The organism is Phyllobacterium sp. 21LDTY02-6, from assembly GCF_023554255.2.
Lineage (GTDB): Bacteria > Pseudomonadota > Alphaproteobacteria > Rhizobiales > Rhizobiaceae > Phyllobacterium.
The window spans coordinates 115,344-227,556 of record NZ_JAMJWD020000001.1; the positions used below are offsets into that span (position 1 = coordinate 115,344).

Sequence of the window (112,213 nt, forward strand, 5' to 3'; positions counted from 1 at the left end):
AACGGTGAAGATCGCCGAAGTCGGCAAGGATACGTCCGATTTCGTCGAACAATATGATCCCAGCCATCCGGCAGCGGATGCCAGGGGATATGTCAAATACCCGAATGTCAGCATGGTCGTCGAAATGGCGGACATGCGCGAGGCCAACCGCTCCTATGAGGCCAACCTGCAAGTGGTCAAGCAGGCGCGGGAGCTCATCGCTATGACCGTTGATCTCTTGAGGAACTCGTGATGATAGACCAGCTACTGAGCGTCTCCACCCGCAATGCCCTGTCGCGCCTGTCCGAGACGGTGAACCAGAGCGCGACCGCCGCGCCGGTCGCTTCGGGGCAGCCGTCCTTCGACAATGTGCTCAGCGAACTCGCCGGCTCGGTTACGAGCAAGCTGGAGACCGCCGAAGCCGTTTCGGTAAAGAGCATGACCGGCGACGTGCCGACCCGCGATGTCGTCAATGCGGTCATGGACGCCGAGCAGTCGCTGCAGACCGCGATCGCCATCCGGGACAAGATCGTGCAAGCCTATCTTGAAATCAGCCGCATGCCCATCTGAGGAACCAGAATGAAAGCGCTCACCATTGCGGCAACGGGCATGAATGCCCAGCAGCTCAACCTTGAAGTCATCGCGAACAATATCGCCAATATCAATACGACCGGCTACAAGCGGGCAAAGGCGGAATTTTCCGACCTGCTTTACCAGGCCGAGCGCACGGCTGGCGTGCCGAATTCGGCGAACCAGAGCCTGATACCGGAAGGCGCGATGGTAGGGCTTGGCGTGCAGACCGCAGCCGTTCGCAATCTTCATCTGCAAGGTTCGCTGACCCAGACCGGAAACCCCTATGACGTGGCAATCACCGGCAGGGGCTGGTTCCAGATCCAGAACCCGGCGGGCGAGACGCTGTACAGCCGCGCTGGCGCCTTCAACATCAACGAGACTGGGCAGCTCGTGACGCTCGACGGCAATCTCGTCGAGCCGAACATCGTCGTTCCCGTCGACGCCATCCAGACCACGATAACGGAGAGCGGCCAGGTCTTCGTGAAGATGGCCGACCAGACACAGCTCCTCAATCTCGGCCAGCTTCAGATTGCAAACTTTGCCAATGAGGCCGGCCTGGAGCCACTGGGCGACAATCTGTTCCGGCAGACCGAGGCGTCGGGCGATGCTGTGGTCGGCGTGCCCGGCGATCCGGGCTTCGGTACGCTGAAACAGGCCTATCTCGAAAGCTCGAATGTCGATCCGGTCAAGGAGATCACGGATCTCATCACGGCGCAGCGGGCCTATGAAATGAATTCCAAGGTCATCCAGGCCGCTGATGAAATGGCCTCGGTCGTTTCGAAGAACCTGCGTTGAGGTGATCATGAGCCTGGCGACCATGAGGAAATCGATGTGGGCAGCTGCCGTTGCTGCCAGCATGGTCGTTGCGCCGCAAGCCCATGCGGAACGCATTTCCTTCATCGTGCCCGCTCAGATCATTTATCCGGGCCAACCCATCGCCGACGCCAGCCTGCGCGAGAAAATCTTCTCCATCAAGTCCAGCGCCGCCTCCAACTACGTCCTGTCGCGCGACCAGATCACCGGCAAGATCGCCCGCAAGACGCTGCTTCCCGGCCAGCCAATCCTTGCCGCCGCCGTCAACGAGCCGGATCTGATCCGCCGCGGGGTCGCGGTGCCGATCGTCTACGATACGGGTTCGCTGGTCATCACCGCCAAGGGCGTTTCGATGGAGCCGGGACGGGCGGGCGATTATGTGAAGGTCCGCAATGTCGACAGCGGGCTCATCGTGTCCGGAACGGTCATGGCCGATGGCAGCATCCAGGTCGGTCTGCAATGAGACGAAGCCTCGCCATCGCTCTGAGCCTTGCCATTCACTTGGCGCCGCTACAGCTTCATGCCGCCGAATCCTCGGCCAATTCCAAGGAATACAGCACGGCGGCGCAGGCCCGCGCCGCGTTCCAGAAGGAGCTCAACGAGGGGCGCTGGGGCGGGGCGGCATCGCCTCTCGGCGAGGGCGGTGCCATCGCGCGGTTGAAGGACATCGCCAATATTCAGGGCGTGCGTGACAACCAGCTGGTCGGCTATGGCCTCGTCATCGGGCTGAACGGCACCGGCGACAGCCTGCGCAGCGCACCATTCACCGAACAGTCGATGCGCGCAATGCTGGACAATCTGGGCATCAGCCCGCCCGTCGGAGCTTCGCGGTCGAAGAATATCGCGGCCGTCATCGTCACGGCGAACCTGCCGCCTTTCGCGGGGCGGGGATCGCGGATCGACGTCACCGTCTCCTCGCTTGGCGATGCTACCTCGCTGGCGGGCGGGACCCTGGTCATGACGCCACTCGCAGCTGCGGATGGCCAGACCTATGCCGTGGCGCAGGGTAACATGATCGTTTCGGGTTTCAGCGCCTCGGGGCAGGCAGAGTCGGTAACCGAGGGCGTTCCGACCAGCGGACGCATTCCGAATGGAGCGCTGGTCGAGAAGGAAGTCATGGGAAATTTCGGCAAGGACGAGCTCGTCGTCGAGCTTCGCGAGCCGGATTTCACCACGGCAGTGCGGATTACCGACACGATCAACGCCTTCGCCAAGCGCCGCTACAAACAGGCGGTTGCCAAGGAACGGGACTCCAAATCCATCCGTTTGCGCAAGCCGGCCAATATTTCCGCCACGCGTTTCCTGGCCGAGATCGAAGGGTTGCCGGTGGTGACCGACGAGATTGCCCGGGTCGTCGTCGACGAGCGTACGGGTACGGTGGTTATCGGCGAGAAGGTCCGCATTTCCCGCGTCGCGATCAGCCATGGCAGCCTCTCGGTACGCGTGACCGAAACGCCGACCGTGGTTCAGCCGGAACCGTTTTCCGAGCGCGGTGTCACTGCGGTAGAGCCGAACACCGAAATCGATGCGACGCAGGCCTCGAAGATCGGCCTCCTCGGCGGGACCGATCTGGAAAGCCTGGTCAAGGGCCTCAACCAGATCGGCGTCAAGCCGCAGGGCATCATCGCGATCCTGCAGGGCATCAAGACGGCAGGCGCCCTCCATGCGGAGCTCGTTGTCCAATGAGGGTTCGCCCTGCTCGTCTCGTCAAGCTGGCTGTCGCTGCACAGGCCTTCTGCCTCGTCATGGTCCTGCCCGCCACCTATGCGTTGTCGCAGGACCTGTCCGCAACCGAGGAAGGCCGGCAGGAGATCGAACGCTATTGCGGCAATATCAGCGACAAGGCCGCCGATGCGCGCTACGCCATGCAGACACGCGAACTGGAGCAATTGCGCCAGGATGTCGACCGGCGCATCGAACTTCTCGACGAGAAGCGCAAGGAATACGAGGTCTGGCTGAAGCGGCGCGATGAATTCATCGACAAGGCTGAAGATTCCCTTGTCGGGATCATCTCGAAGATGCGGCCGGATGCTGCTGCGGCGCAGATGGCCCTCATCGGTGACGAGGCCGCCGCGGCGCTGCTCCTGAAGCTCAATCCGCGCGTATCGAGCGTCATCCTCAACGAAATGCCCGCAGAAAAATCCGCCCTGCTGGCCCGCGTCATCGTGGGCTCGCAGGTGATCAATGAAAAAGAAAGTTCCGCGCAATGAACAGAGCGGCTGTCGCATCCCTGTGCCTCGCACTCTTGAGCACCTATGGCTGTGCGACCAACCCGCGCGATTTCAACCGGCCGCCCGAAATGTCGCCGGTTGGCGCGGGAATTGGCCATAAATACAGCGCCGGCGGTCCTTCCGAGTATCCGGCACCACCCCGGCCGCAGAAATATTCGCTTTGGCAGGAGCGGCAGGTGAGCTTCTACCGCGATCCGCGTGCCGAGAACCCCGGCGACGTGCTGACCGTGAACATTTCCATCAACGACCGCGCCACGCTGGACAACAAGTCCAACCGGTCCCGCGTTTCATCGTCGATCTACGGCGGTACGGCCGATATTTCCGGAAGCGGAATCACGGCATCGGACATTGGCGGCAATCTCGACCTCAGTTCGGATAGCCGATCCAAGGGCGAAGGCAAGATCGAGCGTTCTGAAAAGATCGATCTTTCGGTGGCGGCCATCGTCACCGACATCCTTCCCAACGGAAATCTCATCATTCGAGGGTCGCAGGAAATCCGCGTCAATAATGAGCTGCGCGTATTGAACGTCGCCGGCGTCGTGCGGCCGAGGGACATTTCAAGGGACAACACCATCTCCTATGACAAGATCGCGGAAGCGCGCATTTCCTATGGCGGCCGAGGTCGCCAGAGCGAGGTGCAGCAGCCCGCATGGGGACAACAACTGCTCGACGCAGTTTCGCCGATCTGAAGATGAGCGCAGTTTCCGAACCTCCAGTGTCAAAGGCTCCGTCGGCGGCGGTGCTTGCCGCGGTGGTGGCCGTGCTGACGCTCGTTGCGGCGGCAGGCGGCTGGTTCCTTGGCGCCCAGCTTGGCCTTGCACCTCCGGCGAGCAAGGAGCGGCCGGTTGCGGGTGAACTGGCAGCGGAAGCGGCGCCGGCCGGCAATGTCGTCGTCCTCAAGCCTATCCTGACCAATGTGAAGGTTCCCCAGGACGTCTGGATCAGGCTCGAGGCCGGCCTGGTGATTGCGCCGGGCGCACAGGTCTCGGACGAACTCAGCACGGCAGTCGCAGCCGATTTCATGGCGTTTCTTCGCACCGTCAACCTGATGCAGCTGCGCGGGCCGGCGGGGCTTGAATATCTGCGCATGGATCTGAAGGAACGGGCCAGGATGCGCACCGACGGCGTGGTCACGAATGTTTATATCTGGGCGCTGGTGATGGAATGATGAAACGTCTTGTCGTGGCAGTTGCTCTGGTTCTCCTTGCTTTCGTGCCGAATCAGGCCGCAGCGCAATCCGCGATCCTCGAAGGGTTGATCCCGGGCGGAAGTGCCTCGACGAGCGGCCAGATCGTGCAGATGCTGGCGGCGCTCACCGTTCTGTCGATCGCGCCGGGCATTCTCATCATGGTGACGAGCTTCACCCGCTTCGCCATCGCATTCTCGATGTTGCGCGCCGGTCTCGGCCTGCAGACGACGCCTGCAAACCTGGTGATGGTCAGCCTGGCGCTGTTCATGACCTTCTATGTGATGGCGCCGGTATTCGATCGCGCCTGGCAGAACGGCGTGCAGCCGCTGGTCAACAACCAGATCAGCCAGGATGTTGCGGTGAGGGAGATCACGACGCCGTTCCGCGAGTTCATGTTGCGGCAGGTGCGAGACAAGGATCTTCGGCTGTTCGAGGATCTGGCGGACGAATCCTTCCGCACGCAGCCGGATGGCGTCGTCGATCTGCGCATTCTCGTTCCTGCCTTCATGATTTCGGAGTTGCGACGCGGTTTCGAGATCGGGTTCCTGATCGTCCTGCCGTTTCTCGTCATCGATCTCATCGTGGCGACCCTGACCATGTCGATGGGCATGATGATGCTGCCGCCGACCGTCCTGTCGCTTCCATTCAAGATTCTCTTCTTCGTTCTGATCGACGGCTGGAACATCCTGATCGGCAGCCTGATCCGGTCCTATTCATAGCCGGTAACCAAGCGCGGAAAATATTCGCAGACGTTATTGAAACTGTAATATTTATGGATTAATCCTTCCACACATGACGGGTGCCCGTTTGAGGGCATAGGCATCATGCCGCTCCGTCATACCGGCCGATCCGGTATGTCCCTACAGTTCTCATACAGGGGCTTTTTTCATGTCCAGCATTCTTACCAACGCGTCGGCAATGACCGCGCTTCAGACCCTTTCGGCAACCAACCAGAGCCTTGCAACGACTCAAAACCGTATTGCAACCGGCATGAAGGTTTCGGAGGCTTCGGACAATGCCGCTTACTGGTCCATCGCGACCACGATGCGCTCCGACAACAAGGCCAATTCGGTCATCAAGGAAGCTCTCGGTCTCGGCGGCGGCAAGGTCGATACGGCCTATACCGCAATCAAGAGCGCTGTTTCCGTGGTCGACCAGATCAAGGAAAAGGTTCTTTCTTCCAAGAACGCCAGCGCCGACGACCGCGCCAAGATCCAGACCGAAATCGAGAAGCTGCAGGCGCAGCTCACCGACAATATCGGCGGCGCATCCTATGCCGGTTCCAACCTGCTCCAGACGGACTCGGCTCCGGCTGCAGGCGGTGCAACGAAGCTCAGCATCATCTCGTCGTATAATCGTGACGCCGCCGGCGCAATCACGACCGGCGCGATCGAAGTGGATTTCGCCAGCATTCGTCTCATCGACACGAACGCCGCCAATGCCGGCCTGCTCGACAAGGAATTCGCTGTCGGCGCCGGCAACGTTTCCGTGCTGACGCTCGACGTCACGACGGCCGGCCTGACCGACGTCGATTTCAACGCCATGCTCGGCGGTGTCGAAGCTGCCGCCAAGGGCCTCGCCAATGGTGCGGCTGAACTCGGCGCCACCAAGACCCGCATCGACCTGCAGACCTCGTTCATCGGCGCGCTTTCGGATGCCGTCGATCGCGGTATCGGCGCGCTGGTCGATGCCGACATGAACAAGGAATCGGCTCGTCTGTCCGCTCTCCAGGTTCAGCAGCAGCTCGGTGTCCAGGCACTGTCGATTGCCAATTCCGGCAACCAGAGCATCCTGTCGCTCTTCCGCGGCTAATAACGATAATCCTTCGAACAAATTGGCCACGCTTCGCGCGTGGCCTTTTTTATGCGCGGTGCCCGAGACTAACTTCGCGCAAGCTTCGCCGCTTATGGTGCCGTCAGGTCGATGCGGTGGGATTTGATGGACAAGAATATCAGGCAGACGGTCGAGCAATTGGTTTCGGCCCTGGGGAAGCTCGGTGCAAGGCGATTGATCGCGCTCGGGCTTATCGGCGTGACATTGTTTGGCGCGATACTCCTGTCGAGCTTTTATCTCAACCGCCCGCAATATGAGACGCTTTATGTTGGCCTCAGCCGCGACGACGTCAATCGGATGGGCATGGCGCTCGGCGAGGCCGGCATTCCCTTCGACGTGAAGTCGGACGGTACCTCGGTGCTGGTTCCCTACGGCAAGGCGGATCAGGCGCGGATGCATCTGGCCGAGAAGGGCCTGCCGACCAGCAACAATGCGGGCTACGAACTCTTCGACAATATGGGCTCGCTCGGCCTGACCTCGTTCATGCAGGAAATCACCCGTGTTCGCGCGCTGGAAGGCGAGATTGCGCGGACGATCCAGGCGATAAGGGGCATAAAGGCGGCGCGCGTACACATCGTTCTGCCGGAAAAGGGCAGCTTCCGGCGCGGGGATCAGGCGCCTTCGGCATCGGTCGTCGTGCGCACCGAAGGCGATTTCGCGACCGAATCGGCGCAATCCATCCGCCAGCTCGTCGCTGCTGCCGTTCCCCAGCTCACCGCGTCGGAAGTCACGATCCTCGACACCAATGGCAGGCTGCTGGCCTCCAAGGAAGATGGCGTCAATGCCGGCGCGGTCATGTCGGCATCGCTCGAGCACAGCGTTTCCTCGTCGGTGGACGAGAATATCCGCAAGGCGCTGGCGCCCTATCTCGGCGTCGGGCACTTCCAGACCAGCGTGCAAGTGGCGCTCGACACCGACCGGCGGCAGATCAACGAGACCGTTTTCGATCCGGAATCGCGGGTGGAACGCTCGGTGCGCGTGGTCAAGGAGAGCGGGGATTCGCAAAATACGTCCAGCGACAACGCAACCGGCGTCGAGCAGAACATTCCGCAGGAGGAAATCGTCAGCCGCAATGGCGACAAGGCTTCCGAAAAGACGGAAAAGCGCGAAGAACTGACCAATTACGAGCTGAGTTCGAAGACGATCGCGACCACAAGCGACAGCTATCAGATCAAGCGGCTTTCCGTTGCCGTGGTGGTCGATCAGGCGCGCCTCCTGGCCACCGCCGGCGTAACGCCCGCGCCGGCCGATTTCGTCGATCAGCAGATTGCACGCATCAGGCAGCTCGTCTCGACGGCGGCAGGGCTCGATGAGAAGCGCGGCGACGTCATCAATGTGACGGCCGTCAACTTCCTCGAAGCGGAAAACCAGGAGCTGCAGCCAACGTCGACGCCAGTTTCGGAATTGATCTTCCGGCAGAGCGGCGCGGTCATCAATGCCGTGGCGCTGATTGCGGCCGTCGGCTTGATCATCTGGTTTGGCGTCCGCCCGTTGATGCGGGAAATGCGGACCCCCGAGGCTGATCTCCGCCTTGCCGTGGAAGCCGGCAGCGGGTCGTTGAGCCTCGCGCCCTCCGGCAATCTGCCGGTCGCGGCGAACAGCGACGAGCAGAGCGCTCCCTATGACGATCTGACGGAACTGCGCAAACGCATGCGTGCGCCGGCGCAACACCGGCTCGAACAGATGATCGACATGGACGAGGAACGTGTCGCGGCTATCCTGAAGCAATGGGTGCATGAGGCCGCATGATGAGCTCATCCGCCCGCTCCCTTGCCAACATCCTCACGGATTTCACGCCGAAACGCGTTCCGGACGAGCGCATTGCCGTGTTCACGCTGCCGAGGGAAACCGCCGGCTTCGCCGCGACCGATGACCATCGTCCCGACGATATCGTCGAGCAGATCGATCATGAGGCGAACGTCAAGGAAGCGTTCGAAGCCGGGCGTGAAGCAGGACGCGCCGAGGCGGCGGCGCTTTTCGAGGCGGAGAAAGTCCGGCTGGGCCGCGAATTCGAGACGCAGCTTGCCAGTGCGGAAACGCTATTCCTCGAGCAGACGGCCAACAGGCTCGCGGAACAGATGGAACAGGGGCTTTCGCGTGTCGCGGAGGATATGGCCGCTCGCGCCGCCCAGGTGCTTGCGCCGCTTGTCGAGGATCATCTGCGCGGCCAGATCGTCGAGGTTTTTTCCGACGAAGTCATGCGGTTGGTGCGCGGCAGGGAGGGGTTGGCGCTTGAGGTGCGGGGGCCGGCACATCTTCTGGTGGCTCTGCGCAAGCGTGACGACATGATGGCGCTGAACTGCAAGTTTGTCGAAGAAGACCAGGCTGAGCTCTCGCTCAATCTTGACGAGGTTGCGATAGAAACGCGCCTCGGCCGGTTGCTCGAAACCATTCGGCGGGCAGGGACATGAATATCGATCCGGAAACGCACCGCGAGATCGTCATCGTGCGGCGAGCACGCGGCGATGGTGAGGACGGCCATCATGGCGGCGTGTGGAAGATCGCCTATGCCGACTTCATGACCGCGATGATGGCATTTTTCCTGGTCATGTGGCTGATCAATGCGGCCAATGAGGAAACCAAAGCCGCCGTCGCCAGCTATTTCAATCCCGTGAAGCTGATGGACAGGAGTTCCAGGCCGAAAGGCATCGAGGACACCGAGAGCGAACAAGGAAAGGTGCGGTTCGAACGGCTGGACGCTGACGATCCGGACACCAAGAGTTCGCGCAATGACAGGAATACGGAAACCCAGCCGGAGCGTGAAGAGCGTCAAATATTCAAGGATCCCTATGCGGTCCTGTCGGAAATCGCTGCCGAAAGCGGTGTGCTGCAAAATCGTTCCGTCGCTGGTGCGGGCGGCAAGAACCTTGCGGGTCCCTTGACGGGAGCCGAGGGCGGCGAAGCCTATCGCGACCCCTTCAATCCGAATTACTGGTCGGAACGGCGGCAGGACGACATCTTCCCGCTGACGGAAAGCCCGCCTGTTCCGCCGCCATCGGCCAACAAGCAGACGGAAACCGCGCTCGCCAAAGCCAGCGAACCGCGCCCGGAGGAACTCGCAAAGCGGCTGGAGGCCGGGGAAACACCGCCGGCCAAAGCGGACAAGGCACAGAACCTGTCGCAGGCCGAGATTGCGCGCCGGCTTGCGGCCGAGATAGCGAGCAAGACCGACACTGCGGGCGAGGGCAGGGCGCCGGATATAAGCGTCGTGCCGGCCAGGGATGGCGTGCTGATCCAGCTGACCGACAAGATCGACTACGGGATGTTCGCGATCGGATCGGCGAAGCCGGACAAGCGTGTCGTCCAGGTGCTCGACGAGATCGGCAAGATCATCCAGAGCCGCGAGGGCGATGTCATCATCAGCGGCCACACGGATGCACGGCCGTTCAAGAGCGACACCTATGATAATTGGCGCCTTTCGTCGGCCCGGGCGCATATGGCGTATTACATGCTGACGAGGGGCGGCCTCGATGCAAAACGCATCCTGCGCGTCGAAGGCTATGCCGACCGTGATCCCAAGGTGCCGGCCGACCCGTTTGCGGCGCAGAACAGGCGCATCGACATATTCCTGAAGGCCGCCGGCACATGAGGGCGCGCTATGTGACGCTCCTCTTCCTTGGGCTTCTCGGTGTCGGCATTGCGCCCGCCCGCTCCGAACTGGCCGCGCCGGAGCCTTATTTGCTCGTCCGGTCGATGCGGATGCTGCAGGACCAGGTTGCATCCGGTAAGCCCGAAGCACTGCTAATGCTCAATCGCGTGCTTGGGCACATCGCCGACGATCTGCAACGCGCAAGGCCGGATGTCTGGCAAAAGCCTGAAAACGTCTATGCGCTTCTGGTCTATCTCCTTAATGGCGGCAATCCGGCGATCGTCCGCAACGTCATCGGAAGGCTGCAGCCCGGGCAGGTCGATCAGAAGCTGATCGCAGGCTCGCTAGCTTATGCGGACGGCGATTCCGTGCGCGCATTGGACAATTTCGAGCAATTGCCGGAGGGGATTCCAAGCGAACTCGTCGCATCCATATATCTCGTCACGGCGGACCACATGGCTGCGATCGATGCGGGGACCGCGCTGCGCCGCCTGGACTATATCCGCCTCAATGCGCCCGGCACATTGCTGGAAGAGGCGGCGCTGCGCCGGGAGCTGGTGATAGCGGCGCGCCTCGGGGAGAGCGACAAGGTGCGGGGCCTCGCCCGCAACTATTTGCAGCGGTTCGAACGTTCGCCCTATTCGGAAGACTTCTTTCGTCAGTTCGTGGAGGCCATCCTCAAGCTGAAAGGCAAGATGACGGACCATGAGATCGACGATATCGCTTCGCTGGCCTGGCGTGGAGCCCAGCTGCCGCTCTATCTGCGCATTGCGCGCGGCTCCATCGTCAATGGTGATCTTGCGCGTGCCCGGTTCGCTGCGGAAAAGGCCCGCGACCTGGCGGTTGCGCTCAAGGCGGACGATACGCAGGCGCAGCTCTATCTCTCGGTCGCCAATGTCGGTTCCGACAAAACTGCGGAAGCCGGCAGGATATTGAACGGTCTTTCGAGGAAGAACCTCCACGAGCGTGATCTGGAATTGCTCGACGCCGCCAGGGCGATGGCTGCGAAGATAACGGCCCAGCCCGTCGCCGTCGCGCCGCCGGCAGAACCGGCTCAGCCCAGGGTTCGGGAGAGCTCCGCGATTGCGGCCGAGGCGCGGCCTGCCGAGTATGAGGCGCCGGCGGAAGACAACCGGATCATCGAGGCGAGAAAAAAGCTTGATGCGATCGATGCCATTCTTGGGAATACCCGCAGATGAATATCGGCCCCAAAATGGTACGCCCGACCGAATCCCTGCTTCGCGAGCCCGGCAAGGACGCCCTGTTGAAAGACGACGCACTCGTCAATGAGAACATGCCGGACAACGACTTCCAGCAATTGGTCGAAGCCAGAAGCATGAGGCTTCACTCGAAGATGCGCGCCCCGTCCCCGACGGATGAGCGGGCAAAGGAACGCGATACGGAAACACCGCTGGAACGCGAATTCGCCAAGGCTCCCGACACCCAGACGACAGTCTTTCAACCGCCGATGCGGGCGCTTGAGCAACTTCTGCAGGAACTGCCTCGGCTTGTCGAAGATTCCGGCCCTGCAGAAAGCCCCACGATCCGTGCGAGCCTCGTTTCGTCGCTTGCTGGCAAGGCAATCGTCGAGGCTGACGAAATGCCGGTGCAGCCAGAGATAGGCGTCGTCGCTGTCGGCGGTAGCGACGCGAAGGTGAGGCAGTTCGCGTCTGAAAGATCAGTAGCGCGCGACGTTCCGCCGTCCGACGGTCAGGCGGTAGAGACACAAGTTCCGGCGCCTGCAGAACCTGCTGTGCGGGAGGACCAGCCATTGCCGCTTGCTGGACCGCAAGAACAGCCGGACGAGAAGCAGGCATTGCAGGAACGGCCGGCACAGGCGGATCTGAAGCCTGCAGCTCCGCAAGGGATGACCGCGCCTGCACAATTGGCGGGCCAGGAGCCGGTGAAGGGCGGAGTGCCGCCATCGCCTCCACCTCCGGCCGGCATCGGGCAGGACATCCGGATATTGAAGTTGGACGTCCTCTCGGAGCGCATAACGGGTCCGTCGAAAACCTTGGTGCTCCAGCTCCAGCCTGTTGAACTCGGCACGGTGGTCGCCCGCATGCGGCTGGGGCCGGAGGGCCTGCACATCCATATCACCGCAGAAAGCGCGGATGCTGCTGCCCATCTGGCGCGAGATCATGAGGGTTTGGTCAAGGCCCTGCACGATAGCGCGCTATCGGACGAATCCGTGGCGGTGACGATCTCCATCAGCGACAGGTCAGGCACCGCCAGCACGTTCCAGGGCGGGCATTCCCCTATGGCCGGCGACGGGCAGGCTGACGGGCGCGCAGGCGGACAAGCACAGGCGGGTTTCGGGGGCAGCGAGAAGAATGAGGCGTCGGCGAAGCGCCAATGGGAGGAGGCAGCACCCAATGCAAAAGCGCGGCAGGTGGTCGGTGATGCTCAGGCGCCTGGCAGTTCTCGCGGCATCGTGGTCTAGCCTGCTCCTCGCACCGCAATATGCGAGCGCAGCCAATCTGTGTGAGGCCCACATGCACCGTGCGGCCGCGCGGTACGGGGTGCCGATCGGCATCCTCTATGCAGTCGGCCTGACGGAGACGGGCCGGAAGAGCTCGCTTCAGCCCTTCGCATTGAACGTGGAGGGAACGTCGTTCTTTCCGAATTCGGCCGCTGCGGCCAGGGAACAATTCTTCGAAGCGCAGCGCCGCGGCGCCAGGCTGATCGATCTCGGCTGCATGCAGATCAACCATCATTTTCATGCCGGCGCCTTCGCCTCGATCGACGCCATGATCGACCCTGCGACCAATGTCGATTACGCCGCCCGCTTCCTCAAGCAGCTTCGGCAGAGGGAGGGAAACTGGACAATGGCCGTGGCCCGATATCATGCGGGACCGGACAATGACCCCGCGCAGAAAAAATACGTGTGCAGGGTCGTGGAGAACATGGTGGCAACCGGCTTCGGAAACTGGACTCCGAACGCGCGAATCTTCTGCGATAAGTGATTCAAGTAATATCCAGTAATAAAACGTGAATTCATCGTTTGCTGCAGAAATTGCTAGACTCCTGCCACGCGCCCGGAGCGATTCCCTGCGCCGGTTTTCTCCCAAAACTCATCCTGATTTCGCTTCCTGACCTCCCAATTTCTTGGGTGCCACAAGTTGGGTATTGTCGGCGACTCCCACTGGCCGGTACTTGTGTGTTGCTTGGGGTTAACTAATTGATTCGATAGGTGGGGTTGTGATCGTAGTCGTCGACGAACGAAGTCTGGTGACGAGTGGGTATTCTGCGTGGTTCGCCCGTGAGGGCATAACAACGACCGGGTTCGCTCCGGATGAATTTGGTGAGTGGGTCACCAGCGTTCAGGAGAGCGATATCATGGCGGTCGAGGCCTTTCTCATTGGCGAATGTTCGGACCGCAGCAAGTTTCCACACAAGATTCGTGAACGCTGCGCGGCACCGGTCATAGCGGTCAACGATACGCAATCCCTCGAACATACGTTGGAGCTGTTCCAGGCCGGCGTGGACGATGTCGTCCGCAAGCCGATGCACGTGCGGGAGATCCTGGCGCGCATCAATGCGATCCGCCGCCGCCACGGCAATGGCGGTTCCGGCATGCAGGTCGGGCCGATCCGCGTGTTCTCGGATGGACGCGATCCGCAAATAAACGGCGTGGATTTTTCATTGCCGCGACGTGAGCGGCGGATACTGGAATATCTCATCGCCAATCGCGGACGGCGTCTCAACAAAGCGCAGATATTCAACGCCATCTACGGCATCTTCGACAATGAAGTCGAGGAAAGCGTGGTGGAGAGCCATATCAGCAAGCTGCGCAAGAAGCTTCGCAGCGAGCTCGGCTATGATCCGATCGATTCCAAGCGGTTTCTTGGCTACTGCATCAATCTCGATTGATGCACGGACGGCCTTCGGATCGGCAGAACGCCGGAAGGCAAGACCTGCGTTCCGTCTGAAACGTCAGCTTCGCACAAGTAACGACGCCTAACATTTTCGGACGGAATCACGCTCGAGGAGACGGGAAATGAGCCTCTATGGAATGATGCGGACAGGCGTATCGGGGATGAACGGGCAGGCCAACAGGCTCTCGACCGTTTCCGACAATATCGCCAATTCCAGCACCGCCGGCTACAAGCGGGCCTCTACCGAGTTTTCCTCGCTCGTTCTGCCAAGTTCCGGCGGCGCCTACAATTCAGGCGGCGTCGAAACGACGGTGCGCAATCACATATCCGACGAGGGCAGCCTGCGTTTCACCACTTCGTCGACAGACCTTGCGGTAAAGGGCAACGGCTTCTTCCTGGTCAGCAATGGCAGCGGGACGCCGTTTCTGACCCGCGCCGGCTCATTCGTCGAAGACCCTAACGGCTTTCTCTACAATACCGGCGGGTTCTATCTGATGGGCTACCCGATCACGAACGGCAACGTGAATCCGGTCGTCAATGGCTACCAGGGCCTCGAGCGCATCAGCCTTGCACAGAACGATCTCATCGCCGAGCCAAGCCGCGAAGGCATCTTCACCGCCAATCTGCCCGCAGGCGCTTCGATCGTTGCGGCAGCCGACAGGCCACCGACGAACACTACGGCATCCGCGCAATTCACGGCGAAATCGTCGGTTCAGACTTATGACAATCTCGGCAATGTCGTTGTCCTCGACGTCTATTTCACCAAGACTGCCGACAATAATTGGGAAGTCGCCGTCTATGACAAGGCAAACGCTGCTGCCTCGGGCGGGTTCCCCTATACGCCGCCGGCGCCGCTGACGACGGAGAATTATGCCTTCGACCCTGTGACGGGCAAGCTGGCTTCAGCCGACAAGTCCATTTCGGTCACGGTGCCGAACGGCCAGCCACTAGAGATCGACTTCTCCAATACCAAGCAGCTGGCGGGTGACTACACGCCGATCGCAGTCAAGATCGACGGCAATTCGCCAAGCCCCATCGAAGACGTCACCATCGGCGCGGATGGCGTGGTCGTCGCCAATTACAAGAATGGCACCACGCGCGCCATCTATCGTATCGCGCTCGCCGATGTTCCGAGCCCGGACAATCTCCAGGTGCTGAACGGCAATGTCTTCGCCACGAGCGCCGAGTCCGGCGACGTGCAGATCGGTTTCCCGGATTCGGGCAGCTTCGGCACGCTGAAATCGGGAGCTCTCGAGGAATCCAACGCCGACATCGCGCAGGAGCTGACCGATATGATCGAAGCGCAAAGAAACTACACGGCCAATTCCAAGGTATTCCAGACGGGTGCTGATCTCATGGATGTACTCGTCAATCTCAAAAGATAGTTGAACTTCAAAAGCTGATTGGACAAAGGGCATGTCGCTTACCTCGGCACTTCTCACAGCTCAGAGCTCGCTCAATACTGTGTCGAAGCAGACCGCGCTGGTGTCTCGCAACATTGCAGGGGCGAATGATCCCAATTTCTCGAGGCGGATAGGTTCGGTCGCCAGCGGGGCGGGCGGGCTCACCTATCTGTCGATCACGCGCTCGGCGGACGAAGCCCTCCTGTCCAAATATATCGAAACCAACGGGCAGCTTGGAACATCCGAAACATTGAAGGCCGGACTTGACCGCCTCTCCGGCATCTACTCGGCCAATAACAACGCGGGCTCGCCCCGCGCGCTTCTCGGCGATCTTCGGGACTCGCTGCAGATCTACGCCTCGCAGCCCAGCAATACGTCGCTGGGGGAATCCGCAGTATCAAAGGCGGTGTCGCTCGCCGATGCCCTGAACAGGGGGACGCAGGAGACGCAGAAGCTTCGGCTCGACGCCGATGCCGACATCGCCAATTCCGTGAACGATATCAACTCGCTCCTCGCCAAGTTCGAGGAGGTGAACAATCGTGTCATCAATGGCACACGCGCCGGCAAGGACGTCTCCGACGATCTCGATGAACGCGATGGCTTGCTGAAGCAGCTTTCGGGCGAGATCGGGATCACCACCCTGAAACGTGGCGACAATGACGTCGTGATCTTCGCGGAAAACGGCGTCACCCTGTTCGAAAAGTCGCCCCGGACGGTGAGTTTCGTCGCGACCAGTGCATTCGCGCCCGGTACTTCCGGCAATCAGGTCTATGTGGATGGCGTGCCGCTGACCCATGGCACGTTCGACCAGCCATTCGGCACGGGCAGGCTGAGCGGGTTGCTGCAACTGCGGGACCAGACGGCGCCGCAATATCAGAGCCAGCTCGACGAGATCGCGCGGGGCCTCGTGAGCATGTTTGCGGAATCGGGTCCGGGCGTGCCGACGATACCCGGCCTCTTTACCTATGGCGGCGCGCCAGCGATGCCGGTGGACGGCGTGCTGTCGCCAGGCATTGCCGGCAGCATAAAGGTTGCCTCCGCCTATATCGTTTCCGAAGGCGGCAATCCGGCACTGCTGCGCGATGGCGGTACGGACCCTGCCAACCCGGCCTATGTGAAAAATCCGGATGGTTCGGCCGGCTATTCCGACAGGTTGCAGAACCTGATTACCGCAATCGGCACTCCGAGGGCCTTCGACGAAACGGCCGGTGCGGGCGACAATCGCAGTATTCTGGATTTCGCCGCTGCGTCGCTGAGTTCGATCGAGGCGAAGCGGCAGACGGCTACCCAGACGCATGAATATGACAAGGTGCTGGCGACACGCGCCACCGACGCCATCTCCAATATGGGCGGCGTGAACATAGACAGCGAACTGCAGTCATTGCTCGATCTCGAGCACTCCTACCAGGCGTCGGCAAGGATATTGTCGACAGTCGATGCGATGTTCAAAGAACTCTTCCAGGCGGCGTCCTAAGATGAAGACACAATCGATCTCCTCCTACGTTCTCGCCAACTCGACCCGCAGCATCATCGCCCGGGCGCAGGCCGATCTGGTCAAGGCGCAAACCGAGGCGACCACCGGCCTTGTCGCCGATACGGGTCTTGCCCTTGGCAGCCGTACGGGGCAATCCATTTCGCTGCGCAAGGAGCATGATCGGCTCTCGGTCCTGACGGATTCGAACCAGCTTCTCATGCAGCGCATGACCACATCGCAGGGAGCATTGACCAATGCGGTCAAGGGCGCGCAGGATTTTCTCGGCTCGATCGTCGCCATGCGCGGCTCCAGCCAGGGTCATGACATCCTCGTCTCGACGGCGAAAGGCATGCAGCAGGCCGCGACATCGCTGATCAATACGAATTTCAACGGCGAATATGTTTTCGCCGGGGTCAATACCGATGTGAAGCCCATGGCGGACTACGACGCCGCAGGCAGCGCCGCCAGGGTCGCGGTGCTCCAGTCCTTCGAGGATCATTTCGGTTTTCCCGTCACCGATCCGCAGGTCGCCAATATCGACGGCGCCGAGATGAAGGCCTATCTCGATACCGCATTTGCGGCGGAGTTCGACGATGCTTCCTGGTCGGACAATTGGTCATCCGCTTCCGACACGATGGTCAGGAGCAGGATTGCACCTACAGAACTCGCTGTCACATCGGTGGGAGCGAACGACCAGGGCTTCCGCAAGCTGATGATGAGCTACACGATGGTGGCCGAATTCGGCAATATCGGCCTTGCGCAGGGCGCGTTCGACGCGGTGATCGACACGGCTATCGAAACGACGACAGTCGCCAACACGACCCTGTCGAGCGCCCAGTCCTCGCTGGGAACGGCACAGGCGCGGACGAAGAGCGCCACGGACCGGCTCACGGTGCAGATCAACGTCCTGAACAGTTCGGTGCTCGACCTGGAAGCCGTCGATCCATATGAGGCCGCCAACAGGGTGGAGGCGCTCCGCACGCAGATCGATGCGTCCTACGCGTTGACCGTGAAGATCCAGAGCCTGAGCCTGCTCAACTATCTGAAATAGAGGAAGGCGATGCGCACGCCGCTTCGAAAGTCTTATGTACCAAGCCCGATATGACGATGTCATCAATGATAGCGTAGCGACCGCAAGGGAGCGCGAGCGCTTTCTTTTCGACCAGTCCATTGCGATGCTCGAAGCGGCGCGGGACGAGGGGGGCTATTCCTACAAGGGCATTGAGGCGGTGCACTTCACGGTGAAGCTGTGGATGCTGGTCATCGAGGATCTCGGCGACGCCGCCAATCAATTGCCGCCTGAATTGCGCGCTTCGCTGATTTCGATAGGCATCTTCATCCTGAAGGAACTCGAAGCGATCCGGCAGGAGCGTTCTACGGATTACGACAGTATCATCGACATCACCCGCACCATACGCGACGGGATCTAGACCCATGAAAATTTCGTTGCGAGCCGGCGAGAAGCTTTACGTCAATGGCGCCGTCCTGCGGGCCGACCGCAAGGTCGCGCTGGAGTTCATGAACGATGTGAGTTTCCTCCTGGAAAATCATGTCCTGCAGCCCGAACAGACGACGACACCGCTGCGGCAGCTCTATTTCGCCGCACAGATCATGCTGCTCAATCCCGCCGGCAAGGACGAGGCGCATGCCACGTTCAAGCACATGCTGGCGTCGCTATTGGCGACGTTTTCGAACAAGACCATGCTGAAAGAGCTGAAATTCATCGATGAGCTCGTCTTTGGGGACCGGATATTCGAGGCACTCAAGTCGATCCGTTCCCTCTACCCCCTGGAAGCGCAAATCATGTCGGGCGAACCCGAACTCGCCGTAAAGAGCGGTACGGATCACGATGTCCGACCGGAGGCAGGCCTATGACCACGACACCGCCGGTTGGCACGCAGCAGACGCCGCAACCTGATACGACGACGACCAGCAAATCCGAGGGCCCTGGCGTCGATTACCAGACCTTCCTGAAGCTGCTCGTGGCCCAGATGAAGAACCAGGACCCGACGAAGCCGATGGATGCCACCGAGCAGGTGGCGCAGCTGGCGCAGTTTTCGAGCGTCGAGCAGGCGGTGCGGATGAACACGAAGCTCGACCAGTTGCTGGCGAGTTCCTCGCTTGCGCAAGCCGACGGCATCATAGGGCGGACCGTGACGAGCTTCGACGGGAAGATCACCGGCGTCGTGGAGTCCGTCCGCATCTATGCCGATGGCATGATCGCCAAGCTCAAGGACGGTGCCGAGGTGCCGATAACGCCCGGTATAGTCATCAGTTAGGTCACGGACATGAACGAGGCCGATGCGCTCGATATCGTCACGCAGGCCATCTGGACCGTGATCGTGGCCTCCGGACCTGCCGTGGGCGCCGCCATGGTCGCTGGCATCGCCATTGCCCTGTTCCAGGCGCTCACGCAGGTGCAGGAAATCACGCTCACCTTCGTGCCTAAAATCCTGGTCATCCTTGCCGTGCTTGCGCTGACAGCGCCTTTCGTCGGTTCGCAGATCAACACATTGACACTTCTGACCTATTCACGCATCGAAAAAGGCTTCTAGTCCCGGCGTGATTTGGCTTCGCGCAAGCTTCGCTTCCTATGGTGCCTCCTGAACAAGGGCAGGAGCATTCCGTGCAGCAAGCAGCCGCCAAACCAATCGGGGCAAGAGCCTACCTGACCGGCAGCGATGTCGGGCTGGCATTGGGCATCGTCATCATCCTGACGGTGCTGTTTCTGCCTGTCTCGCCAATGGTGCTCGATATCGGCCTGGCGTTCTCCATCGCGCTCTCCGTGCTCATCCTGATGGTGGCGCTTTGGATCCAGCGCCCGCTCGACTTCTCTGCCTTTCCGACGGTGCTCCTGATCGCGACGATGTTGCGCCTTTCGCTCAATATCGCGACGACGCGCGTCATCCTTACCCATGGTGACGAAGGCTATGCCGCCGCCGGGCAGGTCATTCATGGTTTCTCGCAATTCGTCATGGGCGGCGATTTCGTCATCGGCCTGGTCGTGTTCGCGATCCTGATCATCGTGAACTTCCTCGTCATCACCAAGGGCGCCACGCGTATCGCAGAGGTCGGCGCCCGCTTCACCCTCGACGCCATTCCCGGCAAGCAGATGGCCATCGACGCCGACCTTTCGTCCGGATTGATCGACGAGAAGGAAGCGCAGCATCGCCGGCGTGAACTCGAGGAGGAAAGTTCCTTCTTCGGCTCGATGGACGGTGCGTCGAAATTCGTTCGCGGCGATGCCATCGCCGGACTCATCATCACGGCCGTCAACATCTTCGGCGGCATCATCATCGGTGTCACCCGCCACGGCATGGAAGTCGCCGAGGCAGCGGACGTTTTCACCAAGCTATCGGTGGGCGATGGACTGGTGACGCAGATACCGGCACTGATCGTCTCGCTCGCCGCCGGCCTCCTCGTCTCCAAGGGCGGCACGCGCGGCTCTACCGACAAGGCCGTCTTCGGCCAGCTCGGCGCTTATCCGAAGGCGCTATTCGTTGCGGCACTCCTGCTCTTCGTCCTCGGAATCCTGCCCGGCCTGCCGGCGTTTCCGTTCTTCCTGCTCGCGTTCGGCCTGGCTGCACTCGGCGTATCGATACCGCGCCGCCTGGCGCGCGCCGAAGCCGCGCAGCAAGCCGAACTTGCGGCCAAGCGCAAGAGCGCCGAGGAGGAAGACCGCAACTCCGTACGCGCATCGCTCGATACGGCGCAGATCGAGGTTTGCCTCGGCAAGCAGCTCTCGACCCGCCTCATGGCCTCGCAGCTCGAATTGGCGCACCGGGTGAACAAGATGCGCAAGAAGTTCGCGGTCGAATACGGCTTCGTGGTCCCGGAAATCAAGGTAACGGACGATTTCCTGCTGCCGCCCAAGACCTATCGCATCAAGATTCATGGCACCGTGGTCGCTTCGCACGAACTGCGCGTTGGCGAGGTCCTCGTCATACCGGGCGACCGGCCGCCGCCGCATGTCCCCGGCGAGGAAGTGCGGGAACCTGCATTTGGAATGAAGGCATATTCGGTGCCGGAGACATTCATCACCGAGCTCAAGCGCGACAATTACATGACGGTGGACAATCTTTCGGTGCTGCTGACCCATCTCAGCGAGATCGTGCGCAACAATCTGGCGCAGTTGCTGTCCTACAAGGATATGCGCGCGCTGCTGGACCGCCTCGGTCCGGAATACCGCAAGCTGCTGGACGACATCTGCCCGGCGCACCTCTCCTATTCCGGCCTGCAGGCCGTGCTCAAGCTGCTGCTGGCGGAGCGGGTATCGATCCGCAATCTGAACCTGATCCTCGAGGCGATCGCCGAAGTTGCACCACATGTGCGCCGGTCGGAGATGATCGTGGAACATGTGCGCATGCGCATGTCACAGCAGATTTGCGGCGATCTGTCCGACAATGGTGTTCTCTCCGTGCTCCGGCTCGGCAACAGGTGGGACCTCGTATTCCACCAGAGCCTGAAGCGCGACGCCAAGGGTGAGGTGATGGAGTTCGACATCGACCCGCGCCTGCTCGAGCAATTCGGTACGGAAGCGACCACGGCGATCCGGAAATATCTCGATGCGGGCGAGCGCTTCGTGCTGGTGGCCTCGCCGGAGGCCCGGCCCTATATCCGCATGATCGTCGAGCGTCTTTTCACCACGCTCTCCGTATTGTCGCATGTAGAGATCGCGCGAGGCGTCGAAGTGCGCTCGCTGGGCACCATCTCCTGAAATGCCCCCTCTCGCCGAAATGGTCGTTGCGGCCCTTCTGATCTTCGCGCGCGTCGGGGCCTGCCTTCTGATCATGCCGGGGATTTCCAGTCCGCGCATTCCCATGCAGATCCGCTTGTTCCTGGCTCTCGCCTGCTCGCTGATGATCGTGCCGCTTGTCATGACAAATGTCGCGCCCGCGGCCTCCATGCCGCCCCTGGTGCTGATGCGGACGATCATCATCGAGATCATCGTCGGCGGCATGATCGGCGTTCTGGCCCGCATCTATTTCTGGGCCCTGCAGTTCATGGCCAGCGTCATCGCCATGGCGGCCGGCTATTCCGGTGCGCCTAGCGGCGCTGTCGAGGCCGAAGAGCCACAGGCGGCGATCGCTACTTTCGTCACACTTTCGGCGCTATGCCTGTTCTTCATCTCGGACCTGCACATGGAGGTGTTCCGGGCTCTGCTTTCCTCTTACTCCGCGGTTCCCGTCGATGGGATATTCCAGCCCGACACCGCGCTCACCAGTATCACCGACACGCTGTCGCGCGCCTTCCTCGGCACCATACGCATTGCCGCTCCGTTTATCGTCTTCGCGATCGTGGTGAATATCGCCGTCGGGCTCATCAACAAGCTGACGCCGACAATTCCGGTCTATTTCATCTCGATGCCCTTCGTGCTGGCTGGCGCGCTGATGCTGCTCTATTTCGCAATGCCCGACATGTTGCGCCTGTTCACCTCGGAGATCGGCTCCTACCTCAGGAATTTCTAATGAGAGCTGCGCAATCCAGGGAACAGCTCGTCCGGCTGCAACGCGTCGCGAAAGCCCGCTGCGAGATGGAAGTCGCGGAGCTGGTGGCGCGTCAGACCGCGGTGGACGATGAAAACGCCTACCTTCGGGAAATGCAGGCGCGCCGCTTCGAAACCGGCGGGAACCTCGTGCCCGAATCCATCATTGTCGAACGTCTTGACCGCAATGGCCGCCTGTCGGCGCAGCTGACGGCGGACCTTGCCGACCGGAAGCGGGCGCTGCTGCAATCGTCGCGAACATTGGAAATCCTGGAGAAAAAGGTAAGCGTCGAGACGCGCGCTAGCGAGCGAATGCGGGATGCGGCTGCGATGGACGAATATGTGGCAAGCCTGGCAGGCAGGGCGAAAACGTCATGACGAACGTCAAGCCTCCCGCAAGTTTGGACGATTAGTATCGGCACCGTGAACAAGGAAAAGGTTAGCTTCGATGGCAATCAACCCGCCGTCCGACATCATTCTCGATGTGGCCCGCGCCGCCGATCCGGTCGCCTATCAGGCTTCGCTGGAGAAGTTGCGCGCGCTGGCGGGCGCTCGCATCGAGGGCACGGACCAGACCCAATTCACCGTTGCGTCTGCCGCGGTCGAAGCACCGCGTCCGGCCGCCAATCCGGCCTTCCGCAAGTTCGAGGCATTCATGCTTCAGACTTTCGTGCAGTCAATGTTCACCAGCGAGGGTGAAAGCGTCTTCGGCAAGGGGATTGCCGGAGAATATTGGAAGTCGATGATGTCCGAGGCCATCGCCAAGGAAATGGCGGAAGGCGGCGGCGTGGGCATCGCCACGATGCTTCAGGCGCGCAGCGATCAAATGGCAAGCCTCGATATGATGGGAGGCGCAGCAGGCACCGCAGCGTTTTCTGGTCCGGGTTCAACCCTGACAGACGACGAAACGCCGGCCGGTTGATGATTTGAAGGAATGATTATGACAATAAACGATACTAAAACGAACGAAATTCAGCGTCTGGACCAGGCACTCGAGCCGGTATATTCGGCAATTCAACGTCTTGAAAGCGTGATCGATCACGAAACCGACCTGCTGCTTGACGGTTCAACCGTCGATCTCAAGGAAATCAGCGCCAGCAAGAGCCGGGGCCTTCGCGATTTCAACAAGGCTCTCGGCAAGGCAACCAAAATCGTCGACCAGGGAGCATTGAAGACCCTGCAGCCTTTGCTGGAAAGCCTGCGGCGCAAGCTGGACCGCAATTGCGATGCGCTCAAGCTGCACCTGCGCGCTGTCAGCGAACTGACTGGCATCATCCGCGATGCGCTCGAAACGCATGAGGCGGACGGCACCTATACGGTGGAGCAACTCCGCAGCGGAAGCGGTGCATGATCCGCATCATCGTCATCGGCCTGTGGGTCTGCGGCGTTGCGCTGGGCTCGCTCTATTTCGCCGTCCGCTACAATTCGGCGTCTGCTTCCAACCCCGCCGCGGTCGAAACCGTGCTGGACAATGGCAAGACCGACATATTCAGCGTGCCGATCATCGTCGACGGCGCCGTGCAGGGCTATATCGTCTCGCAGCTGATCTACACCCTGGACGGCAATGCCAATCAATCGGCGGGGGCTCCCGTAAGTTTCTTCATCAATGACGAGATTTTTCGCCAGTTCTATGGCCGCTATTCGGAAGTCAAGGACGTGCAGAAGGTGGAGTTCGACGACGTCAGGAAGTCGATCATCGAGCGGGTCAATACGCGCTTCCCCAGGCCGGTGCTGCGCGACCTGCTGGTCGAGCAGTTCAACTACATCTCATCCAACGATATCCGCAATCAGAACATGAAGGGCCTGCCGCGCGGCTAGGGCTTGCCGAGCGAATAGTATTTGCCCGACAGCGCCTCGAGGACCGCTTCGCCGAGGGGCGGCACATCGGCTGGCGTAATGAAACGGATGCCGATCTCCATGCCCTCGCTCCACACCGACTGGCCGAGCAGCACGCCGCAATACTGGTCGTCGAACAGCCAGAACTGTTCGGGGACGATGGCCTTGCGCGCGAGCCTTATGCGTGCGCCATTTTCGGTAAGGTCATAGAACTGGCACTCCACGATGAACCGTCCATCGACCGAAATGATCTTTCCCGACCGCAGCCGCGTTCGCTTCCGCTCCTCCAGCCGCTGATCGGGTCCATTCTTTCGGGTTTTCGTGAACATCTGCCTTGCCTGATCACCTGTTCTCACCCTGAGATTAGCCGTAAAAGACTTTCAAATCCGTTAGAAGTTCCTGACACCTGTAGGCGGTGAGGCGGTTTGTCCACAACTTCAGATTGCTAGATATCCAATGCCTATCGGAAGTTGAACGGAAGAGGAGTAGACACTCTGAAGTTTAACCTCGGGGGTCTCATGTTCAATAACCGCTTTATTCTCGCACTTTTATTTGCAGCACCTGTTTCCTTGGCGCAGGCGCAGACCTGCGAGAGCAATTTCAAGGTCACCGGCGTTCCAATGGTCACAGCGATGAGCTTCAAGACGTCGATGGATTTCCCCGGTATCAAGCCGGATCAGGCTTTGAAGACATTGGCCCAGGCGGTGGCCGCCGAAGGCTTCTCGGGCATCCGGACCGACAAGTCGCTCGGCGCGGTCGATGCCTATCAGGAAACGTCCGGCTCTGGCAGGGAGCAGACATTGCGCGTCGTAGCCCGCAAGAAGGGCAAGGGCACACGGGTCGATGCCATGTTCAACATCCAGCAGGGGCAGGTGACGAGCCAGAGCATCGTGCGCAAGGGGCTTTGCACCATCGTCATGTCGCTCGCCGACTGACCGTTTTCAATAGATGTTGCGCCGTGCAGGCGTGAATGATGTCATCGCGGCAAACGAATCAGCGGTGAGGTCAGGAACGGCCCGCGTGGAACAAAATATGAGCTTTCCTGATTTCGTTGGAATAAAACGGGGAATCTCATGACCACGCAGCAGTTTCTGGCCTTTGCCGTCATCGTTCTCATGATGGCGGCATTCATCTGGGGGCGTTTTCGCTACGACGTGGTGGCAATGTGCGCGCTCCTCGTGGCCTGCCTGCTCGGTCTCGTCCCCTATGACCGCGCCTTCAGCGGTTTCAGCGACGAGATCGTCATCATCGTCGGCAGCGCCCTTGTGGTGAGTGCCGGCGTGGCGCGTTCCGGGCTGATGGAGGCGGCCGTGCAGCGGTTTGCGCCGCGGCTGGTTGCGGTTCGTGGGCAATTGGCGCTGCTCGTCATCGTCGTGACGGTCCTCTCCGCCTTCGTCAAGAATATCGGCGCCCTTGCGATCATGATACCGATCGCGTTCCAGTTTGCCCGCCGGTCCAATGTTTCGCCGTCGCTCTTCCTGATGCCGATGGCCTTTGGAGCGCTGATGGGCGGCCTGATGACCCAGATCGGCACCTCGCCCAATATCGTCGTTTCCCGGGTGCGCGAGGAAATGGTGGGCGAGCGCTTCACCATGTTCGACTTCACGCCGGTCGGCGCGACGGTGGCTGCGGTCGGCATCGTCTATCTGGTCCTGTTCTACTGGCTGGTTCCCATGCGTTCGAGGGAAGGCCTGTCGGCGGACGAGGCCATCGAGATCAGCAATTACGTTGCGGAAGCCTCCGTTCCGCAGGGCGCTTCGGCCATCGGCAAGACGGTGGTCGATATCAGCAAGCCCGGAGAGGGCAGGGCAAGCATCACCTCGATCATTCGCGGCGAGAGCCGAACCAGTCCGTTGCCGGATACGATCATTGCGCAGGGTGACGTGCTGGTGCTTGAAGGCGATCCCGCCGCACTCGATGCCATCGTCAATTCCGGCAAGCTCAAGCTTTCGCGCGACCGGATACCGGAGCAGGAGCAGGGTTCCGAACTCGAATCCATCGAGGCGGTCATCGGTGACAATTCTCCGCTCATCGGCCTCTCGGCGCGCGACCTGTCGCTGTTCGACAGGTACGAGGTCAATCTGCTTGCGCTGAGCCGGCAGGGCGAAAGGATCACCGACAGGCTCGGCGAGATAAAGCTGCGCCTGGGTGACGTGGTGGTGTTCCAGGGCAAGGACAGCGTCCTGCCGGCGTTGCTGCGCGAATTCGGCTGCCTGCCGCTGGCCAAGCGTACCATCATGCTCGGCAATGTGCGGCGCGGGCTCATTCCGCTGTCGATCCTGCTGGTCGCGATCATCGTCACGGCGTTCGGCCTGGCGCCGGTCTCATTCGTCTTCTTCGCCGCGGCGGTGGCCATGGTCGCATTCAAGGCCATCCCTGTGCGCGAACTCTACACTGCCATCGATGGTCCAATCCTGGTCATGCTTGCCGCGCTCATTCCCGTCAGCGATGCGCTGCGAACGTCGGGCGGCACGGACCTCATTTCGCAATATCTGACCGCCTACGCGCATTCCCTGCCTCCATTCGCGGCGCTGGGCGTCATTATGGTCGTCGCCATGGCGGTGACGCCGTTTCTCAACAATGCGGCAACCGTGCTGGTCATGGCGCCGATCGCCTCCAGTTTCGCGACCGGGCTCGGGTACAGGCCCGAGGCGTTCCTCATGGCCGTCGCCATCGGCGCAGGATGCGATTTCCTGACGCCGATCGGTCATCAGTGCAATACTTTGGTCATGGGTCCGGGTGGCTACACTTTCGGGGATTACCCGCGGTTGGGCCTACCGCTATCGATCATCGTGGTGCTCGTTGCGGTGCCAACATTGATGTTCTTCTGGCCGCTCCGATGAGAGGGTTCATGGCTCGTCGATTTCGGCGGAGGACGAGGCAGCAGCGCGAATAGTGCCCGCCACCATGCCGCGCTTGCCCTCGGCGGGATAGCGCAGGGACGTATCTTCGATGACGTTGTAGAGTTCGTTGTCGAGGAAGTCCTGGCGCGAACCTCCCTTATGATGGCTGGACGCCAGCTCCGCCGCTAACGCCCTGGCATCGTCGGGCGATTCCGCCCGCACGATGACTTCGCCCTGTGTGCCAGCGGAGTTCCAGTTGGGGTCGCTCTCGGTCGTAACCGGCAGGAGACGATAAATTCGAAGCGAAGCCTCGGCCATCCTGTTCTCCTTTCTCTCCATTGCCGGTGAAACGGCCGCAAAAGAGGATGGTTCCCGCTTCATGCGGAGCTGTTCGGGGAACCACCAGGCATAATCGGCGGTTTCCGCATGGAACCGTGCGACAGAGAAGCGGAGAACTTCCGATGAACATGCGAAATCTACTGATCATTCCGATGTTTGCGGCCTGCATCGCCTGCAGCGACCAGTCCCGGCAACAGCAGGACTCGACGCCCACGACCGAGACCAGTCCACAAATGGACACCAGGAAGTCGCCGCAGACCTCGACCGGCGGCGAGACGGAATCGACGACGCCCAGCGGCAATGAAAACCGCCCGACCCCGGCACCTGCGAATTAGGATGCCGGCGCCTCCGCTGCGTCTTCGTCAGGCGCTGCCGCCGCCGAGGACAGGGCTTCGGCGAGCTTCTTCGACAACTGGCTGAGCATGAACGGCTTCGAAAGCAGCGGAACCTTGCTGAAATCCTTCGGCAATTCGGAATAGCCGGTGACGAGGATGACCGGCAGCGAGGGCGACCTCTCCTTGATATGGCCGAGAAGCTGGGTGCCGGTCATGCGCGGCATCGCCTGATCGGTGACGACGAGGTCGATATCCGGGTTCTGCTCCAGCAGCCCGAGCGCATCCTGGCCGGAAGATGCCTCGATCACCTCATGGCCGAGTTCCTCGAGCATGGCCACGGTGTTCATCAGTACGAGCGCGTCATCATCGACCGCAAGAACTTTCAGCGCCCGCTTCTCAGGAGTGGCCTGGACCTCCATGGCGCGAACCGGCGCCGTGATTTCCTGCTCCTGCGCCACCGGCAGCCAGAGTTCTGCCGTCGTGCCTTTCTGCGGCTCGCTGCGCAAGACCAGCTGGCCGCCCGATTGTTTCATTATGCCATGCACCATCGGCAATCCGAGACCCGTGCCCTTGCCGACGCCTTTCGTCGTATAAAAAGGCTCGATGGCGCGATCCAGCGTCTCCTTGTCCATGCCTTCGCCCTCGTCACTGATGGAAAGGCAAGCGTAGCGCCCGGCAGCCATGTCCGGATCGCCGCCTGCCACCGTCGCCTCACGCGCCGAAATGACGATCTTACCGCCGTTCGGCATGGCGTCGCGGGCGTTGACCGCAAGATTGAGAAGCGCAAGCTCCAACTGGTTCGGGTCGGCCGTGACGTTGGGAAGTCGCGCCGGAAACCGCATGTCGATCGTGATGGCCGGCCCGATCGACCGTTCGAGGAGATCGGCAACGTTGTCGACGAGGCCAGGCAGGTCGACAGTCTGCAGGTCGAGATCCTGCCGCCGCGCGAAGGCCAGCATGCGCTGGGTCAGCGACGAGCCGCGCTGGGCGGCCTCCACCGCATTGTCCAGCAGGTCCAACGCGCGGGGATCGGCCGAGATGCGCTTGCGCAAGAGTTCGAGGCTCCCGAGAACCGCCATGAGAAGATTGTTGAAATCATGCGCTACGCCCCCGGTCAGCTGGCCGATGGCTTCCATCTTCTGCGACTGGAACAGCGCTTCCCGCGCCTTGGCAAGTTCCTTTTGCGCGTTCATCCGTTCCGTCACGTCGCGCGTCACCTTGGCAAAGCCGATGAGTTCGCCATCATCGTTCCTGACGGCATCGATAATCACATTGGCCCAGAACCGTGTTCCGTCCTTGCGAACCCGCCAACCTTCCTTCTCGTATCGCCCCGTCCGGAACGCCGTGGCCAGCGCGATATCGGGCAGACCTTCATTCAGGTCCTCTTCAGTGTAGAATCGCGAGAAATGCTGACCGATAATCTCGTGCTGCTTGTAGCCCTTGATGCGTTCCGCACCAATGTTCCAGCTCGATACATGCCCGGACGTATCCAGCATGTAGATGGCATAGTCGGTAACGCCTTGCACCAATATCCGGAATTGTTCTTCGCTGCGTCTCAAGGCTTCGCTCGAGCCTTGTCGCGGGTCAGGAACGCCTGATCCCACATCGTTCCGATACTCCATCGAACCCCTCGAACTGGCGACAATCCGCCTCTCTTTTGACCGCTCCTGAAACGAAGCTGGCGCAATAATGTTCCCTTTGCAGCGCGGAGGACCAGCAAAGAGTTCAGCGCCTGTCGGCGGCGCCGGAGGCCACGGCGGAACAAACATCGCGCATCGCCCGTTAAGGAGAAGCTTCGCAGGAGATGGACATATGGCCCCCCAGCAATTGATCATCGTGACGGTTTTCGACAAGGACGACGCCGGTACGCTCTATCCGGCCGGCGAACCGCGACGTTTCGATACCGAGGCGGGCGCGGTCCAGGCGGCCAAGGAACTGGCCTCACGCCATGATGGCGTCATTGCCTGGGTGCGAAGCGCCGTATCCGGAGCCGAGGAGTATGGCCCGGCCAAGGTGCTCTACAGCGCTGGTGAAGCCGTAGACATGGAATGAGCGAGATACGTCGTGACAGCCAGCTTCGGAGGCTTGATGTGAGGTTTTTCCGCAATCATGGGCTCACCATCGTTCTGATGACGGCATTCGCCGCCAGTGTGGTGGGGATGGTCATTGCCGGATGGAACCATGAGAACCAGCAATTGGCCAATCACGGCCAGGCGCAGATTAGCGTTGCGCAATATCTGTCCGATGCCAGTTTCTGGTCCGCCCTTTTCGAGAATTGGGAAAGCGAGTGGCTGCAGATGGCCGCCTATGTTGCCCTGACGGCATTCCTGTTCCAGAAGGGGTCGGCGGAATCGCTCGATCCGGACAATCCCGAGCGCGAGGAGAGCAAGAAGAAGCCCTATTACCCCCGGAGCGTGCGTGGCTCGGCGATTCTGCGCCGGCTCTACGAATATTCGCTGGGCATCGCACTTGCGTCGTTTTTCATCCTTTCCCTCGCCGCTCACCTCGTTGCAAGCCGTGCGGCCGCCAATTCCGAGGCGTTGATGCATGGCAGGCAACCCGTTTCCATGCTCGACTATGTCGGCGATGCGCAATTCTGGTTCGAGTCGTTCCAGAACTGGCAATCGGAATTCTTTTCCACGGCGATGCTGGTGGTGCTCTCGATCTTCCTGCGCTTCAAGGGATCGCCCGAATCCAAGAGCATTTCCGCGCGCCATGAGGATACGGGCGGATAGGAACCAATTCGCGCACTTGCAAATCTGGCACGGAGGCTTACAAGCACAGCACATTCGCGCCGAAAGACAGATAATGGATCCTCAAAACCGCAGTGCAGCTATCGCCGCCTTGTGCATTCTCTTCGGCTTTGGCCTGGTTGCCTTCTTCATGCCGAACCTGATGCTCGCGATCGCCGATTGGTCGCCTGCCGCGGCAGGCGTCTTTGCCGGCCTGTTCGTCCTTGCCTTCTTCTTCGTTTTCTGGCTGAGGGCGCGCCGGCAAAAGCGGCGGGAACGCTAGTGACCCGAATCTGGATTGCAGCAGCGTCAGATGAACTTCAGATTCGAAAGGATCACTAGCAACCATATGCTAGACCGAAGCTCAGTACTGAAGTGCTGCCGCGAGAAGAACCAGTCCGAAAACGGTGATAAACAGCGCCCCGGCGATCTCGATGATGCTCTGCATCCGGGACGACAACGACGAACTGCCTGACAGTCGCAGTGCCACGTTCTTCGCCATCACCGATAGCGTTGCGAGGATGGCCACGGTGATGAACGTCCCGATGGCCATGGCGAAGACCGACAATATTCCGCCGATGACGAGGCCGTTCAGCAGCGAGAAGGTCAGTACGATCAAGGCGCCGGAGCACGGGCGCAATCCAACTGCGATGATGGCCGCCCAGGCAGTCTTCCAGTTGAACTCGCCGGCGATCATGGCCGGATCCGGCGCGTGAGAATGGCCGCAGCTCGCGCAGACCTCGCCGGGCCCGTGATGGTGATGATGATGGTGGTGGGCGTGATCGTGGTGATGCCCTGCATGGTGGTGATCGGCATGGCCGTGTTCATGCGCGGCGACCGGAACCGGGCGCGTTGCCCATAGCAGCGGCACCTTGCGCCATAGCAGTGCCAGCCCGAAAGCCGCGATCAGCCCAAAGCTTGCGATCTCCATGAGCCGCGTCGCGTCATCCATCGAGATAGTCGTGCCGCGCAGGACGAGAAAGGTAACGCCGATAATGGCAATGGCGCTGATCGCCTGCAGCATCGACGAGGCGAAGGAGAGAAAGATGCCGCGGCGCAGGGTCGTCTCATTGGCAAGCATGTAGGACGAGATCACCGCCTTGCCGTGTCCCGGTCCGACCGCATGCAATATGCCGTAGAGAAAGGACAGGCCGACCAGGACGGACACGTGCCAGGGGTTTTCGCGCATGGCTTTCAGCGATTGGGTCATGGCCAGATAGAAACTGCGTTGCTGCGCATTGATCCAATAGATGAAGTTGGCGAAAGGCCCGGTCGGCTGCATGGCGGATTCGTTCATCCCGATGCCAAGGGATGACGTCTGCGCCAGGGCGTGGCCGGCGATCAGGGTCAGCAGGATCGCGGCGATCAGGATAACGAGACCCGGCCTTGCACCTTTGGGCAGCGCCACGCATTTCTGTAGGGTCATGGTGTGATGCTTTCCTTCACCCCTGCGGGCAGTCGATTTCAAGACGGGTGGCGAAAATCTTCGACATGTCCGTTCCCGTGGGATCGTTGAAGAAGGCGTCGGTCAGCGTGGCCTGGTTCTGCGCGATGGCCTCGTCCGGGTTCGGCCGCACCACCTTCTGCTGACATGTAGCGGGTATGCCTTTCACGTGGACGTCGCTGTCGTTCACATAGTCGATCGCGGTGTAAAAGGTAGGGTCGTAGACGCCGAAACTGGTCTTCTGGCCGAGCTTCAACGCTTGTTTCGGCGTGCTTTCGAATATGATCAGCAATTGGTTGTTCTGGAAGTCGGCGATGATATTGGGCGGTGCCGCCATTACGATCTTCTTGCCATTGAGTTCCACGGACTGGAAATAGTCGAACTCGGAAATCGAGGCGTTGATCGTCTGGGCCAGATCGGCCAGTTCCTTCTGGTCGAGTTTCAGATCGCCATTCTTGTCGAATTCGACAAGAACCGTACTCGAGAAAAGATCGTCGAAGCGCCAGACGTGGCCGAGCTTTTCCACTGTCCCATCGGGCTTGATGCTGACATCCAGCCGGGCCTCGGCAAAGACATGCGGATGTACATAGGCGGGCGTGGAGAAGCCCACGGCCAAGGCGAGAGTAGCTAGGAAGATGGGCAGTCTCTTATGCATCGGCGAACCTTGGAATCAGCCACAGGGGACAACCTGAACTTGGCGAAATTGGGACGATATAACATTAATCGGCGCCGGTTTCAGCCCCGACGGTAATCCTTGAACCATTGCGACAGATAATCGACGAGAACGCGCACCTTCGCCGGCAGGTAGCGCCGGTGTGGGTAGACGGCGTAAATGCCTGCGTCGCGCGGCACGAATTCTTCGAGCACGCTGACCAGGCGGCCGCTCTCGACCTCGCTGCGGGCGATGAAATCAGGCACCATGGCGAAGCCCAGTCCGGCGAGCGCGGCCCGGCGCGTTGCCAGCGGGCTGTTGATCTCGATTATGCCGGTGACCTGGATCGATGTGGCGCTGCCGTCGGCGCTGCGAAAATGCCAGCTGTTGCGCGAGCGGCTATTGGTATCGATGATGCAGGGCAGGGCAACCAGATCCTCCGGCCGCTGCGGCATGCCCACCCGCTCGATCAGTTCCGGCGAGGCGCAGAGAACGACGCCGAACGGCGCAATCCGCTTTGCGATCAGGGACGAATCCTGCATGCGGCTGATGCGTATCGCGAGATCGAACCCTTCCTCCACCAGATCGACAAAGCGATCGTCGAGGCGCACATCGAGTACGATATCGGGGTGGGCGGCGCAAAAATCGATGAGACATTGGCCGATATCGGCATCTGCGAAGCTGCGCGGAGCCGAGATCTTGATCCGCCCCTTGATGTCGCTGCTCGAGTCGCGCACGGATTCTTTCAGGCTTTCGACATCGCGCAGGATTTCATTGGCGCGCTGGTAGTAGGTATGACCGGCCTCGGTCAGCGAGAATTGCCGGGTCGTCCGGTTGAGCAGCAAGGCGCCGAGTTCGTCTTCCAATTCGCGCACATATTTGGAAAGCAGCGCCTTGGACCGGCCAATCTTGCGCGCCGCAGCCGAAAATCCCTCCGCTTCGACCACATCGACGAAAGCGCGCATGCGCGTCAGCGTGTCCATCAGCCGGGCTCCTTTCCGGCGAGCAAGGACCGTGCGAGGCGGATCAACGCGGCGTCGCTGTCCCTTGGGCCGATGATCGAAATGCCGAACGGCGCGCCGTGCACCTCTCCGAGCGGCACGCTGATCTGCGGGAAGCCGGAGAGCACGGCCAGGCAGAGCAGCCGCAATGCGCGCTCGCGATAGGCTTGAAGCTCCTCAAACGGCGTTGCGCTCAAGGGGGCAGCGCCGGGAACGGTAGGCAGGATCAGCACGCCATCGTCGGACAAAAGATCTGCGAACTCCGCGGTGAAGAGCGATCGGCGCTGCAATTGCGCGTTGTAGGTGCCGGCATCGATCTCGGCACCATAGGCGAAGCGCTCCTTGACGCCGGGCCCGAGCCCGCGGTCTTTGGCCGAGATCCATGGTCCATGGGCGGCCCAGGCTTCGTAACCCTGTATCTGACGGAAGCAGAGATAAAGATCGTCGATCGAGGCTGTCGACTGTCGCGCCGAGCGGGCATGGCCGAGATGTTCGGCGACGATCTTGTACATGCCGCGATAGGCGGCATCCTCCGCCTCGCCGACAAGCAGATGTTCGAGGAGCGGGATGAAGAGCGGGCGGGCGAGCCTGAAGCGGGTTTCCTCACCCGGAAAGAACAGCTGCCCGACCTTTTCATAGAGCGTGATGTCGCGCGCGAACCAGCCGAATGTATCGAGCGAGGGTGCAAGCGGCATGGTGCCGTCGAGCGATATGCGGCCATGGGTGGTGCGCAGCCCGACGAGGCCGCAAAAGCTTGCTGGAGCCCGTATGGAACCACCCGTATCCGAACCAGTTGCAATTGCAACTATCCCGCCTGCCACCGCTGCCGCCGAGCCGGAGGAGGATCCGCCCGTGACCCGTTGCGGCGCTCTGCTGTTGACCGGATGCGGAAAATGCGCGTTCTGGCCCATCAGCGAAAAGGCAAGTTCGTCGGTTTGCGTCTTGCCGACGATCCGCGCGCCGGCATCGACCAATGTCCCGATGGCCGGGGCCGTGCGGCCAGCCGGGCGCGATTCGCGCGCAATATCAGGATTGCCGCAGCCGGTGGGCAGCCCTTCGACGTCGAAAATGTCCTTGACGGCCAGGGTTTCGCCGCGCAGTGGCCCATCCACCTCCGCCGAAGCCGGTATGTCGAGGTCGAGCAATGCGTTCAAAGGCGGAAGTGTCTTCATCGTTCACGGATTCTAGGTGATTTTGCCGTCACCGTTCAATGAATAAAAATTTTGGTCCAGCCCCATATTTGTCATTGATTGGACACAAGTTTCCACTTATATCGCGCTTGCCCAAAGTCGCACGTGCCTGTGGGTGTCCGCCGATCCTCATGATGGTGAGGAAACGGTATGGTACCTGGAACTAACCCCTCCAGTCAGTTTGACGGCCTACCGCCAAGCTGAGGACATCTTGAAGCAACGACGGTGCGGGCCTTTCTGGTGTCTTTCGGCTGTCCAAAAGCCGGAATTACTGAAGAGGCACACCTTCATTGCCGGTAGTGCGGATGGGTTCATCCAAGCCAAGGCAGACAAAGCGGATTTACGCTGCTTGCAGCGTGGTCCATCGCCGCATGATCCTTCGCGTGTTTCCAGTATCTCCAAAGGCTGGCTCCACGAGGGACGGATTCTTGCACTTTGTCCTTCGGCAGCTCGGGCGTTCCCGTGATTGCCGTACATGCTTGAGACGGCCGTGAAACGCCGTCACGATTGGAGAACCACTATGGCGACGCAGCGCATCCTCGATTTCATCAATACCCGACGTCCGAACGGCCCATGTATGGTGCTCGATCTGGAGGTCGTGCGCGAGAATTTCCATAATTTCGAGATGGCACTGCCGAATTCGAAGATCTTCTACGCGGTGAAGGCCAATCCCGCGCCTGAGATCCTGCGCCTGCTTGCCTCTCTCGGCTCGAGCTTCGATACGGCATCCGTCGCCGAAATCGAAATGGCTCTGGACGCCGGTGCCACGGCAGACCGCATCTCCTTCGGCAACACGATCAAGAAGGAGCGCGATATCGCGCGTGCCTTCGAGCTCGGCATTCGTCTCTTTGCCGTCGATTGCGTCGAAGAAGTCGAGAAAGTGGCGCGTGCCGCTCCGGGAGCACGTGTATTCTGCCGCGTCCTTACCGATGGTGCTGGTGCCGAATGGCCGCTGTCGCGCAAGTTCGGCTGCGTTCCGGCCATGGCGGTCGACGTCCTGCGTGCGGCCAAGTCGCTTGATCTCGAGGCCTATGGCGTGTCGTTCCATGTCGGCTCGCAGCAGACCGACCTTGCCGCTTGGGATCGTGCCCTTGGCGACGCCAAGCACGTATTCGACGCGCTTGCCGCCGAAGGCATCGTTCTGAAGATGGTCAATATGGGTGGCGGTTTCCCGACCCGTTATCTCAAGGACGTGCCGACTGCCCAGGCCTATGGACAGGCGATCTTCCAGGCGCTGAGCAAGCATTTCGGCAATCGCCTGCCCGAGACGATCATCGAGCCCGGCCGCGGAATGGTCGGCAATGCCGGTGTGATCAAGGCCGAAGTCGTGCTGGTCTCGAAGAAGGCCGACAATGACAATGTTCGCTGGGTCTATCTCGACATCGGCAAGTTCGGCGGTCTCGCCGAGACGATGGACGAGGCAATCCGCTATCAGATCACCACGCAGCGCGATGGCGACCACAGCGAGCCGTGCGTTCTCGCCGGCCCGACATGCGACTCCGCCGATGTCATGTATGAAAAAAACCCGTATCCGCTGCCCATCTCGCTGACGATCGGCGATGAAGTGCTGATCGAGGGAACGGGCGCCTATACGACGACCTATTCCGCGGTGGCCTTTAACGGTTTCGAGCCCCTCCGATCCTACGTCATCTGATCCGGCAATGCCGGATCTGGTGTCCCCGTCCGCCAAAGGCGGATCGGGATGGGTCGGATATCTCTTGCTTGAATGGTTCGAAAGATGAACGCTGCAGAAAAAATAGGACGGGTCCAGCCTGGCGCGAAGGCCTTCACCATCGTCAATGAATTGCCGCAGGATCAGGCCGCACGCGAAGAACTGCTCGACCGGGCCATGGGTCCCGGAAGGCGGCGCAAGTCCTCCGAGAAGCTTCGTCGTGGACGGTTGCCCTCCGAAGGCATGGCTTTTGTTGCGCGCGATGCCGACGGCAGGCTGCTCGGAACGGTGCGGCTCTGGGATATTCAGGCCGGCCATGACGCGCTGGGCCTGCCTATCCGCGCGCTTCTGCTCGGTCCCCTGGCAGTCGATCCGTCGATCAAGGGCAGCGGCATCGGCGCCGGGCTCATGCGGCATGCGATCGCCGAGGCCGCGCGCCTCGGACATGGTGCCATTCTTCTTGTCGGCGACCCGGAATATTACGAGCGTTTCGGCTTTTCCGGCGCGAACACCACAAGCCTTGCAATGCCCGGTCCGGTGGAGCGGCATCGCTTTCTCGCGCTCGAGTTGCGCACTGGCCACCTCGCGGGCGCGCATGGCGTACTCATGCCACGCGGCCGCAAGGCGAAAATGAGCGTCACTGCTCCGGTTTCGCTGCGCTTCTCGGCGCGGTGAATGGCAGGGGGATGGCTATGAGCCGTCCCCGATGAAACGGCCGACAGCGGCGATCTCGCCTTGCGGGATTTCGTGGCCGCCCGAGTGCCAGAAGAGCTCGACATCGGCCTTCTGCCCGACGAGATAATCCGCCAGCAACTGGGTGGTGGATGGCGGGCAGATGGGATCATTCCTCCCGGCAGTTATCAACATGCGCCGGCCGGCCAGTCCGGCATTGGGTTCCGGCTGCCACGGGATGAGCGGATGCATTAGAACCGCATCGTCGAACAGCTCGGGCCGGGACAATATCACCGAAGCCAGGATGTTGGCGCCATTCGAATAGCCCAATCCGATGATCCTGGACGGTCGGGCCTGCTCTATCCTGTCTTCGACGAAACGAGCCATGGCGGCCGTGCGCGCCCGCAGGTCATCCATATCGTAGACGCCTTCGCCAGTTCGGCGGAAGAAACGAAGCGCGCCATGTTCGGAGACATCGCCGCGCGGCGCGACAATGCCCGCATCGGGCAGCAACTGCCGGCCATAGCCGAAGAACTGGTTCTCGTCGCCGCCGGTGCCGTGGAAGACGATGAGCAAGGGTTGCCCGGGCTCCGCCTCATGGGCGCGGTAGTGATAGCTGGACTGGGTCATGACGAGCCTTCCGTTTTGCGTGTCAGCCCCTCATATGATGAGCCGCTGGCCGGTGCACAGCGGCTCACCCCTTTTACGCATTGTCGCCGTTTGTCGAACGATCCTAGCCGGCGCTCGACCAGGGCCCATGGAAGTCGCCCTCCTGGTCGAGCCGCTTGAAGCCATGGGCGCCGAAGAAATCGCGCTGTGCCTGAATGAGATTGGCGGTACCGCGAGCCTGGCGGAAACCATCGAAATAATTCAGCGCGGCGGATAGCGCCGGTACCGGCAGGCCGGCAAGCGATGCTTCCGCAACGATCTTGCGCAGGGACTTCGAACCTTCCTTCATCCGCTCGACAAATGCCGGCACGAGAAGCAGGTTGGTGTCGGCATTGCCTTCGAACGCCGCTGCAATCTCGTCGAGGAACTGCGATCGGATGATGCAGCCGGCGCGCCAGATTCTTGCTGTTGTCGCCAGCGGAATGTCCCAGCCACGCTCTTTCGAAGCGCCAGCCATGACTTCGAAACCTTGCGCATAGGCCGCAATCTTGCCCGCCAGCAAGCCGCGCTCGAGCGCATCTATGAAGCCCTGGCTCTTGTCGGCGAGCCTGGCCGTTCCGAGGTCGCCATAGGCCTTGGCGGCCACCGACCTTTGTTCAACCAGGGAAGAGATCGACCGCGCCGCGACCGCGGCCTCGATTCCGGTCGCGGGAATGCCAAGCATCTGCGCCTCGATCGCGGCCCAGCGTCCGGTCCCCTTCTGTCCGGCGCTGTCGAGGATGACATCGACAGCGGGTTTGCCCGTTTGCTTGTCGGTTGCCAGCAGCACCTTCGCGGTGATCTCGATCAGGTAGGAATTCAGCGGCCCCTTGTTCCACGTTTCGAAGATCTTTCCAATCGCGTCGGGGGCAAGCTGCAGACCGTCGCGCAGCACGCCATATACTTCGGCGATCATCTGCATGTCGGCATATTCGATGCCATTGTGGATGGTCTTGACGAAATGGCCGGCACCGTCCGGTCCCATCAGGGCGGAACAGGGCTCGCCCTCGAATTTAGCCGAGATCGCCGTCAATACGGGCTCGATGCGGGCATAGGATTCCGGCGTACCGCCGACCATGATGGAAGGTCCGTGTCGCGCGCCTTCTTCGCCGCCGGAAACACCCATGCCGACGAATGTCGGATCGCCGGAACCAAGTTCCGCCAGACGGCGAACCGTATCATGGAAGTTCGCATTGCCGGCGTCGATGATGATGTCGTTCTTCTCGAGATAGGGCTTGAGCGCTGCAATCTGTTCATCGACAGCCTCGCCGGCCTTGACCATGAGGATGATCGGCCGTGGCGCGCGAATGTTCTGGGCAAGCTCTTCGAGCGATTGGCAGGTGACGATATTGTCCTGCAGGGAACCTGCTCCAGCGTAAAATTCCTGCGTCTTGGCAGGTGTCCGATTATAGACCGCGATGCGATAACCGTTTTCGGCGATGTTCAGGGCCAGATTGGCGCCCATGACACCGAGGCCGATCAATCCGATGTCAGCTTGCTGCATATTCTTCGTCCTATTCCTGAAATATTGCATCTGGAGCCATGCTTCGCGCGGCACCTGTCCGGGACAGCATTAGTATATCAATGCGGCGTGGCGGCAACGGAAAACATCTGTTTTTCCCATGCCGGCGCAGTTGGTACCCGCAGGGGTAGAAGACTAGCGGTCGCGCAATTGTTCCAGGTCGCGGATCCTGTCGGCGCCCGTCTGTTCGAGACGCCGCGTCACATCCGCGATCAGCGTTTCGGCCACCAGGAACAGGGCGGCGGACGAATCCCAGGGCGAGGGCACGGCAGTCCGGCCGGCGATCACATGGCGGGCAAAACGGGCAATGGGTGATAGCCACTGATCGGTGATGAGCACGATCTCGACGCCGCGCTGCTGCGCCTTTTCGGCGAAGCGCAGCAGGCTGTCCTGATAGCGTCTTATGTCGAAGATCACCAGCACGTCCTTCTTGCCCATATCGATGAGCTGGTCGCGCCAATGGCTCTCCTGGCCAAAGAGATGCGTGACGCCCGGCCGTACGATCTTCAGATGCGAGGCCATGTAATTGGCGATGGGATCGGTGAAGCGTCCGCCCAGCAGGTAAAGCCTTGCCTTGCTCCGCGCCAGCGCCGAAGCGGCTTCGCCAAGCTGCCGCTGCGAGATGTGCTGGAACGTCTCGCGGATGTTCTCGATGGCGGATTCCATCAGGGGGAACGGCATTGCGCTGCCGCCGGCGCCGATGGTTGCAGCCCGGTTCCATGGCGACTGTACCTGCGCCGCCAATTCCTCCTGCAGCGCGCCCTGAAATTCGGGATAGCTCTGAAAGCCGAGCCGGGAGACGAAGCGAAGGATGGTGGGCGAACTCACGCCAGCCTGGGCGGAAAATTCCGCCACCGTGCGCAGGCCGATAAGGGGATAATTGCCGACAAGGGTTTGCGCGGCCTTGCGTTCCGAAGCCGGCATGGCGTCGATCTTCTCTGCGATCAGCTCGGATATGCTGGTATTCATCACGAAGTTCCCCCAGGCCCGCTTCTATCCGGCAGATGCTGCCAATTCGGATTTGACTTTGTTCGTCGTTATGTATCAAATCATACGAGAGTGGAAATAAATATACCAGATGTAACACGCAATACATCGTCGAAGAGAGCAAAATGGGTAAGGCGGTCTCGAAAGAGGCATGGACGGCCGACAAATTGCCAGAAAGCCCGGTGCGGGTGTCAAACGCCGCAGGGCGCGGGCGCGCGATCATTTTGTGCGACCACGCTTCCAATCATATCCCTGCGAAATTCGGTACGCTCGGCCTGTCGCCCATCGACCTGACCCGCCATATCGCATGGGACCCGGGAGCCCTTGGCGTGAGCAACATGCTGGCGATGCTGTTGGATGCACCTCTCGTCGAATCCCGCATCTCCCGGTTGATCGTCGACTGCAACCGCCCGCCGGACGCCCCGGATCTCATACCTTCGATCAGCGAACTGACGGTAGTTCCCGCCAATCAGCAACTAGACGAGGCGGCGATCAAGGAGCGCATCGCGCTGTCGCATCGACCGTATCATGCCGCGATAGAAGATTTGATCGGCGAGCGGGAACGCGAAGACTTCCCCGCGCCGGTGCTCGTGGCCATCCATTCCTATACGCCGGTCTATCGCGGCGTCTCCCGACCCTGGCATATCGGGATCATCCATGATGCCGATACGAGCATCGCTGCGCCGCTCATCGAGGGGCTTGAGCGGATCGAAGGGCTGATCGTGGGCGACAACGAGCCCTATTCGCCCGCCGACAGGGTCTATTACACGCTGGAGCGGCACGCTTCGGCCAGAAGATTGCCGGCAGTCATGATCGAGATACGCAATGATCTGATCACCACGCCGCATGAGGAGCAGGTCTGGGCCGAACGGCTGGCGCTGCTGCTCAAACCGATAATCAAGAAACCGCTCCGGGGAGTACGGGAGACGCCAGACAGGGAATCGTAGAACCACGGATCGCGCCGGCATGCTGCTATCGACGTTGAAACTCAATAATTACAGGGGAACGTGATGACACACCAGGACTATACCGACACCGACAAGCTGGAGGATGTGAAGGTCCTCCATGGCATGGGCTATGCCCAGGAACTCGAGCGGCGAATGAGCCGCTTCTCCAATTTCGCCATCTCCTTTTCGATCATCTGCATTCTTTCCGGCGGTATCAACTCGCTGGCGCAGGCAACCGCGGGCGCGGGCGGGGCGGCCATCGGCATCGGCTGGCCGCTCGGCTGTCTGATTTCCGCGGTCTTCGCCATCGCAATGGCACAGATCAGCTCGGCCTACCCAACCGCAGGCGGCCTCTATCATTGGGGCTCGATCCTCGGCAATCGCGGTACGGGCTGGCTGACGGCCTGGTTCAATCTTCTGGGGCTCATCACCGTTCTCGGCGCGATCAACGTCGGAACCTATTATTTCTTCATCGGCGCATTCGGCGAATATCTCGGCATAGCCGACTCGACGACCGTGCGCGTCGTCTTCCTGGTCATCCTGACCGGTGCCCAGGCGCTCATCAATCACATGGGCATCGGGCTGACGGCAAAGCTGACGGATTTTTCCGGCTATCTGATCTTCGTAACGTCGATTCTCCTCGCCGTCGTCTGCCTTGCGGTAGCGGACAGCTACGATATCGGCCGCCTCTTCACCTTCTCGAACTATTCCGGCGAGGCGGGCGGCAATGTATGGCCCGCGACCTCGGGGACCTGGGTCTTCCTGCTTGGCCTGCTGCTGCCGATCTATACGATCACCGGCTATGATGCGTCGGCCCACACGTCCGAAGAGACGGTCAAGGCGGCATATTCCGTGCCGCGCGGGATGATTTCGTCGGTCCTCTGGTCGGCCGTGTTCGGCTACATCATGCTTTGCTCCTTCGTGCTGATGATCCCGGACATGGATGCTGCCGCCGCGCAAGGATGGAACGTCTTCTTCTGGGCGATGAACGAGCAGGTCAATCCGCTGATCAAGGACATTCTCTATTTCCTGATCTTCATCTGCCAGTTCCTGTGCGGCCTGGCCACGGTCACCTCCGTCTCGCGCATGATCTTCGCCTTCGCGCGCGACAAGGGCCTGCCGGCATCGAAGGCGTTGTCGAAAGTCAGCCCGAAATATCGCACCCCCGTAGCCGCCATCTGGACCGGCGCGACACTGGCCGTGCTCTTCGTATGGGGCTCGTCGCTGGTTTCGATCGGCGAGACGCCTGTCTACACGATCGTCGTGTCCTGCACGGTCATCTTCCTGTTCTTCTCCTTCGCCATTCCGATCGCCCTCGGCTTGCTGGCATGGGGTACACCGAAGTGGAACCGCATGGGACCCTGGGACATGGGCGAAGCGAAGTTCAAGCTCTTCGCGGTGCTCTCCATACTGGCGATGGTGCTGATCTTCATCCTCGGCATCCAGCCGCCCAATGATTGGGCGCTCTACATAACGGTCGGCTTCCTCATCGTGACGGCAGCCGTCTGGTTCTTCTTCGAGAAGCGCCGCTTCAAGGGTCCGCCCATCGGCGACGACGTTGCAAGACGTGCGGCCGAGATTGCCGCCGCCGAGAAAGCCGTAGGCGAACGCATCTGAGTGACCGGGGCGGCGGCATTGCCCGCTGCCCCTCCATTCCCCAACTCTAAGCATTGACGTTTTAAGGAAAGATCATGCCCGGACATTGGAGTTTCGACGAGTTAAAGCGTCATGTGACGAATGGTGAGATCGATACGGTTCTTGCCTGTTTCGTCGATATGCAGGGCCGCCTGATCGGCAAACGCTTCCATGCCAGTTTCTTCGTCGAATCCGCCCATGACGAAACCCATGGCTGCAATTATCTTCTTGCCAATGACATCGATATGGAGCCGGTACCCGGCTATAAGGCGGCGAGCTGGCAGCAGGGCTATGGCGATTTCGTCATCAAGCCGGACCTTTCGACGATCCGCCACATTCCATGGCTCGAGAAATGCGCGCTGGTGCTCTGCGATATTCTCGATCATCACCACCATGAGGATCTGGCGCATTCGCCGCGCGCGATCCTCAAACGGCAGCTCGCAAGGCTGAAAGAGCGCGGATACCTCGCTTATTTCGCCTCGGAGCTGGAATTCTATCTCTTCGACGAGACCTATGAGAGCGCGCGGGCGAAGAACTGGAAGGGCATGGCCACCGCCTCGCCCTATATCCAGGATTACGTGATCCAGATGACGACCAAGGAAGACGCCGTCATGCGCGCCATCCGCAATGGATTGTTCGATGCCGGTATCCCGGTGGAGAATTCCAAGGGCGAATGGGGTCCCGGGCAGGAGGAAATCAACGTCCGCTATGCCGAAGCGCTGGAAATGGCTGACCGCCACGTCATCATGAAGAATGGCTGCAAGGAGATCGCCACGCAGATGGGCAAGGCCATCACCTTCATGGCGAAGTACGATTATTCGCTCGCCGGCAGCTCCAGCCATGTCCACAACTCGCTGTGGAGCGCGGATGGCAAGACGCCGCTGTTCTACGACAAGAGCGCCGAATATACGATGTCGCCGCTCATGCGGCAGTGGGTGGCCGGGCAATTGAAATATGCCAATGACTTCACCTATTTCCTCGCGCCCTACATCAACTCCTACAAGCGGTTCCAGGCAGGCACGTTTGCGCCGACGAAGAATGTCTGGAGCCTCGACAACCGCACGGCGGGCTTCCGCTTGTGCGGCGAGGGGTCGAAGGCCATCCGCATCGAATGCCGCATCGGCGGCGCCGATCTCAATCCCTATCTCGCTTTTGCAGGGCTGATCGCATCGGGGCTGGCGGGCATCGATGAAAAGCTCGAACTCGCCAAGCCGTTCCAGGGCGATGCCTATGGCGGTGCGCGCCTCAAAGAAATACCGAAGACATTGCGCGACGCCACGGAAGCGCTCGGCCGGTCGAAAATGCTTCGGGAAGCGCTGGGAGAAGAGGTGATCGAGCATTACCTCCATACGGCCCGCTGGGAGCAGTTCGAATATGACCGCCGCGTCACCGATTGGGAGTTGCATCGCGGCTTCGAACGGTATTGAAGAACCTGAACCCAGCAGAAGATCAGAGGGTATTTCCATGACCGAAACGGTCAAAATCATCTCGCCCGTCGATGGCACCATCTATGCGGAACGTCCCATTGCTACGGACAAGGCAGTCGAGGCCATTGTCGAAACGGCCCGCCAGGCCCAGGAAGCCTGGAGCCAGACCAGCATCGCCGAACGCGGACGCCTTTGCCTCGCCGCGCTTGATGCGCTTCTCGCGATGAATGACGAAATCGTGCCCGAAATCGCCTGGCAGATGGGCAGGCCGGTTCGTTATGGCGGCGAGAAGGGCGGTGTCGAGGAACGTACGCGCTATATGGTCGGCATCGCCGAACAGGCGCTGTCGCCGGTACTGGAAAATGACAGGCGGGGCTTCCGGCGCTATATCAGGCACGTGCCGCTCGGCGTCGTGATGGTGATCGCGCCGTGGAACTATCCTTATCTCACCGCGGTGAACACGATCATCCCGGCGCTCATGGCGGGCAACAGCGTCATCCTGAAACATGCGGCGCAGACACTTCTCGTCGGCGAGCGCTTCGCGCAGGCATTTGAAAGGGCCGGACTGCCGAAGGGCGTGTTCCAGAATGTTGTCCTCAGCCATCAGCAGACCGAGAAACTGCTCGGCTCGGGCCGGATCGACCATGTCAACTTCACCGGCTCGGTGGCCGGCGGCCGCGCCATCGAGAAGGCTGCGGCCGGAACCTTCATGACATTGGGACTGGAACTCGGCGGCAAGGATCCCGCCTATGTCCTGCCCGACGTCAATCTCGACCATGCCGTTGCCAATCTCGTCGATGGAGCCTTCTTCAACTCCGGGCAATGCTGCTGCGGTATCGAGCGCATCTATGTGCATGAAAGCGTCTATGACCGCTTCGTGGATGGCTTCGTCGACCTGACGAAGCAATATGTCGTCGGCAATCCGCTCGATCCCACCACGACCATGGGGCCGATGGCGCAGACCCGTTTTGCCGATCTCGTGCGCGAGCAGAAGGCCGAGGCGCTGCGCAAGGGTGCGAAGGCGCATGTGTCCATGAAGGTCGCCAATGATGGTGCCGGCTCGCCCTATCTCGCGCCTGAAGTCCTCACCGGGGTCGATCACCAGATGAGCGTCATGCGCGAGGAGAGCTTCGGGCCGATCGTCGGCATCATGAAGGTCCGCAATGATGAGGAGGCGCTGGCACTGATGAATGACAGCCAATATGGGCTGACCGCTTCGCTGTGGACGACGGATACGGATCGGGCGGCTGCGCTGGGCGACCGGATCGAGACGGGCACCGTATTCATGAACCGCTGCGATTATATCGATCCGGCGCTGGTATGGACCGGTGTCAAGGAGACGGGCAAGGGCGCCTCCATGTCCGCCATCGGCTATGGCAATCTCACCCGGCCCAAATCCTTCCACCTGCGCGAAGCCATCTGATCAAGAGAGACATGCAATGACCGAACTCGTTTCCAAATGGAATTACCCGACCACCGTGCGTTTCGGCGCCGGGCGGATCAAGGAATTGCCGGAGGTCCTCGAAGCGACGGGCATCGCAAACCCGCTGTTCGTCACCGATCCCGGCCTCGCCCGCCTGCCCGTGGTGGCATCCACATTGAAGATACTGAACGACGCCAATATCCCGCATGGCGTATTCTCCGACGTAAAGCCCAATCCGGTGGAAGCCAATCTGACTGCCGGCATCGCGGTATTCAAGCAGGGCGGCCATGACGGCGTCATCGCATTTGGCGGCGGTTCGGCGCTGGATCTCGGCAAGCTCATTGCGTTTCAGGCGGGGCAGACAAGGCCGGTCTGGGATTTCGAGGATATCGGCGACTGGTGGACGCGCGCGGATGCCGCTTCCATCGCTCCGATCATCGCCGTGCCGACGACTGCCGGTACGGGCTCGGAAGTGGGGCGCGCGGGCGTCATCACCAATGAAGCCACCCACACGAAGAAGGTGATCTTCCATCCCAAGCTCTTGCCGGCGATCGTGATTGCCGATCCGGAGCTTTCCGTCGGCATGCCGCCCTTCATCACAGCGGGCACGGGCATGGATGCTCTCGCCCATTGCCTTGAGGCCTATTGCGCGCCGGGCTACCACCCGATGGCCGATGGTATCGCCGTGGAGGGAATAAGGCTTGTGTTCGAGAATCTGCCCAAGGCTTTCGCCGATGGCAGCGACCTTACGGCGCGCGCCCACATGATGAGCGCCGCGGCCATGGGGGCTACGGCGTTCCAGAAGGGATTGGGCGCGATCCACTCCCTGTCTCATCCGATTGGCGCCATCTACGACACCCATCATGGCATGACCAATGCTGTCTTCATGCCCTATGTGCTGGCGTTCAATCGCCCTGCCATCGAGCCCCGCATAGAACGCCTCGCCAGTTATATCGGCATTGCGGGCGGATTCGACGGGTTTGCCGATGCGATCCTGAACCTGCGCAGGCAACTCGACGTGCCGCACGCTCTCGGCGGTCTGATCAAGGATCTCGACATGAGCGAAGACCAGAAGGAACGGATCGCGGCCATGGCGATTGTCGATCCGACTGCTGGCGGCAATCCGGTCGAACTTACCAAAGAAGCGGCGCTCAAGCTGCTGAATGAGGCCATCGCCGGATAATCGCCAAGCATCGGGGCCGGATCGGCCCCGTTCGCCGGTCAGTGGCCCAGCACAAGGAGATCCTTGGCCGCAAGACTTACCTTGACGTCTTCGCCCGGAGCGGGCGGCGGGGCGCTCGGATTGTTGAACGTATCGAACGACACCGTGTTCTGTCCGAGCGATGCGCGGATTCGGATCACCGAGCCGAGGAAATGCACGCTGTTGATCCTGCCGTCCAGCGTCACCTCGCGGGCCGCACTGGCAGCTCCAAGGCTCACAGCCTCCGGGCGCACGGCAAGCGAGATCTGGTCGCCTGCCTTGTGGCCGTTCAGTCGTGGCCCAAGCACAACGTCGCAGCCGTCAATGGTGATGATGCCGGCGGCGGCATCGCGGACGGTCGCATCGAGCATGTTGAGCGTTCCGACGAAGGAAGCGACGAAACGCGACGCCGGCTGATTGTAGATTTCGAACGGAGCGCCGACCTGCTCGGCTCGCCCTTCGTACATGACCACGATACGATCGGAGATCGACAGCGCTTCTTCCTGATCATGCGTGACGAAGATCGTGGTAATACCCAATTTGCGCTGGATCGAGCGGATTTCCTCGCGCAGGGACACGCGGATCTTCGCATCTAGTGCCGATAGCGGCTCGTCCAGCAGCAGGACCTGCGGCTTGGTGGCAAGCGCCCGTGCCAGCGCGACACGCTGCTGCTGTCCGCCGGAAAGCTGATAGGGGTAGCGGTCGGCCAGATGGTCGAGCTTGATGAGGGTCAGCATTTCGCGAACGGTCGCATCGATCTCGGCCTTGGGCTTTTTGGCGACTTTCAGGCCAAAGGCGACATTCTGCGCCACCGTCATGTTCGGGAACAGGGCGTAGGCCTGGAAGACCATGCCGATATTTCTCTGGTTCGGCTTGAGATTGACCACATCATTGCCGCCAATGCTGATCATGCCGGCGCTCGGGGTTTCGAAGCCCGCCACCATCCGCAGGACCGTGGTCTTGCCGCAACCGCTCGGTCCAAGCAGCGAGATGAACTCCCCCTTGTCGATGCTGAGATTGAAATCGTGCACGACAGTCGTCGAATTGAAGCTTTTTCTCAAATGGCTGATGGTTAGAAATGACATGAATCGATCCGATATTTATCGCCGCGTTGCCGCGAGCGATTTGTTGAGACGGGTGACGATCTGAATAAGCCCCATGCAGATCCAGGTGATGGCGAAAGCGATCACCGCAAGTGCCGCCGGTTCATAGGCGCGATTGGCGCCGATAAGCTGCAGGAACGGTCCGAAGGCCGGGCGGTTCAACAGCGCAGCCATGGTGAATTCCCCGATCACGATGGCGAAGGTGAGAAACGCGCCTGAAAGAACCGCCACCAGTACATTCGGCAGGATGATGCGCGACATGATGGTAATGCGGCTTGCGCCGAGACTTTCCGCCGCCTCCGTCAGGGTGCGGATATCGATGGCGCCGAGGCCGGTATCGACCGCGCGGTACATATAGGGCATGGCGAGCATGGTGTAGCCGAAGACCAGCAATATGTTCGTGCCCATCGCCGAACCGGTGAGCGGCAGGAGCGACGATGTGTTGTAGAGGCGGATATAGCCAAAGACGACGACGATCGCCGGGATCACGAGCGGCAGCAGCGTGATGAATTCGAGGAATGGCCGCCAGCGCGGCAGGCGCAGGCGGACCCAATACGCGGTCGGAACCACGAGCAGCACGCCGACCAGTATCGTCACCAGAGCCATGACGACGGAATAGCCGAACGTCGCCTGGAAGCGCGGATCGCTCAGGATGACCCAATAGGCATCGAGGGAATAGGCGCCGCGCCGCATCCGCAGGGAGAATTCAAGCGTGCCGATGAGCGGAACGACGAAATAGACGATGCCGAATGCCAGCGCCAGCCAGGACCAGAAGCGATTGACCTTCATTTCAGCCACCGTTCGCTGCGGGCGCGCATCCAGATGTAGACCGCATTGGAAAGGCCCGTCACCACGATCATGCCGAAGGCGAGAGCGTAGCCGAGATGGGGGTCTTGAAGGACATCGCCGCGGATCTGCGCGAAAAGGACGATAGGCACGATGCTCAGGGAAGACCCGGTGAGGGCGTAAGCCGTTGCTATCGCGCCGAAGGAATTGGCGAAGAGCAGCAGCATGGTGCCGAGCAGGGCGGGCCACAGGATCGGGAAGGCGACCATGCGCCAATATTGCGGGCCGGTGGCGCCGAGGATGAGCGCCGCTTCCTTCCACTCCTTCTTCAGCCCGTCCAGCGCGGGCGTGATGATGAGGATCATCAGCGGGATCTGAAAATAGAGATAGGTCAGCGTCAGGCCCCAGAAGCTCAGGAGGTTGAAGCCATGGGCATAGAGATTGAAGCCGAAAACATTATAAAGCAGCGAGGTCACGAGCCCCGTCCGTCCCAACGTAGCCAGAAAGGCGAAGGCAAGCGGCACGCCGGCGAAATTGGAAGCGACGCCGGAGAAAGTCATCAATGGCGCGCGAATCCAGCCGGGAAGCCCGCCGAGAGTGACGGCTGCCGCGACGCAGAAGCCGATGACCGCACCGAGAATTGCCGAGGCCAGTGAAATGCGGATCGAGATCCAGTAGGCGTCAAGGATCGAGGGCTGAAACAGATTGATGATATTGGCGAGGGTGAAACCGCCCTCATTGTCCTGAAAAGCACCGGCGACGAGATAGATTGTCGGCCAGATGAGGAAAAGAACGGCAAAAATGATGAAGGGCATGACGCCAAGCCAATCAAGCGACATGCGCTTGCGCCTTGGTACCGGCGGCGGGGCTGGAGCATCCAGTTCAGTAGCTGCACTCATGGTTCCGGTGCTGACTTTCGATTGCCAAATGGCGGAAACGGCCAGTCACGCCTGACGTGCCGGGCCATGTCCGCCTTGGGTTCAGAAACGGAGAACCCCGCTTTCACGGGGTTCTCGCTCCATCATTACTTGACGTTGGCGCCGACGACCTTGTCCCATTCCTTGGTGATGACTTCCTTTGCGGCAGCCTGTTCATCAAGCGTCGGGAAAATGGCCTTCTCGTAGGCTGCAGCCGGCGGCAGCTTGTCGAGCAGTTCCTTCGGGACCTTGTTGTTCTTGACGAGGTCGTTGAAGCGGATCGGGTGGCAATAGCCCTTCAGCCAGGTCAGCTGGCCCTCGTCGGAGTAAAGATACTCCATCCAGAGCTTGGCGGCGTTGGGGTGCGGCGCGTAGGCGCTGATCGCCTGGACATAGACGCCGGCAACGACGCCCGAAGCCGGAACGACGACTTCAACCGGGGGATTGCCTTTCAGCGTATCGCGGCCGGAAAGCGCATTGTAATCCCAATTGATCACGATCGGAGTCGCGCCCTGCGCCAGCGTTCCGGACTTGCCGATGACCGGAACGAAATTGCCCGCCTTGTTCATTTCGGCAAAATATTTGAGGCCTGCTTCGCCGGCCGCCTTGCCGGCAGCGGCGCCAGTGGACAGACCCGCAGCCGATACGGCGAGGATCGCCTGGTTGGACGCCCGCGGGTCGCCTGCCAGAGCAACGGCATTGGCATATTCGGGCTTCAACAGGTCCGACCAATCCTTGGGAACGGTCTTGACGATGTCGGTGTTCACCTGGAACGACAGAACGCCGTAATAGTCACCATACCAGTGGCCGTCGGCATCCTTCACGTTTTCCGGGATGGAGTCCCAGGTGCTGACCTTGTAGGGCATGGTCAGGCCGTCGGTCTTGGCGGAGGGGCCGAAGGCGAAACCGACGTCGATCACATCGGGAGCCTGCGGGCCCTTATTGTCCTTGTTTGCCTTGATGGCCTCGATTTCGTCGCCCGAACCCGCGTCCGGATTGAGCTCATTGACTTCGATCCCGTATTTGGCCTTGAAGCCCGCGATCATGTCGCCATAGGCGCACCAGTCATGCGGAAGGGCGATCGTCGTCAGCGTGCCTTCCTTCTTCGCGGCTTCGACAAGCTCGGCCGGCGCGTCGGCAAATGCGATCGATGTGCTTGCGAAGAGTACGGCAGTGGTCAGCGCGGTGAAGCGCCTTGAGTTGGCAATCATTTTTTTACACCCCTTTAAGCTTACGTCATTGGCTCTGGTTCGACGCCAGCACCCGATATAGGTCTCTCGTATCAATTAGATGACACACCTATAACGAGTGGGAACGCGAACTCTCCCTGAGCAGTAAGAGGAGTGAACCACTTTTTCGGCGGCTTAGCAATTCGGCTCTATGCTAAAAGCTATGTGTCTGGGAAGGCGAACGTTTTTCCGATAAGGCGTCCGCGCGTGGCGGTGATTTTTGTCCGCATGCCGGAGGATTTGGCCGCGCGATCATGCGGGCTGCTTTCGCCCTCGAAAGCGCCCGCACGAAAACGGCTCTAATGGCCTCCGCCGCCACCGGCGGCCGGGGCGCCGGGCTTGCGCATCATCACCGCAAATACGGCGAGCGACGCGAAAAGCAAGGTGAGGATATAGAACACGTCCATGAATGACAGAATGGATGCCTGTTGATGCACCATGCCGGAGATCCTGCTCAAGGCGGTAAGGTCGCCATCAAGGCCATGGGAGGCGAAGTTTCGCGACATGGTCTCCATCATCCCCTCGGCCTCGGGATTGCCCCAGCGGACATTCTCCGACAATTGGGCGTAGTGGATCGCATTCCTGTCCGTCAGGATCTGGTTTATGACGGCAAGCCCTACGGCCCCGCCGAGATTGCGCGTGAGGTTGAACAGGCCGGAGGCGTTCTTGAGCCGGGCAGGGGGCAGCGTCCCGAGCGCAAGATTGTTGATCGGCACCATGCACAGCATCAGCGACACGCCGCGGAACAGCTGCGGTACCAGCAATTCATAGAAATCCCAGTCTGCGGTCAGATGGGTCATGGTCCATGTGCCGACGCCGAAGCCGATGAAACCGATCATGATCATGATGCGCGGATCCATGCGCCCGGAAAGGAAGCCGGCGATGGGAGCCGTCATGAACATGGCAAGTCCGCTGACGAACAGGGCTTCGCCGATCATCAGGGCGTCGTAGCCCCTGATCTGGCCGAGATAGACGGGGTAAAGGTAGGTCAGCCCGTAGAGCCCGATGCCGAGCACGAAGGAGAAGGCCGAGCCAAAGGCGAAATTCAGGTTCTTGAAGGCGAAAAGATCGACGATTGGCTGCTCCGCGGTGAAGGCGCGGTAGAAAAAGACGATGCCGCCGATGACCATGACAATGCTGCAATAATAGACGGCATGGTCCTGGAGCCAGTCATTGCGCGGGCCTTCTTCGAGCACATATTCAAGCGAACCGAGAAAGGCTGCCATGCCGGCCAGGCCCCACCAGTCGAACTTGTTCAAAAGCGAGCGGTCGCCCTTGTCGAAATCGATCAGGTTCCAGGTGGCGATGGCGACGGCGATGCCGGGGATCACATTGACGAGGAAGAGCCAGTGCCAGGAAAAGGCGTGGCTGAGATAGCCGCCGACCGTCGGGCCGATCGTCGGCGCCAGCGTTGCCACGAGGCCGATCATCGGCGATACGATGGAGCGTTTGGAAGGCGGGAATATCGTGAATGCCGCGGCAAACACGCTCGGGATCATGCCGCCGCCGATGAAGCCCTGTATGGCGCGGTAGACGATCATCTGATCGATATTGGTGGCGGTCGCGCAGAGAACGCTTGCGGCGGTGAAGCCGGCGGCGGATACCGAGAACAGGATGCGCGTGGAAACCAGCCGTCCGAGGAAGCCGGACAGGGGGATCATGATCACTTCGGCGATCAGGTAGGACGTCTGCACCCAGGATATCTCGTCCGAGCTGGCGCTCAGCCCCGCCTGGATTTCGGCAAGCGAGGCGGAAACGATCTGGATATCGAGAATGGCCATGAACATGCCGAAGACCATGGCGAGAAAGGCGATAGCCTTTTTCGGATCTATGCGGTCTTCGGGAATGGCCGGGGAGGCCGGGCCTCCACCTGCCGTCGTTGCGTCTGCCATGATCCTGGCTCCAATGCCGCGCTTTTCTTGTGTGCCGGTGCCTTATTTCGCCGGTGTCGTGCGGGTATCCACATCGACGATGACGCTGAGGCCGGCCTGCAGCTTGCCGCTCGCCAGGGCGTCTTCCGGCAAGGCAATGCGGACGGGAACGCGCTGCACGACCTTGGTGAAGTTGCCGGTGGCGTTTTCTGGCGGCAAGAGCGAGAACACCGCGCCTGAAGCGGGGGCGACCGAGGCGACAGTGCCTTCGAACTCATCGCCGTCCAGAGCATCGACCCGGACGTGAACCTTCTGCCCGACTTCGATATCCCGAAGCTGGGTTTCCTTGTAGTTCGCATCGATATAGAGCGCATTGACGGGCACGAGGGCCGCAAGTCTCTGGCCGGAGCTGACGAGATCGCCCTTCTTGGCGGAGAGATTGCCGATCACGCCGTCAACGGGGGCGCGCAGGACCGTGAAGCTCAGGTCGCGCGCGGCCTTGTCCTTCGAAAGCTCGAGCGATGCTATTGCGCTCTGCGCTTCCTGGTACTGGGCCTCCAGAACGGCAATATTGGCCGTGGCGCTGGCGATCTGCGCGTCAGCGGATGCGAGGTTGGCCTTGGCCTGGTCGAGCGCTGCCGTTGCCTCGTCCAGCTGTGACTGCGAAGCGAATTTGGTGGTGTGGAGCTGGCTGGCGCGCACGGAAGCGGCCTGCGCATTGGTCAGGACGGCCTGCGCGCTCAACTTGCCCGCCTCTGCCTGCTTGAGCGAGGCACGCGCGGCATCGGTCTGCGCCTTGATGCGATCAAGCGAGAGCTTCTGCGTGACGATCTGGGCCTCTGCCTGCTTTTCCGCTATCGTATAATCGCCACTGTCGAGCGTGATCAGCGGGTCGCCTGCCTTTACGCGTTGATTGGCAACGACGTTGATCGTATCGATATAACCGGTGACTTTCGGCGCAATTGTCGTGATATCGCCCTGGATGTAGGCATCGTCCGTCGATACCATGAAGCGGCCGGTGGTCCAGTAGTCATATCCGAACCAGGCGCCTCCGGCGAGGGCGGCGACGAGGATCGTCGTCAGGATGAGGCGCTTCCGCGACCGCTTCGGCGGCGCCGGCGGGGCGGAAGTCGTTACATCGTGCTGCGGAGCCTCGGCATGCGCGGGGGTCTCTGTCTTGGCTGCGGGTGCGGGAAACGGACGGATTTCCGCCTCGTTCTTAGCTTTGGTTGCAGGCATTTTCGGCGTCTTTCTTGGGAGTGCACTCATAGTTGAATGACTGAACCGTTCGGTTCGATCGTTGACATAGCGCAAATGAAAGAGCATATCAAGTGGATCGAACCGGATGGTTCGAAATAAATAAGAGGAAACGAAAAGGAATGTCTTCAACGAAGACCCAGGCAAAGCCCCATCTTCTCGCATGTGCGCTTGAAGAAGCGATGGCCAACGAAAAGCAGGGCCGCCCGGGTGCGGGGCAGGACCCCGCCAAGCGCCAGCAGATTCTTGAAGGGGCCGACAGGGTATTTTCGCAGATGGGGTTCGATGCAGCCAGCATGAACGACATCACGCGCGAAGCGGGCGTGTCCAAGGGCACGATCTATGTCTATTTCGACAGCAAGGAAGAGCTCTTCATGGAGCTTTGCATCCAGTATCGCGACAAGTTCTTCAGCGGCGTCCACTCCGCGCTGGAGGGCGAGCGCGACATACGGGAGGCCCTGATCGCCTTCGGGATGGCGCTATCGATGAAGGTCACGTCGGACGTCGTCATTCGCGCGCAGCGGGTCGTCATCGGCGTGGCCGAACGCATGCCCTCGCTCAGCCGCAGCTTCTATGAGCAGGGCCCGAAGCGCGGGCAGGCCCTCGTGCGGGGATGGCTGGAAAAGCGTGTCGCGGCAGGCGACCTCGAAATCGACGATCTCGACCTTGCGACCTATCAATTGTCCGATCTGATGGTCAGTGGCATTTTCAAGCGCCGGCTTTTCGGCTGCATGGACGACCCGCCATCGGATGAAGTTGTGCGGAAAACCGTTACGTCCGGCGTCGATATGTTCCTCAAGGCCTATCGCAAGCGCTAGGTCAGGCGGCGGCGCAATTTGCGCAAGTGCCGCGAATCTCGATCGTGGTCTTCGATGGCTTGAAGCCGCTGGCCCTTGTCCATTCCCGCACCCGTGCGGTGATTTCATCGTCGGAAAATTCTGTCACCTGACCGCAATTCTCGCAGATGGCGAACGCAGTCATGCCATGGCTGTGGCCATGGGCATGCGAACAGGCGACGAAGGCGTTGATGCTCTCCAGCCGGTGGACCATGCCGTAGTCCAGCAGCTTGTCGAGCGCACGATAGACCTGCAGCGGCGCCCGGAAACCTTCCGGCCGAAGCTGGTCCAGTATCGTATAGGCGCTGAGGGGGCCATCGGCGCGCGTGAGCGCATTCAGCACCAGCGACTGGTTCTTGGTCAGCTCATGCGTCGTTGTCATAACAGTTCTCTCCGATATGCAATCAATGAGATAGGAAATATTTTTCCGTGCCGCCAGCGGGTTATTGCGCGGATCGGCGTTAATGGCAATTTTGTTTCACTCTCCACATGGTTGAGTGCCTTCAAGGTTGACTAATGTAATAACATCACATAGGAACGGTCAAGGATGCTCCCCCGGAGCCATGGCCTGTGGCCTCAACATGTGCTGGCGAGCCGAATTTTAAATGAACGAGACAAGCCTGATATTCCGCGATCTGACGCTGGGCTATAACAGCCATCCTGCGGTGCATCACCTCAGTGGCACCGTGCGGCGAGGTTCCCTGACGGCCGTCGTCGGCTCGAACGGCTCGGGGAAATCGACGCTGATGAAGGGTATCGTCGGCGTTCTTAAACCGATGGCAGGCAGCTGCACCGTGGCAAGCGGACAGAAGATCGCCTATCTGCCGCAGCAGTCGGAACTCGACCGCTCCTTCCCGGCACGGGTGGTGGATCTGGTATCGCTGGGTCTTTGGCCGAAGCGCGGTCTTCTTGGACGGCATACGGGCGAGGACCAGGCGAATGTCTCGCGTGCGTTGCTGGCCGTGGGGCTGGGCGGTTTCGAGAAACGGCCCATCGACACGCTTTCGGGCGGGCAATTGCAAAGGGCGCTGTTCGCGCGCGTCTTGCTGCAGGATGCCGATATCATCCTGCTTGACGAACCATTCAACGCGATCGATGCGAAGACGGTGTCCGACCTGATCGGGCTCATCAAGCACTGGCATGGCGAAAACCGCACGGTGATGGTGGTCGTCCATGATCTGGATCTGGTGCGGCAGCATTTCCCGGAAACGCTTCTGCTGGCGCGCAAGCCAGTCGCATGGGGCGCGTCGCGCGAGACGCTGATGCCGGCAAATCTGCTGCAGGCGCGGCAGTTTCACGAGGCATGGGAGGAGAATGCCGATTGGTGCCATGACGATCCGCTGCATGAACACCCGGGGCATGAACACCCGGGGCATGACCGCTCGGGCCACGTCCATGATGGCGGACATGATGACGGGTCGAAGGCAGCATGATCATGTATGAAACCTTGATCGAGCCTTTCGTCAGATACAGCTTCATGCAGCGTGCCCTGCTTGGATCGCTGGCGCTCGCGCTGGGTTCCTGTCCGGTCGGCGTCTTCCTGATGCTCAGGCGGATGAGCCTGACAGGCGATGCCATGGCCCACGCCATCCTTCCGGGCGCAGCAGTCGGCTTCTTGCTTTACGGCCTGCAGATCGTGCCGATGACGCTCGGCGGTCTCGCAGCGGGCATCGTCGTCGCACTCGGCGCAGGCGCGGTCTCGCGTTTCACCATCCAGAAGGAGGATGCCTCACTCGCGGCGTTCTATCTGATTTCACTGGCGCTTGGCGTGATGATCGTCTCGCTGCGAGGGTCGAACGTCGATCTGATGCACGTTCTGTTCGGTTCGGTGCTTGCGCTGAACAATGACGCCTTGACGCTGATCGGCACGGTGTCGCTGTTGAGCGTGGTGACATTAATGTTCTTCTGGCGCGGACTCGTCGCCGAGTGTCTCGATCCCCTGTTTCTGCGTTCGGTCAGCCGTATCGGCACGCCGGTGCACTTCATCTTCCTGGCTCTGGTCGTCCTCAATCTCGTTGCCGGGTTCCAGGCACTGGGCACATTGCTGGCGGTCGGCCTGATGATGCTGCCGGCTGCCGCGGCGCGGTTCTGGACGACGCGCGTCGGCCCGATGTGCCTTCTCGCCATCGCACTCGGCATTTGTTCCTGCATCGCCGGGTTGCTCATCTCCTATCATTTTGCCGCTCCTTCAGGACCGGCGATCATCCTCTCCGCCGGCGGGGCATATGTCGTCTCGTTCCTCGCCGGCTCCGGCGGGGTCCTTCGAAGCCGCATCCGCCCCCATCGTCACAAGACTGCCTAACGACCTGCATAAGGAAGCTCGATATGAAAAAATCCATCAAACTTGCCGCGTTATTGAACGTTATAGCATTACTTGGCGGCTATTCTGCCGCCCATGCGGACAATCTGAAGGTAGTCGCAAGTTTCTCGATCATCGCGGATTTCGCCAGGAATGTCGGTGGCGACAGGATCGAACTGACCACCCTCGTGGGGCCGAACGGCGACGCCCATGTCTATGAGCCCCGGCCTGCGGATGCGGCAGCTTTAAGCTCTGCCGATGTGATCCTGGTGAATGGCCTGCATTTCGAAGGGTTTCTGCCGCGTCTGGTCGAGGCCAGCGCGACAAAGGCGCCCATCATCGAACTCACCAAGGGGATCGAGCCGCTGAAGTCCGAAGCGGAAGAGCATGAGCATGGCCATGCGGAAGGCGAGCATGCCGAGCACAAGGACGAGCATGCGGGCCACGATCACGGGGCCTATGATCCGCACGCGTTCCAATCGATCGCCAATGCGAGAATCTATGTCAGGAACATCGTCGATGCCTTCTGCGCCGCGGATGCGGAAGGCTGCGAAACCTACAAAGCCAATGGAACGGTCTATGACAAACAGCTGGAAGCGACCGAGGCGGATGTAAAGGCGGCCATCAATGCCATCCCGCAGGAAAAGCGGCTGGTCATCACCTCGCATGATGCCTTCGGCTATTTCGAGCGTGCCTATGGGCTGAAATTTCTGGCGCCTGAAGGCATTTCCACGGATTCGGAAGCTTCGGCAGCAGATATCGCAAAGCTCATCGAACAGGTCCGGGAAGACAAGGCATCGGCCATTTTCGTGGAGAATATCACCAATCCGCGCCTGATCGAGCAGATTGCGTCGGAAACCGGGCTCGCCATGGGCGACGAGCTGTTTTCGGACGCATTGTCCAAGCCGGGCGAGGGTGCCGGCACCTATATCGAGATGATGGAACACAATGCCGAGGCCTTCAAACGGGCTATCGTCGACAAGAGCTGACAAGGCAGGACGAGCGGAGTTCCGACAGGACTCCGCTCTCTTTTTGCCTAAGAATGTAATGTTATTACATATGAGAAAGAGGGCTGGGATGATGGAGTACAAGCGAAAATTGCCCGTGACGGTGCTGTCAGGCTTCCTTGGCGCAGGAAAGACGACACTGCTCAATCATATCCTGCACAATCGCGAAGGCAGGCGTGTCGCCGTGATCGTCAATGATATGAGCGAGGTGAATATAGACGCGGCGCTGCTGCGCGATGGCGGCGCCAACCTTTCTCGAACCGAGGAGCAATTGGTCGAGCTCACCAATGGCTGCATCTGCTGCACCTTGCGCGATGATCTGCTGGCGGAAGTAAGGCAGCTCGCGAGCCAGGACCGGTTTGACAATCTGATCATCGAATCGACCGGCATATCGGAGCCGCTGCCCGTTGCATCGACGTTCGAGTTCAGGGATGAGGATGGCAACAGCCTTTCCGACATTGCCAGGCTCGACGCCATGGTGACAGTGGTCGACGCTGCCAACCTCCTGAAGGATTATGCTTCGAGCGACTTTCTGCGCGACCGCGGAGAGTCGCTCGGCGATGACGATAACAGGACGTTGATCGACCTCCTGGTCGATCAGATCGAGTTCGCCGACGTGGTGGTCTTGAACAAACTGTCTTCGGCCAGCCCCGAGGATCGCGCATCCGCCCGCAAGATCATCCGGGCGCTCAATCCCGATGCTCGGCTGATCGAGACGGACTTTGCGAGAGCACCCCTGCAAGCAGTGCTTGATACGAACCTGTTCGACTTCGACAAGGCGCATCAGCACCCATTATGGTTCAAGGAACTGCACGGTTTTGCCGAGCATGTCCCCGAGACCGAGGAATATGGCGTCCGTTCCTTCGTCTACCGGGAACGGCGTCCATTCGACCCGGCGAAATTTCACGGTTTCATGAACCGTCAATGGCCGGGTGTCATCCGCTCGAAAGGTTTTTTCTGGCTCGCGACACGGCCAGACCATGTCGGTGAACTGAGCCAGGCGGGTGCGCTGGTTCGCACCGAACGCAGGGGAGTGTGGTGGTCGTCGATCGCCCGCAACCGTTGGCCTGACGCGCCGGAATGGCATGCGGCCATGCGGCCATATCTCGATCCCGTATGGGGCGACAGGCGGCAGGAGCTTGTCTTCATTGGGGTCGATACGATGGATGAGGCGCAACTGCGGGCAGAACTCGATGAATGCCTGGTGGATGCCACGGATTTCACACCGCACCTCTGGCAAGACCTGGTGGACCCATTCCCGAGCTGGCTGCGAAAGGCCGGATGACATGCAGGGCCAGCTCGCAAACCTCATCAGGAAGGCATCATCATTGATACGAGTTTCATCGTCCGGGAGTGCGCCGTCGCAGGCAGGCGCCAACGGCTTCGCCTGCGACAGCCCGGTCGGCGAAGGGACCCGGGCCAAGAACGAAAACAGTCAGGAACAATGTTCCTGTCTGTTGCCGCATCCGTCAGATAAACATGGCTGATGCGTTCGTCGAGGTGATGCGGACCTTGCCTATGTTGCGTCCTTCCATCTCGACGATCTCATACTCGTAATCATCGACCGTCAGCTTCTCACCTTGCACCGGTATGTGGCCGAGATTCCACAAGATATAACCGGCAAGCGTCGTGTATCGGTCGCCTTCATCCACGAGGTCCCTGTCGATAAGCCCGCCGAGGCGGCGAATATCGATATAGGCATCGACGATCATGCTTCCGTCCTCGGAGCGTTCCAGGATAGGGCTTTCCTCGCCCTCTTCCGGGAAATCGCCGGCAATGGCTTCAAGAATGTCCGTCGGCGTCACCACGCCTTCGAAGGAGCCATGCTCGTCGAGAACAATACCCATTTGCACCGATGAACCGCGCAGTTGCTCCATCACACGCAGGACATTGGCGTTCTCATGCAGGATGAGAGGCTGGCGGGTGACCTTCTCCCAGTCGATCTTGCCGCCATCGAGAATGGCGAAGAGCAGGTCCTTGGTCAGGGCGACGCCGACGAAATCCTCGACACGTCCACGCGCAAGCACCACGCGGCTATGCGCAAGCGTGCGGATTTCCGCCAGAAGCTCCTCATTGGACTCGTCGAGGTCGAGCCATTCAACTTCGTTGCGCGGCGACATGATCGACCGCACGGGCCGTTCCACCAGATCGAGCACGCCGCGGATCATCTCCTTCTCTTCCGGATGGAAGACATCGCCCGCCGCGCTATGTTCGGCGATGACGTCGAGCGTATCGGCGTGGGGCGTCTCGCCGTTCCTGCCGCCGCCGAGGAGGCGCAGCACCGCGCCGGCGGTACGGTCTCGCAGATCCATCGTCGTGATGCGCTTCTCGCGATTATGGCGGCCGACCTGATTGGCGGCCTCGATCAGCACCGAGAAGCCGATCGCCGCGTAGAGATAGCCCTTCGGTATATGGAAGCCGAAGCCTTCGATGATGAGGCTGAAGCCGATCATCATCAGGAAGCCGAGACACAGGATGACGACCGTGGGGTGCCGGTTGACGAAGGTCATCAGGGGCTTGGACGCCAGCATCATGACGCCGACCGCGATGACGACTGCGATCATCATCACTTCGAGATGTTTCACCATGCCGACTGCCGTGATCACGCTGTCGAGCGAGAAGATCGCATCGAGCACGACGATCTGGGCGATGACCTGCCAGAAGACGGCATGGACGACATTGGTCTCCTTGGCCGAAAGATCGCCCTCGAGGCGCTCGTGCAGCTCCATCGTGCCCTTGAACAGCAGGAATATGCCGCCGAGGATGAGGATGATGTCGCGGCCGGAGAAGCCAAAACCGGCAATCGTGAACAGCGGCTGCGTCAGCGTTACCACCCATGAAATCGACGCAAGCAGCAGAAGCCGCATCAGCAATGCCAGCGACAGGCCGACGATGCGGGCGCGGTTGCGTTGATCCGGGGGAAGCTTGTCGGCGAGAATGGCGATGAATACGAGGTTGTCGATGCCAAGGACGATCTCAAGCACGACAAGCGTCGCGAGACCAATCCAGGCATTGGGGTCGGCAAGCCACTCTAAAGTCAGATCCATTGGAAAAACGGGTCCTTGTGGGAAATTTGAAAAGGGGGCGCTGGCATATGGGCGAGCGGGACCATGCCGCTGGCATCAACCGGCAGGGAATGTGACTTAGACGTGGATCGGTGGACATGCTGACGCCGCGGTTGCGGGGTCAGCTTGCTTCGCAAGTCCGGACTCGGCGGTTCTTCAGATTGTTCGTCCGGCATCGATGCGCGGTCAGTCGTCCCTGTTTGGCTGGCAATGTGTATATATGAGGCTACAGCGCCAGATCGACATATAATGGCAGTCTCGTGCCCATGGTTCAAGAGGCTGCGGCCAGAAAGGCCAACGGGCGATCAGCCGGCGAAGCCGCCCTCGTCGAGAAAAGCCTGTTCTGCCGGCGTCGTCTGGCGCCCCAATATTGCGTTGCGGTGAGGAAACCGCCCGAAGCGCTGGATGATATCATAGTGATCATGCGCATATTCGAGGTTCGAAGGCGAACCGCCGCGGCACAGTTCGACGCAGCGCCGCTGGTCATCCACGTCTTCGGAGTGCATGAAGGGCAGATAGAGAAATCCGCGCACGTCCTGTTCCAGGGTCAGGTCATGGCCACGCTCCAGTGCGATCCGGGCGTAGTGGCGTGCCAGATGATCGGTGGCGTACATATGTCCAGTGCCGCGGAAGGCGTTGCGCGGATATTGGTCGAGCAGCACCATCAGCGCCAGCGCGCCTTCCGGCGTTTCCACCCAGTTCTCGTATTCCCGGCGTGCGGCGGCAAAATGCCGGTCGAAGAACCGGGAGCGGAAATCATCGTCGAACGCATCGTCCTTCTCGAACCACTTCGCAGGGCCGGCTTCGCGCCAGAACCCAGTGATTTCCGTGATGGCGGAATCGTTCATGTCCGTCATGCCCGCTCCTATCGATCCGTATCCAGTGCGAGCGGCAAGACGCTGGCCGTCTCTTCGCTCAGCGCCCGCCCCGTTTGTTTCGGCTTGATCAGCGGGCCGGGGACGGGGGCGTTGCCCTTCATCAGATCCCCGCCCGCATAGATGCCGCCCGCCAGCTGCAGGTCCAGGCGTTCATCGTCGCGCCTGCGAATATCGGCAATGACCTCGGCGGCTTCGTCAGGATCGACGCCAAGACCGACCAGCGTTCTTTCGCCAAAGGTCAATGCCGATTCGAAGGTCTCGCGAACCTGGTATTCGACGCCGGCATTGATGAGTTCGAGCGTATTGCCGCGGTCGTAGGACCGCGCATAGATCTGCAGCAAGGGGAATTCCGACTTGATCAGCCGCACGACGGTCAGGATCGTTTCCGGCTTGTCCACGCAGACAAGCACCGCCTGCGCGCGCCCTGCGCCAGCGGCGTGCAGTATGTCGAGGCGTGTGCCGTCACCATAATAGACCTTGAAGCCGAATTGCGCCGCCGCCTGTATCATCTCGACGTCATTGTCGATGATCGAGACATCGACTCCGCGCAGAAGCAGCGGTTGGCTGGCAATCTGCCCGAACCGGCCGAAACCGATGACGAGGACGCGCCCCGAGAGGTTCTCGGCCACATCGACGCCGTCGAGCGACTGTTTCTGCGTGCCCAGGAACGCACGCATGGCGATGATTGCCAATGGGGTAAGGACCATGGAAATGATGATGATGGCGGTCAGGATCGCATTTTCCTGCCCATCCAATATGCCGACATTGGTCGCGGTGGCGTAAAGCACGAAGGCGAATTCGCCGCCTTGCGCCATGATCACGGCTCTTTCGACGGATTCGCGATGCGGTGTCTTGAGCAGGCGGGCAACCACGTAGATGGCGGCCGCCTTGAACAGCATGAACGCGATGACATAGAAGATCACCATCTGCCAATTGGCCGCGACCACCGCCAGATCGAGCGACATGCCGACCGCGAGAAAGAAAAGACCGAGCAGAATTCCGCGAAACGGCTCGATATCCGCTTCCAACTGATGGCGGAACGTCGATTCTGAGAGAAGAACGCCTGCGAGAAACGCTCCCATGGCCATGGAAAGACCGCTGACCTGCATGAGCAACGCTGCGCCCAATACGACGAGAAGCGCAGCGGCCGTCATGACTTCACGGGCGCGCGAAACGGCAAGAATGCTGAAAAGCGGGTTGAGGAGGTAGCGGCCGGCAATGATCAGCCCTGCGACCGCGCCGAGCCCTATGCCAATATCCATCCAGCGCAGTCCGCCGGCTTCCTCCGTGCTGATGGGCGCGAGAAAGGCGACCAGCGCAAGAAGCGGTACGATCGCAAGGTCTTCGAACAGGAGGATCGAAACCATCTTCTGGCCGGCGGGGCTCGCCATGTCGCCGCGCTCTTCGAGAATCTGCATGACGATGGCGGTGGAGGTCAGGACGAAGCCGGCGCCGGAGACGAAGGACGTCGCGACCGGAAAGCCCGTGGCAACGCCGATCGCCGTGAGGACGAGGGCGCACCCCGCAACCTGCAATGCGCCGAGGCCGAAAATCTCCTTGCGCATCCCCCAGAGACGCGATGGCTGCATTTCCAGTCCTATGATGAACAGGAACATGACGACGCCGAGCTCGGCGACATGGAGGATCGTCATGGGGTCGGAAAAGAGCCGCAGCCCGAACGGGCCGATGACCAATCCCGCTGCCAGGTAGCCGAGCACCGATCCAAGCCCGAGGCGCTTGAAAATGGGGACTGCCACGACGCCGGCGCCCAGAAGCACCACTACGCTGATCAGGTCTGGTCCGCTCGCTTCCGCCGCCATCGATGCTCCTTTGTTTTTTACTAGGTAAAGCGGTCGCCGGGATGAGGCAAGCCCAATCGCCGCTATCAGAGCTTCCAGATGCGCCGGGCGTTTTCGGAAAACAGCCGTGCTTTCTCGCTGTCGCTGCATCCGGAAAGCAGCGCATGGGTCGCGGCGACCCAGGTGGCAAGCCCGCCGCCGAGGGTGCAGACGGGCCAATCGCTACCCCAGACCAGCCGATCGAAGCCGAAACTCGAAATGACGTGATGCACATAGGGCTCGAGCGTCGCCACGCTCCAGCTATCGGCATCGGCATAGGCAACGACGCCGGAGATCTTGGCCACCACGTTCGGCCTGCGGGCGATCTCGGCGAGATTTTTACTCCATCCGTCGAAATCCTCGCCCTTGATATCCGGCACGCCGCAATGGTCAAGGATGAACTGCACCTCGGGCGCGAGATCGACCAGCGCGATCGCCCTTTCCATTTGCCGCGGCAATACACAAAGGTCGAATGTCAGCCCGGTGCCGGTCAACCGCCGAAGATTGTCGCGGAACAGGCCGCTCTCGGAAAGTTCGTCAGGCATGACATGCAGGACGCGGCGAAACCCCTTGATGAAATGGTTGCCCGACTGCCGCTCGAGGAAGGCGGCAAAATCCTGGCTTTCAGGGCGGCAGGAGGAAATGGCGCCCCGGATGAGGCTGCCGTCCTGCCGCGAAAGACCTTTGATGAAGGCTGTTTCGGCCTCGATATCGGAAGGTGCGACATCCACCTCCATATGCAGGGCAGCGCCGATGCCGGCCCGATGCGCCTGCCGGGCATATTCGTTATAGAGAAAGCTGCGGTTGAGCGAGCCGGCCTCCGCCAGCCAGGGATAGTTCAGGGCCCCCTGATCGATCAGATGGAGGTGGGTGTCGATGATTGGTGCAGCGGGCATGGCTCCTCCTCGTTCAGTTCTGGCGGATGTCCGCGCCGGACAGTTCCGAAAGCTTTCCTGCGGTCGCAACGACCATTCGTCCCACAGCCTCGACATCCGGCGCATCCGGCACGTTGAGGACCGAGATATAGGGGCATGTCAGCGCCGCTATGGCGCGGCCGTCAGGGCCGAGGACGGGCGCCGAGACGTTGAACACACCGGCAGTCTGCGCGCTGGGCATGATCTCGTAGCCGTGCTCGCGGATGCGTTCCAGCCTGTCCTGATGATCGTCAAGCACCAGCCTGTCATCGAGATGATGCTCATATTCGGCGATCATCAGCTCGCGTTCCTTGTCGGAACGGAACGCCAGAAGCACATGGCCGGAGCCGGTATTGAACAGGCTCATATGTGAACCGACCCTTATCGAGATGCCCCAATATTCCGGCGCTTCCTGCTGCGCGACGACGACCACTGCGCCCCGATCGAAGACGCAAAGATGATTGGCCTGCTTCGACGTCACGGCAAGCTCCCGCATGAAGGGCGCCGCATAGGCCGCCAGCCGCCGCACGGGCGCATGCAGCTGCGCCAGGCCGAAGAGTTTGAGCGTCAGCGAATAGCGATCGCCTTCCAGCCTCGTCACATAGCCGCGGCGGACCAGCCGGTCGAGCATCCTGTAGAATTCGTTGGGGCTGCGGCCGAGCCGCTTGGCAATTTCCGCCTGGGTGACGCCGCCATCGATCCCTGCCAATAGTTCCAATATATCCAACCCCTTATCGAGCGCTGGTGCCCTGTAGCGGTCGCTGTCGTCTTCATCTGTCATCGGCTGATCCCGGATTCGCTGACTCTAGCCATATACGAAGTGCATCACTGTGCGAAAGGCCCGGCGGCAACTTGACCGCCGCCATCATAAATGTTTGTATATGAATGATCTTCCCATATATGGGTACAAGATCACTGAATTAGCAAGGCCGAAACGCCGCCGGGAGGTCACTGTGGCAAAAATTGAACGGGTTGAACTTCGCATGGTGGATCTGCCGCCGAAAGTTCGCCGAACGGATGCCATACAGAGCTTTGTCAGCCAGGAAACGCCCATTGTCACGATTACCGACAGTGATGGCGCTACCGGCACCGGCTACAGCTATACGATCGGCACCGGCGGTTCGTCCGTGATGCGGCTTCTGTCGGATCATCTGGTCCCGAGGCTGCTGGGCAAGGATGCCGACCAGATCGAGGGCATCTGGCGTGAACTCGAATTCGCCACCCATGCGACGACGATCGGCGCGATCACGGCGATAGCGCTGGCGGCCGTCGACGTCGCTCTGTGGGACCTGCGGGCAAAGAAGGTCGGCCTGCCATTGTGGAAGCTTGCCGGCGGCGCCAAGGACCGCTGTCCGCTCTACACGACCGAAGGCGGTTGGCTCCATATCGAGAAGCAGGCTCTGGTGGATGACGCGTTGGCCGCCAAGGCCAAGGGCTTCAAGGGCGCCAAGGTGAAGATCGGGCGGCCGCACGGTTCGGAGGATCTCGATCGGCTTTCGGCCGTTCGCGACGCTGTCGGCGGCGGATTCGAGATAATGACCGATGCCAACCAGGGATTTTCGCTCGACGAGGCCATCCGGCGGTCGCGCGTCCTCGGCGATATCGATCTCGCCTGGCTGGAGGAGCCGCTCGCGGCCGACGATATCGACGGCCACGTCCGGCTTTCGGCAGCGACGCAGACGCCGGTCGCCATTGGCGAATCGCTCTATTCGATCAGGCATTTCCGCGAATACATGCAGCGCGGCGCCTGTTCCATCGTGCAGGTGGATGTCGGGCGCATCGGTGGCATCACGCCATGGCTGAAGGTCGCGCATGCCGCCGAGGCATTCAATATTCCCGTCTGCCCGCATTTTCTGATGGAATTGCATGTCAGCCTGACCTGCGCCGTGCAGAATGGCAAATATGTCGAGTATATTCCGCAGCTCGACGACCTTACCCACACGCAGATGCGCATCGAGGATGGATATGCGCTGGCGCCCGCCGAACCCGGCATCGGCATCGACTGGGACTGGGATGCCGTGAAGCAGCGAAGCGTGGAAGAGTTCACAACTGAGATAAGCTGATAATATCGTAGCGAGCGATTTGATCACCAGGCCTGCGCCGCGGGCCCAATGGAGAATGGATATGATTTCGAAACTTGAAGGCAAGCGCGTGCTGATAACAGCGGCAGGGCAGGGTATCGGGCGGGCTTCGGTGCTGGCTTTCGCCGCAGCCGGGGCAATCGTGCACGCGACCGATATCAACCAGGGCCTGCTCGATGCTCTGCCGAAGCAGGACAATATCAAGCCGCGCAAGCTCGATGTGCTCAATGGCGACGAGGTCACGCGGGTCGTCGGCGAGATCGGACAGGTCGATGTCCTGTTCAATTGCGCCGGCTTCGTCCATGGCGGCACCATTCTCGAAATGCCGGATGCCGATCTGGAATTCGCGCTGGACCTCAATGTGCGGGCGATGATCCGCACCATCAAGGCCGTGTTGCCGGGCATGATCGAGCGCAAGGACGGGGCCATCATCAACATGTCTTCCGTCGCCAGCAGCGTGAAGGGCGTTGGCAACCGCTTCGCCTATGGGGTCACCAAGGCGGCGGTTCTCGGCCTCACCAAGTCGGTAGCGGCGGATTTCATCACGCAAGGCATACGCTGCAACGCCATCTGCCCCGGCACGGTCGAAAGCCCGTCGCTGGAGCAGCGCATGCGCGCGGGTGGCGACTATGAGGCGACACGCGCGGCGTTCATCGCCCGCCAGCCGATGGGGCGGCTCGGCATGCCCGAAGAGATTGCCGACCTCGCCGTCTACCTGGCCGGCGCAACCTATACGACCGGCCAGGCCTACAATATCGACGGCGGCTGGACCGTCTGAGGAAAGAACATGACCCGCATTACCGACCTTCGCGTATTCGATATCCGTTTTCCAACCTCCCAAAGCCTGGACGGATCGGATGCGATGAACCCCGATCCGGACTATTCCGCAGCCTATGTGGTGCTTGATACGGATACTGACGGCCTCTCGGGACACGGCCTGACCTTCACCATCGGGCGCGGCAATGAAATCTGCTGCCTTGCCATCGAAGCGATAAAACATCTTGTCATCGGCCTCGATCTTGCCTGGGTGAAGGAGAACCCGGGGCGGTTCTGGCGTTTCATCACCGGCGACAGTCAATTGCGCTGGATCGGGCCGGACAAGGGGGCGATGCATCTTGCCACCGGGGCCGTCGTCAATGCCGTCTGGGATCTGCTGGCCAAGCAGGCCGGCAAGCCGGTCTGGCAGCTCGTCGGCGAGATGACCGCCGAGGAGATCGTCGATATCGTCGATTTCCGCTACCTGACCGACGTGCTGACGCGGGACGAGGCTTTGGAAATTCTGCGCAAGGCAGAGCAGGGCAAGGCGGAACGCATCGAAACGCTGAAGCGCGAAGGCTATCCCTGCTATACGACATCCGCCGGCTGGCTCGGCTATTCCGACGAGAAGCTGCGCCGCCTGTGCCAGGAAGCGGTGGATGCGGGCTTCAATCATGTGAAGATGAAGGTCGGACGCGATCTGGAGGACGACATCCGCCGTCTTACGATCGCGCGCGAAGTCATCGGACCGGACCGCATCCTGATGATCGACGCCAACCAGGTGTGGGAAGTGGGCGAAGCCATCGACTGGGTGAAGAAGCTTTCCTTCGTGAAGCCGTTCTTCATCGAAGAGCCGACGAGCCCGGACGATGTTGCCGGCCACAGGAAGATCCGCGAGGCGATCCATCCGGTCAAGGTGGCGACCGGCGAGATGTGCCAGAACCGCATCATGTTCAAGCAGTTCATCGCCGAAGGCGCGATCGACGTGGTGCAGATCGATTCATGCCGCATGGGCGGCCTCAACGAGGTGCTCGCCGTCCTGCTGATCGCGGCCAAGTATCAACTTCCGGTCTGGCCCCATGCGGGCGGCGTCGGCCTTTGCGAATATGTCCAGCATCTGTCGATGCTCGATTATGTCGCCGTCTCCGGCACCAAGGAGGGCAGGGTGATCGAGTATGTCGACCATCTGCACGAGCATTTCGTCGATCCATGCGTCATACGCGATGCGGCCTATATGCCGCCCTCGCTTCCCGGCTTCTCCATCGAGATGAAGCCCCAGTCCATCGAGCAATATCGATATCGCGGCTAGCACCTGCGAAAACCGAGTATCTGCGGCACGGCCGGCCATGAGGCGGGCCGTGTCGTCTTGCGTAAATGCCATGTCGTTTCCGCACCTATCCTTTTACCTTGCCTAGTGCTCATATGGAGCTGCTTGAGGTGCCGCTTCTAGGGGAGCGGAGAATTGGGAAGCCGGTCTGAACCCGGCGCTGCCCCCGCAACGGTGGTGGAGTAAAACGCGGCAAAAGAGCCACTGGGGAATTCCCGGGAAGGCGTCGCGGCGTCCTGCGAGGGAGCTCCAGAGCCCGGAAACCAGCCCCAGGCCATAAACCGACTGATCGCGGTGGGCGATCAAGGAGTATGATAATGCCCGGTATGCCCGTGCAGGCATCTTCTCCATCACCACCAGTCAGTTCTTTCGCAATATTGGCAGGCGAGGACACGACATGGATATTCAAGCGGAACTCCTGAGAAGCCTCAGGCAGCGCAAACAGGGCTACGGGCTGGAGCAGCCCTTCTATTCCGATCCGGATTATTTCCGGCTGGACATGGAGACGATCTTCTACCGCGACTGGCTGTTCGTGGGCCATGATTGCGAGGTGGCGCGCCCCGGCAACTACTTCACCGTGCAGGTCGGCGACTATCCCATCGTCATCGTGCGCGACCGGGAGAAGAACATTCGGGCATTCCACAATTCCTGCCGCCATCGCGGTTCGCGCATTTGCGCGGGCGAGCGCGGAAGCTCGGCCAAGCTCGTATGCCCCTACCATCAATGGACCTATGAACTCGACGGCCGGCTGCTGTTCGCGCGGCAGATGGGCGATGATTTCGATGCGAGCCAGTTCAGCCTGAAGCCGGTGCATTGCGAGAGCGTCGGCGGATATGTCTTCATCTGCCTTGCCCAGGTGGCGCCGGATTTTGCGCCTGCACGCGCGCTGCTAGAGCCGTATCTGGCCCCGCACCGCCTGACGGAAACGAAGATCGCCTATCAGAGCACGATTGTCGAGAAGGGCAATTGGAAGCTGGTATGGGAGAACAACCGCGAGTGCTATCACTGCGCAGGCAACCATCCTGAATTGTGCAAGACGTTCCCCGAAGCGCCGAGCGCAACCGGCATTCAGGGATCGAAGAGCGATCCGGAGATCGTCGCCCACTGGGACAAGTGCGAATCCGAGGGCCTGCCGAGCATATTCCGCATTTCCGACAATGGCCAATACCGCGCAACGCGGGTGCCGCTGCTGGGCGAGGCGGAAAGCTATACGCTGTCGGGCAGGCGCGCCGTCGGCCGCCAGTTGAGCGACGATGTCAATGCGCGCCGGATCGGCTCGCTGCTGCTCTATCATTATCCCGGTACCTGGAACCACATTCTCGCCGATCATGCCATCTCGTTCCGGGTATTGCCGCTCGGTCCGAACGAGACGCAGGTGACGACGAAGTGGCTGGTGCACAAGGATGCGGTCGAAGGCGTCGATTATACGATCGACGAGCTCACCCATGTCTGGCTCGAGACCAACGACCAGGATCGCAGGATCGTCGAGGAGAATGCATTCGGCATTCGCTCGCCTGCCTACGAGCCGGGACCCTATTCGCCCGAGCATGAGGGTGGCGTCCTGCAATTCCTCGAATGGTACGGCAACATGATGGAAAGCCGTCTCGGCGGCGACGCGAAGCTCAGCAGGGTGGCATGATGAACATGGGCGTTCCCCAGGGCCACGGTTACAAACATCTCGACCAGATGCAGCCGTGGAGCGACAGGCTGCACCTCCTGGAGTGCCTGTCGGTCGTCGAGGAAGCGCCCAACGTCAAGACCTTCACCTTTCGCTCCGACAATCAGAACTGGTTCCGGTATGAGCCGGGCCAGTTCATGACCTTCGAACTCGGGACGCAGCCCGAATCCATCCTGCGGACCTTCACGCTTTCGTCCAGCCCCTCGCGTCCGTTCACGTTCGCCGTGACGGTGAAGGCGCAGGAGGGAAGCATCGGCGCCCGGTGGATGCTGGACAACCTCCTGCCGGGAATGCGGCTGAAGGCTTTCGGGCCGCTGGGGGATTTTTCGATCGCCAGGTATCCGGGCGACAAATATCTCTTCATCTCCGCGGGCTCGGGTGTCACCCCCATGATGTCCATGACGCGGTGGCTGCAGGATTGCGCGCCGCAGAGCGATGTCAGCTTCGTTGCCTGCGCGCGCCGCCCGAGCGATATAATCTTCCGGCGAGAACTGGAATATCTGACGAGCTCAATGCCCAATCTGAAAGTATCGTTCCTGATCAAGGAACATGAGATGGGGCAATTATGGACGGGGATCAGAGGCCGCCTCGAGGCTCCGAAACTCCCGCTGCTGGCCCCTGATTTCAAGGATCGCGTCATCTTCTGCTGCGGGCCCGAGGGCTTCATGCGCGATGTGCGGGAAATGCTCGAAGCCTCCGGCTTCGACATGGCGCACTACCACCAGGAGAGCTTCGGGCCCGCCGCGGAGCCGGTGTTGCCGCTCATGGACGATCTGGAACCCGGGGAGCAGCCGGCTGCGACATCCATGGTGACGTTTTCCATGTCCGGCAAGGAAGTGCCTTGCGCCGCCGGCGAAACGATCCTCAAGGCCGCGCGCGGGGCCGGTATCCGTATTGCCGCGGCCTGTGAATCCGGCCTCTGCGGCACCTGCAGGATCCTGAAGCTCTCCGGCGAGGTCGCGATGGATCACAATGGCGGTATCCTCGATGAGGAAATCGAGGAAGGCTACATTCTCGCCTGTTGTTCCAAGCCGCTCGGCAACGTCGAAGTCGAAGCCTGAGACGGCTGCCCTGCCTGCAGGCGAACGGCGCTGATGGCTCCTGTCCGCACCACCATGCGTGGCGCGGCAATAATGTAGTCTCCGGCATCTCCAGTTGAACAGGTCCGCGGTCACTCCGCCCGCCACAGGCGCGAGCCGAAGACGAAATCCGGCTTGACGCTCTCATCATAAAATGGAATAAATATTTCAGTAGCTGGTCGATATGGTCTGGATATTCCGTATTGAGCAGCTTCGAGGAAGGCCGCTCCGACGGTCTTCCATTCGACCTCGGGGCTTGGGCAGGAGAATGGGCCGCGGGGTGGATGAGAGCTGCAACCGGATAAAAGGTGTGGCCGGGCACCATGTGGAGGAACAACAATGAAAAAGCTTCTTTTGGGGATCGCGGTTTCGGCCCTTATGTCAGGGTCGGCGATGGCGGCCAATATCGGCGTCAGCATGGCGCAGTTCGATGACAATTTCCTCACGGTCCTGCGCAATGGCATGCAGGAATATGCCAAGACGCTGGACGGCGTGACGCTGCAGGTCGAGGACGCGCAGAACGACGTCGCCAAGCAGCAGAGCCAGATACAGAATTTCATCGCTTCGAAGGTCGACGCGATCATCGTCAACGCGGTCGATACCGATGCAACGGCGGCCATGTCGAAGATCGCCGCCGAGGCGGGCATTCCGCTGGTTTACGTCAATCGCGAGCCTGCCAATGTCAATGAACTGCCGGAGAAACAGGCTTTCGTCGCTTCCAACGAGGTCGAGTCCGGCACGCTTCAGACCAAGGAAGTCTGCCGCCTGCTCAAGGGGCAGGGCAAGCTTGTCGTCATGATGGGCGAATTGTCGAACCAGGCGGCCCGCCAGCGCACACAGGATGTGCACGATGTCATCGCCACGGACGAGTGCAAGGGCCTGACCATCGTCGAAGAGCAGACCGCGAACTGGCAGCGCACGCAGGGCGTCGATCTCATGACCAACTGGCTGTCCGCCGGCATCGAGTTCGATGCGGTCGTGTCCAACAATGACGAGATGGCCATCGGGGCGATCCAGGCGCTCAAGGCCGCGGGCCGTTCGATGGACAGCGTCGTCGTCGCGGGTGTCGACGCGACGCAGGACGCACTGGCGGCCATGGGTGCCGGCGATCTCGACGTCACGGTGTTCCAGAATGCGGCCGGGCAGGGCCAGGGAGCGGTCGACGCCGCGCTGAAGCTTTCGAAGGGCGAAAAGGTCGAAAGCAAGGTCTATGTTCCGTTCGAACTCGTGACGCCGGACAATCTGTCGAACTACCAGTCGAAGAACTGAGGACCGAATGGTCCGCACTGCCGGAATGAACTGAGCTTCCCGGGGAGGAGATGATCATGGCAATCAGCCCTTCTACCATGGCTGCGGTGCGCGCCAGCGGCGCTGTTCCGCAGGCGGAATATCTCCTGAACGCCGAGAATATCCGCAAGGAGTTTCCCGGCGTGCTGGCGCTCGACGATGTGAGGTTCCGGCTGAAGCGCGGCACCGTTCATGCCCTGATGGGCGAGAACGGTGCCGGAAAATCGACGCTTATGAAGATACTCGCCGGAATATACGTTCCGGATCAAGGCGAGGTCTATCTCAAGGGGCTGCCGATCCGGCTCAAATCGCCGCTCGATGCGCTCGAAAACGGCATCGCCATGATCCATCAGGAATTGAACCTGATGCCGTTCATGACCGTGGCGGAGAATATCTGGATCCGGCGCGAGCCGACCAATTCGTTCGGGCTGGTCGACCACGGCAGGATGTATGACATGACGGCGGAGCTGTTCGAGCGGCTCAACATAAGGCTCGATCCCGACGCCGAGGTGCGCGATCTCAGCGTTGCCAACCGGCAGATGGTGGAAATCGCGAAGGCGGTCTCCTACGAATCCGACGTGCTTATCATGGATGAGCCGACATCGGCGCTGACCGAGCGCGAGGTGGAACATCTGTTCGCCATTATCCGCGATCTGCGCGCGCAGGGCATAGGCATCGTCTACATCACCCACAAGATGAACGAGCTTTTCGAGATCGCCGACGAGTTTTCGGTATTTCGCGACGGGCGATATATCGCCACCCACGCATCGAGCGACGTCACGCGCGACGACATCATCAAGATGATGGTCGGGCGCGAAATCACGCAGATGTTTCCAAAGGAAGAAGTGCCGATCGGCGACGTGGTGCTGTCGGTGAAGGACCTTTCGCTCAGGAACGTGTTCAGGGACGTCTCGTTCGAGGTGCGGGCGGGCGAGATCCTGGGCATTGCCGGCCTGGTCGGATCGGGACGCTCCAATGTGGCGGAGACCATATTCGGCGTCACGCCTGCCACCACCGGGACGATCGCCATCAATGGCAGGACGGTTGCCATCGCTTCGCCGAATGAGGCCATCGGGCATGGCATGGCCTTCCTGACGGAGGATCGCAAGGATACGGGATGTCTTCTCATTCTCGATGTCCTCGAAAACATGCAGATCGCGGTCTTGCAGGAGCGCTTCGTGAAATTCGGCTTCGTCGCCGAGAAGCAGCTCACGGCAGCGTGCCAGGAAATGAGCGACAAGCTCCGGGTCAAGACTCCCGGGCTTGAAGAGAAGATCGAAAACCTGTCCGGCGGCAACCAGCAGAAGGTCCTGATCGGGCGCTGGCTGCTGACAAATCCGAAGATACTGATCCTCGACGAACCCACCCGCGGCATCGACGTCGGCGCGAAGGCGGAAATCCACCGCCTCGTCACGCAGCTGGCGCGGCAGGGCGTGGCGGTCGTCATGATCTCGTCGGAGATGCCCGAAGTGCTGGGGATGAGCGACAGGATCATGGTGATGCATGAGGGGCGCGTGACCGGCTTTCTCGATCGGAAGGACGCGACGCAGGTCAAGGTCATGGAACTGGCGTCGAAATGAAGATGAATCGATGCGGCGGCCGAAATATAGCCGAGGCGATTCACGGGAGGAATTGATATGACAAGCGAACAGGCCACCATACCTGCCGCGGCCCGGCGGAGCCGCCGGATGCCGCCGGAGGTGAACATCCTGCTGGTCCTGATAGGGATCGCGCTCGTCTTCGAAATCCTTGGCTGGATACTGGCCGGCCAGAGCTTCCTGGCGAATACGCAGCGGCTGCGCATCATCATCCTCCAGGTGTCGGTGATCGGCATCATCGCCGTGGGGGTCACACAGGTGATCATCACCGGCGGCGTCGATCTCTCTTCAGGCTCCGTGGTCGGCATGACGGCAATGGTGGCGGCAAGTTTCGCGCAGACGTCCGCATGGGCCAGGCCGATCTATCCGGGCCTCACCGATCTGCCGTTCATCATCCCCATCCTTGTCGGACTGGGCATCGGGCTTCTGGCCGGTTTCATCAATGGCTGGCTGATCGCCCGCACCAGGATTCCGCCTTTCATCGCGACGCTCGGCATGATGGTCTCGGCCCGAGGCGTCGCCAAATGGTATACGAAAGGCTCGCCTATTTCGGGCCTTTCCGATCAATTCACCTTCATCGGTTCCAGCATCTGGCCGGTGGTCATCTTCCTTGTCGTGGCGCTGATCTTCCACATTGCGCTGCGCTATACGCGCTACGGCAAATTCACCTATGCGATCGGCGCCAATGCCCAGGCGGCGCGTGTCTCCGGCATCGATATCGAACGCCACCTGATCAAGGTCTACGCCATTGCCGGCCTGCTGGCGGGGCTTGCCGGCATCGTTACCGCGGCGCGTGCGCAGACGGCCCAGGCCGGCATGGGCGTCACCTATGAACTCGACGCCATCGCGGCAGCCGTCATCGGTGGTACGTCGCTTGCGGGCGGCGTCGGCCGCATCACCGGCACGGTCATCGGTGCGATCATTCTCGGCGTGATGATCTCCGGCTTTACGTTCCTGCGTGTCGATGCCTACTATCAGGAGATCATCAAGGGAGCGATCATCGTCGCCGCCGTGGTCGTCGACGTCTACCGCCAGAAAAAGCGCAAGGTATAGAGTTGGCAGCGCCGGGATTGCGCCCCGGCTTCGTTCAAGAGGAAATGAAATGACAGTACGTTTTGGCCTGCTGGGCGCTGGCCGCATCGGCAAGGTTCATGCCAAGGCTATCGCCGGCAATGCACAGGCGAGGCTGGTGGCCGTTGCCGATGCCTTCGAACAGGCGGCGAGCAGTCTGGCGGCAGACTATGGCTGCGAGATACGCAGCATCGACGAGATCGAGAAGGCGTCCGACATCGACGCGGTGGTCATCTGCACGCCGACCGATACGCATGCGGACCTGATCGAGCGCTTCGCACGGGCCGGAAAGGCGATCTTCTGCGAAAAGCCGATCGATCTCGACCTGTCGCGGGTGAAGGCCTGCCTGAACGTCGTCAGCGAGACGAATGCCGTGCTCATGGTGGGTTTCAACCGCCGGTTCGACCCGCATTTCGCCGCGGTGCGCAAGGCTGTCGATGACGGCGCGGTCGGCGATGTCGAGATGGTGACGATCATCTCGCGCGATCCGGGCGCGCCGCCGGCGGAATATATCACCCGCTCGGGCGGCATATTCCGCGACATGACGATCCATGATTTCGACATGGCGCGGTTCCTCCTCGGAGAAGAGCCGGTCGCGGTGACCGCGCACGCCTCCGTGCTGGTCGACAGGAAAATCGGCGAACTCGGTGACTATGACAGCGTCAGCGTCATCCTTTCGACAGCATCCGGCAGGCAATGCCTTATCTCGAATTCGCGCCGCGCAACCTATGGCTATGACCAGAGGATCGAGGTGCATGGTTCGAAGGGGCTGGTCGCGGCGGAGAACCAGCGCGCCGTTTCCATAGAGATCGCCAACGGCCAGGGCTATACGCGCCCGCCGCTGCATGATTTCTTCATGACGCGCTATACCGAGGCCTATGCCAACGAGATCGCTGCCTTCATCGAGACCATTGCCAAGGGCACCAGGGCATCGCCGAGCGGTGAAGATGGTCTCGCGGCGCTCGCCCTTGCCGATGCCGCGCTGCGGTCCGTGAAAGAGGGCAGGACGATCACGCTCTGATCGACAGGCCGGAACGTTGCCGGGGCGTTTGCCCCGGTTCCGCTATTTCACCAGCCATTCATGTTCAGCGGCATTGTGGAACTTCCATGTGCGCTTCGGTCCGGCCATAACGTTGAGGTAATAGAGGTCATAGCCATGGCAGGCGGCGCAGGGATGATAGCCCTTGGGCACGAGAACGACGTCGCCATCCTCGATCGCCATCGCCTCGTCCAGCGACCGGTCATCGGTATAGACCCGCTGGAAACCGAAGCCCTGCGGCGGGTTCAGGCGATGGTAATAGGTCTCTTCGAGATAGGATTCGGCCGGTAGATTGTCCTGGTCGTGCTTGTGCGGCGGATAGCTCGACGTATGGCCGCCCGGCGTGATCACCTCGACCACAAGCAGCGAATCCGCAGGCTCGTTCTCGGGCAGTATGTTGGTGACATAGCGCGTGTTGGTTCCCGCGCCGCGCACTTCCTGTCCAAGATCATCCGGCGCAATGACGCGTACCGGCAGGCCGCCGCCGAGACCCGGCGCCGAGCACACGGCCAGTTCCACATCCGTCTCCGCCGTCAACGACCATTCGGAACCCTGCGGCAGGTAGACCGACCAGGGTTTGCCGTCGAAAGGCGACATCCGCTGTCCGAGTAGGCCGAGTTCCGCGCCATTGGCCCTCACTTTGCCCTTGCCGGTGACGAATACGAGGCACAATTCCCGCTCGCCAGCCGTGCCGCAGACGGATTGGCCGGCTTCCAGGCGGTGAAGGCCAAAGCCGACATAGGACCAGCCGGCGCTTTCGGGCGTAACATCGACCACGTGGCCATTGCCGGAAATCGCCTTCAGCAAGAGCTTCGACATGAAGTTACTCCTTATCGGTGGTATCGGTGGTATCGGCCGTCGCCGGCGCTGCAGGCTCTGACGGATCGTAGATGACGAAGAATTGCCAGATGCCATAGCCGCCGAAGCCGAGCGCGATGACACCCCAGAACGGCTCGCCGGTGACGAACTCGACGATAGCCCAGATCAGGCAGGCGGCGACCACGGCGATACGGCGCCAGAGCGGCCGAAAAAACGGGTGGTTCGAGTCCCTCGCCAATGGCATTCTCCTTATTTCAGGCCTGCTTCCTCGATGAAACGGCTCAGATTTGCGTGTCCCAGGCTGGAATAGACCGCCGGATCGGCCTTTTCAGGGTCCTGTTCTGCCTCGACGACGATCCAGCCGCTATAGCCGCGCAGTTCCTTCAAGACGCGAACATAGTCGATCAACCCGTCGCCAGGAACCGTGTAGACGCCGGCGAGCACGGAGTCGAGGAAAGACCAGTCTTCCCGGTTGGATCGCCACATCACATCTTCGCGGATGTCCTTGCAGTGGACATGGCCGATGCGCGGCTTGTAATGGCGGGCGATGCGGGCGGGATCTCCGCCGCCCCAGGTCGCATGGCCGGTATCGAGCAGCAATTGCACCGCTTCGCCGGTGACATCCATGAAACGGTCGATTTCGGCCTCGGATTGCACGACCGTGCCCATATGATGGTGGTAGACCAGTCGAAGACCGTATTGCGCCATGACAAGCTCCGCGAACTTCGTATAGCGCTCACCGAACACGGTCCATGCCGCCTTCTGCAGGACAGGGCGCGCCGAAAGCGGTGTTTCCTTCTGCGAATGGATGGCGTTTGAGGTCTCGGCGGCGATCAGCACCGAGCAGCCCATTTCCTTCAGGAGCGTCGCATGGCCGGCCACGGCCGCAAGTTCCGCTTCCGCATCGCGCAGCAGAAGTTCGGTCGAGTACCAGCCCGACACCAGCTCATGCCCGTATTGCTGCAATATGGGACGCAGCTGCGCCGCCTGGCGGGGAAACTTGTTGCCAAGCTCCATGCCGGTGAATCCCGCCGCCCTTGCCTGTTCCAGGCAGGTTTCCAGCGAAATATCGCCGCCGATCTCCAGCATGTCGTCATTGGACCAGCCGATTGGGTTTGCCCCTATACGGATCATTTCTATTTCCTCAGCTCGCGATTTGCTTGGTTTCAGGCTCGGGCGGCGGTGTCAGTCTCCGACGCGCTGGCGCTTGATCTGTTGCTCGTAATTCTTTCGTGCCGCCTCCACCTGGGGGCGGGAACTCACCTGCGGAACCGCGACATCCCACCAATGGCCGCCCTCTTCGGTGGAAGCCAGCGGGTCGGTGTCGATGACGACGACGGTCGTCCTGTCATTCGTCCTGGCGCGCTCCAGCGCGGTCTCCAGCTCGGCAATGGAAGACACTTTCTCGGCCAGTGCGCCGAGGCTGCGGGCATGGGCGGCAAAGTCGATATCGGGGAGAACCTCGTGGCGCGCATCCTTCAGGAGATTGTTGAAGCTGGCGCCACCCGTGCTCATCTGCAGCCGGTTGATACAGCCATAGCCCCTGTTGTCGAGCAGCACGATCGTGAGGCGCTTGCCCAGCATGACCGATGTGGCGATCTCCGAATTGAGCATGAGATACGATCCGTCGCCGACCATCACCACGATCTCGTCGTCAGGGCGAGCCATCTTGGCGCCAAGGCCGCCGGCTATCTCATATCCCATGCAGGAGAAGCCATATTCGGCGTGATAGGAGCCCGGCTTGCCCGCCTGCCACAATTTGTGCATTTCGCCCGGCAGGCCGCCGGCCGCGTGGAGCACCGTAGCATCGCTGCCCAGGCTGCGCTGGACGGCGCCGATGACCTGCGCGTCCGAGGGCAGGGGGGCATTGGTTGCGGCCGTCACCTTCGCGGCGGCCCGTTGCCATTCGCCCTTGCCGGATCTGGCGTTCTCGGTCCAGCCTTGCGGCGCTCTATATTGCGGCAAGGCGGCCGCAAGCTCGGCAAGTCCTTCCCGCGCATCGGCGACGAGCGGCAGCGCCTTGTGTTTCGCCGCGTCGAAAGGCTGAACGTTCAACCCGACAAAAGTCTTGCCTTCGCCCTGGAACAATGCCCAGGAACCGGTGGTGAAATCCTGCAGGCGCGTTCCGACGGCGATGATGACATCGGCTTCGCTGGCAAGTCGGTTCGCAGCCGAGGTGCCGGTCACGCCGATGGCCGCCATGTTGAGCGGATGATCGTCGGGCAGGGAGGACTTGCCGCCCTGCGTCTCGCTGACCGGTATTCCGTGCGTCTCTGCGAATCTGGCGAGTTCCTCCGAGGCCTGCGAATAGATGACGCCGCCGCCCGCGATGATGAGCGGCTTTCTGGCACCCTTGATCGCCTCGACGGCGGCCGACAGTTCCTGCCGGTCGGGCCGGGGACGGCGCTGCGTCCAGATGCGTTCCTCGAAGAACGTCTCGGGGTAATCATATGCTTCGGCCTGAACATCCTGGCAGAGCGCCAGTGTGACGGGACCGCATTCCGCCGGATCGGTCAAAACCGCCATCGCCCGCGCAAGCGCCGGTATGATCTGTTCGGGACGCGTGATGCGGTCGAAATAGCGCGAAACGGGGCGGAAGCAGTCATTGGCCGAGATGGTGCCATCGGCGAATGATTCCACCTGCTGCAGGACCGGGTCCGGCACGCGATTGGCGAACACGTCGCCGGGCAGCAGCAGCAGCGGCAGGCGGTTGACATGGGCAAGCGCCGCGGCCGTCACCATGTTCGTCGCGCCGGGGCCGACCGAACTCGTCACCGCCATCATGCGCTGGCGAAAGCTCGCCTTGGCAAAAGCGATGGCGGCGTGGGCCATGGCCTGCTCATTATGGGCGCGATAGGTCGGAAGCTCATCGCGCACCTGATAGAGCGCCTCGCCCAGCGCGGCCACGTTGCCATGGCCGAATATCGCCCATACGCCGGCGAAGATCGGTGTCTTGCGGCCCTCGAACATGGTCATCTGGGCGGCAAGAAAGCGTGTCAGCGCCTGCGCCATAGTCAGGCGGATGGTCTTGGTCATATCGGTCTCCTCCCGGCGTCCCACCCGGCGGCGCTTGGCGAACAGGCACAAGCTGCCGGAATTGTCGGCGCCATCTATTCTATGCTGCGCGGCGGTTGCGGCTGGCAAGCCACGCGGCGGTCAATTTTTCGAAACGTTCCGCCATCTGGTCGATGGCCGCTTCGTCACCGATCCTGCCAGCAAGCCAGTTCTCCGCCGCATCCATGAAAATCGTCCGCCCGACGGCAAAACCCTTCACCACAGGCGTCGCGGCGGAAGCGGTGAAGGCCGCCTCCAGCTCGTCGTGCGGGGCCTCCAGACCGAGGAGCACCACGCCGCGGCACCAGGGGTCGTTGCGGTCGATCACGGCTTCGATCTTCTGCCACGCCGTTGCCGAAGCCTGCGGCTCCAGCTTCCACCAATCGGGCTTTATGCCCAGCGCGTACAGTTCCTCCAAGGCACGGGCAATGGTGTCGTCGCCGAGTTCGCCATGCTTGCCGGCGATGATCTCGAGCAGGAGTTCGCGCCCCACCTTGCGCGCGGCTTCGAACAGCGTGCGCAATTTCTCCTGCTGCTCGCGCTTCAGTTCCGCCGGATCGTCCGGATGGTAGAAGCACAGGCATTTGATGCAGTGGTCCACCGGCCATTCGACCAGTTGCGAGCCGATATCCTGCGAGAATTCGAACCGCAGCGGGCGCGATCCGGGCAGTTCCACCGGCCGTCCGAGCCAATCGAACGGATGGCGCGCCAATTCGAACATCGCTTCGCGGCCGAACCTCTCGTCCAGCAGCATGCCATAGCCCGGGCGGCCGTCCGCGACCTTCGCGGCTGCCCTGACGGCCAGTATCTTGAAGGCGGCAACCCGTTCCAGATCCGCGCCGAGGCGTTTCGCAAGCTCCTCCAGCTGCACGCGATGATCGATCGCAAACGTCATCATCGACGGGATGTCGCGCCGCCTCGTGGTCGCCCAATGCACATGGTTGATCGCCTCGTCCTTGCGCAGGGCGCGATGCGGGCTGCCATGTTCGAGGAAATGCTGAAGCTCCGCGAAGGTCGGGATCTCCGGCGCGCATAGCAGGCGCGACACGGCGAAGGCGCCGCAGGCATTGGCCCAGGTCGCCGCCGTGCCCAGCGTTTCTCCGCTCAGCCAGCCGCGCAGCAGGCCCGACATGAAGGCATCACCGGCACCAAGCACGTTGAAGACCTCGATCGGGAAGCCCTTGCCGACGATGCCGTCCTCCAGATCGTCCGGTATGTCGCCGTCATAGACGATGCAGCCCATGGGGCCGCGCTTCAGCACGATTGTTCCACTGGACAGGGACCGAATGGTCCTGAGTGCCGAAAGGAGCTCACTCTTCCCCGATGCTATCAGCACTTCCTCTTCGGTGCCGACAATGAGATCGCAGTCGGGAAGCACCGTCTTCAGCTGATTGGATACCGCTTCCGAAGCGATATAGCGGCTGTCGCCGGCGGCATGGCCGGCGAGACCCCAGAGATTGGGGCGGTAGTCGATGTCGAACACGACCTTGCCGCCGGCCTCCTTCATGAGGCGGATGGCCTTGCGCTGGGCCGCATCCGTATTGGGGCGCGAAAAATGCGTGCCCGTCACCACCACGGCGCGGGCGGAGCGGATGAACTCCGGATCGATATCATCTTCCTCCAGCGCCATATCGGCACAGTTTTCCCGGTAGAAGATGAGCGGAAAGCTCCTGTCGTTCTCGACGGAGAGGATGACCAGCGCCGAAAGGCGGTCGGGGTCGGTGATGAGCCCGCGCGTGGACACGCCCTCGCGAACCATCTGCTCGCGGATGAACCGGCCCAGCTGCTCGTCGCCGACACGCGACAGCAGCGCCGATTTCAGCCCGAGACGGGCCGTTCCGATGGCAATATTCGCGGGGCAGCCGCCGACCGACTTGGCAAATGAGGCAATATCTTCCAGGCGGGAGCCGATCTGCTGGCCATAGAGATCGACGGAAGACCGGCCAATCGTAATCACGTCAAGCGCCGCGCCGGTAGCAGTCTCGTTCATGTCTTCCTCTCCCTGAGCCTGCGTCTGCGACCGAGGCTGTTCTGCCAATGACGGGGCAGGCATGGGTCATATGAAATAATAATTCTACAGTATCGTCAATATGGAATGTATATTCTTTTTTGACGCAGGAGGCACGAAATCGATGGGTTTTCGCGTCAGCTCCGGCGCCTTTCGGCGACGCTCACGGTCAGCGCCATGGCGAGCGCCATGGTGCCGGAAAGAGAGCGAAAGCCGGAGAAATCTCCCTCCGCAGCCTCGAACCAGACCTTGGCGGACTGCGCCAGCGGCGAAAAGGCGCTGTCGGTGATGGCAATGACAGGCACCTCGCGCGCCGCGAGCAGGGCCGCATGTTCGATGGTCGCCGAGGCATAGGGCGAGAAGCTGATGGCGATTGCCGCATCGCGCGGGCCGGCGAAGGACAGGATTTCAGGGTCGATGCCGGATGTCGATTCCACCAGCTGGTTGCGCACCTTGAGCTTGCCGAAAGCATAGGCCATGTAGGCGGTGATCGGATAGGACCGGCGGCGCGCCACGAGGTAGATCGTTTCCGCCTTCGCCAATATATCGACCGCCCGTTCCAGGACGTCTTCCTCCACCTGCCGCGAGATCGTGTCGATGGAATGGCTCGCCGCGGTGAGGAAGCCATCGAGAATCGCCCGGTTCTTCGAGAGGCCGAGCGTGCCGCCCCGCAATGCCGACAGGCGCTCCTCATAGGAAATCTGGCGTTCGCGCAGGCGCTCGCGGAAAACGGCCTGAAGGCTGGTGAAGCCGTCGAAGCCCAGATGCTGCGCGAAGCGGATCAGCGTCGAGGGCTGCACATCGGCGGTCTGGGCGATGCTGGCCGCGGTGCCGAAGGCGATCTCGTCGGGATTGCTCAGCGCATAGGCGGCAACCTGCGCCAGCCGCTTCGGAAACTGCTCGCGCCGTTCCAGTATCAGCGCCCGCAATGCTTCGAAATCCCGCGGCAAATTTGCGTCATTATCCATCATGTTTTCCCGAATCGTCGCCTGCGCCATAGCATAGAATAAAATATTTATATCAAAACGGATTACTTATTCCATTTTTTGTTTTCATCGACTACTTCTTCGATCAACGGTCCATCGGGAGGAACAACATGATCGGAGTAGGATTGATCGGCACCGGCTTCATGGGCAAGTGCCACGCGCTGGCATGGAACTCGGTCCGGGCCGTGTTCGGCGATGTGCCTGCCATCCGCCTCGTTCATCTTGGCGAAGCAAATATCGATCTGGCCGAGCGCCGTGCTGCCGAATTCGGCTTCGAGAAGGCCTCGGGCGATTGGCGGGCGGTGATCGACGACCCGGACGTGCAAATCGTGTCGATCACCACGCCCAACCAGTTCCATCCCGAGATGGCGATCGCCGCGCTCGAGGCCGGCAAGCATGTCTGGTGCGAAAAGCCGATGGCGCCTGCCTTTGCCGATGCCGAGGCGATGGCGGCGGCCGCGGGCAAGGTCGGGCGTGTCGCGGCATTGGGCTATAATTACATCCAGGGCCCGGCAATTCGCCATATTGGCCGGCTTCTGGCGGAAAATGCCATTGGCGACATCAACCATCTGCGCATCGAGATGGATGAGGATTTCATGGCCGACCCTGCTGCGCCGTTCAACTGGAAACACGCCGCCACCTCGGGCTATGGCGCGCTGGACGATTTTGCGGTGCATCCGCTATCGTTGCTGTTCATACTTTTCGGCCGCGTGGCGCGCGTCATGTGCGACATGTCCAAGCCATACGCCACGCGCCGGACGGAAACGGGGTCGGACCGTGTCGTCGAGACCCATGACAGCGCCAGCGTGCTGATGCACATGGAGAATGGCGTCGCGGGAACGCTGCAGGTCAATCGTTCCGCCTGGGGCCGCAAGGGGCGGATCGCATTGCAGATATTCGGCTCCGCCGGTTCGATCCTTTTCGACCAGGAGCGCGCCAATGAATTCCAGCTCTATTCGACATCGGATCGCCCGACCGAACAGGGTTACCGCACCATCCTCACGGCGCCGCATCATGAGCCGTACGACCGGTTCATTCCGGCGCCCGGTCATGGTCTGGGCTTCAATGATCTGAAGATCATCGAATGCCACGAGCTGATCAAGCGCATCGGGGGCGAGCCGGCCCGGCTCATCGAGTTCGCGGACGGAATCGAGATAGAGCGCACCGTTCATGCCATGGCCCGCTCGTTCTCCGAACAGCGATGGGTCGAAGTGCGCTAGCACTAGTGACCCGAATCTGAAGTTCACTACATTATTGCAGCAGCGTCAGATGAACTTCAGATTCGATAAGGTCACTAGCAACTATATGTTTCTAGTGTGGTTTTCGGCATTGAAATACGCTCCGGCCCCTGCCGCCATAGTCAGGCGTATTTCAATTCCACCACACTAGCTCTCGCGCCTACCAGCGTAGCAGATAGCGCCCGGCGAGCGCGCCGATCAGTGCCGGACCCATGACGCCGAGCGTGTACCAGATCGCTATGAAGGGCATGCCGCCCTCGGTGCAATGAAAGGAATAGACGAGGGAGCCGAGGCCACCCGCCGCCAGCCCCGCAGCGGCGCCGGCCAGCGTCAGTCGCGTCGGCGCGAGGCCGCGGAGAATCCAGAACGCCCCGACGAGGAAAGGCATGGCCAGGGTGGTGATGTAAAGCGTGCAGACGGCGACGGACTTTCCCATCAGCAGCGGCATGTGGCTCTCCGGCGGCATCATCGACAATTGGCCGATCGCCAGCGCAACGAGCGCGGTGACCGCCATTGCGATCGCCACCAGATGCGGGCGGATGCGCCCGAGGGGATAGGCGATGCGCTTGACCGCCCATATTCCGGCAAGGGAGAGCGCGAACGTGTAGCCGAGCTTGACCCAGAACGGCCATGTCCAGACCGCCGACATCATGTCTGGCCGCAGACCGAGCCAGAAATACATCAGCAGTGACGATACGGCCAGGCTCGCGCCGAAGCCGATGGCGACGCGCCGCCCCACCTGATCGGGCTGGACAGGCTTCAGGTCGCCGGCGAGGCGAGCGATCAAATCATCTGTCGCCATGACCATCTCCCTTCAGCCGGGCGGCAATCGCCTTTAACCCTCTATGGACCGTAACCTTCACCGACGACTCCGAAAGACCAGTGCTTTGTGCCACTTCTGCTATGGATTGACCCTCGATCCGCGTGCGGTAGATGAGATCGCGTGACTTCTCCGGCGCAATCTGCAGCAGTCTTTCGACGTCCATCCGGTCCGCGATCCCTTCGCCATCATCGGAGGCGATCAGATCATGCGCATCGTCCAGCGGGACGGTGGCCCGGATCCTGTGCCGCCGGAAATGGTCGATCAGCTTGTACCTTGCTATGGCATGCAGCCAGGATGTGAAGGGACGATCCACCTCGTAGGTCGCGCGCCGCGTATGCAAGGCCATCAGCGTATCCTGCACCAGATCGTCGGCATCGCCCCTGTGACCGTCCGCGAGGCGGCGCAGGAAATACGACCGCAGATGGCGGGCTACCTCGTCCAGCAGCACGGCATAGCTGCGTGCATCGCCCGCAAGGCTCGCCAGCATCAATTCCTTCAAGCGCGGTTCGACTGAATTCACTCCGGTTCTCGATCTTATTCGAAGCAGCGGCGGAAAAGGTTACACATGGGGTTACACATGGCCCCGAATGCGGTGCAAGGTCAATGCGGCAGCCGCTCCTCATCATCCCAGCCTTTTCTCAGCCTTTCGCATCACCAATGCGTGATGATTGTAACCAACGCCGCCTGCAACGCGTATTGCCAGAGTGACCTGAGCACAGGCGAAGGTTTTAACTGGAAGCCATCGGCTCCAACATAGGAGAACAGATATGAATATCCTGGCCAAGAAGATCATCCTGTCGGCATTTGTGGCCGCGGCGGGCCTTTCGGCTGTCAATCTGGCTGCTGCCGAGGACGCCATGAAGGCGGATCCGATGAAGAAGCATGAGGCGATGAAGACCGATGCCATGAAGACTGATGCGATGAAGCCAGCGAAACCGGATGCGATGAAAAAGGACGCCATGAAATCCGATGCCATGAAATCCGACGCCATGAAGGCAGACCCGATGAAGGCGGATGCCATGAAGAAGAAGCCGGATGCAATGGCGCCCGCCAAGCAATAGGATATCCGGCGTGATCGGGCGCTGCGCCTGATCACGCCATGCGGGGCGGGGCCATGGAGATGCCGATGACGCAGGTTGCTACAAGTTCCGACAAGCCGGCACGGGTGAAGGTCTATCGCCATTCGCTCGCCGTGCGCATCACCCATTGGCTCAATGTGCTTTGCCTGACCTTCCTGTTGATGAGCGGGCTGCAGATATTCAACGCCCATCCCTACCTCTATTGGGGCGAATATGGTTCCGACGCGCTGCCGGACGCATCCTTTGTCGCCATCGAAGCCTATGCGGATGGCGACAGCATGAAGGGCGTGACCCGTGTCGGGCCGATAGCGATGACGACGACCGGCGTGCTCGGCGCATCCTACAGCGGCGGCGAACTGACGCCGCGCGCCTTTCCGGCCTGGCTCACCATCCCGTCTTACCAGGATCTCGGAACCGGGCGGCGCTGGCACTTCTTCTTTGCCTGGTTCTTCGTCATCAATGGCCTCGTCTACCTGGTTTATGGCCTGGTTTCGCGTCACTTTCGCCGCGACCTGCTGCCGGCGGCGGAGGAACTGACGCCGCGCCACCTCGGCCACGAAATAGCGCAGCATGCGCGGCTGAGATTTCCGAGGGGCGAGGCGGCCCGGCGCTATAATTCGCTGCAGAAGCTGGCCTATCTCGGCGTGGGCTTCGTGCTGCTGCCGCTGATGGTGCTGACGGGATTGACCATGTCGCCGGGCTTCAACGCCATCTTTCCCTGGCTGCTCGACCTGTTCGGCGGCCGCCAGTCGGCGCGGACGCTGCATTTCATCGTTGCTGCGCTCACCGTCGGCTTCGTTGTCATTCATCTGGCGATGGTGCTGCTGTCGGGCGTCTGGAACAATCTGCGCTCGATGATAACCGGTTATTACACGCTGCATCTTGACGGCGGCAGGAGGACTGGCGATGAGCATTGATCTGACACGGCGCCGCTTTCTCATCGGCGGCACTCTGGCTTCCACCAGTCTCCTGGCGGGCTGCGATGCGCTGGTCGAGAACAAGTCGATCGACAATGTGTTGCAGGCCGGCGAGTGGCTGTCGTTGAAGGCCCAGCGCCTGCTATTGTCCGGCCAGCAACTGGCGCGGGAATATACGGAGGCGGACCTTTCGCCCGTCTTCAAAGCCAATGGCACGCAATTGCCGGAGACGGACGAGTATAAGCGGCTGATGGACGGGCAATTCGCCGATTGGCGGCTGATCGTCGACGGCCGGGTGCGCACCCCCCTCAGCCTGTCGCTGGCCGACCTCAAAGCCATGCCTGCCCGCACGCAGATTACCCGCCATGATTGCGTCGAGGGATGGAGCGCAATCGGCAAATGGACGGGCGTGCAGCTTGGCGCCGTACTTGAGAAGGCCGGTCTTGCTCCCGGCGCGCGCTATGCCGTATTCCATTGCGCCGACGATTACGAACAATCGCTCGACGGCAGCGGGCGCTACTATGAAAGCATCGATCTCGTGGATGCCTGGCATCCGCAGACCATCCTCTCCTACAGCATGAACGGCAGGGATCTCGAAATTGCCCATGGCGCGCCCCTGCGCCTGCGGGTCGAGCGCCAGCTCGGCTACAAGCACGCGAAATATCTCATGCGGATCGAACTGGTGGATTCTTTCGCCCATATCGGTTCTGGCCGCGGCGGATTCTGGGAAGATCGCGGCTATCAATGGTATGCGGGCATATAGGGGTATGCGGGCATACGGGCCCGGTACGCACAAGGTGTCACGATAGGTCTTTGTCCGGCTGCTATCCTCTGCCATAAGAAGGCAGAACTGGCAGGAGAGATAAATTGGCTTCGATACAAGGCAAGACCTATGCGGGCTTTCTGTTCGACATGGACGGAACATTGATGAACTCGACGGCGGCCGCCGAACGGGTGTGGGGGCGGTGGGCCGAGGCGCATGGGCTCGACGCCAGGACCTTCCTGCCGACGATGCATGGCGTGCGCGCCGTCGATACGATCCGCAGGCTCGGCCTCGATGTCGATCCGCAGGCGGAGGCAGACAAGATCACGAGGGCGGAGATAGACGATGTCGAAGGTATCGTGGCCTTGCCCGGCGCCCTCGAATTTCTTGCCGGCCTGCCCCGGGACAAATGGGCGATCGTGACGTCCTCGCCGCTCGAACTTGCGAAGCGCCGCCTTGCCGCCGCGGGCATTCCCGTGCCGGACGTGCTGGTGACGGCCGAAGACGTCGAGGTCGGCAAGCCCAATCCCGATTGCTATCTCATCGGCGCCGCCCGGCTTGGCGTGCCCGCAAGCCGCTGCCTCGTCTTCGAGGATGCCGTGCCGGGAATCCTCGCCGGCGATGCCGCGGGCGCCGACGTGCTGGTCATCACCGCAACCCATCAACATCCGATCGAGACGGCGCACCCGACCATTCGGGATTATGAGGGGGTGCGGGCCGAGACCGGCGAAGATGGTGCGCTTTCCGTGCTCGAATTCGCCTGAGCGAGGTTTCCGGCAGGAAATAAATCGAGATATTTCTTTTAATCCGCCAGCGCTTTTCCCATATGCAAGGGGAATTCTACGCACAGGAGCATTGCATGCCGTTCATTTTTTCCGCCTTGAGCCGAATTTCCGCCGTTGTCCTCATCGGATTGGCGGTGACGTTCAGCGCAGTCTACGAGGCCGACGCCCGTCGCGGCGGTGGTGGCTTTGGCAGCCGAGGCACCCGGACCTTCCAGGCGCCGGCACCGACGCGCACCGCGCCGAACAATGCTGCTCCTATCGAGCGCAGCATGTCGCCGCGTCCGCAGAACCAGCAGACGACGGCACAGCCACAGGCCGCGCAGCAGCGTCCGGGCCTGTTCGGCGGCATGGGCCGCTCGCTGCTCGGCGGTCTTCTCGTCGGCGGCCTGATCGGCGCCATGCTCGGCCATGGATTTGGCGGTATCGCCGGCCTGTTCGGCATGCTGATCCAGATCGCGCTGATTGCCGGCCTCGCAATGCTCGCCTTGCGCTTCTTCCGCTCGCGCCAGCCGGCAACGGCAACAGCCGGCGGTCAGGGCTTTGGCCGTGACGGCTTCGCCCGGCGCGATATGGCTGGCGACACCAACAACCAGGCTTCGCCGCTGCGCGTACCGACAATCGGTTCCGGCCAGCCCCAGAGTGGGCAGAAGCCCGGCTTCGCCGGCGGTCAGTCAGCAGCACCGTCCCAGGGCGGCGATGAAATCGGCCTGACGCAGGCCGATCTCGACCGTTTCGAGCAGTTGCTCACCGAAGTGCAGACGGCCTATGGCAAGGAGGATTATGCGACATTGCGGCGGCTGACGACGCCGGAAGCCATGTCCTATCTCGCCGAGGAGCTCGGCCAGAACGCCACGGACGGGCTGCGCAACAGCGTGTCCGACGTCAAGCTGCTGCAGGCGGATATCGCCGAAGCCTGGGCGGAAGGCGCACAGGAATATGCGACGACCGCGATGCGCTATTCCAGCATCGATGCCATGCTCGACCGTACGACCGGCCGCGTCGTGCAGGGCGATGAGGGCGAGCCGTCGCAGACCACCGAAGTCTGGACCTTCGTCCGCGAAAACGGCTCGGAGTGGAAACTCGCGGCCATCCAGGACGCAGCCTGACCAGCATGAGAGGCGCCGCCGGACCTGGTTCCGGCGTCGCCCCGGCCTCAGGCCTTTTCGGCCTTACATCTGGGCCGCCTGATCCTCGACCGGCGCCGCAGCCTGCGTCACTGGTGGCAGCGGCGCTGGTTTGCGTCCCATCAGTTCCTGCCGCCCGCGCCGGGAAAATGGCTGCAATAGCTGGCCGAGGAAACCGGGCGCGACCCTGCCATTGATGCCGATATCGACGGGCGATGGCCTGTCCGGATTATGGTAGCTGCCGAAGACCTGGTCCCACAGCACGATATTCTCGCAATAATTGGTATTGCCCTCGCGTCTGTTGCGCGAATGATGCCAGCGGTGCAGCCGCGGCGTCACGAATATATAGTCCAGGAGCCCGGTGCGCATGGCGATATTGCAATGGGTCAGCAGGCCGGCGATCGCCGTGATGGCCGCGACCCAGAGAAAGACCGGCAGCGGCGCGCCGAGGAGATAGAGCGGTATCTGGCTGAGCGCGATCTTGAACAGCGAATCGAAGAGATGAAACCGCCCGGTATTGATCACCCAAAGCCGCGTCACGCTGTGGTGGAGCGCGTGGAAGCGCCAGAAATAAAGGCGCTCATGGGCGATCCTGTGCGCCGCATAGAGCCCGAGTTCGGCGATGATCAAGGCCAGCACGACCTGGACGGGCAAAGGCAGGAAATCCGGCCATAGAGTGCTGAAACGCGCGGAAATCGGCTGCACATGGGCGGCGATCAACATCGGGCCGGATGCTGCGAGACTTGCGGCGACCTGAACCAGTCCCTTCGTCAGCAGCGTATGGGCCAGATTGTTGAAGGTCTCGCCATCCGGCTCGAGCCAGCTGGTCTCATAGGGCAGCAAGCGTTCGAAAAGCGCGATGATCGCCACCGTCGTCAGATAGACCACATTGAACCAGAACACGGGATGCGCGGCCTCGAAAGCCATGCCAGCGGCGGTGAGGCCGCCAAAGAAGATGGCCGGCCACAACAGGTATTGCAGGACCCGGATCGCATTGGAATCGCTTGACTGGCTCAAGGGCGGCACTCTCTCTTGCAGCGGGATGCGCCGGCCTGTGGCAATGGATATTGCGGCCGCATCTTCGGGAGGCTCGACATATCACCCACTTGCCGCTGCGAGCGCAAATCAATTCTGTCTTGCGGTCCGGTGTGGGCGGCTCCAGTCGGGGCGGCCCAGACATGCGCCCCAGACGGGTGGGTCCCAGTAGGTGCGGCCCCAGTCGGTGCTGCGTCGGATGCGCGTGCGAAAGCTAGTTCCGGTCGTGGCAGTCAAGCATGCCATTGGTGCAGGACGGTCTGGTCGATTGCTGCTGTTTCTCGTCGGGCGTCCAGTTATTGTAGGTTCCGCAAGCCGACAGGCTCAAGGTGACAAGGACGAACCCCAGAATACGTCTTTTCATTTATCCAGCCTCATGATCGATTCCCGCGCCGCTCCACTAACCGGAACGCCAGCGCGGCCGATTGTAGTTTGACTTCGAGATTCGGAAAAGACGAGATTGCAGGCGAGGCGTGTTCCGTGAAGCCCCGCGCGGCGGCCTGACTATGTGAATGCAATGATTGCCAGGAAAATCGCCAGCATTAAAACAATGATCGATAGATTGAATACTTTGGACTCGACGGCGCCTAGTTCTTCTTCAAGGCGCTTCATTTTCCCCGATTTGCTCGACTTTTCCTTGTCTTCCGTAGGGGTAGAGTAACCCTGCTCATAGTCGTTCATGATTTTGCTCTGGTGAAATTGAGAAAGGCCCGCCTCCGCACAGAGAGCCGCGAAGATTTGCCAACGAAGATGGTTATCAGCAAGTTATGGCCGCGCCTAGATGTATTTCAGAAATATTTCAAAACTTGAATCAATTGAATGTTGCAAAATATTGCGGAGGTCGGCTGGGCATGAATTTCCCTGCGTGTCGGGCCTGAAGAGCTAAGCGGGGGCACCCGCCAGGCCAACGCGAACTTGGGGATCGGCTGAAGCTGCTCTCCTGTGGCTGGTGAGCTTTCACAGGAAAACCAAAAAAGACGCGCTGCGGACCGTCGGTCGGGCGCTGCGGGATGGTCAGCTGGAGAGAAAGTATGGCACGGAGGGACGTCATCCCCTCACAGGTCCGGCGAACCGTCCTGGTGAAACCTGGCTCGCACCACAGCCCATTATGGTGCATAACAATTCCTATTGCAACATGAGGTGAACGCGGGAGGCGGAGGACCATTCAGAAGCTTGCGGTGAGTTCGGAGGGGCCTCAATTATCGAGCTATAAAAGGCCTTCAAACGCTCTTCAAAGTCCGCTCAAGATCAAAGCGTAAATTCTAAAACCTGGTGGCAAAAAATCAAAACCCCGCGTCCAGCTACATCCATATCATCAAAATGCAGGAATTCTCATGAAACTGACAGCAGACATGCCGCGTCAGGGAGCCGTGAGAGGCCCGAAGCGCTGCAAAGATCAGACTGACAAGAAAAATGGTAGCGAAGGAGGGATTCGAACCCCCGACACAAGGATTATGATTCCTCTGCTCTAACCTACTGAGCTACTTCGCCCCACATGCGCGCCCGGTGTGCCTGCGAAAAGTCAGGCCGGAACGCGGCGCCATTTGCCAATTGCAACTGGGACGTGGCGGGGTATAGGTGCATGACAGGAAGCTGTCAAGCAATCTTCTGGGCATAAAGCGGCCAATCAATGCCTCTTTTTGGCGGCGGGGCCATGCTGCGAAGCCCGGGTTGCGGCGGGCGTTTGCGGCACCTGCCCGTGCGGGGGAATTACCAAAAGGTCAACGCGAACTCTTGTGTTCGTTTCGCCGTCCAGATATTGCATGCGACCATGAGCACAGCTGAAAAGATGCCTCCGCGAATTGCAGTCTTGGGTTGCGGTTACTGGGGCAGCAATCACATTCGCACATTGAAGAGCCTCGGCGCGCTTTATGCCGTGTCGGACCAGAACAGCGATCGCGCTGCCGGCTTCGCGGCCGATCAGGGCGTCGAAGCCATTGCCGTCGATGATCTTTTCACCCGTCCGGATGTCGATGCCATCGTCATGGCCCTGCCGCCGCAGTTCCATGCGCAATCCGCCATTCGGGCGGTGAGCAACGGCAAGGACGTGCTCGTCGAAAAGCCGATCGCGCTGACGGTTCCCGATGCCGAGGCTGCGGTCAAGGCTGCCCATGATCATGGCCGCATCTTCATGGTCGGGCATGTGCTGCGCTTTCATCCGGCCTTCGAGAAGCTGCTTGAACTGATCAAGGCCGGCGATCTCGGCGATGTCAGCTATATCCATTCGCACCGGCTCGGGCTCGGCAAGTTTCATACGGAGAACGATGCGCTGTGGGATCTTGCGCCGCATGACCTGTCGATGATCCTCGCCATCACCGGCACGGAACCGCTCGAAGTGCGCGGCGAGGGGGCGGCGGTGCTCGACCATCTCAGCGATTTCGCCCATCTGCATCTGCGCTTCCCCAATAATGTGCGCGGGCATCTTTTCGCCTCACGCCTCAATCCCTATCGCGAGCGCCGGCTGACGGTCGTCGGCAACAAGGCCATGGCGGTCTTCGACGACATGGAGCAATGGGACCGGAAACTTGCCGTCTACAAGCATTCGATCTGGCAGGATGAAGGCCAATGGGCATCGACGACCGAGGAGCCCAGCTATGTGAAGGTTGCGCATGGCATGCCTCTCACGCGCGAATTGCAGAACTTCATCGATTGCATCGGCTCGCGCAACGAGCCGCGCACGGATGGCGAGGAGGCGATCCGCGTCCTGCGCATCCTGACCGCCGGTACGGTCGTGCATAACAAGGTGAAGTGATCGCTCTTGCCCCGGCTCTTCTGTTGCCCTCGGCTTCAAGCGTTGTTACAAGGCCGGACAAACTTTGAACGGCAGCATCTGGCGGCATTTCCTCCGCCCTTCTAAGTGTTGCCTTGACGCCTCGCGGTATTCGCGGGGGCTTTGATTACGGAGCAATGATGCAGTTCATCGATCTCGGCGCACAGCGTGAACGGATTAGCGACAAACTCGACGCGGCAATCGCCAAGGTCGTGCGCGAGGGCAAATATATCCTCGGGCCGGAAGTCACCGAGTTCGAAAAGCGGCTGGCCGAATATGCCGGCGTCGAACATGTGGTGGCCTGCGCCAATGGCACGGATGCGCTGCTCATTCCGCTGATGGCCAAGAACATCGGGCCGGGCGATGCGGTCTTCGTGCCGAGCTTCACCTTTGCGGCCACGGCCGAGGTCGTCGCGCTGGTCGGCGCCGAGCCGGTATTCGTCGATGTCGATCCGGTCACCTACAATATCGACGTGGAGCAGCTGAAGTCGGCTGTGAAGGCCGTGCGCGCCGAGGGCCGGTTGCAGCCGAAGGCGATCATCCCGGTCGACCTGTTCGGCCTGGCGGCCGATTACACCTCCATCGGCAGCATCGCGGCGCAGGAAGGGCTGTTCGTCATCGAGGATGCGGCGCAGTCGATCGGCGGCAAGCGCGACAATGCGATGTGCGGCGCCTTTGGCGATGTCGCCGGCACCAGCTTCTACCCGGCCAAGCCGCTCGGCTGCTATGGCGATGGCGGCGCGATGTTCACCAATAATGGCGAGCTGGCGGAAATTCTGCGCTCGGTCCTGTTCCACGGCAAGGGCGCCACGCAATATGACAATGTGCGCATCGGCCTGAATTCACGCCTCGATACGATCCAGGCGGCGATCCTCATCGAAAAACTCGCCATTCTCGAGGATGAGATGGAGGCGCGCCAGGTCGTCGCCAGGCGCTATGCCGAGGGTCTGAGCGACGTGGTGAAGGTTGCGACTATCCCCGACGGGCATCGCTCGGCCTGGGCGCAATATGCCATCCAGACGGAACGGCGCGACGAATTGAAGGCGCATCTGCAGGAAAACGGCATTCCATCGGTGATTTATTATGTGAAGCCGCTGCATCTGCAGGATGCCTACAAGCATTACATGCGCGCGCCGGGCGGCCTGCCGGTGTCCGAGGCGCTGCCGAAGGATATTCTGTGCCTGCCGATGCACGCCTATCTCGGCAAGGACGACCAGGACCGCATCGTCGATACGATCCGCAACTTCCTGGCCTGACAGCCCATCCTTGACTGAGTGGTGCTTTGACTGAGTGCCGGGGGCGGTGGTTCAGGCCGCCGCGTGGCCCTGCTTGGCGAGGCGCTTCAACATGGCTTCCGCCTGTGGTGCGCGCTCCGAACGGCCGATGAAGCCGCCACCGAAGACACGTGCCGTATTGCTGTCGTCGGAATAGAGCACGCAGGCCTGGCCCGGCGCTATGCCGCTTTCGCCATCGGCCAGTTCCACCCATGTCTCGCCATCTTCGTGATGAAGCGTCGCCGGGCGAGGCGGCCGTGTCGAGCGGACCTTGGCATAGACTTCGACGCCGCCTTCCGGCAGCTCTGCCAGTGCCTGGTCGCCCAGCCAGTTGATATCGCGCAGGAAGACCTTCCGCGTTTCGAGCGCTTCACGCGGGCCGACGACGACGCGCGCATTGCCGGCATCGAGATGCACGACATAGAGCGGATCGCCGGTGGCGACGCCGATGCCGCGCCGCTGGCCGATCGTATAATGCACGATGCCCTCATGCCGGCCGAGAATGCGCCCGTCTATATGGACGATATCGCCGGGATTGGCCGCTTCAGGCTTCAATTTCGATATGATGTCCGAATATTTGCCCTGCGGCACGAAGCAGATGTCCTGGCTGTCCTGCTTGGTGGCGACCGAAAGCCCGAGCTCCTCGGCGATGGCGCGCGTCTCGGCCTTGGTCATTCCGCCGAGCGGGAAGCGCAGATAGTCGATCTGCTCCTGCGTCGTCGCAAAGAGGAAATAGCTCTGGTCCTTGTCCGTATCGACCGGGCGATAAAGCGCACGATGCGCGCCATTGGCGCGGCTGCGAATATAATGGCCCGTCGCCAGGGCGTCCGCGCCGAGATCGCGCGCCGTTTGCAGCAGATCGGCAAACTTCACCGTCTGATTGCAGGAAACGCAGGGGATCGGCGTCTCGCCGCTGACATAGCTCGCGGCGAACGGATCGATGACGGCCTCGCGGAAGCGGGCTTCGTAATCGAGGACATAATGCGGAATGCCGAGGCGCTCGGAGACGCGGCGGGCATCCTCGATGTCCTGTCCGGCACAGCAGGAACCGGCGCGGTGGGTGGAGGCGCCATGGTCGTAAAGCTGCAGCGTTACGCCAACGACATCATAGCCTTGCTGCTTCAGAATGCCCGCGACGACGGAGGAATCCACGCCGCCCGACATGGCGACGACGATGCGGGTCTCTTCCGGCCGGGCCGGCAGATCGAGGCTGTTGAGTGTCATTTGCTATATCCGTTTGACCAGCGACATAAGGGCGCATGGCTGTCTTTCGACCTATATAGGTCAAATTGGCCGTCCTTGCCAACAGGAACTCGGCCGAAGCCGGTTATTTTGATCCCGGGGCGGCTGGCGCGGGGTTTTTGGCATCAGCGCGATAAAGCGATTAAGTTTAATAAAATCAACGCGGAAGAATTAACCGAAGTTACCAGAGAATGACCGGGCGCTTAGGCAATTATTAAAGCCCTGCATGTAACGTCAGCGACGATAGGTCTTGAAGTTTAGTATAGAGAGTACAATGACCGATCTTGTTCGACCGAGAGTAAAATACGTTATCGGCCCGGATGGCAGCCCGCTGACCATCGCCGATCTTCCACCCGCAAATACGCGGCGCTGGGTAATTCGCCGCAAGGCTGAGGTGGTCGCCGCTGTTCGCGGTGGTCTTCTTAGCCTTGAGGAGGCTTGCCATCGCTATACATTGACGGTGGAAGAGTTCCTTTCCTGGCAGTCCTCGATCTCCGATCATGGGCTTGCAGGTCTCAGAACGACCCGGATACAGCAATATCGTCATTAGATGATGGTGCCGTGAATGGCGAAAGGCTGGTCGAAAGACCGGCCTTTTCCTTTTCCGGCGGCGAATGGAAGTTTCGTCCCTGGCCGGAAGCTGATCTATTGGGCAAATCACAGCGACCGAGTCACAGCGGGCCAATCAGCGACAGGGAAATCGAAGCCGATGAACGACAATATCAAGATCACCAAGCAGGAAGACGCGAAGGGCGGCCGTTATTCCGCGCTGGCCGATGGACATGAGGCCGAGATGACGTTCTCGCGCACCAGCCCGCGGCTCGTCATCGTCGACCATACGGCCGTGCCGGAGGCGTTGCGCGGCAAGGGCGTCGGCCAGGCGCTGGCGCTGCATGCGGTGGAGGATGCGCGCCAGGGCGGATGGAAGATCATCCCGCTTTGCCCCTTCATGCGGGCGCAATCGCTGCGGCATGAGGATTGGGCGGATGTGATCCAGCAGCGCTGAAAGGGCATGTCCCAGGGGTACCCGCCACTCGGGGGTACCTTCCACGGGGAACACCTGCCACGAAGAGCGCCCGGTTGAGCCGGGCGATTGAAATGCGTCGCGGAGCCGATGGACTCCGTAGCGTCAGCCGATCATGGCGCGGCGGTCGAAGGCCGGTGCCTCGTCCGCATCGCGCGGCTTGCCGTCGCGCTGTTCCAGCGCTTCCGCCTTTGCAAGTTCGGCTTCGGATTCCGCCAGCGCGGTCTCGGCCTCGTCCTTCTGGCTCTTCAGGTCGCGGATCGAAACGAAGAGATTGTCGCGACGCTGGCGTGCCGCCTTGGCAAAGGTCGGATAGGCGAAATGCGTGACGTCGGTGATGCCGGCCTTGGTTTCCTCGGACACGATCTGTGCATCGAGCTCGGCGGCCATGCGTTCGAATTCGCCCATCATCAAATCAAGCTGTCCGAGCTGGCGGCGCTTTTCCTTGACTTGGAACAGCTTCAACCGGACCAAACCTTCATGCGACTTCATTGCTCACAACCCCCTTCACGCTGCACAAAACCGGTACGCTGGGCGCGTTTTCCCGGGAGAAAAGCGTCCATCCGGCGCGTCTCACCCCCGAATCACTTCGGGAAAATGAAACAAAAACTTAAGGACAGGCCCTGTTGGTAACCTTTCCTTTACGTTCAGCATTAATCATACGCCTTAAGACTTAAAGCTCGGTAAATTGTGGCGGCAAGTTTTGCGGTCATGGATTTAATGAGTCGAATGAATCGCTTACGGCGAAATCCTGAGGCGAAAGCTGATGATTTTTAAGGGCGAGTTCATGTTTTGAATCAAGGTGGTGCCTGCGACTTTTAAGGCAAGAGTCAAAGGCACTTGCAAAGCGGAATCAGATTTTGTTAACCATTCGGTGGCAATCTTAACGTTATGGAAACGGCTTGTTTCGCGGCCTGGCTTCGGGATTGCCGACAGGGTGGGCAACCCGATCGAGCGGCGGGAAAAGGGGAATGATATGCGGGTTCTTTTAATCGAAGACGACAGCGCGACGGCACAGAGCATCGAACTGATGCTGAAATCCGAAAGCTTCAATGTCTATACGACTGATCTGGGCGAAGAGGGTGTCGATCTCGGCAAGCTCTACGACTACGACATTATTCTCCTCGACCTCAATCTCCCGGACATGTCGGGCTATGAAGTGCTGAGGACATTGCGCCTGTCGAAGGTCAAGACGCCGATCCTCATCCTTTCCGGCATGGCCGGCATCGAGGACAAGGTGCGCGGCCTCGGCTTCGGCGCCGACGACTACATGACGAAGCCCTTCCACAAGGACGAGCTGGTGGCGCGCATCCATGCGATCGTCCGCCGCTCCAAGGGTCACGCCCAGTCGGTCATCACCACGGGCGACCTCATCGTCAATCTCGATGCCAAGACCGTCGAAGTCAGCGGCCAGCGGGTTCATCTGACGGGCAAGGAATACCAGATGCTCGAGCTGCTCTCGCTGCGCAAGGGCACGACGCTGACCAAGGAAATGTTCCTCAACCATCTCTATGGCGGCATGGACGAGCCCGAGCTCAAGATCATCGACGTGTTCATCTGCAAGCTGCGCAAGAAGCTCGACAATGCTTCGGGCGGCATCAATTACATCGAGACGGTTTGGGGCCGCGGCTATGTGCTGCGCGAGCCGGACGCGACGGATCTTCGCGAAATCGCCTGAGCGATCCCGCTTCCGTCGATCATCGGCCCCGCTCGCGCGGGGCCTTTTCGTTTCGGGTCATATCCAAAGATCGTTCCGGGCGGTGCGCTCATTCTGCTCCTCGCCGGTGTTCAACACCCCGCGCGGCTCGATCAGCATCAGTTTCACCTCTTCCGCCGCGAAGGGCTTGTGCTCGACCCCCTTGGGCACGACGAACATCTCGCCAGCCGCGATCGTCACCGCGCCATCGCGAAAATCGATGCGCAGCGTACCGTCGAGGACGATGAAGGCTTCATCCGTATCGGCGTGGTGGTGCCAGACGAAATCGCCTTCGATGCGAACGATCTTGAACTGATAGTCATTGAGTTCCGCGATGACGCGCGGCGCCCACCGGTCGTCGAACAGCTGGTATTTCTCGGCGAAGTTGATCGGGCGATAGGTTTGCGGATTGGTGTCGGACATCGGCTTCTCCTTCTGTATGCGGGGCTTGCATGCGAGAAGGAAGCTAACGACCAATGGCCGCCGAAGTATTGTACGATTGTGCGCGGCCCGCCGCCTGCAATGTCGCAAGCCAGCGGCCGGGGGAAATGCCGAAGGTCTTCTTGAAGTGGCGCGTCATGTGGCTCTGGTCGGTAAAGCCGGCATCGATTGCCGCAGCCGCAAGCGAATGCCCGCAGCGCAGCGATTGCCGCACCCGCGCCAGCCGCCGCATCACCAGATAGCGATGCGGGCTGGTGCCGTAGAGGCGGCGGAAATCCCGCGACAGGGCCCAGCGATCCTTGCCCGCCGCAAGCTCCAGTTCTTCGAGGCTCACATTGGTCGCCGGACAGGCATCGAGCCATTGGCGGGCCCGTTCGCAGGCGGTGTAATCGATGAAACGCCGCCGATGCTCCGGCGATGCCGCCGCGCCGGCCGTGGCCAGAGCCTGCGCCAGGTCGAAAATGCCGTCCTCATATTCGAGGCGTTCAATCCGGTCGCCGGTGTCGGGCAGGAGGGCGCTGGTGGCGGCGCGCAGGCGCGGATCGGCGCTTATCCCGCCGTCGATGAAGGGCAGGGGCCGGCCGCGCAGCACATCCTGGATGGCGGAAGGCTCGACATAGATCATCCGGTAGTGAAATCCGTCCTCCGCGCCGGCCTGGCCGTCATGCGGCTCGTCCGGATGCAGCACCATGGTGCCATTGCCCGGCAGGCTGGTGCGGAGCGCGCCGCGATAGTGAAAGCTCTGCGCGCCATTGAGCGTGATGCCGATGGCATAGGTGTCGTGGCGGTGGGTTTCGTAGCCGCGGGCGGTGAAGAAGGCTTCCATCCGCTCGAACGGACCGGTGTCGCTGGCCATCCTTATCCAGTCGCCGCCGTCCGTCCGGCGCCGGATGGCCCCATGGCCCGCGCTGCCTGCACCCTGTGTCATGGACGAGAGATAGGGCAGCGCGTGGCGAATTGCCAGCCGCTTCAGGCCGGTGCGAAGGCTCAGGCCGCGGTGAAGACGACCTCTTCCGGCGTGGCGTGGACCGTGATGGTCATGCCGGATTCCTGTGCGAGCAGCAGCGTATAATAGGGTTGCACGGCGTGGGCGTCGATGGCCTCTTCCGGCGCCTGGCCGCTGTGCAGTTCGAGGAATTTCGGCGGTACGCGCAGCATCGGTCCGCGCGCCGTGACGACGAAGCGCGGTTCCGTCTCCGGCGTCTCCAGCGCAACCGCCAGCGTGCCGCCGCGCGGCAGCGTCGCATTGCCGATCAGCACGAGGTTCAGCAGCAGCTTCACCTTGTTCTTCGGCAGGAGCACGCGCGTACCCTGCCAGCTCAGTTCGGCCTTCTCGCCCTTCATATATTGCTCGGCGACATTGAGCGCATCGCCCGTGTCGATCTGGACGCCGGCGGAACCGGCCGCGCCGAAGGCGATGCGGGCGAATTGCAGCCTGGCCGAGGCGCTGCGCGCGCTGGACTTGATGAGGTTCATCGCGTCTTCGTCGGCGCCGCCTTCCTCGAGCAGTTCGAGGCCATTGTTGATCGCGCCGACGGGGGAAATGATGTCGTGGCAGATTCGGCTCGAAAGGAGCGCTCCAAGGTCAGCTGCCGAAAGAATGACGGGCAATGTCATTGGGGTCTCCCTGAAGAAATCAGGGCGGTGTCGCCCTGTGTTGGTCAATGAAGCGCTCGCGAATCAACGCTGCGAATCACTTCGTCTGGATGCCCTTTTGGATATAGAGACGGACGCGCCTCGGCAAGAAGCCGCTGGCGGCGGCGCGAGGGCATTGAAAATGCGTGTATTTTGCCGCTGCGCCGCAAGCCATTGAAATGCCAAGATCGATTCATAAACTTTTATCAATGTTTCCAGTTTTAAATATGCGCACAAAGCAGACGCAGATCTGCGACACAGGGCGTCAAGCGAAGAGGCGAACAGCCAAAAGGAATTATGATGGCGTCTCTACTCTTGTCTTTGAACCGTAGCTTTCTTCTCATCGTCAGTATCGTCTGTCTCGCCCTGCTGCAGGTGCAGTCGGCGCATGCCCAGCAACAGACCTATTCGATGGAAGAGATCGTAAATTCCGGTCAGAGATTTTTCGGTTCGACTTCGGGCGGACTGGCAACGGCAGTCGAAAAAGTATTCCAGAGCTACGGTCTTCCCAATGGCTACGTTCTTGGCGAAGAAGGTTCGGGTGCGATCATCGGTGGCCTGACCTATGGAGAGGGCTCGCTCTACACCAAGAATGCCGGCGATCACAAGACTTTCTGGCAGGGGCCTTCGATCGGATGGGACTTCGGCGGCCAGGGCTCCAGGGTCATGATGCTGGTCTATAATCTCGACGACGTGCAGAACCTCTATGGCCGTTTCGTCGGCGTGGCCGGTTCCGCCTATCTCTTCGCGGGCGTCGGATTCAACGTCCTGAAGCGCAACCAGGTTCTCATCGTGCCGATCAGGACCGGTGTCGGCGCGCGGCTGGGCGTCAATGTGGGCTATCTCAAGCTGACGACATCCCCGACCTGGAATCCTTTCTGATCGATCGGGCTGAAGCCGATCGAATCGCGGTTCCCTGGACGCGAACGTGAATGTTCGCGTCTTTGTATATTCTGCGCTCGCTGGTAATAGAGTTGGTGCCGCATGTTTTGTAACAGGACCCGAGTGTGATCCAGTCTGCGCTATATTTTGCCCTGGGATTTCTGGCCGCCACGCTTCTGGTGCTGCTGATAGCACCGCCGGTATGGCGGCGTGCCGCCTATCTGACGCGCAAGCGGGTGGAAGCCGAGACGCCGCTTACCCTCAACGAGATCCAGGCGCAGCGCGACGGTCTTCGCGCCGAACATGCGATGGCCGAACGGCGTCTCGAACTGGATATCGATCGTCAGAAGCAGAAGCTGGCGCAGCAGCTTGCCGGTCTCAGCGACAAGGAGCGCGAACTGGAGCGGCTTGCCGGCGACATCGAAGCGCGCGACAGGACGATAGAAGAGTTGCAGGGGCAGCTCGCGACGCTCAACGAGCGCATCGAGAAATCCTCCGCCACCAATAATGGCCATGAGCGGCTGCTGGAACAGCGGGCCTCCGAGCTCGAACTTCTGCACCGGCGCCTGGCGAGCGTCGCCACCAATGCCGACGGGCTCAAGATCGAGGTCGTCGCGCAATCGGCGCGCATCGACAATCTCACCGACGACCTGAAGACGGCCCGGCAGGAAAGGCGCAACAGCGAGGAGGCGCGGCGAAAGGCCGAAGCCGAACTCGCCGCGCTCAAGCACCAGCTCGACCAGGAGACGAAGCGAAGCGCCGAAGCCGGGCAGCAATCCAGCGAGTTGTTGCGAAAGCTCACCGACGCCGAAGCGCGGCTGGCGCGCCGGGAGAAGGATCTCGAGCGGACCAATGAAAGGCTGCGCAAGGTGCTCGCCGATGCGCGCAAGGCGGGAGGCAATGCGGAACAGCCGGCGCGCGGGCGCGCTGCGATGGCCAAGGCGGAAGAAAACGAATTGCTGCGCGAGCAGATGAACACGCTGGCCTCGCAGGTGGTGGCGATGGTGGCTGCGCTCGAAGGGCCGCAGTCGCAGATCAACGCCTTGCTGGCGGCGGGCAATGGCGCCGACGGCGCTGGCGATGCCGCGGCGGGTCCAAGCCTTGCCGACCGCATACGCGCGCTGCAGGAGGCGGCGTCAAAGGCGGGAAAAACGGCCAAGCCTTGACAGCGCGATACCGGAAGCGGTCGCGACGTTCAGGCTGTCGAAGCCGTCCGACATCGGAATGCGGACGGTATGGAGCTTCTCCATCAGCGCCTTCGGCAGGCCGGCGCCCTCGGTGCCGAGCAGCAGCGCCGTTCGCCGTTGCGGCTCAACGGCGTTGATGCTCGCCGTACCCGATGGGCTGAGCGCATATATGCCGAAGCCGGCCGCCTGCATCGCAGCGATGATCGCATCGATGGAGCCTTCGCGCGCGAATGGCACCTTGAGCGCCGCGCCCACCGAAACGCGGATGGCCTTGCGGTAGAGCGGATCGCAGCTGGTTTCGTCCATGGCGACGAAATCCGCCTCGAAGGCGGCGGAGTTGCGAAAGATGGAGCCCATATTGTCATGGTTGGAAATGCCGCAGAGAATGACGGCGAGGGCGCTTTCGCCGCAGTTTTCCAGCAGGGTCTGCAGCGAGGGCGGGGCGCGTCTCGATCCCACCGCCAATATGCCGCGATGGATGGGAAAACCCGCGACCGCGTCCATCACGGCGCGCGTCACGCAGTAGACCGGCACATCGGGCGGGCACAGGCCGATCTGCTCGTCGAGCCCGGCAAGCCTGTTTTCCAGTATCAGCAGCGATTCCACCGAGAAGGCGCGGCTGGCAAGCAGTACGTTCAGGACGACCTTGCCTTCGGCTATGAAACGCTTGTCGCGGCCGACGAGGTCGCGCTCGCGCACGGCCCTGTAGGGTGCAAGCCGCTCGTCCTGCGGATCATCGATGCGAATGATGCGGTCGGAGCCGTTCAAGATGCCGGCTTGGCCATGTTGAGGCCCTCGCGGGCTTCCCCCGCCATGCGGACCAGCGTGAGGTGCATGTCCTTGGCCGATGCGAGCGGTTCGCCGAAGAATATCCGCAGCACCTCATCGCCGTCGGCGAGATCGAAACCATCGGAATCTATGCCGGTGATGCGCCAGTTGCCGTCGCGGGCCTGGGCGAAATAGCGGGCGTAGAGGGCGATCGCGTCGGCATGATCCTCGTTCATGTGGGTCACCGCATTCTTTTCCGCCGCCGCCAGTTCGTCGTTGACGGGGCTGAGGCTCAGCCAGTCCCCGGCGTCGAGCTGGTAGGCACGGCCAAAACCGCCATTGAGCTTGGTGATGCCGGGCTCCAGCCGGAAAAAGCGGAAATCGCTCAGGCCGGAATAGAGCTTCGCCTTGGGCAGGTGCGAGAGATAGCGCCATTCGATGCGCGCATGTTCGGCGCTGTCCCTGGCGATTTCGCGCGCACGGGCGCTGATGGTCATTCGCGGATGGGCCAGCGGATCGCCCTTGCCCAGTTCGCCGACGAGGATGGAGCAGCGGGGATCGGCGCGAAGCGCGGGCGTATGCGCCGCCAGCGCCGAGACGAGGGTGACGGGCGTGCCGTCATGATCGGTGGATATGCCGATGCGCGTGGCGATGGGATTGCCCGTGCCGGGCTCGAGCGTGGCGATGACCGCGTGGCGGGCGCTCCGCATCAGGCGGCGCACCAGGCGGATGGCGCTGTCATCCATATCGCGCAGAACATCGTTTTTGTCGGTCAAGCCCTTGAACCCCGCGGCACTCTGTCGATGATTGATAGAGCCTCGGCAGCGGCTGAACAAGGCCTCAGGGAAGGAGAGTTGTCTGCGGCGCCCGTCAGGCGGCGATCGCCGGGGTCTCGTTGAGCCCGACATCGTCCATGCAGACCGCGAGAAGGTCGAGATCGACGGGGCCGAATGTGCAAAGGACCGGCGCAACATCCTCGGCGGGGACTTCGAGTGCCATGAGCTCACGCAGCGCCTGCATGAGTGATTCGCGGGTGTCGTAACGCTGGTTTTGCATGCGCATCACTGCCGCCCTCGCAGCTCGTTGAATTGCAGCCGAATTTAACCAATAAGGGTAAACAAATCCTTAATTACGCCATGATTGGAAAATTTCGGCGGTTGCAAGGGCGGAAATAAAGCCTTAATTTCAACCAGATATGTGTGGCTGTCTTAAAGTGTGATCATCTTGCCATTGTTTGGCCCCAAATCACACCATTCTGTGTTCAACTTCACCAGCAGGAAAAACAGCGATGAGAATTGCTTCGTGATCGGCGGTAAGTGGAAAATCCACTCTGTTGCAGGAATTATGGCGGCGGCGGCCCTCGTCAGCGGCTGCACCACGCAGAACGCGCAGAATGGCGGCAAGCCGGGTACGAGCGTCGCGTCCACCAGCACAAGATCTTCGACCTATGCCTATACGCCGAGGGACAAGGAATGCCTTGAGCGGGCAATGTTCTTCGAGTCCAACCGTTCGAGCAAGGACGGCCTGATCGCCGTCGGCACGGTTGTGATGAACCGGCTCGATTCGGGCAAATGGGGCAATACGATCTGCGGCGTCGTCGGCCAGAAGGGCCAGTTCGCGCCCGGCGTGCTGACCCGCAAGATGAAGTCGTCCGCATTGCCGGATGTGCAGGCAGCGGCTGATGCGGTTCTCAAGGGGCAGCGCAATCCCAAGGTCAAGAACGCCATGTTCTTCCATACTGCGGGCCTGCGCTTTCCCTACAAGAACATGCACTACACCGTTGTCGCCGGCGGCAATGCCTTCTACGAGAAGCGCAGCCGCAACCACAGCGCCGTGATCGCATCACGCGAGGCGAGCCGGGCCGTGGCCAATGCCTATATTGCCAGCCTGAGGATGCGCGGCCAGCAGAACGTCCAGGTGGCGAGCGCCGACACGGGACCGATAGCGACGCCGACAGGCGCAAGGGTCGTCCAGCAACAGCAGCAACAGCCCGTGCAGGTCGCCTCGGCCGAGATCGATCCGCGTCCGATGGCTTTCACCACCGAGAGGCCCGCCGCACAGGGCGCGGCCGAAGCCAATACGCTGCAGGCACAGGGCCAGGCAGTCCAGGCCAATCAGTCGCAAGCTGGCCAGGAGAACATCCAGACCGCATCGGCGCCGGCAGGAATGCTCGCCTATGAGGCCCCAACCAGCGAAAGCGTCGATGCGATAGGACAGATGCTGCTGGCGCAGGATCGGCCGGCGCTTTAGGCCCGACTATCGATATGAAAAATGGCCCGGACTTCCGGGCCATTTTCGTTTGGCAGCAGATTTTCACGACATCAGATTTTCAGGGCACCAGATAATGGTGCTGCCATTCGTCATGCGGCACGACGGACCCGATCGAATACTGGAACGACAGGATCGTCATGTGGTCCGGCGAGGTGGCGCAGTTATAGGAGAGGTGGTACCACTCGCCCTTGCTGCGGAACGCTGCGCCGGGAGAACGGATCTTGTCGCCCTTGATCTTCGGTTCCTCGAAAGCGTAGGCGACGAGTTCGTCCGGCACGAGCCTGGCCGGGTCCTTGTGGATGCGCTCCATCGCCTCCAGGTCGCAGCGTTGCTCAAGCCGCGTCTGCGGATCGAGCTTCTGCAATTGCTGCGCGGCGGCATTGTCCATGGCGAAAGCCGGTCCCGTCAGGACGAGGCAGAGAATTGCAGTGCTTGCGAACTTCATTCCGTCACTTCCGCTCTGTTTCAGGTGCCGTATTTCAGGATGGGGCGAGCCGCTCGCCGGATGTCGACGGCACATGTTGCTTCAATTTGGACCAAATGATGGAAGGTCGGCATAATCCCGTGCTCCCGCCGCTCAGGAGCCGGCCGATTTGCGGCCCTTGTCGCCATTGGCGGCGATGTAGGCGTAAATATAGGAGAAGGATGGCTGCGCGGTGTTTGCCGGCTCGACCAGTCCGGCGACGCTGCCGAGCGAGGCGGCGTAATTGTTGCAGTTGAAGCCGAACATGCGCCACAGCGGCGGCCTGGCCATGTTCGCGCGGACCTTCGCCAGCAATTGCTGGTACTGGTTCTCGGTCAGCGACACGCGATAGGCCGCGCCGGGGGTGAAATGACAATCGGCATAGCTCGGCTTCAATTCGGCGGGCATGGGCACGATGGCGCCGCCATAAAGGCCGATCAGGCTGCCTTTCGGGAACAGGCCATTATACTGGCGCGTCACCGGATTTCCCTTTTCGTCCAGCCGCCCGAACACGACGTAGAGATGGCCGCTGGGGATGCCCGGCGACAGTCTCTGGCGGAACTCGATATAGGCCGGGTCGCCGGGGTTGGTACGATTGGCGGTGAGCTTCGCCGCCCCGCCATTCGGATTGCCGTGCGGCGCGCAGGTGAGGTCCGGCATCTCCGGCGCATAGGCGTTCATCGCTGCCGTCTGCGGCGGCTGCGCGGTGGACTGGCAGGCGGCGAGTGACAGGGAGAGCAGCGCGATGGCGATCGGGCTGCGAGCGGCACGGATGGATGAACTGAACACTTTGACCGTCTTTCCGTCTTCGACTCAGTAAATATAGGGCAGGACGCGCCAGGTGCGGGCACGATAACGCGTATATTCGTCCGCGAAGGCTTCCTGCATCATTGTTTCTTCGGGCCCGATCCGGGCGAAGAACAGATAACCGAAACCCACGATGCCTGCAAACCCGGCAATGTAATTGGGCAGCAGCAGCGCCTGCGTCAATGCCAGCATCCAGAATGCCGTATACATCGGGTGGCGCACATATCGGTAGATGCCGGTGGTGATCAGCTTGTGGTCCTGCTTCAGCTGCAGCGAAACCGACCACATGCGGCCGAGCGCCTTGTGCGTGAGGCGGAACAGGACGAGGGCGGCGATGCCCGTCGCCGCGCCAAGGACGAGCGCCACGGGGCTGGGCTGGTAGGAGGCGGCGGCGGGAAATCCGCTGAAGGCATAGATCGCCGGGATGATGCCAAGTCCGGTCAGCGAGACCGCAAGGCGCAGCGTGTCGGCGCCCTTGCGGCGATCGACCTGGAGCCTCGACTTGCGCGCGCGCCGGTCGAATGGCCACCGCAACACATACCAGCCGACGACGAAAAGCACCCAGAGGGTCTTTCCGGCAAGTGCAAGCGAAATCATGTGGCGGCAGTTCTCGCGATTTCCATCTCGGGTTCGGCCCGGACCTGGCTGTCGCAGGGCAGGCCGCCGCAAGCCGCGATTTCGGCGAAGGGCTGCGGGCCGCAAAGGATCGCATGCCAGGAATAGCGCGTGCGCTTGTCGACGCCGAAGACGAACTGGCGGTGGACGCGGAAGAAATTGCGGCGAATGGTGCGGTAGGATTCTTCCCGCAGCTGGTTGCGGAACCGCACCATGACGCGCACCGGCGATTTTCCGCTCGACAGAGCGAGGTTTCGTATCGGGTCGGATTTATAGAAGTTCATCGGGTCGGTGAGGGACTGGGCGTCGATCCATGCGGACTTGCTGCAGGCAACGGCGGCAACCGCCGCGCGCAGCTTCGACGCGGCGGGATGGAGAGCGACCTTCAGCAGGCTTGAGCCGACGGTAAGCAGGCCATAGCGCCGCCGGGGATCCCTTGCCAGCGCCGTCGCCAGGATCGGAAGCGCGCAGATGGCGCCGAGACTATGGGCGGCGACGATGATCTCCGTCTCCGGCGAGGCGCTGCTGATGCGCGCGGCGGCATCGGAAATGACCTTGTCCATCTTCGCCATGACCTGCGGCCGCTTGCCGCGCGCCATGTCCCGCGCGAAAGTCCAGTCATCCATCAGGAGGAGGAGGTGCATGTGGCGGGCCGCATGGCGGAACAGCAATATTGCGAGCAGCGGCGCCAGTATCCAGCCAAGCAGGCTGCCGGTGACGACGGTGCCCGCATAGGCCAGCGACAGGCTGATCGCCAGGATGCAGGCGATCGTCAGGATCGGATAGAGAAAGAACAGGGCATAGCGCCAGCTCGTGGCGACGAAGCGGAAGAAGGTGCCGGTGACGATGAAGTCGATGAGGGCGAACAGGCCGCTGAACAGGCGGACCGCCGGGTTGCGCGAGGCGTAGAACAGCGTGATGTCGCCAAGGCCGTAGAGCAGGAAATCGGTCTCGACGGCCCAGTTTTCGCCGGAGGCCCGGAACTGGAAGTCGCCGACCGCGACGCCATCCTCATCCGTGGCAACGGAGAGCGGGGCGGTTTCCTTCAGGTTCATGTCATATACGGGGGCGGTCTTCGCTGCCTCACGAATGAAGCGGCGATAATGAGCCACCACCGGCATATGTTCGAAGCCTGGCAAGAGTACCACCAGGCGTTTGACCGTCGACATCCGATCCCTTCCGTAGTTCCAGGCGACGTTGAGGTCCTATCCAATCCCTTATAGAGGATTTTAGTGGAACTGGGTTAATAGAAAACTCCAACGCCATCAAGATTTCCCGCCACTCCTACCCCAAAGAGCGCGTGACCTGCAAATTCCGGAGCTGGGAGGTAGTTCTGCGAGGTTTCAAATTTCAGCGCCCTCGTTTTTTGCAATCAATCCAATTCCCTCATCCTGAGCCTGTCGAAGGGCGCAGCAACGTTTGTGCAGTCTCTTTTATGGTTGCATCAACATAGTGCGTGCTTCGACAGGCTCAGCATGAGGGAGGTGGGAGCTCAGCATGAGGGAGGTGTCGTGCAATCCCTTGTGCAGATGCTGGATACGGAAAATCCGCACCACGCCCGCTTGATTGCGTCTGGTCATTGGAATGGGGGGAGACGGGCGGTCTTCAGCGCGTCAGTAGGTATCAGGGTCGAGGTCCGAAGACCGCCCGCGACGTCTTTGCCTGCTGTTGTCACGCTTGTCAGACGCAACAACCCGGAAAACGAAGCGCTACCTCCGTTTCCTTCTGCAGTTTGCTTGATGGTCGGGGTTGTCACTTCCGACTATCCGGCAACGCCACCCTTTCCCAGCTTGTCGAAACAGCACCGGAAGCTGCTCCCCCACTGGAAAGGACCTGCACAGAATAACCCGGTTTCAAACAGGGGGGATAAGTTTTTTTGCGTGCCGGAAGGAAGAATGAGCGAAATCAGCAGCTTGCAAGGCAAAATATTTTTTTAGGCCGAGAATCTATCCCACCAGCAGGGCCATGAGAGGGAGGCGCGCCAATCACTTCGGGGCCATGCGGATGGCGCCGTCGAGCCGGATGGTTTCGCCATTGAGCATCGGGTTGTCGATGATGTGCAGCGCCAGCGCCGCATATTCCTCGGGCTTGCCGAGCCGCGAAGGGAAGGGGATCGAGGCGGCGAGGGAGTCCTGCACCTCCTGCGGCATGGCGAGCAGCATCGGCGTGCCGAATATGCCCGGCGCGATGGCCATCACCCTGATGCCGAAACGGGCGAGTTCGCGCGCCGCCGGGAGCGTCAGCCCGGCGATGCCGGCCTTCGAGGAGGCATAGGCGGCCTGGCCGATCTGGCCGTCGAAAGCGGCAACGGAGGCGGTGGAAATGATCACGCCGCGCTCGCCGCCTTCCAGCGGATCGAGCTTGGCCGCCCCGTCGGCGACGAGCCGCATCATGTTGAACGAACCGATCAGATTGACCTCGATCACGCGGCGGTAAAGCTCGAGGTCGTGCGGGCCGTCGCGGCCGACAATGCGGCCGGCATTGGCGATCCCGGCGCAATTCACCAGCACGCGCGGCGTGCCGAGCTCGGCGCCGATCCGGGCAATGGCCGCCTCGGCCTCGGAGGCGCTGGCGACGTTGCACGCGACGGCGATGCCGCCGATCTCCTGCGCCAGCGCCGTCGCCGCCTCGATGTTGATATCGACGATCGCGGTTCGCGCACCCGCCGCCGCCAGCGCCCGCGCCGTCGCTGCACCAAGGCCCGAGCCGCCGCCCGTCACAATTGCCGTCTGTCCGTCAAGCTTCACCTGGGCTCTCCTGTCATTTGCGGGCCGCATTCATGGATTTCGACTAGCACGAACGGAGTGGATTGGACAAACGCCCGGCTTGGCGCCCACAGCTCGGCTTTGCGCTCCGGTTTTGCGCTCAGGCGGGGCAAAATGCCCCCGATCGGCACGGGAGCGACGGTGGATTGGACGGAGATTTAGTGGAATCCACTGTTTTTCGATTTTCCAAGGGGCATTTTCCCAGAATTCCACATTATGATTATTGGTGTGGGTTGACTGCGAAGGAATCTGCTTGCATTGCGACATGGCAAAGGCTTCCATGCACGCTCGATTGCGGGCATGGGGGCCTGCAACAAAAAACCTCTGAAGGTGGACACCATGAATACCTACAAGAAACTCATTGCGGCCACGGCGCTTGCAGTGCTCGCCGGCGGTATGACGATGGGCGCGGCCTCGGCCAAGACCTTTGTCTATTGCTCCGAAGCATCGCCGGAAGGTTTCGATCCGGGCCTCTATACGGGCGGCAATACGTTCGACGCCTCCGCCCATACGGTCTATAACCGCCTGCTGGAATTCAAGCCCGGCACCACCGAGCCGATCCCCGGCCTGGCGGAAAGCTGGGAGATTTCCGACGACGGTCTCCAATATACGTTCAAGCTGCGCAAGGGCGTCAAGTTCCAGACCACGGATTTCTTCACGCCGACCCGCGACCTCAACGCGGACGATGTGATCTTCTCCTATGAGCGCCAGTGGAAGGCCGATCATCCCTGGAACAAATATGTCACCGGCACGTCGTGGGAGTATTTCGCGGGCATGGGCCTGCCGGAACTGCTGCAGTCGATCGAAAAGGTCGATGACATGACGGTGAAATTCACCCTCAAGCGCCGCGAAGCTCCGTTCCTCGCCAATGTC

At 61.0% G+C, this 112,213-nt stretch carries 118 protein-coding genes, 1 tRNA gene and 1 riboswitch (2 of these 120 only partly in view); of the genes, 72 read left to right on the forward strand and 47 right to left on the reverse strand.

The window, feature by feature from the left end; all coding sequences use genetic code 11:
• The 30 genes from flgC to M8997_RS00655 all read left to right on the forward strand — a co-directional run.
• Positions 1–232 carry the 3' portion of a flagellar basal body rod protein FlgC gene (gene flgC / locus M8997_RS00510; RefSeq protein ID WP_250018566.1) on the forward strand. It extends 191 nt beyond the left edge of the window, so 232 of the gene's 423 nt are visible here — the last part of the coding sequence; its start codon lies beyond the left edge, outside the window; its stop codon occupies positions 230–232.
• Positions 232–549, forward strand: coding sequence for a flagellar hook-basal body complex protein FliE (locus tag M8997_RS00515; protein WP_250018426.1), 318 nt, complete (start codon positions 232–234; stop codon positions 547–549). Before flgC ends, M8997_RS00515 begins: the two co-directional genes overlap by 1 nt.
• A gap of 9 nt (positions 550–558) precedes the next feature.
• Positions 559–1,347 carry a flagellar basal-body rod protein FlgG gene (flgG, locus tag M8997_RS00520; protein ID WP_250018427.1) on the forward strand — a complete coding sequence of 263 codons (789 nt, stop codon included), beginning with the start codon at positions 559–561 and terminating at the stop codon, positions 1,345–1,347.
• A gap of 7 nt (positions 1,348–1,354) precedes the next feature.
• Positions 1,355–1,828, forward strand: coding sequence for a flagellar basal body P-ring formation chaperone FlgA (gene flgA, locus M8997_RS00525; RefSeq protein ID WP_250018428.1), 474 nt, complete (start codon positions 1,355–1,357; stop codon positions 1,826–1,828).
• Positions 1,825–3,051 carry a flagellar basal body P-ring protein FlgI gene (locus M8997_RS00530; protein WP_250018429.1) on the forward strand — a complete coding sequence of 409 codons (1,227 nt, stop codon included), beginning with the start codon at positions 1,825–1,827 and terminating at the stop codon, positions 3,049–3,051. The genes flgA and M8997_RS00530 overlap by 4 nt, the downstream gene beginning before the upstream one ends.
• A complete protein-coding gene (locus M8997_RS00535; protein WP_371929465.1) occupies positions 3,048–3,575 on the forward strand; it encodes a MotE family protein in 528 nt (175 codons plus the stop codon). The genes M8997_RS00530 and M8997_RS00535 overlap by 4 nt, the downstream gene beginning before the upstream one ends.
• Positions 3,572–4,285, forward strand: a complete 714-nt coding sequence (gene flgH / locus M8997_RS00540) for a flagellar basal body L-ring protein FlgH (RefSeq protein ID WP_250018430.1) — start codon at positions 3,572–3,574, stop codon at positions 4,283–4,285. Before M8997_RS00535 ends, flgH begins: the two co-directional genes overlap by 4 nt.
• Positions 4,286–4,287: 2 nt before the next feature.
• Positions 4,288–4,764 carry a flagellar basal body-associated FliL family protein gene (locus M8997_RS00545; protein WP_256473133.1) on the forward strand — a complete coding sequence of 159 codons (477 nt, stop codon included), beginning with the start codon at positions 4,288–4,290 and terminating at the stop codon, positions 4,762–4,764.
• Positions 4,764–5,504 carry a flagellar type III secretion system pore protein FliP gene (fliP, locus tag M8997_RS00550; protein WP_250018567.1) on the forward strand — a complete coding sequence of 247 codons (741 nt, stop codon included), beginning with the start codon at positions 4,764–4,766 and terminating at the stop codon, positions 5,502–5,504. The genes M8997_RS00545 and fliP overlap by 1 nt, the downstream gene beginning before the upstream one ends.
• Positions 5,505–5,673: 169 nt before the next feature.
• The gene (locus M8997_RS00555) at positions 5,674–6,597 is read left to right on the forward strand and encodes a flagellin (RefSeq protein ID WP_250018432.1); all 924 of its coding nucleotides are present in this window, start codon (positions 5,674–5,676) and stop codon (positions 6,595–6,597) included.
• 126 nt (positions 6,598–6,723) lie between these two features.
• A complete protein-coding gene (fliF, locus tag M8997_RS00560) occupies positions 6,724–8,367 on the forward strand; it encodes a flagellar basal-body MS-ring/collar protein FliF (protein ID WP_371929466.1) in 1,644 nt (547 codons plus the stop codon).
• Positions 8,364–9,029: a hypothetical protein gene (locus tag M8997_RS00565; protein ID WP_250018434.1), complete on the forward strand. Its 666-nt coding sequence runs from the start codon at positions 8,364–8,366 to the stop codon at positions 9,027–9,029. Before fliF ends, M8997_RS00565 begins: the two co-directional genes overlap by 4 nt.
• Positions 9,026–10,207 (forward strand): MotB family protein, encoded by a 1,182-nt coding sequence (locus M8997_RS00570; RefSeq protein WP_250018435.1) that lies wholly within the window; start codon positions 9,026–9,028, stop codon positions 10,205–10,207. The genes M8997_RS00565 and M8997_RS00570 overlap by 4 nt, the downstream gene beginning before the upstream one ends.
• Positions 10,204–11,406, forward strand: coding sequence for a chemotaxis protein MotC (locus M8997_RS00575; protein WP_250018436.1), 1,203 nt, complete (start codon positions 10,204–10,206; stop codon positions 11,404–11,406). The genes M8997_RS00570 and M8997_RS00575 overlap by 4 nt, the downstream gene beginning before the upstream one ends.
• Positions 11,403–12,650, forward strand: a complete 1,248-nt coding sequence (locus tag M8997_RS00580) for a flagellar hook-length control protein FliK (RefSeq protein ID WP_250018437.1) — start codon at positions 11,403–11,405, stop codon at positions 12,648–12,650. Before M8997_RS00575 ends, M8997_RS00580 begins: the two co-directional genes overlap by 4 nt.
• A gap of 52 nt (positions 12,651–12,702) precedes the next feature.
• Positions 12,703–13,173, forward strand: coding sequence for a transglycosylase SLT domain-containing protein (locus M8997_RS00585; protein ID WP_371929502.1), 471 nt, complete (start codon positions 12,703–12,705; stop codon positions 13,171–13,173).
• 235 nt (positions 13,174–13,408) lie between these two features.
• Positions 13,409–14,080: a flagellar transcriptional regulator FtcR gene (gene ftcR, locus M8997_RS00590; RefSeq protein WP_250018439.1), complete on the forward strand. Its 672-nt coding sequence runs from the start codon at positions 13,409–13,411 to the stop codon at positions 14,078–14,080.
• Positions 14,081–14,207: 127 nt separating this feature from the next.
• Complete coding sequence (locus tag M8997_RS00595; RefSeq protein WP_250018440.1) at positions 14,208–15,470, forward strand: flagellar hook protein FlgE; 1,263 nt, start codon at positions 14,208–14,210, stop codon at positions 15,468–15,470.
• 31 nt (positions 15,471–15,501) lie between these two features.
• On the forward strand, positions 15,502–16,962 hold the full coding sequence (gene flgK, locus M8997_RS00600; protein ID WP_250018441.1) for a flagellar hook-associated protein FlgK: 1,461 nt from the start codon (positions 15,502–15,504) through the stop codon (positions 16,960–16,962).
• Between the two features lies 1 nt (position 16,963).
• The gene (locus M8997_RS00605) at positions 16,964–18,013 is read left to right on the forward strand and encodes a flagellar hook-associated family protein (RefSeq protein WP_250018442.1); all 1,050 of its coding nucleotides are present in this window, start codon (positions 16,964–16,966) and stop codon (positions 18,011–18,013) included.
• Between the two features lie 34 nt (positions 18,014–18,047).
• On the forward strand, positions 18,048–18,392 hold the full coding sequence (flaF, locus tag M8997_RS00610) for a flagellar biosynthesis regulator FlaF (RefSeq protein ID WP_250018443.1): 345 nt from the start codon (positions 18,048–18,050) through the stop codon (positions 18,390–18,392).
• 4 nt (positions 18,393–18,396) lie between these two features.
• Entirely contained in the window at positions 18,397–18,837 is a 441-nt protein-coding gene (flbT, locus tag M8997_RS00615; RefSeq protein WP_250018444.1) for a flagellar biosynthesis repressor FlbT, read from the forward strand.
• Positions 18,834–19,241 carry a flagellar hook assembly protein FlgD gene (gene flgD / locus M8997_RS00620; protein WP_250018445.1) on the forward strand — a complete coding sequence of 136 codons (408 nt, stop codon included), beginning with the start codon at positions 18,834–18,836 and terminating at the stop codon, positions 19,239–19,241. The genes flbT and flgD overlap by 4 nt, the downstream gene beginning before the upstream one ends.
• A gap of 9 nt (positions 19,242–19,250) precedes the next feature.
• A complete protein-coding gene (locus tag M8997_RS00625; protein WP_250018446.1) occupies positions 19,251–19,517 on the forward strand; it encodes a flagellar biosynthetic protein FliQ in 267 nt (88 codons plus the stop codon).
• Positions 19,518–19,555: 38 nt separating this feature from the next.
• Positions 19,556–21,679, forward strand: coding sequence for a flagellar biosynthesis protein FlhA (gene flhA, locus M8997_RS00630; RefSeq protein WP_250018447.1), 2,124 nt, complete (start codon positions 19,556–19,558; stop codon positions 21,677–21,679).
• 1 nt (position 21,680) lies between these two features.
• Positions 21,681–22,430 (forward strand): flagellar biosynthetic protein FliR, encoded by a 750-nt coding sequence (gene fliR, locus M8997_RS00635; RefSeq protein ID WP_250018448.1) that lies wholly within the window; start codon positions 21,681–21,683, stop codon positions 22,428–22,430.
• Entirely contained in the window at positions 22,430–22,825 is a 396-nt protein-coding gene (locus M8997_RS00640) for a hypothetical protein (RefSeq protein WP_250018449.1), read from the forward strand. The genes fliR and M8997_RS00640 overlap by 1 nt, the downstream gene beginning before the upstream one ends.
• A gap of 70 nt (positions 22,826–22,895) precedes the next feature.
• Positions 22,896–23,369, forward strand: a complete 474-nt coding sequence (locus M8997_RS00645; RefSeq protein WP_371929467.1) for a rod-binding protein — start codon at positions 22,896–22,898, stop codon at positions 23,367–23,369.
• 18 nt (positions 23,370–23,387) lie between these two features.
• On the forward strand, positions 23,388–23,798 hold the full coding sequence (locus tag M8997_RS00650; protein ID WP_250018450.1) for a flagellar protein FlgN: 411 nt from the start codon (positions 23,388–23,390) through the stop codon (positions 23,796–23,798).
• Positions 23,795–24,265 carry a hypothetical protein gene (locus M8997_RS00655; RefSeq protein ID WP_250018451.1) on the forward strand — a complete coding sequence of 157 codons (471 nt, stop codon included), beginning with the start codon at positions 23,795–23,797 and terminating at the stop codon, positions 24,263–24,265. Before M8997_RS00650 ends, M8997_RS00655 begins: the two co-directional genes overlap by 4 nt.
• Here M8997_RS00655 and M8997_RS00660 read toward each other — a convergent pair.
• Complete coding sequence (locus tag M8997_RS00660; protein WP_250018452.1) at positions 24,262–24,612, reverse strand: PilZ domain-containing protein; 351 nt, start codon at positions 24,610–24,612, stop codon at positions 24,262–24,264. The two genes, M8997_RS00655 and M8997_RS00660, sit on opposite strands and share 4 nt — an antisense overlap.
• A 189-nt stretch (positions 24,613–24,801) precedes the next feature.
• On the opposite strand from M8997_RS00660, the gene M8997_RS00665 reads away from it, so the two are divergent.
• Together M8997_RS00665 and M8997_RS00670 are read left to right on the forward strand one after the other, a co-directional pair.
• Positions 24,802–25,218, forward strand: coding sequence for a hypothetical protein (locus M8997_RS00665; RefSeq protein WP_250018453.1), 417 nt, complete (start codon positions 24,802–24,804; stop codon positions 25,216–25,218).
• Positions 25,219–25,356: 138 nt separating this feature from the next.
• Positions 25,357–27,126: an SLC13 family permease gene (locus M8997_RS00670; protein ID WP_250018454.1), complete on the forward strand. Its 1,770-nt coding sequence runs from the start codon at positions 25,357–25,359 to the stop codon at positions 27,124–27,126.
• 6 nt (positions 27,127–27,132) lie between these two features.
• Here the strand turns inward: M8997_RS00670 and M8997_RS00675 are convergent, their stop codons facing one another.
• Positions 27,133–27,444 carry a hypothetical protein gene (locus tag M8997_RS00675; RefSeq protein ID WP_250018455.1) on the reverse strand — a complete coding sequence of 104 codons (312 nt, stop codon included), beginning with the start codon at positions 27,442–27,444 and terminating at the stop codon, positions 27,133–27,135.
• Positions 27,445–27,587: 143 nt separating this feature from the next.
• Between M8997_RS00675 and M8997_RS00680 the strand changes: the two genes are divergently transcribed.
• Complete coding sequence (locus M8997_RS00680) at positions 27,588–27,800, forward strand: hypothetical protein (protein WP_250018456.1); 213 nt, start codon at positions 27,588–27,590, stop codon at positions 27,798–27,800.
• On the opposite strand, the gene M8997_RS00685 is transcribed toward M8997_RS00680, so the two are convergent.
• Entirely contained in the window at positions 27,797–29,359 is a 1,563-nt protein-coding gene (locus M8997_RS00685) for a PAS domain-containing sensor histidine kinase (protein ID WP_305884364.1), read from the reverse strand. The genes M8997_RS00680 and M8997_RS00685 overlap by 4 nt on opposite strands.
• 253 nt (positions 29,360–29,612) lie before the next feature.
• Here M8997_RS00685 and M8997_RS00690 point away from each other — a divergent pair, with 253 nt between their 5' ends.
• The 3 genes from M8997_RS00690 to M8997_RS00700 all read left to right on the forward strand — a co-directional run bounded on the left by M8997_RS00690 (position 29,613) and on the right by M8997_RS00700 (position 30,815).
• Positions 29,613–29,852, forward strand: coding sequence for a hypothetical protein (locus M8997_RS00690; protein WP_250018458.1), 240 nt, complete (start codon positions 29,613–29,615; stop codon positions 29,850–29,852).
• 38 nt (positions 29,853–29,890) lie between these two features.
• Positions 29,891–30,535, forward strand: a complete 645-nt coding sequence (locus M8997_RS00695; RefSeq protein ID WP_250018568.1) for a DUF6766 family protein — start codon at positions 29,891–29,893, stop codon at positions 30,533–30,535.
• Between the two features lie 73 nt (positions 30,536–30,608).
• Positions 30,609–30,815, forward strand: coding sequence for a hypothetical protein (locus tag M8997_RS00700; RefSeq protein ID WP_250018459.1), 207 nt, complete (start codon positions 30,609–30,611; stop codon positions 30,813–30,815).
• Between the two features lie 81 nt (positions 30,816–30,896).
• On the opposite strand, the gene M8997_RS00705 is transcribed toward M8997_RS00700, so the two are convergent.
• From M8997_RS00705 to M8997_RS00720, 4 genes are all read right to left on the reverse strand, one after another.
• The gene (locus M8997_RS00705; RefSeq protein ID WP_250018460.1) at positions 30,897–31,958 is read right to left on the reverse strand and encodes a nickel/cobalt transporter; all 1,062 of its coding nucleotides are present in this window, start codon (positions 31,956–31,958) and stop codon (positions 30,897–30,899) included.
• Between the two features lie 16 nt (positions 31,959–31,974).
• Complete coding sequence (locus tag M8997_RS00710; RefSeq protein WP_250018461.1) at positions 31,975–32,631, reverse strand: DUF1007 family protein; 657 nt, start codon at positions 32,629–32,631, stop codon at positions 31,975–31,977.
• 80 nt (positions 32,632–32,711) lie between these two features.
• A complete protein-coding gene (locus M8997_RS00715) occupies positions 32,712–33,611 on the reverse strand; it encodes a LysR family transcriptional regulator (RefSeq protein ID WP_250018462.1) in 900 nt (299 codons plus the stop codon).
• Positions 33,611–34,801, reverse strand: coding sequence for an amidase (locus tag M8997_RS00720; protein ID WP_250018463.1), 1,191 nt, complete (start codon positions 34,799–34,801; stop codon positions 33,611–33,613). The genes M8997_RS00715 and M8997_RS00720 overlap by 1 nt, the downstream gene beginning before the upstream one ends.
• A gap of 538 nt (positions 34,802–35,339) precedes the next feature.
• Here M8997_RS00720 and odc2 point away from each other — a divergent pair.
• The gene (odc2, locus tag M8997_RS00725; RefSeq protein ID WP_250018464.1) at positions 35,340–36,473 is read left to right on the forward strand and encodes an ornithine/lysine decarboxylase; all 1,134 of its coding nucleotides are present in this window, start codon (positions 35,340–35,342) and stop codon (positions 36,471–36,473) included.
• An 84-nt stretch (positions 36,474–36,557) separates the two neighbouring features.
• Positions 36,558–37,166, forward strand: a complete 609-nt coding sequence (locus M8997_RS00730; RefSeq protein ID WP_250018465.1) for a GNAT family N-acetyltransferase — start codon at positions 36,558–36,560, stop codon at positions 37,164–37,166.
• Positions 37,167–37,181: 15 nt separating this feature from the next.
• Here M8997_RS00730 and M8997_RS00735 read toward each other — a convergent pair whose 3' ends face one another.
• From M8997_RS00735 to M8997_RS00745, 3 genes are all read right to left on the reverse strand, one after another.
• Positions 37,182–37,793 carry an alpha/beta hydrolase gene (locus tag M8997_RS00735; RefSeq protein WP_250018466.1) on the reverse strand — a complete coding sequence of 204 codons (612 nt, stop codon included), beginning with the start codon at positions 37,791–37,793 and terminating at the stop codon, positions 37,182–37,184.
• A gap of 103 nt (positions 37,794–37,896) precedes the next feature.
• Positions 37,897–39,345 carry an NADP-dependent phosphogluconate dehydrogenase gene (gene gndA, locus M8997_RS00740; protein WP_371929468.1) on the reverse strand — a complete coding sequence of 483 codons (1,449 nt, stop codon included), beginning with the start codon at positions 39,343–39,345 and terminating at the stop codon, positions 37,897–37,899.
• A gap of 123 nt (positions 39,346–39,468) precedes the next feature.
• Positions 39,469–40,302, reverse strand: coding sequence for a MurR/RpiR family transcriptional regulator (locus M8997_RS00745; protein WP_250018470.1), 834 nt, complete (start codon positions 40,300–40,302; stop codon positions 39,469–39,471).
• Between the two features lie 143 nt (positions 40,303–40,445).
• Between M8997_RS00745 and M8997_RS00750 the strand changes: the two genes are divergently transcribed.
• The 5 genes from M8997_RS00750 to M8997_RS00770 all read left to right on the forward strand — a co-directional run bounded on the left by M8997_RS00750 (position 40,446) and on the right by M8997_RS00770 (position 46,935).
• Positions 40,446–41,267, forward strand: a complete 822-nt coding sequence (locus M8997_RS00750) for an N-formylglutamate amidohydrolase (protein WP_250018471.1) — start codon at positions 40,446–40,448, stop codon at positions 41,265–41,267.
• Positions 41,268–41,330: 63 nt separating this feature from the next.
• Complete coding sequence (locus tag M8997_RS00755; protein ID WP_250018472.1) at positions 41,331–42,884, forward strand: amino acid permease; 1,554 nt, start codon at positions 41,331–41,333, stop codon at positions 42,882–42,884.
• 74 nt (positions 42,885–42,958) lie between these two features.
• Positions 42,959–44,329, forward strand: coding sequence for a glutamine synthetase family protein (locus M8997_RS00760; protein ID WP_250018474.1), 1,371 nt, complete (start codon positions 42,959–42,961; stop codon positions 44,327–44,329).
• Between the two features lie 37 nt (positions 44,330–44,366).
• Complete coding sequence (locus tag M8997_RS00765; protein ID WP_250018476.1) at positions 44,367–45,752, forward strand: aldehyde dehydrogenase family protein; 1,386 nt, start codon at positions 44,367–44,369, stop codon at positions 45,750–45,752.
• Between the two features lie 16 nt (positions 45,753–45,768).
• On the forward strand, positions 45,769–46,935 hold the full coding sequence (locus tag M8997_RS00770) for an iron-containing alcohol dehydrogenase (protein ID WP_250018478.1): 1,167 nt from the start codon (positions 45,769–45,771) through the stop codon (positions 46,933–46,935).
• Between the two features lie 38 nt (positions 46,936–46,973).
• Here M8997_RS00770 and M8997_RS00775 read toward each other — a convergent pair whose 3' ends face one another.
• From M8997_RS00775 to M8997_RS00800, 6 genes are all read right to left on the reverse strand, one after another.
• Entirely contained in the window at positions 46,974–48,038 is a 1,065-nt protein-coding gene (locus M8997_RS00775) for an ABC transporter ATP-binding protein (protein WP_250018480.1), read from the reverse strand.
• Positions 48,039–48,053: 15 nt separating this feature from the next.
• Entirely contained in the window at positions 48,054–48,845 is a 792-nt protein-coding gene (locus tag M8997_RS00780) for an iron ABC transporter permease (RefSeq protein WP_250018482.1), read from the reverse strand.
• Positions 48,842–49,741, reverse strand: a complete 900-nt coding sequence (locus M8997_RS00785; RefSeq protein WP_250018484.1) for an ABC transporter permease subunit — start codon at positions 49,739–49,741, stop codon at positions 48,842–48,844. The genes M8997_RS00780 and M8997_RS00785 overlap by 4 nt, the downstream gene beginning before the upstream one ends.
• A 125-nt stretch (positions 49,742–49,866) precedes the next feature.
• Entirely contained in the window at positions 49,867–50,970 is a 1,104-nt protein-coding gene (locus M8997_RS00790) for an ABC transporter substrate-binding protein (RefSeq protein WP_250018485.1), read from the reverse strand.
• A 317-nt stretch (positions 50,971–51,287) separates the two neighbouring features.
• Entirely contained in the window at positions 51,288–52,883 is a 1,596-nt protein-coding gene (locus M8997_RS00795) for a DHA2 family efflux MFS transporter permease subunit (RefSeq protein WP_371929503.1), read from the reverse strand.
• A gap of 39 nt (positions 52,884–52,922) precedes the next feature.
• Entirely contained in the window at positions 52,923–54,098 is a 1,176-nt protein-coding gene (locus M8997_RS00800) for an HlyD family secretion protein (RefSeq protein ID WP_250018487.1), read from the reverse strand.
• Between the two features lie 140 nt (positions 54,099–54,238).
• Between M8997_RS00800 and M8997_RS00805 the strand changes: the two genes are divergently transcribed.
• The gene (locus tag M8997_RS00805; RefSeq protein WP_250018488.1) at positions 54,239–54,934 is read left to right on the forward strand and encodes a TetR/AcrR family transcriptional regulator; all 696 of its coding nucleotides are present in this window, start codon (positions 54,239–54,241) and stop codon (positions 54,932–54,934) included.
• Between the two features lies 1 nt (position 54,935).
• Here M8997_RS00805 and M8997_RS00810 read toward each other — a convergent pair whose 3' ends face one another.
• A complete protein-coding gene (locus M8997_RS00810; RefSeq protein WP_250018489.1) occupies positions 54,936–55,334 on the reverse strand; it encodes a Fur family transcriptional regulator in 399 nt (132 codons plus the stop codon).
• 223 nt (positions 55,335–55,557) lie between these two features.
• Here M8997_RS00810 and aztA point away from each other — a divergent pair, with 223 nt between their 5' ends.
• The 4 genes from aztA (at position 55,558) to zigA (ending at position 59,543) form a co-directional block, all read left to right on the forward strand.
• On the forward strand, positions 55,558–56,385 hold the full coding sequence (gene aztA, locus M8997_RS00815; protein ID WP_250018490.1) for a zinc ABC transporter ATP-binding protein AztA: 828 nt from the start codon (positions 55,558–55,560) through the stop codon (positions 56,383–56,385).
• A gap of 2 nt (positions 56,386–56,387) precedes the next feature.
• Positions 56,388–57,254 carry a zinc ABC transporter permease AztB gene (gene aztB / locus M8997_RS00820; protein ID WP_250018491.1) on the forward strand — a complete coding sequence of 289 codons (867 nt, stop codon included), beginning with the start codon at positions 56,388–56,390 and terminating at the stop codon, positions 57,252–57,254.
• A 23-nt stretch (positions 57,255–57,277) separates the two neighbouring features.
• A complete protein-coding gene (gene aztC / locus M8997_RS00825) occupies positions 57,278–58,240 on the forward strand; it encodes a zinc ABC transporter substrate-binding protein AztC (protein ID WP_250018492.1) in 963 nt (320 codons plus the stop codon).
• A 91-nt stretch (positions 58,241–58,331) separates the two neighbouring features.
• Positions 58,332–59,543 carry a zinc metallochaperone GTPase ZigA gene (zigA, locus tag M8997_RS00830; RefSeq protein WP_250018569.1) on the forward strand — a complete coding sequence of 404 codons (1,212 nt, stop codon included), beginning with the start codon at positions 58,332–58,334 and terminating at the stop codon, positions 59,541–59,543.
• Between the two features lie 184 nt (positions 59,544–59,727).
• Here zigA and M8997_RS00835 read toward each other — a convergent pair whose 3' ends face one another.
• From M8997_RS00835 to M8997_RS00855, 5 genes are all read right to left on the reverse strand, one after another.
• Entirely contained in the window at positions 59,728–61,305 is a 1,578-nt protein-coding gene (locus tag M8997_RS00835) for a TerC family protein (RefSeq protein ID WP_250018493.1), read from the reverse strand.
• Positions 61,306–61,628: 323 nt separating this feature from the next.
• On the reverse strand, positions 61,629–62,180 hold the full coding sequence (locus tag M8997_RS00840) for a DUF924 family protein (RefSeq protein ID WP_250018494.1): 552 nt from the start codon (positions 62,178–62,180) through the stop codon (positions 61,629–61,631).
• An 8-nt stretch (positions 62,181–62,188) separates the two neighbouring features.
• Entirely contained in the window at positions 62,189–64,021 is a 1,833-nt protein-coding gene (locus M8997_RS00845; RefSeq protein WP_250018495.1) for a monovalent cation:proton antiporter-2 (CPA2) family protein, read from the reverse strand.
• A 65-nt stretch (positions 64,022–64,086) separates the two neighbouring features.
• Positions 64,087–64,935 carry an amidohydrolase gene (locus tag M8997_RS00850; protein WP_250018496.1) on the reverse strand — a complete coding sequence of 283 codons (849 nt, stop codon included), beginning with the start codon at positions 64,933–64,935 and terminating at the stop codon, positions 64,087–64,089.
• Between the two features lie 13 nt (positions 64,936–64,948).
• Positions 64,949–65,734: an IclR family transcriptional regulator gene (locus M8997_RS00855; protein WP_250018497.1), complete on the reverse strand. Its 786-nt coding sequence runs from the start codon at positions 65,732–65,734 to the stop codon at positions 64,949–64,951.
• A gap of 172 nt (positions 65,735–65,906) precedes the next feature.
• Here M8997_RS00855 and M8997_RS00860 point away from each other — a divergent pair, with 172 nt between their 5' ends.
• The 9 genes from M8997_RS00860 to iolG all read left to right on the forward strand — a co-directional run bounded on the left by M8997_RS00860 (position 65,907) and on the right by iolG (position 76,851).
• Positions 65,907–67,016 (forward strand): mandelate racemase/muconate lactonizing enzyme family protein, encoded by a 1,110-nt coding sequence (locus tag M8997_RS00860; protein ID WP_250018498.1) that lies wholly within the window; start codon positions 65,907–65,909, stop codon positions 67,014–67,016.
• 61 nt (positions 67,017–67,077) lie between these two features.
• The gene (locus M8997_RS00865) at positions 67,078–67,812 is read left to right on the forward strand and encodes an SDR family oxidoreductase (RefSeq protein ID WP_250018499.1); all 735 of its coding nucleotides are present in this window, start codon (positions 67,078–67,080) and stop codon (positions 67,810–67,812) included.
• A 9-nt stretch (positions 67,813–67,821) separates the two neighbouring features.
• The gene (locus M8997_RS00870; RefSeq protein ID WP_250018500.1) at positions 67,822–69,099 is read left to right on the forward strand and encodes an L-fuconate dehydratase; all 1,278 of its coding nucleotides are present in this window, start codon (positions 67,822–67,824) and stop codon (positions 69,097–69,099) included.
• Positions 69,100–69,208: 109 nt separating this feature from the next.
• Positions 69,209–69,404, forward strand: a riboswitch (cobalamin riboswitch).
• 110 nt (positions 69,405–69,514) lie between these two features.
• Positions 69,515–70,756: an aromatic ring-hydroxylating dioxygenase subunit alpha gene (locus M8997_RS00875; RefSeq protein ID WP_250018501.1), complete on the forward strand. Its 1,242-nt coding sequence runs from the start codon at positions 69,515–69,517 to the stop codon at positions 70,754–70,756.
• Positions 70,756–71,856, forward strand: a complete 1,101-nt coding sequence (locus tag M8997_RS00880) for a hybrid-cluster NAD(P)-dependent oxidoreductase (protein WP_305884367.1) — start codon at positions 70,756–70,758, stop codon at positions 71,854–71,856. Before M8997_RS00875 ends, M8997_RS00880 begins: the two co-directional genes overlap by 1 nt.
• Positions 71,857–72,213: 357 nt before the next feature.
• On the forward strand, positions 72,214–73,143 hold the full coding sequence (locus M8997_RS00885; RefSeq protein WP_250018502.1) for a sugar ABC transporter substrate-binding protein: 930 nt from the start codon (positions 72,214–72,216) through the stop codon (positions 73,141–73,143).
• 56 nt (positions 73,144–73,199) lie between these two features.
• The gene (locus M8997_RS00890) at positions 73,200–74,741 is read left to right on the forward strand and encodes a sugar ABC transporter ATP-binding protein (protein WP_250018503.1); all 1,542 of its coding nucleotides are present in this window, start codon (positions 73,200–73,202) and stop codon (positions 74,739–74,741) included.
• Positions 74,742–74,798: 57 nt separating this feature from the next.
• On the forward strand, positions 74,799–75,812 hold the full coding sequence (locus tag M8997_RS00895; protein ID WP_250018504.1) for an ABC transporter permease: 1,014 nt from the start codon (positions 74,799–74,801) through the stop codon (positions 75,810–75,812).
• A 49-nt stretch (positions 75,813–75,861) separates the two neighbouring features.
• Positions 75,862–76,851, forward strand: coding sequence for an inositol 2-dehydrogenase (gene iolG / locus M8997_RS00900; RefSeq protein WP_250018505.1), 990 nt, complete (start codon positions 75,862–75,864; stop codon positions 76,849–76,851).
• A 42-nt stretch (positions 76,852–76,893) separates the two neighbouring features.
• Here the strand turns inward: iolG and iolB are convergent, their stop codons facing one another.
• The 6 genes from iolB to M8997_RS00930 all read right to left on the reverse strand — a co-directional run bounded on the left by iolB (position 76,894) and on the right by M8997_RS00930 (position 83,721).
• Entirely contained in the window at positions 76,894–77,688 is a 795-nt protein-coding gene (gene iolB, locus M8997_RS00905; RefSeq protein WP_250018506.1) for a 5-deoxy-glucuronate isomerase, read from the reverse strand.
• Positions 77,689–77,692: 4 nt separating this feature from the next.
• Positions 77,693–77,926, reverse strand: coding sequence for a DUF3329 domain-containing protein (locus M8997_RS00910; protein WP_250018507.1), 234 nt, complete (start codon positions 77,924–77,926; stop codon positions 77,693–77,695).
• An 11-nt stretch (positions 77,927–77,937) separates the two neighbouring features.
• The gene (gene iolE, locus M8997_RS00915) at positions 77,938–78,822 is read right to left on the reverse strand and encodes a myo-inosose-2 dehydratase (RefSeq protein ID WP_250018508.1); all 885 of its coding nucleotides are present in this window, start codon (positions 78,820–78,822) and stop codon (positions 77,938–77,940) included.
• A gap of 51 nt (positions 78,823–78,873) precedes the next feature.
• Entirely contained in the window at positions 78,874–80,724 is a 1,851-nt protein-coding gene (iolD, locus tag M8997_RS00920; RefSeq protein WP_250018509.1) for a 3D-(3,5/4)-trihydroxycyclohexane-1,2-dione acylhydrolase (decyclizing), read from the reverse strand.
• A gap of 79 nt (positions 80,725–80,803) precedes the next feature.
• Complete coding sequence (gene iolC, locus M8997_RS00925) at positions 80,804–82,732, reverse strand: 5-dehydro-2-deoxygluconokinase (RefSeq protein ID WP_250018510.1); 1,929 nt, start codon at positions 82,730–82,732, stop codon at positions 80,804–80,806.
• A gap of 155 nt (positions 82,733–82,887) precedes the next feature.
• Positions 82,888–83,721 (reverse strand): MurR/RpiR family transcriptional regulator, encoded by an 834-nt coding sequence (locus tag M8997_RS00930; protein WP_250018511.1) that lies wholly within the window; start codon positions 83,719–83,721, stop codon positions 82,888–82,890.
• Positions 83,722–83,846: 125 nt separating this feature from the next.
• On the opposite strand from M8997_RS00930, the gene M8997_RS00935 reads away from it, so the two are divergent.
• Positions 83,847–84,956 (forward strand): Gfo/Idh/MocA family protein, encoded by a 1,110-nt coding sequence (locus tag M8997_RS00935; RefSeq protein ID WP_250018512.1) that lies wholly within the window; start codon positions 83,847–83,849, stop codon positions 84,954–84,956.
• Between the two features lie 178 nt (positions 84,957–85,134).
• Here the strand turns inward: M8997_RS00935 and M8997_RS00940 are convergent, their stop codons facing one another.
• Both M8997_RS00940 and M8997_RS00945 read right to left on the reverse strand, forming a co-directional pair.
• Positions 85,135–85,776, reverse strand: coding sequence for an NrsF family protein (locus M8997_RS00940; RefSeq protein WP_250018513.1), 642 nt, complete (start codon positions 85,774–85,776; stop codon positions 85,135–85,137).
• Complete coding sequence (locus tag M8997_RS00945) at positions 85,763–86,317, reverse strand: sigma-70 family RNA polymerase sigma factor (protein WP_250018514.1); 555 nt, start codon at positions 86,315–86,317, stop codon at positions 85,763–85,765. The genes M8997_RS00940 and M8997_RS00945 overlap by 14 nt, the downstream gene beginning before the upstream one ends.
• Before the next feature lie 247 nt (positions 86,318–86,564).
• On the opposite strand from M8997_RS00945, the gene M8997_RS00950 reads away from it, so the two are divergent.
• The 5 genes from M8997_RS00950 (at position 86,565) to M8997_RS00970 (ending at position 90,447) form a co-directional block, all read left to right on the forward strand.
• Positions 86,565–86,858, forward strand: a complete 294-nt coding sequence (locus M8997_RS00950) for a pentapeptide MXKDX repeat protein (RefSeq protein ID WP_250018515.1) — start codon at positions 86,565–86,567, stop codon at positions 86,856–86,858.
• A gap of 65 nt (positions 86,859–86,923) precedes the next feature.
• Entirely contained in the window at positions 86,924–87,793 is an 870-nt protein-coding gene (locus M8997_RS00955) for a cytochrome b/b6 domain-containing protein (RefSeq protein ID WP_250018516.1), read from the forward strand.
• Entirely contained in the window at positions 87,783–88,556 is a 774-nt protein-coding gene (locus tag M8997_RS00960; RefSeq protein ID WP_250018517.1) for a molybdopterin-binding protein, read from the forward strand. The genes M8997_RS00955 and M8997_RS00960 overlap by 11 nt, the downstream gene beginning before the upstream one ends.
• A 104-nt stretch (positions 88,557–88,660) precedes the next feature.
• Positions 88,661–89,320, forward strand: a complete 660-nt coding sequence (locus M8997_RS00965) for an HAD family hydrolase (protein ID WP_371929469.1) — start codon at positions 88,661–88,663, stop codon at positions 89,318–89,320.
• A gap of 95 nt (positions 89,321–89,415) precedes the next feature.
• Positions 89,416–90,447, forward strand: coding sequence for a Tim44 domain-containing protein (locus M8997_RS00970; protein ID WP_250018518.1), 1,032 nt, complete (start codon positions 89,416–89,418; stop codon positions 90,445–90,447).
• A gap of 63 nt (positions 90,448–90,510) precedes the next feature.
• On the opposite strand, the gene M8997_RS00975 is transcribed toward M8997_RS00970, so the two are convergent.
• From M8997_RS00975 to M8997_RS00990, 4 genes are all read right to left on the reverse strand, one after another.
• Positions 90,511–91,482 carry a sterol desaturase family protein gene (locus M8997_RS00975; RefSeq protein WP_250018519.1) on the reverse strand — a complete coding sequence of 324 codons (972 nt, stop codon included), beginning with the start codon at positions 91,480–91,482 and terminating at the stop codon, positions 90,511–90,513.
• Positions 91,483–91,714: 232 nt separating this feature from the next.
• On the reverse strand, positions 91,715–91,864 hold the full coding sequence (locus tag M8997_RS00980; RefSeq protein ID WP_250018520.1) for a hypothetical protein: 150 nt from the start codon (positions 91,862–91,864) through the stop codon (positions 91,715–91,717).
• Between the two features lie 140 nt (positions 91,865–92,004).
• Positions 92,005–92,181: a hypothetical protein gene (locus tag M8997_RS00985; protein WP_250018521.1), complete on the reverse strand. Its 177-nt coding sequence runs from the start codon at positions 92,179–92,181 to the stop codon at positions 92,005–92,007.
• 733 nt (positions 92,182–92,914) lie between these two features.
• A tRNA-Met gene (locus M8997_RS00990) sits at positions 92,915–92,991 on the reverse strand.
• Between the two features lie 298 nt (positions 92,992–93,289).
• Between M8997_RS00990 and M8997_RS00995 the strand changes: the two genes are divergently transcribed.
• Together M8997_RS00995 and M8997_RS01000 are read left to right on the forward strand one after the other, a co-directional pair.
• Entirely contained in the window at positions 93,290–94,252 is a 963-nt protein-coding gene (locus M8997_RS00995) for a Gfo/Idh/MocA family protein (protein WP_250018572.1), read from the forward strand.
• Positions 94,253–94,410: 158 nt separating this feature from the next.
• The gene (locus M8997_RS01000; protein ID WP_250018522.1) at positions 94,411–95,526 is read left to right on the forward strand and encodes a DegT/DnrJ/EryC1/StrS aminotransferase family protein; all 1,116 of its coding nucleotides are present in this window, start codon (positions 94,411–94,413) and stop codon (positions 95,524–95,526) included.
• Between the two features lie 51 nt (positions 95,527–95,577).
• On the opposite strand, the gene mnmA is transcribed toward M8997_RS01000, so the two are convergent.
• Positions 95,578–96,768 (reverse strand): tRNA 2-thiouridine(34) synthase MnmA, encoded by a 1,191-nt coding sequence (gene mnmA, locus M8997_RS01005; protein WP_250018523.1) that lies wholly within the window; start codon positions 96,766–96,768, stop codon positions 95,578–95,580.
• A gap of 292 nt (positions 96,769–97,060) precedes the next feature.
• Between mnmA and M8997_RS01010 the strand changes: the two genes are divergently transcribed.
• The gene (locus M8997_RS01010; RefSeq protein WP_091878079.1) at positions 97,061–97,336 is read left to right on the forward strand and encodes a DUF1153 domain-containing protein; all 276 of its coding nucleotides are present in this window, start codon (positions 97,061–97,063) and stop codon (positions 97,334–97,336) included.
• Between the two features lie 159 nt (positions 97,337–97,495).
• Positions 97,496–97,792 (forward strand): GNAT family N-acetyltransferase, encoded by a 297-nt coding sequence (locus M8997_RS01015; RefSeq protein ID WP_256473135.1) that lies wholly within the window; start codon positions 97,496–97,498, stop codon positions 97,790–97,792.
• Between the two features lie 123 nt (positions 97,793–97,915).
• Here M8997_RS01015 and M8997_RS01020 read toward each other — a convergent pair whose 3' ends face one another.
• Complete coding sequence (locus M8997_RS01020) at positions 97,916–98,302, reverse strand: flagellar export protein FliJ (protein WP_250018524.1); 387 nt, start codon at positions 98,300–98,302, stop codon at positions 97,916–97,918.
• Between the two features lie 484 nt (positions 98,303–98,786).
• Between M8997_RS01020 and ctrA the strand changes: the two genes are divergently transcribed.
• Positions 98,787–99,488: a response regulator transcription factor CtrA gene (gene ctrA, locus M8997_RS01025; RefSeq protein ID WP_250018525.1), complete on the forward strand. Its 702-nt coding sequence runs from the start codon at positions 98,787–98,789 to the stop codon at positions 99,486–99,488.
• A gap of 57 nt (positions 99,489–99,545) precedes the next feature.
• On the opposite strand, the gene M8997_RS01030 is transcribed toward ctrA, so the two are convergent.
• From M8997_RS01030 to chpT, 3 genes are all read right to left on the reverse strand, one after another.
• On the reverse strand, positions 99,546–99,929 hold the full coding sequence (locus tag M8997_RS01030; protein WP_250018526.1) for a cupin domain-containing protein: 384 nt from the start codon (positions 99,927–99,929) through the stop codon (positions 99,546–99,548).
• A gap of 43 nt (positions 99,930–99,972) precedes the next feature.
• Positions 99,973–100,803, reverse strand: coding sequence for an AraC family transcriptional regulator (locus M8997_RS01035; RefSeq protein ID WP_250018527.1), 831 nt, complete (start codon positions 100,801–100,803; stop codon positions 99,973–99,975).
• 131 nt (positions 100,804–100,934) lie between these two features.
• Complete coding sequence (chpT, locus tag M8997_RS01040) at positions 100,935–101,564, reverse strand: histidine phosphotransferase ChpT (protein ID WP_250018528.1); 630 nt, start codon at positions 101,562–101,564, stop codon at positions 100,935–100,937.
• 318 nt (positions 101,565–101,882) lie between these two features.
• Here chpT and M8997_RS01045 point away from each other — a divergent pair, with 318 nt between their 5' ends.
• Positions 101,883–102,464: a DUF1134 domain-containing protein gene (locus M8997_RS01045; protein ID WP_250018529.1), complete on the forward strand. Its 582-nt coding sequence runs from the start codon at positions 101,883–101,885 to the stop codon at positions 102,462–102,464.
• Positions 102,465–102,589: 125 nt separating this feature from the next.
• Positions 102,590–103,630, forward strand: coding sequence for a hypothetical protein (locus tag M8997_RS01050; protein ID WP_250018530.1), 1,041 nt, complete (start codon positions 102,590–102,592; stop codon positions 103,628–103,630).
• On the opposite strand, the gene M8997_RS01055 is transcribed toward M8997_RS01050, so the two are convergent.
• The 3 genes from M8997_RS01055 to M8997_RS01065 form a co-directional block, all read right to left on the reverse strand.
• The gene (locus M8997_RS01055) at positions 103,601–104,419 is read right to left on the reverse strand and encodes an RNA methyltransferase (protein ID WP_250018531.1); all 819 of its coding nucleotides are present in this window, start codon (positions 104,417–104,419) and stop codon (positions 103,601–103,603) included. The genes M8997_RS01050 and M8997_RS01055 overlap by 30 nt on opposite strands.
• Positions 104,416–105,195, reverse strand: a complete 780-nt coding sequence (locus M8997_RS01060) for a HugZ family protein (protein ID WP_250018532.1) — start codon at positions 105,193–105,195, stop codon at positions 104,416–104,418. The genes M8997_RS01055 and M8997_RS01060 overlap by 4 nt, the downstream gene beginning before the upstream one ends.
• Before the next feature lie 94 nt (positions 105,196–105,289).
• Entirely contained in the window at positions 105,290–105,481 is a 192-nt protein-coding gene (locus M8997_RS01065) for a hypothetical protein (RefSeq protein WP_250018533.1), read from the reverse strand.
• Between the two features lie 282 nt (positions 105,482–105,763).
• On the opposite strand from M8997_RS01065, the gene M8997_RS01070 reads away from it, so the two are divergent.
• Entirely contained in the window at positions 105,764–106,669 is a 906-nt protein-coding gene (locus M8997_RS01070; protein ID WP_250018534.1) for a cell wall hydrolase, read from the forward strand.
• 79 nt (positions 106,670–106,748) lie between these two features.
• Here M8997_RS01070 and M8997_RS01075 read toward each other — a convergent pair whose 3' ends face one another.
• The 5 genes from M8997_RS01075 to M8997_RS01095 form a co-directional block, all read right to left on the reverse strand.
• A complete protein-coding gene (locus M8997_RS01075) occupies positions 106,749–107,135 on the reverse strand; it encodes a DUF930 domain-containing protein (RefSeq protein ID WP_250018535.1) in 387 nt (128 codons plus the stop codon).
• Between the two features lie 132 nt (positions 107,136–107,267).
• Positions 107,268–107,942 (reverse strand): hypothetical protein, encoded by a 675-nt coding sequence (locus M8997_RS01080; RefSeq protein WP_250018536.1) that lies wholly within the window; start codon positions 107,940–107,942, stop codon positions 107,268–107,270.
• Between the two features lie 24 nt (positions 107,943–107,966).
• On the reverse strand, positions 107,967–108,557 hold the full coding sequence (locus M8997_RS01085; RefSeq protein ID WP_250018537.1) for a protein-S-isoprenylcysteine O-methyltransferase: 591 nt from the start codon (positions 108,555–108,557) through the stop codon (positions 107,967–107,969).
• Positions 108,554–109,744 (reverse strand): hypothetical protein, encoded by a 1,191-nt coding sequence (locus M8997_RS01090; RefSeq protein ID WP_250018538.1) that lies wholly within the window; start codon positions 109,742–109,744, stop codon positions 108,554–108,556. The genes M8997_RS01085 and M8997_RS01090 overlap by 4 nt, the downstream gene beginning before the upstream one ends.
• Before the next feature lie 816 nt (positions 109,745–110,560).
• Entirely contained in the window at positions 110,561–111,322 is a 762-nt protein-coding gene (locus M8997_RS01095) for an SDR family NAD(P)-dependent oxidoreductase (protein WP_250018539.1), read from the reverse strand.
• A gap of 357 nt (positions 111,323–111,679) precedes the next feature.
• Between M8997_RS01095 and M8997_RS01100 the strand changes: the two genes are divergently transcribed.
• Positions 111,680–112,213: the 5' portion of an ABC transporter substrate-binding protein gene (locus M8997_RS01100; protein ID WP_250018540.1), read on the forward strand. Its footprint extends 1,074 nt past the window's final position; 534 of the gene's 1,608 nt are visible here — the first part of the coding sequence; the start codon lies at positions 111,680–111,682; its stop codon lies beyond the right edge, outside the window.

Excerpts from the sequence above, each read along its gene's own strand:
- M8997_RS00790 (WP_250018485.1), bottom strand. The coding sequence starts at position 50,970 with ATGATTGCCAACTCAAGGCGCTTCACCGCGCTGACCACTGCCGTACTC.
- fliR (WP_250018448.1), top strand. The coding sequence starts at position 21,681 with ATGCCCCCTCTCGCCGAAATGGTCGTTGCGGCCCTTCTGATCTTCGCG.
- M8997_RS00565 (WP_250018434.1), top strand. The coding sequence starts at position 8,364 with ATGATGAGCTCATCCGCCCGCTCCCTTGCCAACATCCTCACGGATTTC.
- M8997_RS00680 (WP_250018456.1), top strand. The coding sequence starts at position 27,588 with ATGAACATGCGAAATCTACTGATCATTCCGATGTTTGCGGCCTGCATC.
- flgD (WP_250018445.1), top strand. The coding sequence starts at position 18,834 with ATGACCACGACACCGCCGGTTGGCACGCAGCAGACGCCGCAACCTGAT.
- M8997_RS00765 (WP_250018476.1), top strand. The coding sequence starts at position 44,367 with ATGACCGAAACGGTCAAAATCATCTCGCCCGTCGATGGCACCATCTAT.
- M8997_RS00665 (WP_250018453.1), top strand. The coding sequence starts at position 24,802 with ATGTTCAATAACCGCTTTATTCTCGCACTTTTATTTGCAGCACCTGTT.
- M8997_RS00955 (WP_250018516.1), top strand. The coding sequence starts at position 86,924 with ATGACGCAGGTTGCTACAAGTTCCGACAAGCCGGCACGGGTGAAGGTC.
- M8997_RS00555 (WP_250018432.1), top strand. The coding sequence starts at position 5,674 with ATGTCCAGCATTCTTACCAACGCGTCGGCAATGACCGCGCTTCAGACC.
- M8997_RS00705 (WP_250018460.1), bottom strand. The coding sequence starts at position 31,958 with ATGACCCTACAGAAATGCGTGGCGCTGCCCAAAGGTGCAAGGCCGGGT.
- M8997_RS00855 (WP_250018497.1), bottom strand. The coding sequence starts at position 65,734 with ATGACAGATGAAGACGACAGCGACCGCTACAGGGCACCAGCGCTCGAT.
- M8997_RS00940 (WP_250018513.1), bottom strand. The coding sequence starts at position 85,776 with ATGGCGACAGATGATTTGATCGCTCGCCTCGCCGGCGACCTGAAGCCT.
- M8997_RS00960 (WP_250018517.1), top strand. The coding sequence starts at position 87,783 with ATGAGCATTGATCTGACACGGCGCCGCTTTCTCATCGGCGGCACTCTG.
- M8997_RS00985 (WP_250018521.1), bottom strand. The coding sequence starts at position 92,181 with ATGAACGACTATGAGCAGGGTTACTCTACCCCTACGGAAGACAAGGAA.
- M8997_RS00840 (WP_250018494.1), bottom strand. The coding sequence starts at position 62,180 with ATGACGGACATGAACGATTCCGCCATCACGGAAATCACTGGGTTCTGG.
- M8997_RS00675 (WP_250018455.1), bottom strand. The coding sequence starts at position 27,444 with ATGGCCGAGGCTTCGCTTCGAATTTATCGTCTCCTGCCGGTTACGACC.
- odc2 (WP_250018464.1), top strand. The coding sequence starts at position 35,340 with ATGGCGACGCAGCGCATCCTCGATTTCATCAATACCCGACGTCCGAAC.
- M8997_RS00650 (WP_250018450.1), top strand. The coding sequence starts at position 23,388 with ATGACAATAAACGATACTAAAACGAACGAAATTCAGCGTCTGGACCAG.
- M8997_RS00995 (WP_250018572.1), top strand. The coding sequence starts at position 93,290 with ATGCCTCCGCGAATTGCAGTCTTGGGTTGCGGTTACTGGGGCAGCAAT.
- M8997_RS00785 (WP_250018484.1), bottom strand. The coding sequence starts at position 49,741 with ATGAGTGCAGCTACTGAACTGGATGCTCCAGCCCCGCCGCCGGTACCA.
- M8997_RS00850 (WP_250018496.1), bottom strand. The coding sequence starts at position 64,935 with ATGCCCGCTGCACCAATCATCGACACCCACCTCCATCTGATCGATCAG.
- M8997_RS01000 (WP_250018522.1), top strand. The coding sequence starts at position 94,411 with ATGCAGTTCATCGATCTCGGCGCACAGCGTGAACGGATTAGCGACAAA.
- M8997_RS00735 (WP_250018466.1), bottom strand. The coding sequence starts at position 37,793 with ATGACCCAGTCCAGCTATCACTACCGCGCCCATGAGGCGGAGCCCGGG.
- M8997_RS00580 (WP_250018437.1), top strand. The coding sequence starts at position 11,403 with ATGAATATCGGCCCCAAAATGGTACGCCCGACCGAATCCCTGCTTCGC.
- flgK (WP_250018441.1), top strand. The coding sequence starts at position 15,502 with ATGTCGCTTACCTCGGCACTTCTCACAGCTCAGAGCTCGCTCAATACT.
- ctrA (WP_250018525.1), top strand. The coding sequence starts at position 98,787 with ATGCGGGTTCTTTTAATCGAAGACGACAGCGCGACGGCACAGAGCATC.
- M8997_RS00745 (WP_250018470.1), bottom strand. The coding sequence starts at position 40,302 with ATGAATACCAGCATATCCGAGCTGATCGCAGAGAAGATCGACGCCATG.
- M8997_RS00810 (WP_250018489.1), bottom strand. The coding sequence starts at position 55,334 with ATGACAACGACGCATGAGCTGACCAAGAACCAGTCGCTGGTGCTGAAT.
- M8997_RS00845 (WP_250018495.1), bottom strand. The coding sequence starts at position 64,021 with ATGGCGGCGGAAGCGAGCGGACCAGACCTGATCAGCGTAGTGGTGCTT.
- M8997_RS01070 (WP_250018534.1), top strand. The coding sequence starts at position 105,764 with ATGGCGGCGGCGGCCCTCGTCAGCGGCTGCACCACGCAGAACGCGCAG.
- M8997_RS00865 (WP_250018499.1), top strand. The coding sequence starts at position 67,078 with ATGATTTCGAAACTTGAAGGCAAGCGCGTGCTGATAACAGCGGCAGGG.
- M8997_RS00720 (WP_250018463.1), bottom strand. The coding sequence starts at position 34,801 with ATGAAGACACTTCCGCCTTTGAACGCATTGCTCGACCTCGACATACCG.
- M8997_RS01015 (WP_256473135.1), top strand. The coding sequence starts at position 97,496 with ATGAACGACAATATCAAGATCACCAAGCAGGAAGACGCGAAGGGCGGC.
- M8997_RS00780 (WP_250018482.1), bottom strand. The coding sequence starts at position 48,845 with ATGAAGGTCAATCGCTTCTGGTCCTGGCTGGCGCTGGCATTCGGCATC.
- aztB (WP_250018491.1), top strand. The coding sequence starts at position 56,388 with ATGTATGAAACCTTGATCGAGCCTTTCGTCAGATACAGCTTCATGCAG.
- M8997_RS00895 (WP_250018504.1), top strand. The coding sequence starts at position 74,799 with ATGACAAGCGAACAGGCCACCATACCTGCCGCGGCCCGGCGGAGCCGC.
- iolC (WP_250018510.1), bottom strand. The coding sequence starts at position 82,732 with ATGAACGAGACTGCTACCGGCGCGGCGCTTGACGTGATTACGATTGGC.
- aztA (WP_250018490.1), top strand. The coding sequence starts at position 55,558 with ATGAACGAGACAAGCCTGATATTCCGCGATCTGACGCTGGGCTATAAC.
- M8997_RS01045 (WP_250018529.1), top strand. The coding sequence starts at position 101,883 with ATGGCGTCTCTACTCTTGTCTTTGAACCGTAGCTTTCTTCTCATCGTC.
- flgA (WP_250018428.1), top strand. The coding sequence starts at position 1,355 with ATGAGCCTGGCGACCATGAGGAAATCGATGTGGGCAGCTGCCGTTGCT.
- M8997_RS00875 (WP_250018501.1), top strand. The coding sequence starts at position 69,515 with ATGGATATTCAAGCGGAACTCCTGAGAAGCCTCAGGCAGCGCAAACAG.
- M8997_RS00760 (WP_250018474.1), top strand. The coding sequence starts at position 42,959 with ATGCCCGGACATTGGAGTTTCGACGAGTTAAAGCGTCATGTGACGAAT.
- M8997_RS00870 (WP_250018500.1), top strand. The coding sequence starts at position 67,822 with ATGACCCGCATTACCGACCTTCGCGTATTCGATATCCGTTTTCCAACC.
- M8997_RS00645 (WP_371929467.1), top strand. The coding sequence starts at position 22,896 with ATGGCAATCAACCCGCCGTCCGACATCATTCTCGATGTGGCCCGCGCC.
- M8997_RS00715 (WP_250018462.1), bottom strand. The coding sequence starts at position 33,611 with ATGGACACGCTGACGCGCATGCGCGCTTTCGTCGATGTGGTCGAAGCG.
- chpT (WP_250018528.1), bottom strand. The coding sequence starts at position 101,564 with ATGACATTGCCCGTCATTCTTTCGGCAGCTGACCTTGGAGCGCTCCTT.
- M8997_RS00805 (WP_250018488.1), top strand. The coding sequence starts at position 54,239 with ATGTCTTCAACGAAGACCCAGGCAAAGCCCCATCTTCTCGCATGTGCG.
- flaF (WP_250018443.1), top strand. The coding sequence starts at position 18,048 with ATGTACCAAGCCCGATATGACGATGTCATCAATGATAGCGTAGCGACC.
- M8997_RS00775 (WP_250018480.1), bottom strand. The coding sequence starts at position 48,038 with ATGTCATTTCTAACCATCAGCCATTTGAGAAAAAGCTTCAATTCGACG.
- M8997_RS00880 (WP_305884367.1), top strand. The coding sequence starts at position 70,756 with ATGAACATGGGCGTTCCCCAGGGCCACGGTTACAAACATCTCGACCAG.
- M8997_RS00605 (WP_250018442.1), top strand. The coding sequence starts at position 16,964 with ATGAAGACACAATCGATCTCCTCCTACGTTCTCGCCAACTCGACCCGC.
- flgH (WP_250018430.1), top strand. The coding sequence starts at position 3,572 with ATGAACAGAGCGGCTGTCGCATCCCTGTGCCTCGCACTCTTGAGCACC.
- M8997_RS00585 (WP_371929502.1), top strand. The coding sequence starts at position 12,703 with ATGCACCGTGCGGCCGCGCGGTACGGGGTGCCGATCGGCATCCTCTAT.
- M8997_RS01090 (WP_250018538.1), bottom strand. The coding sequence starts at position 109,744 with ATGTCGACGGTCAAACGCCTGGTGGTACTCTTGCCAGGCTTCGAACAT.
- fliF (WP_371929466.1), top strand. The coding sequence starts at position 6,724 with ATGGACAAGAATATCAGGCAGACGGTCGAGCAATTGGTTTCGGCCCTG.
- iolG (WP_250018505.1), top strand. The coding sequence starts at position 75,862 with ATGACAGTACGTTTTGGCCTGCTGGGCGCTGGCCGCATCGGCAAGGTT.
- M8997_RS01020 (WP_250018524.1), bottom strand. The coding sequence starts at position 98,302 with ATGAAGTCGCATGAAGGTTTGGTCCGGTTGAAGCTGTTCCAAGTCAAG.
- iolE (WP_250018508.1), bottom strand. The coding sequence starts at position 78,822 with ATGATCCGTATAGGGGCAAACCCAATCGGCTGGTCCAATGACGACATG.
- M8997_RS01075 (WP_250018535.1), bottom strand. The coding sequence starts at position 107,135 with ATGAAGTTCGCAAGCACTGCAATTCTCTGCCTCGTCCTGACGGGACCG.
- M8997_RS00535 (WP_371929465.1), top strand. The coding sequence starts at position 3,048 with ATGAGGGTTCGCCCTGCTCGTCTCGTCAAGCTGGCTGTCGCTGCACAG.
- M8997_RS00530 (WP_250018429.1), top strand. The coding sequence starts at position 1,825 with ATGAGACGAAGCCTCGCCATCGCTCTGAGCCTTGCCATTCACTTGGCG.
- M8997_RS00800 (WP_250018487.1), bottom strand. The coding sequence starts at position 54,098 with ATGCCTGCAACCAAAGCTAAGAACGAGGCGGAAATCCGTCCGTTTCCC.
- M8997_RS00970 (WP_250018518.1), top strand. The coding sequence starts at position 89,416 with ATGCCGTTCATTTTTTCCGCCTTGAGCCGAATTTCCGCCGTTGTCCTC.
- iolB (WP_250018506.1), bottom strand. The coding sequence starts at position 77,688 with ATGTCGAAGCTCTTGCTGAAGGCGATTTCCGGCAATGGCCACGTGGTC.
- fliP (WP_250018567.1), top strand. The coding sequence starts at position 4,764 with ATGAAACGTCTTGTCGTGGCAGTTGCTCTGGTTCTCCTTGCTTTCGTG.
- M8997_RS00700 (WP_250018459.1), top strand. The coding sequence starts at position 30,609 with ATGGATCCTCAAAACCGCAGTGCAGCTATCGCCGCCTTGTGCATTCTC.
- M8997_RS00575 (WP_250018436.1), top strand. The coding sequence starts at position 10,204 with ATGAGGGCGCGCTATGTGACGCTCCTCTTCCTTGGGCTTCTCGGTGTC.
- M8997_RS00660 (WP_250018452.1), bottom strand. The coding sequence starts at position 24,612 with ATGTTCACGAAAACCCGAAAGAATGGACCCGATCAGCGGCTGGAGGAG.
- M8997_RS00750 (WP_250018471.1), top strand. The coding sequence starts at position 40,446 with ATGGGTAAGGCGGTCTCGAAAGAGGCATGGACGGCCGACAAATTGCCA.
- gndA (WP_371929468.1), bottom strand. The coding sequence starts at position 39,345 with ATGCAATATTTCAGGAATAGGACGAAGAATATGCAGCAAGCTGACATC.
- M8997_RS00670 (WP_250018454.1), top strand. The coding sequence starts at position 25,357 with ATGACCACGCAGCAGTTTCTGGCCTTTGCCGTCATCGTTCTCATGATG.
- M8997_RS00625 (WP_250018446.1), top strand. The coding sequence starts at position 19,251 with ATGAACGAGGCCGATGCGCTCGATATCGTCACGCAGGCCATCTGGACC.
- M8997_RS01085 (WP_250018537.1), bottom strand. The coding sequence starts at position 108,557 with ATGATTTCGCTTGCACTTGCCGGAAAGACCCTCTGGGTGCTTTTCGTC.
- aztC (WP_250018492.1), top strand. The coding sequence starts at position 57,278 with ATGAAAAAATCCATCAAACTTGCCGCGTTATTGAACGTTATAGCATTA.
- M8997_RS00935 (WP_250018512.1), top strand. The coding sequence starts at position 83,847 with ATGATCGGAGTAGGATTGATCGGCACCGGCTTCATGGGCAAGTGCCAC.
- M8997_RS00950 (WP_250018515.1), top strand. The coding sequence starts at position 86,565 with ATGAATATCCTGGCCAAGAAGATCATCCTGTCGGCATTTGTGGCCGCG.
- M8997_RS01030 (WP_250018526.1), bottom strand. The coding sequence starts at position 99,929 with ATGTCCGACACCAATCCGCAAACCTATCGCCCGATCAACTTCGCCGAG.
- mnmA (WP_250018523.1), bottom strand. The coding sequence starts at position 96,768 with ATGACACTCAACAGCCTCGATCTGCCGGCCCGGCCGGAAGAGACCCGC.
- M8997_RS00570 (WP_250018435.1), top strand. The coding sequence starts at position 9,026 with ATGAATATCGATCCGGAAACGCACCGCGAGATCGTCATCGTGCGGCGA.
- M8997_RS00710 (WP_250018461.1), bottom strand. The coding sequence starts at position 32,631 with ATGCATAAGAGACTGCCCATCTTCCTAGCTACTCTCGCCTTGGCCGTG.
- zigA (WP_250018569.1), top strand. The coding sequence starts at position 58,332 with ATGGAGTACAAGCGAAAATTGCCCGTGACGGTGCTGTCAGGCTTCCTT.
- flhA (WP_250018447.1), top strand. The coding sequence starts at position 19,556 with ATGGTGCCTCCTGAACAAGGGCAGGAGCATTCCGTGCAGCAAGCAGCC.
- M8997_RS00515 (WP_250018426.1), top strand. The coding sequence starts at position 232 with ATGATAGACCAGCTACTGAGCGTCTCCACCCGCAATGCCCTGTCGCGC.
- M8997_RS00730 (WP_250018465.1), top strand. The coding sequence starts at position 36,558 with ATGAACGCTGCAGAAAAAATAGGACGGGTCCAGCCTGGCGCGAAGGCC.
- M8997_RS00890 (WP_250018503.1), top strand. The coding sequence starts at position 73,200 with ATGGCAATCAGCCCTTCTACCATGGCTGCGGTGCGCGCCAGCGGCGCT.
- M8997_RS00885 (WP_250018502.1), top strand. The coding sequence starts at position 72,214 with ATGAAAAAGCTTCTTTTGGGGATCGCGGTTTCGGCCCTTATGTCAGGG.
- M8997_RS00755 (WP_250018472.1), top strand. The coding sequence starts at position 41,331 with ATGACACACCAGGACTATACCGACACCGACAAGCTGGAGGATGTGAAG.
- M8997_RS00980 (WP_250018520.1), bottom strand. The coding sequence starts at position 91,864 with ATGAAAAGACGTATTCTGGGGTTCGTCCTTGTCACCTTGAGCCTGTCG.
- M8997_RS00545 (WP_256473133.1), top strand. The coding sequence starts at position 4,288 with ATGAGCGCAGTTTCCGAACCTCCAGTGTCAAAGGCTCCGTCGGCGGCG.
- M8997_RS00690 (WP_250018458.1), top strand. The coding sequence starts at position 29,613 with ATGGCCCCCCAGCAATTGATCATCGTGACGGTTTTCGACAAGGACGAC.
- M8997_RS00655 (WP_250018451.1), top strand. The coding sequence starts at position 23,795 with ATGATCCGCATCATCGTCATCGGCCTGTGGGTCTGCGGCGTTGCGCTG.
- M8997_RS00770 (WP_250018478.1), top strand. The coding sequence starts at position 45,769 with ATGACCGAACTCGTTTCCAAATGGAATTACCCGACCACCGTGCGTTTC.
- M8997_RS00640 (WP_250018449.1), top strand. The coding sequence starts at position 22,430 with ATGAGAGCTGCGCAATCCAGGGAACAGCTCGTCCGGCTGCAACGCGTC.
- iolD (WP_250018509.1), bottom strand. The coding sequence starts at position 80,724 with ATGACCAAGACCATCCGCCTGACTATGGCGCAGGCGCTGACACGCTTT.
- flgG (WP_250018427.1), top strand. The coding sequence starts at position 559 with ATGAAAGCGCTCACCATTGCGGCAACGGGCATGAATGCCCAGCAGCTC.
- M8997_RS00595 (WP_250018440.1), top strand. The coding sequence starts at position 14,208 with ATGAGCCTCTATGGAATGATGCGGACAGGCGTATCGGGGATGAACGGG.
- M8997_RS00930 (WP_250018511.1), bottom strand. The coding sequence starts at position 83,721 with ATGATGGATAATGACGCAAATTTGCCGCGGGATTTCGAAGCATTGCGG.
- flbT (WP_250018444.1), top strand. The coding sequence starts at position 18,397 with ATGAAAATTTCGTTGCGAGCCGGCGAGAAGCTTTACGTCAATGGCGCC.
- M8997_RS01010 (WP_091878079.1), top strand. The coding sequence starts at position 97,061 with ATGACCGATCTTGTTCGACCGAGAGTAAAATACGTTATCGGCCCGGAT.
- M8997_RS01065 (WP_250018533.1), bottom strand. The coding sequence starts at position 105,481 with ATGCGCATGCAAAACCAGCGTTACGACACCCGCGAATCACTCATGCAG.
- M8997_RS00835 (WP_250018493.1), bottom strand. The coding sequence starts at position 61,305 with ATGGATCTGACTTTAGAGTGGCTTGCCGACCCCAATGCCTGGATTGGT.
- M8997_RS01035 (WP_250018527.1), bottom strand. The coding sequence starts at position 100,803 with ATGGCCAGCGACACCGGTCCGTTCGAGCGGATGGAAGCCTTCTTCACC.